The 115,343-nt window shown below is 46.4% G+C and carries 107 protein-coding genes, 3 tRNA genes, 1 other RNA gene and 9 pseudogenes (2 of these 120 cut by a window edge); 75 read left to right on the top strand and 45 right to left on the bottom strand.

The annotated features are described in order from the left end of the window. The 9 genes from C1H71_RS02930 to C1H71_RS02895 form a co-directional block, all read right to left on the bottom strand. Window positions 1-518, bottom strand: partial view of an amidohydrolase family protein gene (locus C1H71_RS02930; RefSeq protein WP_130105234.1) — the 5' end (the start) only. It extends 568 nt beyond the left edge of the window; only the first 518 of its 1,086 coding nucleotides appear in the window; the start codon lies at window positions 516-518; its stop codon lies beyond the left edge, outside the window. 86 nt (window positions 519-604) lie between these two features. Further along, on the bottom strand, window positions 605-1,465 hold the full coding sequence (locus C1H71_RS20900; RefSeq protein ID WP_223145971.1) for an enoyl-CoA hydratase/isomerase family protein: 861 nt from the start codon (window positions 1,463-1,465) through the stop codon (window positions 605-607). A gap of 60 nt (window positions 1,466-1,525) precedes the next feature. Beyond that, the gene (locus C1H71_RS20895; RefSeq protein ID WP_223145970.1) at window positions 1,526-2,269 is read right to left on the bottom strand and encodes a formyltransferase family protein; all 744 of its coding nucleotides are present in this window, start codon (window positions 2,267-2,269) and stop codon (window positions 1,526-1,528) included. 1,033 nt (window positions 2,270-3,302) lie between these two features. Further along, window positions 3,303-3,667: a transfer-messenger RNA gene (ssrA, locus tag C1H71_RS02920) on the bottom strand. A gap of 180 nt (window positions 3,668-3,847) precedes the next feature. Next, complete coding sequence (locus C1H71_RS02915; RefSeq protein WP_130105233.1) at window positions 3,848-4,501, bottom strand: HAD family hydrolase; 654 nt, start codon at window positions 4,499-4,501, stop codon at window positions 3,848-3,850. A 38-nt stretch (window positions 4,502-4,539) separates the two neighbouring features. Beyond that, a complete protein-coding gene (gene ubiG / locus C1H71_RS02910; protein WP_130105232.1) occupies window positions 4,540-5,250 on the bottom strand; it encodes a bifunctional 2-polyprenyl-6-hydroxyphenol methylase/3-demethylubiquinol 3-O-methyltransferase UbiG in 711 nt (236 codons plus the stop codon). A 605-nt stretch (window positions 5,251-5,855) separates the two neighbouring features. Further along, window positions 5,856-6,059, bottom strand: a complete 204-nt coding sequence (locus C1H71_RS02905) for a hypothetical protein (RefSeq protein WP_130105231.1) — start codon at window positions 6,057-6,059, stop codon at window positions 5,856-5,858. 209 nt (window positions 6,060-6,268) lie between these two features. Then, window positions 6,269-6,760 (bottom strand): DUF7931 domain-containing protein, encoded by a 492-nt coding sequence (locus tag C1H71_RS02900; RefSeq protein WP_130105230.1) that lies wholly within the window; start codon window positions 6,758-6,760, stop codon window positions 6,269-6,271. Next, window positions 6,738-7,847 (bottom strand): cupin domain-containing protein, encoded by a 1,110-nt coding sequence (locus tag C1H71_RS02895; RefSeq protein ID WP_130105229.1) that lies wholly within the window; start codon window positions 7,845-7,847, stop codon window positions 6,738-6,740. Before C1H71_RS02895 ends, C1H71_RS02900 begins: the two co-directional genes overlap by 23 nt. 51 nt (window positions 7,848-7,898) lie before the next feature. On the opposite strand from C1H71_RS02895, the gene C1H71_RS02890 reads away from it, so the two are divergent. Next, window positions 7,899-8,366: a peroxiredoxin gene (locus tag C1H71_RS02890; protein ID WP_130105228.1), complete on the top strand. Its 468-nt coding sequence runs from the start codon at window positions 7,899-7,901 to the stop codon at window positions 8,364-8,366. 4 nt (window positions 8,367-8,370) lie between these two features. Next, window positions 8,371-8,850 (top strand): FKBP-type peptidyl-prolyl cis-trans isomerase, encoded by a 480-nt coding sequence (locus C1H71_RS02885; protein ID WP_130105227.1) that lies wholly within the window; start codon window positions 8,371-8,373, stop codon window positions 8,848-8,850. Window positions 8,851-9,002: 152 nt separating this feature from the next. Here the strand turns inward: C1H71_RS02885 and C1H71_RS02880 are convergent, their stop codons facing one another. Next, complete coding sequence (locus C1H71_RS02880) at window positions 9,003-11,813, bottom strand: IPT/TIG domain-containing protein (protein ID WP_130105226.1); 2,811 nt, start codon at window positions 11,811-11,813, stop codon at window positions 9,003-9,005. Window positions 11,814-12,510: 697 nt separating this feature from the next. Between C1H71_RS02880 and C1H71_RS02875 the strand changes: the two genes are divergently transcribed. The 6 genes and pseudogenes from C1H71_RS02875 to C1H71_RS02850 form a co-directional block, all read left to right on the top strand. Next, window positions 12,511-15,372, top strand: a complete 2,862-nt coding sequence (locus C1H71_RS02875; RefSeq protein WP_130105225.1) for a ribonucleoside-diphosphate reductase subunit alpha — start codon at window positions 12,511-12,513, stop codon at window positions 15,370-15,372. A 131-nt stretch (window positions 15,373-15,503) separates the two neighbouring features. Continuing rightward, the gene (locus C1H71_RS02870; RefSeq protein ID WP_130105224.1) at window positions 15,504-16,532 is read left to right on the top strand and encodes an adenosine deaminase; all 1,029 of its coding nucleotides are present in this window, start codon (window positions 15,504-15,506) and stop codon (window positions 16,530-16,532) included. After that, a complete protein-coding gene (locus C1H71_RS02865) occupies window positions 16,529-17,086 on the top strand; it encodes a hypothetical protein (protein ID WP_130105223.1) in 558 nt (185 codons plus the stop codon). Before C1H71_RS02870 ends, C1H71_RS02865 begins: the two co-directional genes overlap by 4 nt. 11 nt (window positions 17,087-17,097) lie before the next feature. Further along, complete coding sequence (locus C1H71_RS02860) at window positions 17,098-17,649, top strand: hypothetical protein (protein ID WP_130105222.1); 552 nt, start codon at window positions 17,098-17,100, stop codon at window positions 17,647-17,649. A 234-nt stretch (window positions 17,650-17,883) separates the two neighbouring features. Further along, a complete protein-coding gene (locus C1H71_RS02855) occupies window positions 17,884-18,966 on the top strand; it encodes a ribonucleotide-diphosphate reductase subunit beta (protein ID WP_046350665.1) in 1,083 nt (360 codons plus the stop codon). A 356-nt stretch (window positions 18,967-19,322) separates the two neighbouring features. Further along, window positions 19,323-19,541, top strand: a pseudogene (locus C1H71_RS02850) (IS21 family transposase); the annotation flags it as partial. 961 nt (window positions 19,542-20,502) lie between these two features. Here the strand turns inward: C1H71_RS02850 and C1H71_RS02840 are convergent. From C1H71_RS02840 to C1H71_RS02815, 6 genes and pseudogenes are all read right to left on the bottom strand, one after another. After that, on the bottom strand, window positions 20,503-20,799 hold the full coding sequence (locus C1H71_RS02840) for a hypothetical protein (RefSeq protein ID WP_130105220.1): 297 nt from the start codon (window positions 20,797-20,799) through the stop codon (window positions 20,503-20,505). Between the two features lie 233 nt (window positions 20,800-21,032). Beyond that, complete coding sequence (locus tag C1H71_RS02835; RefSeq protein WP_130105219.1) at window positions 21,033-21,299, bottom strand: DUF6953 family protein; 267 nt, start codon at window positions 21,297-21,299, stop codon at window positions 21,033-21,035. A gap of 2 nt (window positions 21,300-21,301) precedes the next feature. After that, window positions 21,302-21,502 carry a YodC family protein gene (locus C1H71_RS02830; protein WP_130105218.1) on the bottom strand — a complete coding sequence of 67 codons (201 nt, stop codon included), beginning with the start codon at window positions 21,500-21,502 and terminating at the stop codon, window positions 21,302-21,304. A 137-nt stretch (window positions 21,503-21,639) separates the two neighbouring features. Beyond that, the gene (locus tag C1H71_RS02825) at window positions 21,640-22,002 is read right to left on the bottom strand and encodes a hypothetical protein (protein WP_130105217.1); all 363 of its coding nucleotides are present in this window, start codon (window positions 22,000-22,002) and stop codon (window positions 21,640-21,642) included. 473 nt (window positions 22,003-22,475) lie between these two features. Further along, on the bottom strand, window positions 22,476-23,135 hold the full coding sequence (locus C1H71_RS02820) for a hypothetical protein (protein WP_130105216.1): 660 nt from the start codon (window positions 23,133-23,135) through the stop codon (window positions 22,476-22,478). A gap of 207 nt (window positions 23,136-23,342) precedes the next feature. Beyond that, window positions 23,343-23,563: pseudogene (locus C1H71_RS02815) on the bottom strand (transposase); the annotation flags it as partial. A 390-nt stretch (window positions 23,564-23,953) separates the two neighbouring features. On the opposite strand from C1H71_RS02815, the gene C1H71_RS02810 reads away from it, so the two are divergent. The 10 genes from C1H71_RS02810 (at window position 23,954) to C1H71_RS02765 (ending at window position 33,413) form a co-directional block, all read left to right on the top strand. After that, entirely contained in the window at window positions 23,954-24,376 is a 423-nt protein-coding gene (locus C1H71_RS02810; protein ID WP_188053544.1) for a helix-turn-helix domain-containing protein, read from the top strand. Window positions 24,377-24,631: 255 nt separating this feature from the next. After that, window positions 24,632-25,342 carry a hypothetical protein gene (locus tag C1H71_RS02805; protein WP_130105213.1) on the top strand — a complete coding sequence of 237 codons (711 nt, stop codon included), beginning with the start codon at window positions 24,632-24,634 and terminating at the stop codon, window positions 25,340-25,342. Beyond that, a complete protein-coding gene (locus C1H71_RS02800; protein WP_130105212.1) occupies window positions 25,339-27,267 on the top strand; it encodes a Mu transposase C-terminal domain-containing protein in 1,929 nt (642 codons plus the stop codon). The genes C1H71_RS02805 and C1H71_RS02800 overlap by 4 nt, the downstream gene beginning before the upstream one ends. Further along, window positions 27,264-27,968 (top strand): TniB family NTP-binding protein, encoded by a 705-nt coding sequence (locus tag C1H71_RS02795; RefSeq protein WP_130105211.1) that lies wholly within the window; start codon window positions 27,264-27,266, stop codon window positions 27,966-27,968. The genes C1H71_RS02800 and C1H71_RS02795 overlap by 4 nt, the downstream gene beginning before the upstream one ends. Window positions 27,969-28,076: 108 nt before the next feature. Continuing rightward, a complete protein-coding gene (gene istA, locus C1H71_RS02790) occupies window positions 28,077-29,597 on the top strand; it encodes an IS21 family transposase (protein ID WP_130104993.1) in 1,521 nt (506 codons plus the stop codon). Continuing rightward, entirely contained in the window at window positions 29,590-30,390 is an 801-nt protein-coding gene (istB, locus tag C1H71_RS02785) for an IS21-like element helper ATPase IstB (RefSeq protein ID WP_130104872.1), read from the top strand. Before istA ends, istB begins: the two co-directional genes overlap by 8 nt. Before the next feature lie 147 nt (window positions 30,391-30,537). Beyond that, on the top strand, window positions 30,538-31,506 hold the full coding sequence (locus C1H71_RS02780) for a hypothetical protein (protein ID WP_130105210.1): 969 nt from the start codon (window positions 30,538-30,540) through the stop codon (window positions 31,504-31,506). A gap of 1 nt (window position 31,507) precedes the next feature. Next, the gene (locus C1H71_RS02775; RefSeq protein WP_130105209.1) at window positions 31,508-32,149 is read left to right on the top strand and encodes an ATP-binding cassette domain-containing protein; all 642 of its coding nucleotides are present in this window, start codon (window positions 31,508-31,510) and stop codon (window positions 32,147-32,149) included. Beyond that, entirely contained in the window at window positions 32,142-32,750 is a 609-nt protein-coding gene (locus C1H71_RS02770; RefSeq protein ID WP_130105208.1) for a CDP-alcohol phosphatidyltransferase family protein, read from the top strand. The genes C1H71_RS02775 and C1H71_RS02770 overlap by 8 nt, the downstream gene beginning before the upstream one ends. Before the next feature lie 15 nt (window positions 32,751-32,765). Further along, window positions 32,766-33,413 carry a DUF3047 domain-containing protein gene (locus tag C1H71_RS02765; RefSeq protein ID WP_130105207.1) on the top strand — a complete coding sequence of 216 codons (648 nt, stop codon included), beginning with the start codon at window positions 32,766-32,768 and terminating at the stop codon, window positions 33,411-33,413. 156 nt (window positions 33,414-33,569) lie between these two features. Here C1H71_RS02765 and C1H71_RS02760 read toward each other — a convergent pair whose 3' ends face one another. The 7 genes from C1H71_RS02760 to tsaE form a co-directional block, all read right to left on the bottom strand. Further along, window positions 33,570-35,327, bottom strand: coding sequence for an amidohydrolase (locus tag C1H71_RS02760; RefSeq protein ID WP_130105206.1), 1,758 nt, complete (start codon window positions 35,325-35,327; stop codon window positions 33,570-33,572). A gap of 65 nt (window positions 35,328-35,392) precedes the next feature. Beyond that, window positions 35,393-36,250 (bottom strand): AraC family transcriptional regulator, encoded by an 858-nt coding sequence (locus C1H71_RS02755; protein ID WP_130105205.1) that lies wholly within the window; start codon window positions 36,248-36,250, stop codon window positions 35,393-35,395. Window positions 36,251-36,888: 638 nt separating this feature from the next. Beyond that, window positions 36,889-37,014 carry a hypothetical protein gene (locus tag C1H71_RS21235; RefSeq protein WP_262488378.1) on the bottom strand — a complete coding sequence of 42 codons (126 nt, stop codon included), beginning with the start codon at window positions 37,012-37,014 and terminating at the stop codon, window positions 36,889-36,891. A gap of 137 nt (window positions 37,015-37,151) precedes the next feature. After that, window positions 37,152-37,601, bottom strand: coding sequence for a DUF1097 domain-containing protein (locus C1H71_RS02750; RefSeq protein ID WP_130105204.1), 450 nt, complete (start codon window positions 37,599-37,601; stop codon window positions 37,152-37,154). A gap of 109 nt (window positions 37,602-37,710) precedes the next feature. Further along, entirely contained in the window at window positions 37,711-38,763 is a 1,053-nt protein-coding gene (rsgA, locus tag C1H71_RS02745; RefSeq protein ID WP_223145969.1) for a ribosome small subunit-dependent GTPase A, read from the bottom strand. Window positions 38,764-39,233: 470 nt separating this feature from the next. Beyond that, a complete protein-coding gene (locus C1H71_RS02740) occupies window positions 39,234-40,544 on the bottom strand; it encodes an N-acetylmuramoyl-L-alanine amidase (protein ID WP_130105203.1) in 1,311 nt (436 codons plus the stop codon). Beyond that, entirely contained in the window at window positions 40,520-40,990 is a 471-nt protein-coding gene (gene tsaE, locus C1H71_RS02735) for a tRNA (adenosine(37)-N6)-threonylcarbamoyltransferase complex ATPase subunit type 1 TsaE (RefSeq protein ID WP_130105202.1), read from the bottom strand. Before tsaE ends, C1H71_RS02740 begins: the two co-directional genes overlap by 25 nt. Window positions 40,991-41,104: 114 nt before the next feature. On the opposite strand from tsaE, the gene queG reads away from it, so the two are divergent. Continuing rightward, complete coding sequence (queG, locus tag C1H71_RS02730; protein WP_130105201.1) at window positions 41,105-42,178, top strand: tRNA epoxyqueuosine(34) reductase QueG; 1,074 nt, start codon at window positions 41,105-41,107, stop codon at window positions 42,176-42,178. Between the two features lie 38 nt (window positions 42,179-42,216). Here queG and C1H71_RS02725 read toward each other — a convergent pair whose 3' ends face one another. Then, window positions 42,217-42,543 (bottom strand): hypothetical protein, encoded by a 327-nt coding sequence (locus tag C1H71_RS02725; RefSeq protein ID WP_130105200.1) that lies wholly within the window; start codon window positions 42,541-42,543, stop codon window positions 42,217-42,219. A 277-nt stretch (window positions 42,544-42,820) separates the two neighbouring features. Here C1H71_RS02725 and def point away from each other — a divergent pair, with 277 nt between their 5' ends. After that, the gene (gene def / locus C1H71_RS02720; RefSeq protein WP_130105199.1) at window positions 42,821-43,345 is read left to right on the top strand and encodes a peptide deformylase; all 525 of its coding nucleotides are present in this window, start codon (window positions 42,821-42,823) and stop codon (window positions 43,343-43,345) included. 1 nt (window position 43,346) lies between these two features. Here the strand turns inward: def and C1H71_RS02715 are convergent, their stop codons facing one another. Further along, window positions 43,347-44,207, bottom strand: a complete 861-nt coding sequence (locus tag C1H71_RS02715; protein ID WP_130105198.1) for a DMT family transporter — start codon at window positions 44,205-44,207, stop codon at window positions 43,347-43,349. Window positions 44,208-44,341: 134 nt separating this feature from the next. On the opposite strand from C1H71_RS02715, the gene C1H71_RS02710 reads away from it, so the two are divergent. Beyond that, window positions 44,342-44,596 carry a DNA-directed RNA polymerase subunit alpha C-terminal domain-containing protein gene (locus C1H71_RS02710; protein WP_130105197.1) on the top strand — a complete coding sequence of 85 codons (255 nt, stop codon included), beginning with the start codon at window positions 44,342-44,344 and terminating at the stop codon, window positions 44,594-44,596. Window positions 44,597-44,897: 301 nt separating this feature from the next. On the opposite strand, the gene C1H71_RS02705 is transcribed toward C1H71_RS02710, so the two are convergent. From C1H71_RS02705 to C1H71_RS02690, 4 genes are all read right to left on the bottom strand, one after another. Then, window positions 44,898-45,158 carry a hypothetical protein gene (locus tag C1H71_RS02705; protein ID WP_130105196.1) on the bottom strand — a complete coding sequence of 87 codons (261 nt, stop codon included), beginning with the start codon at window positions 45,156-45,158 and terminating at the stop codon, window positions 44,898-44,900. Window positions 45,159-45,501: 343 nt separating this feature from the next. After that, window positions 45,502-45,717 (bottom strand): DUF2807 domain-containing protein, encoded by a 216-nt coding sequence (locus C1H71_RS02700; RefSeq protein ID WP_262488377.1) that lies wholly within the window; start codon window positions 45,715-45,717, stop codon window positions 45,502-45,504. Window positions 45,718-45,725: 8 nt separating this feature from the next. Continuing rightward, a complete protein-coding gene (locus C1H71_RS02695) occupies window positions 45,726-46,298 on the bottom strand; it encodes a GIN domain-containing protein (protein ID WP_130105194.1) in 573 nt (190 codons plus the stop codon). A 162-nt stretch (window positions 46,299-46,460) separates the two neighbouring features. After that, a complete protein-coding gene (locus tag C1H71_RS02690; RefSeq protein WP_130105193.1) occupies window positions 46,461-47,294 on the bottom strand; it encodes a helix-turn-helix domain-containing protein in 834 nt (277 codons plus the stop codon). A gap of 110 nt (window positions 47,295-47,404) precedes the next feature. Between C1H71_RS02690 and C1H71_RS02685 the strand changes: the two genes are divergently transcribed. After that, window positions 47,405-48,064 (top strand): HAD-IA family hydrolase, encoded by a 660-nt coding sequence (locus C1H71_RS02685; RefSeq protein WP_130105192.1) that lies wholly within the window; start codon window positions 47,405-47,407, stop codon window positions 48,062-48,064. 46 nt (window positions 48,065-48,110) lie between these two features. Here the strand turns inward: C1H71_RS02685 and ydiJ are convergent, their stop codons facing one another. Continuing rightward, on the bottom strand, window positions 48,111-51,083 hold the full coding sequence (ydiJ, locus tag C1H71_RS02680; RefSeq protein WP_130105191.1) for a D-2-hydroxyglutarate dehydrogenase YdiJ: 2,973 nt from the start codon (window positions 51,081-51,083) through the stop codon (window positions 48,111-48,113). 174 nt (window positions 51,084-51,257) lie between these two features. Next, the gene (locus C1H71_RS02675) at window positions 51,258-52,298 is read right to left on the bottom strand and encodes a DUF1338 domain-containing protein (protein WP_130105190.1); all 1,041 of its coding nucleotides are present in this window, start codon (window positions 52,296-52,298) and stop codon (window positions 51,258-51,260) included. A gap of 228 nt (window positions 52,299-52,526) precedes the next feature. Here C1H71_RS02675 and gcvA point away from each other — a divergent pair, with 228 nt between their 5' ends. The 3 genes and pseudogenes from gcvA to C1H71_RS02660 all read left to right on the top strand — a co-directional run bounded on the left by gcvA (window position 52,527) and on the right by C1H71_RS02660 (window position 55,379). Further along, complete coding sequence (gcvA, locus tag C1H71_RS02670; RefSeq protein ID WP_130105189.1) at window positions 52,527-53,429, top strand: transcriptional regulator GcvA; 903 nt, start codon at window positions 52,527-52,529, stop codon at window positions 53,427-53,429. Between the two features lie 688 nt (window positions 53,430-54,117). Next, a pseudogene (gene rlmF, locus C1H71_RS02665) lies at window positions 54,118-55,097 on the top strand (23S rRNA (adenine(1618)-N(6))-methyltransferase RlmF). Window positions 55,098-55,148: 51 nt separating this feature from the next. Next, window positions 55,149-55,379 carry a DUF2789 family protein gene (locus C1H71_RS02660; RefSeq protein WP_130105188.1) on the top strand — a complete coding sequence of 77 codons (231 nt, stop codon included), beginning with the start codon at window positions 55,149-55,151 and terminating at the stop codon, window positions 55,377-55,379. Window positions 55,380-55,406: 27 nt separating this feature from the next. On the opposite strand, the gene C1H71_RS02655 is transcribed toward C1H71_RS02660, so the two are convergent. From C1H71_RS02655 to prmA, 6 genes and pseudogenes are all read right to left on the bottom strand, one after another. Further along, window positions 55,407-55,802 carry a hypothetical protein gene (locus C1H71_RS02655; RefSeq protein ID WP_130105187.1) on the bottom strand — a complete coding sequence of 132 codons (396 nt, stop codon included), beginning with the start codon at window positions 55,800-55,802 and terminating at the stop codon, window positions 55,407-55,409. A gap of 1 nt (window position 55,803) precedes the next feature. Next, a pseudogene (locus C1H71_RS02645) lies at window positions 55,804-56,591 on the bottom strand (DUF3025 domain-containing protein). 143 nt (window positions 56,592-56,734) lie between these two features. Continuing rightward, window positions 56,735-57,232: a thiol peroxidase gene (gene tpx, locus C1H71_RS02640; RefSeq protein ID WP_130105185.1), complete on the bottom strand. Its 498-nt coding sequence runs from the start codon at window positions 57,230-57,232 to the stop codon at window positions 56,735-56,737. A 120-nt stretch (window positions 57,233-57,352) separates the two neighbouring features. Next, window positions 57,353-57,919 (bottom strand): thiol peroxidase, encoded by a 567-nt coding sequence (gene tpx / locus C1H71_RS02635; RefSeq protein ID WP_130105184.1) that lies wholly within the window; start codon window positions 57,917-57,919, stop codon window positions 57,353-57,355. A gap of 224 nt (window positions 57,920-58,143) precedes the next feature. Next, window positions 58,144-59,274, bottom strand: a complete 1,131-nt coding sequence (locus C1H71_RS02630) for a DUF3426 domain-containing protein (RefSeq protein WP_130105183.1) — start codon at window positions 59,272-59,274, stop codon at window positions 58,144-58,146. Next, window positions 59,240-60,127: a 50S ribosomal protein L11 methyltransferase gene (prmA, locus tag C1H71_RS02625; protein ID WP_130105182.1), complete on the bottom strand. Its 888-nt coding sequence runs from the start codon at window positions 60,125-60,127 to the stop codon at window positions 59,240-59,242. The genes C1H71_RS02630 and prmA overlap by 35 nt, the downstream gene beginning before the upstream one ends. A 533-nt stretch (window positions 60,128-60,660) precedes the next feature. Here prmA and C1H71_RS02620 point away from each other — a divergent pair. The 9 genes from C1H71_RS02620 to C1H71_RS02580 all read left to right on the top strand — a co-directional run bounded on the left by C1H71_RS02620 (window position 60,661) and on the right by C1H71_RS02580 (window position 68,255). After that, window positions 60,661-61,110 (top strand): bacteriohemerythrin, encoded by a 450-nt coding sequence (locus tag C1H71_RS02620; protein ID WP_130105181.1) that lies wholly within the window; start codon window positions 60,661-60,663, stop codon window positions 61,108-61,110. Window positions 61,111-61,383: 273 nt separating this feature from the next. Further along, window positions 61,384-61,710: a preprotein translocase subunit YajC gene (gene yajC / locus C1H71_RS02615; protein ID WP_130105180.1), complete on the top strand. Its 327-nt coding sequence runs from the start codon at window positions 61,384-61,386 to the stop codon at window positions 61,708-61,710. A gap of 65 nt (window positions 61,711-61,775) precedes the next feature. Beyond that, complete coding sequence (secD, locus tag C1H71_RS02610; RefSeq protein WP_130108110.1) at window positions 61,776-63,587, top strand: protein translocase subunit SecD; 1,812 nt, start codon at window positions 61,776-61,778, stop codon at window positions 63,585-63,587. A gap of 15 nt (window positions 63,588-63,602) precedes the next feature. Beyond that, window positions 63,603-64,538: a protein translocase subunit SecF gene (secF, locus tag C1H71_RS02605; protein ID WP_130108109.1), complete on the top strand. Its 936-nt coding sequence runs from the start codon at window positions 63,603-63,605 to the stop codon at window positions 64,536-64,538. Between the two features lie 110 nt (window positions 64,539-64,648). Continuing rightward, entirely contained in the window at window positions 64,649-65,290 is a 642-nt protein-coding gene (locus tag C1H71_RS02600; RefSeq protein WP_130105179.1) for a DedA family protein, read from the top strand. Beyond that, window positions 65,287-66,183 (top strand): malonyl-ACP O-methyltransferase BioC, encoded by an 897-nt coding sequence (gene bioC / locus C1H71_RS02595; protein ID WP_130105178.1) that lies wholly within the window; start codon window positions 65,287-65,289, stop codon window positions 66,181-66,183. The genes C1H71_RS02600 and bioC overlap by 4 nt, the downstream gene beginning before the upstream one ends. Beyond that, on the top strand, window positions 66,180-66,890 hold the full coding sequence (gene bioD / locus C1H71_RS02590) for a dethiobiotin synthase (protein ID WP_262488374.1): 711 nt from the start codon (window positions 66,180-66,182) through the stop codon (window positions 66,888-66,890). The genes bioC and bioD overlap by 4 nt, the downstream gene beginning before the upstream one ends. A gap of 19 nt (window positions 66,891-66,909) precedes the next feature. Then, window positions 66,910-67,479, top strand: coding sequence for an SCO family protein (locus C1H71_RS02585; protein ID WP_130105177.1), 570 nt, complete (start codon window positions 66,910-66,912; stop codon window positions 67,477-67,479). Between the two features lie 20 nt (window positions 67,480-67,499). After that, window positions 67,500-68,255, top strand: coding sequence for a flagellar brake protein (locus tag C1H71_RS02580; protein ID WP_130105176.1), 756 nt, complete (start codon window positions 67,500-67,502; stop codon window positions 68,253-68,255). Window positions 68,256-68,483: 228 nt separating this feature from the next. Here C1H71_RS02580 and C1H71_RS02575 read toward each other — a convergent pair whose 3' ends face one another. Continuing rightward, the gene (locus tag C1H71_RS02575; protein ID WP_130105175.1) at window positions 68,484-69,374 is read right to left on the bottom strand and encodes an NAD-dependent epimerase/dehydratase family protein; all 891 of its coding nucleotides are present in this window, start codon (window positions 69,372-69,374) and stop codon (window positions 68,484-68,486) included. 11 nt (window positions 69,375-69,385) lie between these two features. Here C1H71_RS02575 and C1H71_RS02570 point away from each other — a divergent pair, with 11 nt between their 5' ends. From C1H71_RS02570 to C1H71_RS02425, 30 genes and pseudogenes are all read left to right on the top strand, one after another. Continuing rightward, window positions 69,386-70,408 (top strand): CDP-6-deoxy-delta-3,4-glucoseen reductase, encoded by a 1,023-nt coding sequence (locus C1H71_RS02570; RefSeq protein ID WP_130105174.1) that lies wholly within the window; start codon window positions 69,386-69,388, stop codon window positions 70,406-70,408. A 52-nt stretch (window positions 70,409-70,460) separates the two neighbouring features. Beyond that, a tRNA-Thr gene (locus tag C1H71_RS02565) sits at window positions 70,461-70,536 on the top strand. 60 nt (window positions 70,537-70,596) lie between these two features. Beyond that, window positions 70,597-70,672 (top strand) — tRNA-Thr (locus C1H71_RS02560). A gap of 48 nt (window positions 70,673-70,720) precedes the next feature. Further along, window positions 70,721-70,796 (top strand) — tRNA-Thr (locus C1H71_RS02555). 534 nt (window positions 70,797-71,330) lie between these two features. After that, window positions 71,331-73,943, top strand: coding sequence for a hypothetical protein (locus C1H71_RS02550; protein ID WP_130105173.1), 2,613 nt, complete (start codon window positions 71,331-71,333; stop codon window positions 73,941-73,943). 660 nt (window positions 73,944-74,603) lie between these two features. After that, complete coding sequence (locus C1H71_RS02545) at window positions 74,604-75,260, top strand: hypothetical protein (protein WP_130105172.1); 657 nt, start codon at window positions 74,604-74,606, stop codon at window positions 75,258-75,260. A gap of 105 nt (window positions 75,261-75,365) precedes the next feature. Beyond that, window positions 75,366-75,710, top strand: a pseudogene (locus C1H71_RS02540) (DDE-type integrase/transposase/recombinase); the annotation flags it as partial. Window positions 75,711-76,170: 460 nt separating this feature from the next. Next, on the top strand, window positions 76,171-76,800 hold the full coding sequence (locus tag C1H71_RS02535; protein WP_130105171.1) for a helix-turn-helix domain-containing protein: 630 nt from the start codon (window positions 76,171-76,173) through the stop codon (window positions 76,798-76,800). Beyond that, a complete protein-coding gene (gene sctC, locus C1H71_RS02530; protein WP_130105170.1) occupies window positions 76,797-78,494 on the top strand; it encodes a type III secretion system outer membrane ring subunit SctC in 1,698 nt (565 codons plus the stop codon). The genes C1H71_RS02535 and sctC overlap by 4 nt, the downstream gene beginning before the upstream one ends. 136 nt (window positions 78,495-78,630) lie before the next feature. Beyond that, window positions 78,631-79,593, top strand: a complete 963-nt coding sequence (gene sctW, locus C1H71_RS02525; protein WP_188053539.1) for a type III secretion system gatekeeper subunit SctW — start codon at window positions 78,631-78,633, stop codon at window positions 79,591-79,593. Between the two features lie 39 nt (window positions 79,594-79,632). Next, a complete protein-coding gene (locus tag C1H71_RS02520; RefSeq protein WP_130105168.1) occupies window positions 79,633-81,693 on the top strand; it encodes an EscV/YscV/HrcV family type III secretion system export apparatus protein in 2,061 nt (686 codons plus the stop codon). Between the two features lie 15 nt (window positions 81,694-81,708). After that, window positions 81,709-82,113 (top strand): InvB/SpaK family type III secretion system chaperone, encoded by a 405-nt coding sequence (locus tag C1H71_RS02515; RefSeq protein ID WP_130105167.1) that lies wholly within the window; start codon window positions 81,709-81,711, stop codon window positions 82,111-82,113. After that, window positions 82,113-83,402, top strand: coding sequence for a type III secretion system ATPase SctN (gene sctN / locus C1H71_RS02510; protein WP_130105166.1), 1,290 nt, complete (start codon window positions 82,113-82,115; stop codon window positions 83,400-83,402). The genes C1H71_RS02515 and sctN overlap by 1 nt, the downstream gene beginning before the upstream one ends. After that, the gene (locus C1H71_RS02505; protein WP_130105165.1) at window positions 83,386-83,841 is read left to right on the top strand and encodes a type III needle complex assembly protein; all 456 of its coding nucleotides are present in this window, start codon (window positions 83,386-83,388) and stop codon (window positions 83,839-83,841) included. The genes sctN and C1H71_RS02505 overlap by 17 nt, the downstream gene beginning before the upstream one ends. Next, window positions 83,829-84,986, top strand: coding sequence for a SpaN/EivJ family type III secretion system needle length determinant (locus C1H71_RS02500; protein WP_130105164.1), 1,158 nt, complete (start codon window positions 83,829-83,831; stop codon window positions 84,984-84,986). The genes C1H71_RS02505 and C1H71_RS02500 overlap by 13 nt, the downstream gene beginning before the upstream one ends. Further along, window positions 84,983-85,879: a FliM/FliN family flagellar motor switch protein gene (locus C1H71_RS02495; protein ID WP_130105163.1), complete on the top strand. Its 897-nt coding sequence runs from the start codon at window positions 84,983-84,985 to the stop codon at window positions 85,877-85,879. Before C1H71_RS02500 ends, C1H71_RS02495 begins: the two co-directional genes overlap by 4 nt. Further along, entirely contained in the window at window positions 85,869-86,528 is a 660-nt protein-coding gene (locus C1H71_RS02490) for an EscR/YscR/HrcR family type III secretion system export apparatus protein (RefSeq protein ID WP_130105162.1), read from the top strand. Before C1H71_RS02495 ends, C1H71_RS02490 begins: the two co-directional genes overlap by 11 nt. 27 nt (window positions 86,529-86,555) lie before the next feature. Continuing rightward, window positions 86,556-86,816, top strand: a complete 261-nt coding sequence (locus tag C1H71_RS02485; protein WP_130105161.1) for an EscS/YscS/HrcS family type III secretion system export apparatus protein — start codon at window positions 86,556-86,558, stop codon at window positions 86,814-86,816. After that, a complete protein-coding gene (gene sctT / locus C1H71_RS02480) occupies window positions 86,816-87,580 on the top strand; it encodes a type III secretion system export apparatus subunit SctT (RefSeq protein WP_130105160.1) in 765 nt (254 codons plus the stop codon). The genes C1H71_RS02485 and sctT overlap by 1 nt, the downstream gene beginning before the upstream one ends. Next, window positions 87,581-88,666 (top strand): EscU/YscU/HrcU family type III secretion system export apparatus switch protein, encoded by a 1,086-nt coding sequence (locus C1H71_RS02475; RefSeq protein ID WP_130105159.1) that lies wholly within the window; start codon window positions 87,581-87,583, stop codon window positions 88,664-88,666. A 155-nt stretch (window positions 88,667-88,821) separates the two neighbouring features. Next, a complete protein-coding gene (sicA, locus tag C1H71_RS02470) occupies window positions 88,822-89,319 on the top strand; it encodes a type III secretion system translocator chaperone SicA (RefSeq protein ID WP_130105158.1) in 498 nt (165 codons plus the stop codon). A 2-nt stretch (window positions 89,320-89,321) separates the two neighbouring features. Next, entirely contained in the window at window positions 89,322-91,067 is a 1,746-nt protein-coding gene (sctE, locus tag C1H71_RS02465) for a type III secretion system translocon subunit SctE (RefSeq protein ID WP_130105157.1), read from the top strand. 11 nt (window positions 91,068-91,078) lie between these two features. Beyond that, a complete protein-coding gene (locus C1H71_RS02460) occupies window positions 91,079-92,305 on the top strand; it encodes an IpaC/SipC family type III secretion system effector (protein WP_130105156.1) in 1,227 nt (408 codons plus the stop codon). Window positions 92,306-92,364: 59 nt separating this feature from the next. Further along, complete coding sequence (locus C1H71_RS02455) at window positions 92,365-93,432, top strand: IpaD/SipD/SspD family type III secretion system needle tip protein (RefSeq protein ID WP_188053537.1); 1,068 nt, start codon at window positions 92,365-92,367, stop codon at window positions 93,430-93,432. Between the two features lie 223 nt (window positions 93,433-93,655). Next, window positions 93,656-97,324, top strand: coding sequence for a hypothetical protein (locus tag C1H71_RS02450; protein WP_130105154.1), 3,669 nt, complete (start codon window positions 93,656-93,658; stop codon window positions 97,322-97,324). Then, window positions 97,314-97,580, top strand: a complete 267-nt coding sequence (locus tag C1H71_RS02445; protein ID WP_130105153.1) for a hypothetical protein — start codon at window positions 97,314-97,316, stop codon at window positions 97,578-97,580. Before C1H71_RS02450 ends, C1H71_RS02445 begins: the two co-directional genes overlap by 11 nt. Continuing rightward, the gene (locus C1H71_RS02440; RefSeq protein ID WP_130105152.1) at window positions 97,567-97,842 is read left to right on the top strand and encodes a phosphopantetheine-binding protein; all 276 of its coding nucleotides are present in this window, start codon (window positions 97,567-97,569) and stop codon (window positions 97,840-97,842) included. The genes C1H71_RS02445 and C1H71_RS02440 overlap by 14 nt, the downstream gene beginning before the upstream one ends. Before the next feature lie 218 nt (window positions 97,843-98,060). After that, window positions 98,061-98,996 (top strand): annotated as a pseudogene (locus C1H71_RS02435) (integrase core domain-containing protein). Between the two features lie 116 nt (window positions 98,997-99,112). Then, the gene (locus C1H71_RS02430; protein ID WP_188053535.1) at window positions 99,113-99,748 is read left to right on the top strand and encodes a response regulator transcription factor; all 636 of its coding nucleotides are present in this window, start codon (window positions 99,113-99,115) and stop codon (window positions 99,746-99,748) included. 2 nt (window positions 99,749-99,750) lie between these two features. Then, complete coding sequence (locus C1H71_RS02425) at window positions 99,751-103,176, top strand: hybrid sensor histidine kinase/response regulator (protein ID WP_130105150.1); 3,426 nt, start codon at window positions 99,751-99,753, stop codon at window positions 103,174-103,176. Window positions 103,177-103,224: 48 nt separating this feature from the next. On the opposite strand, the pseudogene C1H71_RS02420 reads toward C1H71_RS02425, so the two are convergent. After that, a pseudogene (locus C1H71_RS02420) lies at window positions 103,225-104,066 on the bottom strand (IS3 family transposase). A gap of 255 nt (window positions 104,067-104,321) precedes the next feature. Between C1H71_RS02420 and C1H71_RS02415 the strand changes: the two are divergent. The 11 genes from C1H71_RS02415 to C1H71_RS02365 all read left to right on the top strand — a co-directional run bounded on the left by C1H71_RS02415 (window position 104,322) and on the right by C1H71_RS02365 (window position 111,882). Next, window positions 104,322-105,995, top strand: coding sequence for a HilA/EilA family virulence transcriptional regulator (locus C1H71_RS02415; RefSeq protein ID WP_130105149.1), 1,674 nt, complete (start codon window positions 104,322-104,324; stop codon window positions 105,993-105,995). Beyond that, window positions 105,976-106,500, top strand: a complete 525-nt coding sequence (iagB, locus tag C1H71_RS02410; protein ID WP_308418297.1) for a type III secretion system invasion protein IagB — start codon at window positions 105,976-105,978, stop codon at window positions 106,498-106,500. The genes C1H71_RS02415 and iagB overlap by 20 nt, the downstream gene beginning before the upstream one ends. Window positions 106,501-106,588: 88 nt before the next feature. Next, on the top strand, window positions 106,589-107,785 hold the full coding sequence (locus tag C1H71_RS02405; protein ID WP_130105147.1) for a PrgH/EprH family type III secretion apparatus protein: 1,197 nt from the start codon (window positions 106,589-106,591) through the stop codon (window positions 107,783-107,785). A gap of 13 nt (window positions 107,786-107,798) precedes the next feature. Then, window positions 107,799-108,071 (top strand): type III secretion system needle complex protein, encoded by a 273-nt coding sequence (locus C1H71_RS02400; protein WP_130105146.1) that lies wholly within the window; start codon window positions 107,799-107,801, stop codon window positions 108,069-108,071. A gap of 48 nt (window positions 108,072-108,119) precedes the next feature. After that, window positions 108,120-108,428 (top strand): type III secretion system inner rod subunit SctI, encoded by a 309-nt coding sequence (sctI, locus tag C1H71_RS02395; protein ID WP_130105145.1) that lies wholly within the window; start codon window positions 108,120-108,122, stop codon window positions 108,426-108,428. Continuing rightward, window positions 108,425-109,144: an EscJ/YscJ/HrcJ family type III secretion inner membrane ring protein gene (locus tag C1H71_RS02390; protein WP_130105144.1), complete on the top strand. Its 720-nt coding sequence runs from the start codon at window positions 108,425-108,427 to the stop codon at window positions 109,142-109,144. The genes sctI and C1H71_RS02390 overlap by 4 nt, the downstream gene beginning before the upstream one ends. Continuing rightward, on the top strand, window positions 109,137-109,715 hold the full coding sequence (locus C1H71_RS02385; RefSeq protein ID WP_130105143.1) for a type III secretion apparatus protein OrgA/MxiK: 579 nt from the start codon (window positions 109,137-109,139) through the stop codon (window positions 109,713-109,715). The genes C1H71_RS02390 and C1H71_RS02385 overlap by 8 nt, the downstream gene beginning before the upstream one ends. Next, window positions 109,675-110,376 carry a hypothetical protein gene (locus C1H71_RS02380; protein WP_130105142.1) on the top strand — a complete coding sequence of 234 codons (702 nt, stop codon included), beginning with the start codon at window positions 109,675-109,677 and terminating at the stop codon, window positions 110,374-110,376. Before C1H71_RS02385 ends, C1H71_RS02380 begins: the two co-directional genes overlap by 41 nt. A 2-nt stretch (window positions 110,377-110,378) precedes the next feature. Next, window positions 110,379-110,885 carry a hypothetical protein gene (locus C1H71_RS02375; protein WP_130105141.1) on the top strand — a complete coding sequence of 169 codons (507 nt, stop codon included), beginning with the start codon at window positions 110,379-110,381 and terminating at the stop codon, window positions 110,883-110,885. A gap of 57 nt (window positions 110,886-110,942) precedes the next feature. Then, a complete protein-coding gene (locus C1H71_RS02370; protein ID WP_130105140.1) occupies window positions 110,943-111,404 on the top strand; it encodes a hypothetical protein in 462 nt (153 codons plus the stop codon). A 238-nt stretch (window positions 111,405-111,642) separates the two neighbouring features. Further along, window positions 111,643-111,882, top strand: coding sequence for a hypothetical protein (locus C1H71_RS02365; RefSeq protein WP_130105139.1), 240 nt, complete (start codon window positions 111,643-111,645; stop codon window positions 111,880-111,882). Here the strand turns inward: C1H71_RS02365 and C1H71_RS02360 are convergent. The 6 genes and pseudogenes from C1H71_RS02360 to C1H71_RS02335 all read right to left on the bottom strand — a co-directional run. Further along, window positions 111,879-112,637 (bottom strand): annotated as a pseudogene (locus C1H71_RS02360) (IS3 family transposase); the annotation flags it as partial. The gene C1H71_RS02365 and the pseudogene C1H71_RS02360 overlap by 4 nt on opposite strands. Before the next feature lie 126 nt (window positions 112,638-112,763). Continuing rightward, window positions 112,764-113,201, bottom strand: a complete 438-nt coding sequence (locus C1H71_RS02355; protein ID WP_130105138.1) for a hypothetical protein — start codon at window positions 113,199-113,201, stop codon at window positions 112,764-112,766. Between the two features lie 45 nt (window positions 113,202-113,246). Further along, a pseudogene (locus tag C1H71_RS02350) lies at window positions 113,247-113,393 on the bottom strand (transposase); the annotation flags it as partial. A gap of 236 nt (window positions 113,394-113,629) precedes the next feature. Then, window positions 113,630-114,760, bottom strand: a complete 1,131-nt coding sequence (dapE, locus tag C1H71_RS02345) for a succinyl-diaminopimelate desuccinylase (protein ID WP_130105137.1) — start codon at window positions 114,758-114,760, stop codon at window positions 113,630-113,632. A 111-nt stretch (window positions 114,761-114,871) separates the two neighbouring features. Continuing rightward, on the bottom strand, window positions 114,872-115,219 hold the full coding sequence (locus C1H71_RS02340) for an ArsC family reductase (protein ID WP_130105136.1): 348 nt from the start codon (window positions 115,217-115,219) through the stop codon (window positions 114,872-114,874). Between the two features lie 90 nt (window positions 115,220-115,309). Continuing rightward, window positions 115,310-115,343 carry the 3' end of a PilT/PilU family type 4a pilus ATPase gene (locus C1H71_RS02335; protein WP_130105135.1) on the bottom strand. It continues 1,106 nt past the right edge of the window, so 34 of the gene's 1,140 nt are visible here — the last part of the coding sequence; its start codon lies beyond the right edge, outside the window; its stop codon occupies window positions 115,310-115,312.

Genomic DNA, 115,343 nt, shown 5'->3' with positions numbered 1-115,343 from the left:
TGATGTCCATTAGCAAACAATGCTTGTTTTACAAGATTTAACTCTCCCATCCATTTAAATAAACCTGGGAATTCTTGGTCTAGCTCAGACATGCCAGCTTTTACTGTTTCTGGTTTGGAAAGATCTGCAAATGACATAGACAACGTCAATTTAGGTTCTTGAACGGGTAGTTCAGTTACGTTCTGTGCATTGATAATGTCATTTTTCAAACTTGGAATGACCGGTGTGCCTGGGCAGTTAAGATAATAGGTGCACGAAGAATCATAGGGCAGCGTTTGGCCAATACCGAAAACATTGGCATAGCGAATGCCTGCGTTTTTCAGCATGAGGGCCAGATCTTTGTGCGGAATCGGAGCTCCACCAAACGGGCGAAAATGTAGATGACTATCGACAATGGCTAGTGACGGCTGAGTGAGCCGATCGTAACAAGCGGAGTTTGAGTCGGCATAACTGGAGATTGAGAAGCATGAAAATGCTGCAGCCAGCGTTGCAAAATGGAGAGAAGCGATTTTCTTCATAAGCGGATCTCTTGTTTAATGAGTGATGGGCAATTCTGGCCACCATGATTGGCTACTACATCTGTCATGGCGGTAGCTTCATTTATCTATGCAACAGAAGCAATTTTATATACAAACTTATTTCTAGCTTCATGATAACGAGAATCTTCCCCATAAAAATTTTCCCACATTTTTCTTAATTCTTCGGCACGATGTTTTTTTAAATTATTTTGACTCTTTTCTTCATTAAAACTAAGTGATTTTTCTGCAAGAATAAAAGACAGCTCGTGATTATAAATGAACATTTCAGCACGTTTTTTTACTTCATTCTTAAAAGAATCTAAGGAGTTTCCAAAAGCGCCATCAAGCAAACCAATTACCTGAGCATCATTTGAACCAATAGGTAAACATTGTTCTGTTAGTTCCGTTGCTTTAACAAATCCCACTCTTTTTGGGAGCAAATATGTCCAATATTCTGAGCCATATAAATTACCCATGCTTTTATAATGTGGATTCATTATAACGCCTGTTCGTGCATAAACAATATCTGCAGCTAATCCTAAAATAACGCCACCAGCACCACTATTACCTTGCATTGCAGAAATAATCAAATGTGACTCTGTTGTCAAGATTTCAAGTATTAAATCATTCATTGCATTTATATTATCCCATGACTCTTTAGCTGCATTATTTGAAGCTTCTATAGTATTTAAATTAATGCCATTAGACCAAAACTCGCCCCCCATTAAAACAATAACTTTAGTGTTTTTTTCTTTTGTTTCCTTAAATAATTTAAGTAAACGATTGCATTGATGCGTACTCATTGCTCCATTATAAAAATCAAAATACAAATACCCTACCTGATTGCTTTCTTCATACCAAATGTCTCGGTAAGATTTGCCATCTAAAGGATAATCAAACTCAATAGAAATTTCAGGAATATTTTTAACGTTATCACCAAGAACCATTGATGATGGAAGCTTAATGAATTTTTTATCTTTTATGGTGCGTTTTTTTAAATGGGTTATCTAAACTGCTCCATTACCCGTTGCAATACAAATTGCTCCTTCCCTTTGGCCAATGATTGTTCCAGGAATTCCTTTTAAAAAATCTTCCTCATAAACGCCATACAAAAAATATTCTTCATCATAAATAGTATCAATCACACCAGGAAAACTATCTGCTGCACGAATTTTTCTTGAAATAAATTCTGTTGATTCATTCCAATCAATTTTTCGATCACTCTGTTTCATAGATGGGCGGAGTGTCCCTCTTACAGAGTAATTATCATAATTCAGAGGTGTAGGAATAAAGCTTTTGCTTTCAAAGTTTGTTACTGCCTCTAAGACAGCCACAACCGCTGCTTCGGTTACTTCTAAACGATATAGTGCGCTTTTTGAAGCATTTCTCATTTTAAAAGATTTATAAGCCCAAATATCACCAGCATCCATTTCTTCTGCCGCTTGAAGTATTGTCACACCCCAATTTTCACAATCCTCCATAATTGCCCAATCTAATGATGAAGCACCTCTATCTCCCACAATTCCAGGATGCACAATAAGGCAAACATGTTGCATCCAAATTTGCTTTGGAATTGCACTTTTCAACATAGGGCAAATAATTAATTCAGGTTTAAACTTTTCAACCGCATTACACATAGCCTCTTCATCTACAGCGATGAGAACATTAATATGATGTTTTTTTTGAGTGAGCTCAACATAAAGGCGTTGGCTTAAACTATTATGAGCAGTAGTGATAAATAAAATTTTCATTAAATTACGTTCCTGAAGTTTTTTAATAAATATTTAAATAAATAACGCATTATTTTGACGTAAAAATAAGTAGAGAGGGCAGTTGTTGTCTTTTTTAATTTTAATTTATTTACAACCAATAGAAACTAATCAACTGTAGCAGTTTGCCATTAGAGTCCTGCGTTCTTGCACGTCGTGTAATCGAATGTGCCTTCAGAAATAGCGTCGAAGAGAACCTCAGCGATTTCTTGGAAAAGGTGATAGCAGTAATCGAATACCGGCAGCATCGATTGGCTTTGGAACAAAGTCGAAATGGTCACCAGCGCTCATTTTGTCGCCCAACGTTTGGTTAAGGGGCGGGCTTTAGCTCGTCCTAGTGAGCGAAGCGAATGAAAAAGAATGCGGTCAGGTTTTATATTTTGCATTAGATAAAATTCATAGTGTTTTGCAAGGTCGGTTAAATTAATTGCTATATGTCAAATGTAAGATCTGACCCTATAGGTTTTTTTAACCTTAAAGGGCTTCATTAAGACGCATTACAGCAAGTAAAGACCTTGCAGGGCGTGGTCTGAAGCATATTATGCTGAGATACTACACCCGATTGAGCTGGGATGCCTACATTTTCTTTGTTGTTTGGTCAGGTTTTAAAAGTTTTTTAGTGTGTTTTAGTAAGAAATAATGAAGGTAAAGTGAAGATGTATGTAATTAATTTCTTATTTAATTATTTATTTTGCGGGATTTTTGCGGGGCAGGGTGACCATCTGTTGCGATTTGTGGTGATGCCTTTCAATATGACTTAATTCTAAGTGTCTGATTATGTTGGCTAGATTTAAACCCCTCACGCATGGGCGCAAGGAGGATGGCGGGGGAGTTTCCTGCTTGTCCTTTTGATGATAAAAAACCTCGCTTGCATGCGAGGTTTTTTTGTAGGACAGTGGATTTTCTGTAAGGAATGTTGCTATTAATGTTGCTATTGTTGGGCCTAAAAGGGCCTTTTTAGACATAAAAAAAGCCACTTAGATTTCTCTAAGTGGCTGATTTTATTGCTTTATACTGGTGGAGCCGGCGGGAGTCGAACCCGCGTCCGGAAGCACTCTATAGTGAGTTCTACATACTTAGTCATGTCATTTGGTTTTAATTCCCGACCACGCCGACAGACAAGCTTGGAGAGAACGAGTTACCTTAGATTTAGCCTCTGCCCAAGTAACCCGAGCAAAAGCGATCCCATCTTAATGACTCTGCGTATCGTTTTTAGGCGACCTACCCGATGGGCCCTGTAGTGCAGAGTCAAGCGCTATTAAGCTACTTGAAGGTATTGTTTGTCGTTTGCGACTATATCAATTCAGTGTTTTACGGGAATCTGAGACCCCGGTATGCCCTCATCCACTTTGCAACCCCCGTCGAAACCATGGCGGCCCCAATGAAGATCTCTGATTATACGCGTAAGGCTGTTGTTGTACAAGCAAGGGCCTTGGTATTGCTGACTTGGCCCTGGTTTTTTCGCTGGTTTTACGCAAGTGGGTCGCTGTCTTGTTGATTATTAACAAGGGCTTAGCGATGTTTGCCGACTGCGATTTATTTTTCCATCTATATCATGCTTTAGTTGGGTAGGTGGGCAAGCAGCTCTAGTGGGTGGGCGATGCGGTGGTCTGCGCCCCATTCATGGGGTTTGTCGCTGCTGCTGATATAGCCATAATCGGCCAGCACGGTGCGCATGCCTACTTTGCGGCCGGCTTCGATATCACGCTCAGCATCTCCCACATAGATGCAGTGGGCTGGTTCCACGCCAAGTTGGGCTGCAGCAAAATACATGGGTTTGGCATCTGGCTTGGGTACGCCGACGGTATCCCCCGAAACTACTACGCCAGGCCGACTAGGGAAGGGGAGTTGGGCAATCAGTGGATCGGTGTAGCGGGCAGGTTTATTGGTGACGATGCCCCATTGCAGGCCACGGGCGGTAATTTTCTCGATAAGGGGGGCTATGCCTTCAAATAGTGCCGTTTCTTCGCATAGGCTGGCTTCGTACAGTGCAAGGAAGCGTTCGCGCAGGGCGGTGAATTTGGCGTCTTGCGGAATGATGCCAAAGCCTAGTTCGATCAGGCCCCGTGCGCCATGGGATGCTAGTGGGCGGATGGCGGAATAAGGCTGTGATTTACGGCCTTCTTCGGCCAGCAGGCGGTTGAGCGCTGCGCCTAAGTCTGGCGCAGTATCAGCAAGCGTGCCGTCAAGATCGAACAGGACTGCGGTTATCATCGTGTTTTCCTTGTGAAATTTTAGGTAGATTTATTGATTTAAGGCGCTTTCCTTGTAGCGAACAGGTAGTTAACTGTCGCATCATCATTGAGCTTATATATTTTGGTGATTGGGTTATAGCTTAGGCCGCTGAGCGATACGGTTTCGATCTTTGCATTGCGTGTCATGCGGGCAAGCTCAGATGGCTTAATAAATTTAGCATAATCGTGCGTGCCACGTGGCAGCATGCCTAGTACGTATTCTGCGCCAACCACGGCCAGCATATAGCTTTTGGCATTGCGGTTTAGGGTAGAAAAAAACACCCAGCCGCCTGGTTTAACAAGGCGTGCGCAAGCCGCAACTACGCTTGCAGGGCTGGGCACATGTTCCAGCATTTCCATGCAGGTGATGATGTCGTAGCTTTCTGGCTCTTCTGTGGCGAGCTGTTCGACGGGAATACAGCGGTAGTCCACTTCAAGTTTTGATTCAAATAAATGTAGCTTGGCAACTTTGAGTGATTTTTCAGCTAAATCAATACCTGTCACACTTGCCCCTTGGCGTGCTAGCCCTTCGGCCAAGATGCCGCCGCCACAACCCACGTCGAGGATTTTTTTGCCGGCAAGATCGACATGCTTTTGCATAAAGTCGATACGTAGAGGGTTGATTTCATGTAGTGGTTTGAATTCGCTTTCGACATCCCACCACTTATGTGCAAGCGCAGAGAATTTGGCGATCTCGGAAGGGTCAACATTAATGTGTGCTTCAGTCATTAGGCTTCCTTTTTGATGCGTTGTTACCAGTAGCGGGGGGATTGAGTGTTTCGCTGGTGCTTTACATAGAAGCAGTGGTCATTCGCTGTATATAAACGTTTTATGGTGGCGGAAAAAGCGAGCAGATGGCTGTTTGGATCTGCTATCCGCTCAAATATGGCTTATTTTATCATCTAGGCATAGGGTCTTGGCGTTTGATTCACAATTGCCTGAAGGCCTATCTCCTTGGCGTACTAAGTCAACTGTGGGTATTTTTAGGCCGAGCATTGCGGTTAGTTTATTGGCTTGGGTATGGAGCGGTGGGTGTCTTGCGCCGTGATATTTTGCGTGTTATTAATTGTTAAATTATGCCTTTAGGTGCAATTGACATTGGCTGGCAAGGAATGTTAATTCGCACGGGATAATTTAGATTGCACAAGTAAGAAAAAATAGTTTATTACATGGTAATAAAAGAATCACAATATTCTCTTGGCTATTGATTTTATTCAATATTTTTAAATTGAGGCACATAAGACTGCTGAATTAATATGCCGCTTATTTAGTTTTTAGCAAATAAAAAGCCGACCTTGCGGTCGGCTTTTTTTTAAAGCAATACTGCCTGCGAATTACTTAGCAGCAGCTGCTTCTGAAGCAACTGGAGCTGCTTCTGAAGCAACTGGAGCTGCTTCAACAACAGCAGATGCTGCTTCAACAACAACAGCAGATGCTGCTTCAACAACAGCAGAAGCTGCTTCAACAGGAGCATCAGTCTTGCCGCAAGCGGACAGAGCAACAGCGATCAGAGCAGCAACTAGCAGGGACTTTTTCATTATGAACTTACCTTTGACAGAGACGAATGGGACAAACGAAATAAATTGGTGCAATCGACCGTGGATCGATGCTGAAAAACTGCAATCATTCAGTGACGACCGACGGCCCAAATAATATCACGTTTTATTTGAAAGAACAGTCCAACCCCTTATGAATGCCGTTAATTAGGCAACAATTCTGCAACACCATGTAACAAGATGTTAAATCCCTATAGATAAAGGCGCTGCCATTCACTACATGGGCTGGATTGTTCCCAAATGGCATTAAATTGTTGTTGTAGTATCGCAACATCAGCGGCATTGTTAGTGATTTCACCGCGTGGCCAAGCAAAATGATGGCGGCGTATTGCGTGGGTTTGATCTGCCAAAATAAACCCTTGGTACCAATTGTGACAAGACTCATGCGCTAATTGGAGTTTAATTAAATGATTAAATTTATTTGTCAATTGTAAAAAATACTGACAATGTTGGCTTAAATAATTGGGATTAAATGCAATTAAACGCAATTTTCCAGCGGGATTGGCGGTAAAAAATGCCCATAAAGCATCATAAATGGCCCTGCTACCTAGATCAGCATGTGCAAAATCCTGCTCGCACAGCAGTAATTCGTGCTGCGCTGCAGCAATTATTTGCGCTACAGCGAGGCGATAATCGCTGTAGCGGTCAAATGAGCGTGCTTCAGGAAAGCTGCAGGTAGCCATATTCGTAGCATTCATAAAGAATAGTAATCAGGCTCTCTGGGTAATCGGCGGCGGGTAATTTGCGCTGGTCGGCCAGTTGACGTAAAAAAGGTAGCGCTTCTGGTTCAAATTCTAGGGCTTCACCATTGGCATACACGCGATCAGATTCGTACAGCATCAAAGCCTTGGCATCGATCGCAATCCCGCCGCTGCTAATGGCGCTGGCAAAGTCTTCGATATTTATTGGATCATCGGGCTGATCGTAAAACACGTGTGGCTTAGGCTCGGTGAAATAGCTGCCAACAAAGCGGCGTACGGTGTCATCGTTCCAAGTAATGTTTTTAAGCATCTCGCCCATTTTGGCCACAAACTCGTTATCTATTTCTGCTGGCTTGGCCGTAGGCTGACGATCAGGATCGCTATACATTCCATCTAGGCATAGCTCATCTTGCAAAAACTCTAAGAATTTTCCGGCAATTTCTTGTGTTTTAGGTGCTCTAAAGCCGATGGAATACGTCATTCCTGGTTCTATAGCTACACCATGATGGGCGTACATAGGGGGGAGGTACAACATATCGCCATGCTCTAAGATCCACTCTTGCTCAGGGTTAAAGTCTTTTAGTACCCGAATCGGCGCATCTTCAATAAAGCCACTTGCGTCGTCACTAGAGATTTGCCAGCGTTTCTTTCCACTAACTTGCAATAAAAAAACATCGTAAGAATCATAGTGTGGGCCAACACTTCCGCCAGGCGGTGCGTAAGAAATCATCAGGTCATCTAATCTGGTGTAAGGAAGAAAATTAAACTGATAAAGTAGCTCAGCAATGTGTGGCACAAGGTGATTTACATTGCCAACTAAGATAGTCCAATCCGTTTCGGGTAGGCGCGCTAAGCGGGCTGGGTGAAATGGGCCGGATTCGGCTTTCCAGCACTGGTTTTTGTATTCAATGATTCTGGATTCCACATCATCGCGTTGCGCAAGCGCGCTTAAGCGGGCGTAATCTATAAGCTCTGGGAAGTTATCCCAAGCGTTACGAATGAGTAGTGGTTTTTTTTGCCAGTATTCTTTTAAAAATTCTTCTGGACTGAGTCCGCCTAAAAGTTGCATGGTTTTGCTCTATAACAGAATGGATTACAACAATTATCGCATGGAGAACACATGCTGAACGTTGGAGATATAGCGCCCGATTTTATCTTGTCTGACGCGCAGATGGATGATGTTCAATTAGCAGCTTTACGTGGACTGCATCATGTGGTGCTGTATTTCTTTAATAAAGATCACACGCCAGGTGGCATTATCGAGGCGGTAGAGTTTAGTGATCGCACTGCTGTATTTCGGCAATATGACACAGTTATCCTAGGCGTTAGCATGGATGATTGCTTGTCACACGAGCAATTTCAAGACGAGCAGGGCATAGAATTTGATTTATTAGCTGATACAGATGGCGAAGTAAGCAGGCTCTATCACGCTCTACATGAGTGGGAGGCTCATGGCGTGGTAAGATACGGCATAGACCGTTCCACGTTTGTAATCGATAAGGACGGCGTGATCCGCCATGCGTTTTATCACGTTGTCCCTAAGGGCCATGCGGCGGAAATTCTTAAACTCGTGAAACAGCTAGGGTGAACCCATGCAAATTGCAAAAAATACCGTTGTAACTTTAAATTATGAAATGTTTGATGCCACTGGCAAGCAAATCGACAAAACCGAAGAGCCGATCGAGTATCTGCACGGCGGTTACGATAATGTTCTGCCTTTGGTTGAAGAAGCACTCGAAGGCAAAAACGTTGGCGACAGCATTGATGTGACTATGGAAGCAGAAGACGCTTTCGGTGAACACGATGCAGATTTAGTGCGCGAAGAAGAAAAATCTTCATTCCCGATGGAAGTTGAAGCCGGCATGATGTTTGAAGCCGACGATCCTGAAACGGGCGAAGTATTGTTGTTCCGCGTTACCGAAATCGAAGGTAACCGCGTTGTAGTCGATGCTAACCATCCTTTCGCAGGTATGGTTATTCGTTTTGTAGGTACCGTTGCTGCGGTTCGTGAAGCAAGTGAAGAAGAACTTGAACACGGCCATGTACACGGCGAGCACGGCCACGATCACTAAGATGATGGTGGTTTGATTGAAGAAAAAGCGAGCCTAGGCTCGCTTTTTTTATGTCATATAGATTTGCTGGATTAAAGCACCTGCAGCACTTAAGTCAGTCACCACAGGCACTCTGTATAAGTAGAGCGCCTGTGTGCTGGATTGCCCTATGACTAGCGTTTGATATACATCAGCCGTGGGTTTAGCCCGTCAGAGAGCGATATTTCAAACTGACCGCCCGCAGGTAGCGATTGTGTATCAACCGTAAGAAGACCGCCCCGTGCTTGGTTAGCCAGTACTTGGCGTGTTTTGCCGATGTGCAGCACGCTGAGGTGTGGGTATTGCCCCGCATTCCATCTGATTTGCAGTTTTCCAGCGCTTTCTTGCCATTGCAACTGCGCACCATTGGCCGTGCCTACTCCCACTCCCTTTACCGCACTGCTTTGCAGCTTGTTGCTGCCTAGCTGCTTGCCCTTATGCCAGACTTCAATTGCAATAATTGAATCAACTTTAGGGATGCTTACAAAGAAATGCTGCTCGGCTTGAGGTATATCCGCTACTTCTACTGGATTAAAGGGTTGGATAGTGGTATTGCCGCTGGTAGAAACAATATGCAATTCATACTCACCTTTGGAGGCTTCAGGGGCCGTACCGCTACGCATTGAAACCGGATTAATGCTTGCGCCGCCAGCCGAAATACGCCCAGAAATATCTATCAGGCTCATAGGCATAGAGAAACCCGCAAGCATAGGTTGGGCATAATTACGCTGTTCTAGATAGTCCTGAATTTTGCTGTAGGTGTAATCAGAGAACCAGCGCCCGCCACAATAGCCCATTAGATCACCGTCATTATCTTGATCTAGTGTCAGCAGGGTATTGGTCCGTGGATCATAAGGTAGCGTATCGCCGATTTTGCCGCCCGCGTAGGGGAAGTTAGGGTCATATGTGCTTACTCCGCCGCATGGTGCGTGATTTCGGCTCAGATTATGGCCCAGCTCGTGCCCCATGGTGCTGAGGTCGTCGTCGTGACGAGCATCAAGGCCAATGGCGGAGTGGGCGGAGTAGGATGTATTTTTTGCATTCACATAGCCCAGCCCAGCGGTGCCGCCACTAAAATTTGGGTCTGGCACTAGGCCGTAGTAATGACGGGCATTGCCTTCTCGAACCCGTAATTGTTCTAACTCGGTCAGTACGCTATCCCAGCCTGCCGATCCAGTGCGGGTTTTATCAATGTATTTCATGCTCTGTGTTGACTGGATAGAGCTCACTTGATAAGCGCCACGGATGGTGACGTTGATCGTACTGTCGGCCAGCGGGAAAACCCGGCTAAGCATTTGACGCACAGCGTCAGTAGTAGGCGCTTGTGCTCGGATAGCTGCACCGCGGCCATCGTCATCGAGTTGCAGTGGCACAATCACCAAATCCATATTGCTTGGTTTGCCTACTACAGGGGTGATGGTTCTACTGGCGCCGCTGCTGACTTGTAGCTCTGGGTCTGCCTCAATCCGCAGGCTTAGGCCCGGCTTAATCCATTGCTCCGGCAGGCGGGCATTAAAACTTTGCTCAAGCTTAGCTTGTGATACATAGGCCGGTACGGTGGCAGGCCCAGTCATGGCGATGGCTTGGCCTTGCGGCACGCCATTGATCGTGGCGCTTAGCCAGACCCGTGGGCTGGCGAGTTTACTGCTTCTGCTGGAGATATTTGCCCGTACGATGGCAGGCTTGCCTTGCACCAAGCGCTGATATTGTGCGCCAGCAAGCTGTGAGTAATTTTGTACCAAAGCGATGCTTTCTAGCTCAATCGTGGCTTTAGGCGTGGCTGGTGGAGTAACGGGTGGAACTACAGGTGGAGCCGTCGGTGTTATGCCAGGTGGCGTGACTGGAGGAGCAACGGGCGGTGCAACGGGCCTGACTAATCTAAAGTTTCCGGCGGAAACCAGCTGCTGCATACTGCCTTTTAAAATCACCTCGCCTTCGCCGTTGGCAGGCGTTAGCAGGGTAATACTGCTACTTGTTTTGTTAACTAGCTGCGCATTGATTCCGCCAATACTGGCGCTGCTAACCGCATCCAGCCCGCGGCCGCTAATCGTAACCAGTGTATTGGCAGGCCCGCTAAGTGGGGACATGCCCGTCGCGCTGATTTGTGTGGCAATTTCAAAGCGTGTTTGGCTATTTAGTGTGTTTTTACCCCAAGCAAAGGTCAGCGGGCCGCTGAGGGCTTTTTCAGGTATTTCTACTTCAAGACGGTTTTCTGAGCGGCTTTTGATATTGGCACGTTGGTTAGGGCTAAATAAAAGCTGCTCAACTTGATCAATGCCTTGGCCAGTGATGCTGATGGTTTGCCCAGCAAAGCCAAAGGCAGGGCGCAGCTCAGGCTGGGCCACGGGCCGCCAGATTTGCATTATTTGGGCCAAGGTTCGCTGCCGGCCTCGTTTATCCTCTAAGGTCAGATAGCCTGAACGGGCCGTATCAGGAATATTGACATAAAGTTCAGTGGCCGACTGACTAACAGTCGGCAGCATGACCCCACCTAAGCGCACGTTTTTGAGCTGATTGAGCTGGCTACCGCGCAAAATCAGCGTTTCACCCGTGTTGAATTCTGTGCCAGATAGCTCAAACACGCGTGGCTCAGCAATCATGACCCTTTGCCGTGCTTGTACGCTGCTGTTGTCTTTGTGCAGCTCCAGCTCGCCTGATTGAGCCGCGTCATTAAGCATGACTTCTATTTGCTGGTCTGAAATAAGCTTAAAACTTAGTGCCACGCCGCCTAGCATCACCTGTTTGATGCCGATAAACCCTTGGCCCGTTACGGTTAGTTTCTCGTTCTCGCTGGCTTCTAACGGGCTGATGTTTTCAATGGTAAAGGCTGTTGCAGGTGGCAGGATGCTGACTACAGGCGTAGAGGCTGTGGTGGCAACCGTGCTGGTGGAGCCTGGCTCAGAAGAGCCTCCTCCTCCGCCACACGCGCTAACGGCGAGCAGCACACTGAGGCTGATTGTTTTTTTGCTGAAAAATTGAATGTTTTGAAAAGCAGTGTTTGATTTTTTACGTTTAAAAGAAGAGGGCACGATGAAAGAGAGTCCTAAAAATAAAACGAGAGCTGGCTTAGAGCGGGATGCTGCAGGCCTGAGAATTCGCTTATTCTATGGGAATCAAACGAGCATTTAAGTAACGTATAATACGTAAGCATATTCTTATATATGCAAATGGAATAAAAACCGTATTAGAAAAAATCGCCCTAGAAAAAGGCAAGGCCTACAGTAGAAAAAATGAGTTAGGTGGGCTGAATTTTGTACAATTTAGTGCGGCTTAAAAACACCGGATGATTGTTTATTAGGCAATCGGCTGGTTAGGGATCTGTGCGTTGAGCTTGCTGCGGCAATGTGTTGTTTTTAATCTGTGCACAACCGTGGAATCAGGCTTATTTATCGGCAGGTATTGTTTAACAAACGCGGTTAAGCTGCCACAAATGCACGGCTTTACTGGAACTGCCTTTTTGCACCGTCCAGCTGTACATTTCCTCCTTTGTCGTCTGCTTGCTTAACTTGGCTAAAGACACTAGTATTTGTGTTAACTCTTCTTGATGGACACTACATATAGTGTTTCTCCACAAGAAATCCACAGAATTATCCACAGCAAGACGCAGCCGCCTTGCCTGCCCACTACATTAATGAGAGCCCTATGACCGATAGCGTTAATACTGCTCAAAATCACAGCAGCTATGCCGATTACAAAACCATTCGCCGTGATGGATCGGTGGTGCCATTTGCACCGAACAAAATCACCGTAGCAGTGACCAAAACCTTTATCGCTGTGCTTGGTAGCGATGCCGCGTCTAGTGCCGCTGTACGTCAAAAAGCCATCTTGCTGACTGAATCCGTTGTATCGGCGCTGATGCGTCGTAAGCCAGAAGGCGGCGCGATTCATATTGAAGATATCCAAGATCAAGTAGAGCTAGCGCTGATGCGTGCTGGTGAGCACGATGTGGCCCGCGCCTATGTCTTGTATCGCGAAGAGCGCAGCAAAGAGCGTCATGCACGCTTTGAGCCTGAGCATCACCACGCCATTAATGTGATTTACGCCGATGGCAGCAGCCGTCCGCTAGATTTGGCGCAGTTAAAAGCGCTGATCGCCTCTTGCTGCAAGGGCTTGGAAAGCACCACCGATCAAGCCGCCATCTTGGCTGAAACTTTAAAAAACGTGTACGACGGCGTACCGGCAGAAGAAGTTCGCCGCGCTTTGATTATGTCGTCGCGTCAGCTGATTGAGAAAGACCCTGCGTATAGCTTTGTTACCGCTCGTCTTTTGCTAAATAATCTGCGCTCAGAAGTATTGGGCAAAGAGGTGAGCCACGAAGAAATGGCTGATCGTTACATTAGCTACTTCCCACAGTTTATTAAGCGCGGTATTGATGCGGAGCTGCTGGACGAAAATCTGGCTCAATATGATTTAGCAAAATTAGGCGCAGCGCTGGATCATAACCGTGATTACCAATTTGGCTATCTTGGCCTGCAAACCCTGTATGACCGCTATTTCCTGCATATCGAAGACAGCCGCATCGAGCTGCCACAAAGCTTCTTTATGCGCGTAGCGATGGGCTTGGCTATGAATGAAATCAACCGCGAAGAGCGTGCGATCGAGTTCTACAACGTCTTGTCTAGCTTTGACTTTATGAGTTCGACGCCTACCTTATTTAACGCCGGTAGCCGTCGCAGCCAGTTATCTAGCTGCTACCTCACCACTGTTTCTGATGATTTGGAAGGTATTTACGAAGCGCTGAAAGAAAACGCGCTCTTGTCTAAATACGCCGGTGGTTTGGGTAACGATTGGACGCCGGTGCGCTCACTCGGTAGCCATATCAAGGGCACCAACGGCAAGTCGCAAGGGATTGTGCCTTTCCTGAAAGTGGTGAACGACACCGCCGTAGCGGTAAACCAAGGCGGCAAACGCAAGGGCGCGGTGTGCGCTTACCTTGAAACTTGGCACGCAGATATCGAAGAATTCCTCGAAATGCGTAAGAACACCGGTGACGATCGTCGCCGCACGCACGATATGAATACCGCTAACTGGATTCCTGATTTATTTATGAAGCGTGTGATGCAGGGCGGCGAGTGGACATTATTTAGCCCATCCGAAGCGCCTGATCTGCACGACAAGTTTGGTAAAGATTTTGAAAAAGCTTATGTAGCTTACGAAGCAAAAGCGGCCCGTGGCGAAATGAAAATCGCCAAGAAGATCCCTGCGCTGGGCTTATGGCGCAAGATGCTTTCTATGCTGTTTGAAACAGGCCATCCTTGGATTACCTTTAAAGATCCTTGCAATATTCGTAGCCCGCAGCAACACGTAGGCGTGGTGCATAGCTCGAATCTATGTACAGAAATCACCCTGAACACCAACGAGAACGAAATTGCGGTATGTAATTTGGGCTCGGTCAACTTGGTGAACCACATCAAGAATGGCGAACTCGATACCAATAAACTGGCACGCACCATTACTACCGCGATGCGCATGCTGGATAACGTGATCGACATTAACTTCTACCCAGTGCGTAAAGCGCGTGAATCCAACTTGAAGCATCGTCCGGTAGGTATGGGCATTATGGGCTTCCAAGATTGCTTACATATGTTGCGCCTGCCTTACGGCTCGGATGCAGCGGTTGAGTTTGCCGATCTATCGATGGAAACCGTGGCTTACCACGCTTACTGGGCATCCACCGAGCTGGCACAAGAGCGCGGCACTTACCCTAGCTACAAAGGCAGCCTGTGGGATCGCGGTGTATTGCCACAAGATTCAATTAAATTGCTGGCAGAAGAGCGCGGTGGCTATTTAGAAATGGATACCAGCTCACGCTTGGATTGGACACAGCTGCGCGAACGCGTTCGCACTCACGGCATGCGCAATTCAAACTGCTTGGCGATTGCGCCAACAGCCACTATTGCCAACATCATCGGCGTATCGGCGTGTATCGAGCCAACGTACCAAAACTTGTTCGTAAAATCGAACCTGTCGGGTGAGTTCACCGTGGTGAATGAATATCTAGTGCGTGATCTAAAAGAACGTGGTCTGTGGGATGAAGTGATGATCTCAGACCTGAAATTCTTTGACGGTTCGGTGTCTAAAGTAGAGCGCATTCCGCAAGACCTGCGTGATTTGTACGCCACGGCGTTTGAAGTGGATCCAAACTGGCTGGTTGAATGCGCATCGCGCCGCCAAAAGTGGATCGACCAAGGCCAATCGCTCAATCTCTACCTTGCTGGCGCATCAGGCAAAAAATTAGACGAGCTGTACAAATTTGCATGGTTGCGTGGCCTGAAAACCACTTATTACCTACGCACCATGGCCGCCACAGCAGCAGAAAAATCCACCGGTAGCGGTGGTGAGTTGAATGCAGTAGCGATCGATGGGGGATATACCCAAACCTCCGCCGCGGGTGCTAACTCGATCAGCTCCGCGCCCGCCATGGCCGCAATCGACGCAGAATTACCTGCAACGGATATGAAATTCTGCTCGATTGATAACCCAGAGTGCGAGAGCTGCCAGTAATAATGTAGAGATGTAGGATGGGTGGGGCCGAGGTTTTGCGGCGATACCCATCAACGCACTGATGATGGATATCGCCAAAAGTCTGGTTCCCCCATCCTACACAGCACCCCACCAAACACCTAGAGAGTCAAATGACCGAAGCCCTGCACCCTGTCGATCAACTGATCCTCGCTTTACCTAAAACCGAGCTGCATCTGCATATCGAAGGCACTTTAGAGCCTGAAATGATGTTCGAGCTGGCGCAAAAAAATGGCATTACCCTGCCTTACGCCAATGTAGAAGAAGTTCGCGCCGCGTATTCCTTTGATAATCTGCAATCCTTTCTCGATCTGTATTACGCCGGTGCCAGCGTACTGATTACCGAAGAAGATTTTTACGACCTGACTTGGGCTTATTGCGAGCGCGCTTATTCTGACCATATTGTGCATACCGAGATCTTTTTTGATCCGCAAACGCATACTGCGCGTGGCATTGATATTGGCACGGTGATTCGTGGTATTACCCGTGCTTTAAATGATGCCACCGATAAACTGGGGATTAGCTCTAAGCTGATTTTGTGCTTTTTACGTCATCTTTCCGAAGTAGAAGGCAAAATCACCCTTGAGGCCGCGTTGCCATATCTGGCGCTGATTGATGGCGTGGGGCTGGATTCCAGCGAGCTGGGCCATCCGCCAGCCAAATTCCAAAAATTATTTAAGCGTTGCCGTGATCTAGGTCTGCCCGCCGTGGCCCATGCCGGTGAAGAAGGCCCTGCTGCCTATATCACCGAAGCACTTGATGTGCTGGGCGCGCGGCGGATTGATCACGGCGTGCGCTGCACTGACGATGCCACCCTTGTGGTGCGCTTAGCCACCGAGCGTATTCCGCTCACCGTTTGCCCGCTTTCCAATTTAAAGCTCTGCGTAGTGGATGATTTAGCTCAGCATAATTTGCGTAATTTGTTGGCAGCAGGGCTGTGCGCGATGGTGAATTCTGACGATCCAGCGTATTTTGGCGGCTATCTCAACGCTAATTTATTAGCTTGCCGCGCCGCGATGGATTTATCAGCCAGCGAAGTGGTGCAATTAGTGAATCACAGCTTTGAAGCCTCTTGGTTGCCAGATGCCGATAAAGCGCGCTGGCGTGCCGAAGTATTACGCATTGCGTGCATTGCCAAATGAGTTTTCTATCACGATGTGTGCAGGCTGTGGCCGGTGTGGCGAGTGCCTTAGTGGCTGCTTGTAGCGCGCAGCCCGCCTTGCAAATTGAAAATGGCCGCCTGCAACCTCCCGCAGGGCAGGGCTATGTGGTGCTGGCTTTAACGCTGCAATCGCTATCAACAGATCAGGCAGATTTACAAGTTGAGCTGCTGGGGGCTAGTAGCCGCCATAGCTTACGGGCGGATATCAGCCACGATAGTATTGTTGGCCCTGCTGGTGACGTACGCGGCCGTTTGTGGGTTTTGCCGCTGGCTGAGGGCAGCTATACGTTGAGCCAAGCTTGGGGTAATTGGGCTGCAAAAGGCGCGAATGGCCGAGGCGGGCAAACACATTTTCAGCTGGATCGGCGTTTCCAAATTGCTGCGGGTGAGGTGCTGTATTTGGGTGAGATCAGCGCCCAACTTAATTTTGCTTCCACATTGGCGTATAGCGATCAAGCCACGCGCGATTTTTATCAACTTAAGCAATGGGGCGTGCAAGATGCAAGCCAGATTGCCACCCGCTTATTGCAGTAAAAGGTTGTCATATGATTAAAAGTGTATTGCTCAGTTGTGTACTGCTATTAAATAGCTGCGCGATGGCACCGATTGCGGTGGTGCAAGGCAAACTGAGCCCTCCGCCAGAGCAGGCTTACGCCATTGTTTCTTTAACCCTTAATTCTTTTGATCAAGACGGTGCTTCTGCTTGGCTGCGATTACAAGGCCCCAAGGGCAATGTTGATTTAAACGCCAGTATCCTAACCGATACCATTGCGGCACCGGCTAAAAATGCCATCGGTAAATTACATGTGCTGGCTTTGGCTCCCGGTGAATACACCGCTGAGCAAGCGGTGGGTGATTGGTCTTACACCGCCGCCGGCTGGCCACAGCAGCGCCACGATCTACTACCCATGGGCAAAAGTTTTACGGTAAAGGCGGGGGAGGTGGTTTACCTCGGCGAAGTGCATCTTGCGCTGAGCTTTCAATCTAGCCTTAAGCTGAGCGATCAACATGTGCGTGATTTTTACGCGCTGGGCCAGCAGTACGGCATCAGCGACAGCAGTAATATAAAAATACGCTTGTTGAGTAGCCCAAATTAGTAAGGACTTGCCACTTATGGACATCTCGAAACGCCGTCATTCCCGCTCAGGCGGGAATCCAGTAGCACAGCTGGATCCCCGACAAAAACACTCGGGGATGACGGGGATTTGAAGTTTCATTTTGGGACGTTATTTCGAACCATATCCAAAGTATTAACATCAGTTAGATCTATTAAAACTCACCTACTGAGTCCCAACTCAGTAAGTATCAACATCAGTAAGACAGGACTTGTAATGCTCAACTTTGACGATGAAATCAGCACCCCAGCCGTAGCCATCAACCTTGAAGCGGCCACCGCCAAGCGCGTAAATGCCTCCGACAAGCGCGTGATTAACGGCACTACCGATGTCAATCAGCTGGTGCCGTTTAAGCACAAATGGGCATGGGAAAAATACCTGGCGCAGTGTGCAAACCACTGGATGCCGCAAGAAGTAAATATGCAGCGCGATATTGAGCTGTGGAAAAGCCCAAACGGCCTGACCGATGACGAGCGCCGTTTGGTCAAACGCAATCTGGGCTTCTTTGTTACTGCGGACAGCCTGGCTGCTAATAACATCGTTTTGGGCACTTACCGCCAGATCACTTCGCCAGAATGCCGTCAGTTTTTACTGCGCCAAGCTTTCGATGAAGCCATCCATACCCACGCCTATCAATATATCGTTGAATCTTTGGGCTTGGACGAGGGCGAAGTCTTTAATGCCTACAACGAAGTGGCCTCGATCCGCGATAAAGATGAATTCCTGATTCCATTTATTAATATCCTGACCGACCCAAGCTTTAAAACCGGCACGCTGGAAACAGATCAGCAATTGCTGCGCTCCATCATCGTGTTCGCCTGCATTATGGAAGGCTTGTTCTTTTACGTGGGCTTTGTGCAAATCTTGGCGCTGGGCCGCCAGAATAAAATGACCGGCGCTGCCGAGCAATACCAATACATCCTGCGCGATGAATCCATGCACTGCAATTTTGGTATTGATCTGATTAACACCATCAAAATGGAAAACCCACAGCTTTGGACTGAAGAATTCAAAGCTGAAATTTACGGCTTATTCAAGCGTGGCGTAGAGCTGGAATACGCCTACGCCGAAGACACCATGCCCCGTGGTGTGCTGGGCCTGAATGCATCGCAATTCAAAGAATACCTACGCTTTATTGCCAACCGCCGCTTGCAGCAAATTGGCTTAGAGCCAATGTTCCCGGGTGTGACTAATCCATTCCCATGGATGAGTGAGATGATTGATTTGAAGAAAGAGAAAAATTTCTTTGAAACGAGGGTTACTGAGTATCAGACTGGTGGGGCGTTGAGCTGGGATTAGTTCTTGATATTTACGTCGAACGACACATAGTTCTTCCAAAACGACAGATAGTCTTTCATTGAACGACACATAAAGTTGCATAACAATAGCCCGCTACGGGCTATTGTTGTTTCAATCTTTTCTTCAGGTCAGTAAAGGTTACCCATTAGTACATCTACAGCGTTATCACTGAGTAACATATAAAATCACATAAGGGGGCATAACTCAATGATTGAAATCTTGCAGTCAAAAGTTGAAACTTTGCCAAGTCAAAGATTGAAATCGATGAAAATATTATGTGATCTTAACCCTCAAAATAAATGTCAAAAAATTGAACTGCCCCCAAAAAATGGACTCACTTCCATATTTTTTGGGGAGGGATTTACGATAATATGAAGGCTGCAGTCGATAAGGTACTTAAAGACAAAAGCCGGATCGTGAATGCGCGATTCTCAGAGATATGGGCACATTATTTATTTGATCCTGACTTTTGTAATATCGCCTCTGGCTGGGAAAAAGGCGTGGTTGAAAAGTAAGTTCAGGATAGCCGTCGGCGGATTTGGTTGGAGGCTCAAAGCATCCGGTTCAGCATCTTCGATGCTTTTACTGGCGGAAAGTCCTTTGACGGTTTCGCCGCAGGAGCAACTGGGTACCGGTGCTTTATGGACTATGCGCACAACGTGATTCTGGTTGACGGTGCAGGCACTGGGAAAATGCACCTGGCCACAGTACTGGGCGTCCGCGATTCACAAAGGGAAACGGTAATTATTCGTTCAGGTTTAAACAGTGCAAGAAAGGGCCAAAACCGGGCTGAGTAATTGGAAAAAGTTTGATGCTGACTGGTGAAAACTATTGAACGCTGAATGACTCGCTTAGCCTCTACTTTTAAGTGAGCTCAAAAACGGGGGAGTTACTATTTCGAATAAACGTATAGACATGGCCCAGATATGCTTATTTCGTTGGCAATGGAATTTCCTCTTTGCACTGTGTTCTAGAACCTAAGTTTAGGCTAGAAGTGTAAGTGCAAAAAAAAGTCTTTCCACGACAAACAGCTGTCCATGTGTTTGTCGTCCAGCCCATGTCGCCATCGGACACTTTCATTTCTGAAGTGGAACACCCAATTTCGCCAGAGGTCATTGCCGCTCGTGTTCCATGAGTTGCACATCCGGCAATTGAAAATGTAAAAAACAAGATAATGATTAGTTGTTTCATTTTTAGTGCTGCCTTTTTTGATTAGTAATTTTATGGTGGCTTCTTTAGTTTATGGTTTATTTTAAATAGTGGAGTGATGTTGTTTTTTTATGAAGAAAATATGTTTTTTTAAAACCATATTATGTATGGTTTTAATATTTCATCGCTATGCTGAGTTTAATTGATTTATTAATATTTTTTTATATTGTTTTTCTCCAATCTCCAATCTATAATGTTTAAATAGGCTTACTTCTCTCCCTCTTATTTCCCCGATCGGCTTAAGTGCACTGAAAATATTTCTACCTAATGACTAAGCTGAGGGGGCGCTTTAACCTGCCCCAATAAAGGTATTTTTTTCTCAATACATTATGGCTTTAATAGAGAAACTGTATTCCAAGTTTCTCCGTCCGCACATATATCAATTTGCTCAATCGTCCTTAACGTAGATTGCTCCGCGGCGTCAGGATCAACGTGATAAACGCCAACCTGCTGCCCTTCAACGTTTGTGCTCATCATTGCAACCACGATTCTTTCGCCTTCTTTGTTCGCTATTTCTTTCAATATAATCTGAACAGTTTCGTGATGATCTATTTCGTCTTTGGTGGTCGATATTTCACCATTCGTTATTGCGCCTGCTTTGGTATATCGATATTTAATGGGCATGGTGAAGTCCTTACAAAGATATTGGGTAGTAGTGAGTACGGGGTTCAGAGTCAACTTAAATTAAATCCTGCTATATTTCATTCCCTCAAAGCCAAAGCAAGTAGGTTTAACTTTACTCTGCCCCCTGTGATTAAAGATAAAATTTATAGTAGTTTGCAAAGAAGCATTCAATTCATTAAATTTATGTCAAATGTAATGCCTAACCTTATAGGTTTTCTGGGGCAGGCTTCTCGTTAGCCCCTTGCATCTCTTCCTGACTCATCCTCTGGGACGCGAAAACGCCAGTACCTATCCGGTTTAACCCAAACAACGTCTGGTTCGTTTAGTTTCCTGAATTCTGTAAGAACGCTTCTGGCAAGAACCAGATTTCCATCGGCATTTTCTCTGAGAAATGATTCACCACCTGCTTTCAGCGCGTAGTCAACCACATCATCCTGATAAATACACCCCTGTTTCTCTAGTTCTGATTGCATCCATAAGGCAATATTTCGGACATCCATGCCTATGATTCTACAGCTACATCTATAAGAGATTCATGCGCGAATTGTCCTGAATCGAGTTTCTTTCCTGCAAACCATTGGCACCAATACTTGCCATTCGGTTTGTTCTTCATATCAGTCACTACTTCTTTGATGGTCATGTCTGGTCCTCCGGACTTTAACTTAACGATATCACCAACACTAAAAACGCTCGGCTTAGTCATAAATACTCCATGGGTTGTGGCTAGTTTTAAGCCCCATACAGCAAATGCTGCGGAGCTAAAGATAAATCCTAATGATTAAGCTAAGGTGTAGGGTTTTGCCCGTCTCTGCGAACGAAATAAGCGATTTTAGCGTGTTGTTATATGGCTTCCACGCCGCTGATTTTGGCAATAAATGACTGTAGTTGCACATATAGTGTTTTGTGCTCAACTAACATTTTTTCATATGCTGTGCATGTGTCCTCATCTTCCTGGAAGACTTGTCTGGATATTTCTCTACTTACTTGTTTGTGGTTATTTATTGCTGCTAGCAAGTTAGTGCTCACAAGCGGGCGGTAGACATTGAGCATATAGTCAATTTTTTCATCGAGATTTTTCCAGACGTAAGGCTTTATTTCAACTTGCTCGTCGTGGTAGCTATAGCAGTTCTGTATCTCGATTTCTGTGGCTTTAATTGCTTCGGATAGTGAGTGAGTCAGATCAAGAAGCACTCCTTTGTTCATATCCCAAACTCTATCAAGCCTCTGTTTTTTCTGGGAGTCATAATGGATAAATGTGGCAACTATCGTTGCGATGGCAATAAAAATATTGGTTATGATTGATAGGTCAATTTTTACATTAAATATCCTGATTATGTCTCTTGCTCCGGAACCCTTGATTTAGTGACCTGCGCGGCATTGCTAACTTCAGACGATTCAATTGGTTTTGACATGGAGCGCCCTTATTCCGCACGTATCTTACTCAAGCCGGATCATGCGCGTGCCAAAGCTCGGCTGAGCAAGAGACATCATCAGGTTAAATATTATCAAAGCGGAGAAGAGCATCATAGAGAAAAATAGTCCTATGAGTGCACCTAGTAATAATATAAACACGCACATACACATCCTGTGTGATAAACAATATTTGAATTCACCAGTGCGGGCTAGCGCATTTGGTATCAAAAGCGTGAAGTTGATTGAATAGGCATATTTAATTTTTACTTACCATACCCAATAATATGAATTAAGGCTATTTCAATATTGTCTATAGATTGACAAACAAAGTCATTCGATACCATGACCATATTTTGCTCAACAAAATACATATCTCTATTGCTTTTTATTTGAGTAATAAATTTTTCGCTATCTCTAACGAGTTCCGCATTGCCATCAGCATGCATTATGCAATTTCTAAGCTTATTTAATGTAGCCAAGTGAGACCATTGAGGGTTTATTTTTTCGAAATCAACGTTGGCCAACAGAGTCAGGTATTTTTTGCACCTATGAATACCGTCGCCATTTAGGTCGTCAACAGATATTTTAATTTTCATTTCTTTCTTTAATTCCTCACATAACTTATTCATGCTGCTTTCCAAATATGAATAAGTGGCCAGAATTGCAGAGTATCGGTGCATTCTTAGGTAGATATGCTCTATCTCTTTCAAAGATTCGGAAGCACTGTAGTCGTATTGGCTGTCATCATCATGGTTTTCTGTTCTCTTATCTTCAAGCTCTATCTCTTGCCATAGCGATGCAGACTTTTCTTGGAAAGTATTTTCCAAACTCTTGAAGTGGGACCGTAGATAGGAGGCCTTCTTCTTGACTGTGAACTTGGTGACTTTTTCAAGCTCAGGATTTGTTGGTCTCAGTTTAAACACAAATACACTCCTTAACTGGCTCGGGTGACAAACTAAGATGTCCCCCAATGGCAGATTAATCACCACCTTGGGTGTATAGAAAAGATTAAATCCATGAAATGCCTTACCGGTCGCAGACTGACGTAATATGCCACTATATTACATTAAATTGACTTGAGGCTTTTGTTTTGTTCTGGTTATTGAATTAGGTTGGTGATTGACTGTACAGGCTTGAATTTGGGCTTCGATATACATCTTTTTCAGGCGTTTATTTTCGTCCTCCAGCTCTTTCATGTGCGTCATTATCGAGATGTCCATGCGCCAAACTTAGCGCGCCACTTATAAAAAGAGGCTGAGCTCGTATTGTGCTCGCGGCACAGATCGGAGACGGTCAAACCAGTTTCGGCTTGCTTTATGCGCCATAATTGGGCGATATAAATTACCCACATGCTTTCATAAAGAAGTGCCTCAAAGACAGCGAGAAAATTCTACTTGAAAATGAGCTGATTTTGTGGGGGGATTACCACTGCATCTAGTACTTCCTTTATTGTGTCGACTGCTCATTGTGTTAATAGCATTTTTTTAAATGGTAGATATGTATTTTATTTATTTAAGTATGCAGTTATTTCTGACGTTGGAAATTTTAAGAGTAATATTCTAATATTACTTTTTATTGTTTTTACTCTGATTTGTAGTGTTTTTTTATATGTCTTTATGGTTTTTGTGTCGTTACTTAATTGTATTAAATGTGTTCCCTTTTTTTGTTTTAACTTTATTTTGACTTTTTATTTTAATTTAATTACCCTGTCTGATTATTTTTATTAATCGGTGGGTTTTTTGTGAGGCCATTTTCAAAATACTTTTATCAGCTTCGAGTTGCCCATGGTATTCGTCAAATTGAGTTAGCAGAGCTGTTAGGGTATGAGCAGAGTTATATTTCTGCCTTGGAAATAGGAACCAAAGGCCCACCAACATCTGAATTTATCGAGCGGCTGATCCGGGCGTTGTCTTTATCTGATATTCAGCAGGCAGAGCTACATGAGGTAGTTGAGGCCTCACAGCGTAAGTTTATTATCCCTACTGACCTCTCTGAGGACATTCATTGGATGCTGCTGAATCTTCACAGGCATCTTGATTCTTTACATCCAGCTCAAGTGCGCTTAATTCAAGAAATTATTGGAATTAAGGATGAATTTGCAAAGAATGCTTTGTTAAAACCTAAGTATTTGCGTATGCAGCAAAAGGAGGATAGACCAATGTAAAAACGGGACAAACCTTGCGGCTTGTCCCGTGAGCGTACGTGCCTGACGGCTAATACTTGGAAAATAGACAGTTCAAGTATCATCATCACGCGCTCCAGCGTCAAGCCCATTTATCTTTTTTCTTCCTGTGACTCTGAGAGAAAACACTCTTAGCGGGGCTTTTTACGCCTAAAAACAGGGCTATTTAAATTGGTTAATGATTCCAATAGGGCACTGCTTCGCCTAAATATGGGATTAGTTGGACATGAGGTGTGTATGAATAGTATTCAATTCAATCTGCGAGCAGATCTTTTACAACAGATTCAAGATGCATTTGCCAAGCCACCCGATTTATCGGGCGTTGTGCATGGCCACCGCCGGATTGCTCAAGGTGCACGTGGTAGACGCACTGCTTTATTCCCTAGCCGAAAAAATGGCATCACAGTTGCACTGGAAAGTCAGCTTGAATTGGCATATTGCCTTCTTTTAGAGAGGGATGCCAAGGTAATTAGCTATCGTTGCCAAGCCATTAATATTCAACACGGACAAGGTAAAAAATATACGCCTGACTTTTTGATTTCAATGGTAAATCAACAGTGGCTAGTATGTGAAATTAAACCTAATCAACAGTATTTGGATAAAGAAAATATATTATGTTTTTTAGAGATTGAAAATTTATTAAATATGTGTGATTTTGATTTCTCTATTGTTGATTCAAACGCTTTGCCAACAGAAAAGTGTTTGGAAAACCTCTACTATTTTTACTCTCGTTCCAGTATTCGCGCTTGGTCAAGTCAAGAGCTTGCCTTAGCTCGCCAGTTGCTTGCTGCCTTATCAAATCCCATGTCCTTGGGGGGCGTTTATGCCGCTTTAACTGAGGCTGCTCTGTCTCCTTTTTTAGCAGACTACTTGTTGTTTCACGGGGTGTTAGCTGTTGATCTAAGTCGCCCTGTGAGCTTGGATATGCCTGTGGGGTTTCTTCAATGAAGCCGCGTTACTACTCTCCTAAAGTGGGACTGCGTTTTCACATGCATGGATGTGAGTTTGAAGTGACTTATATCTATGCTGGAATCGTTCGGTATGCAGCAGCTATTGGAGGAAAAGCATTTCGTATCTCACATGATCGGTTTATTGAGATGCAGGAAAGTGAAACTTTATTAATTAAGAATCAAGATATTGAAGGTATTTCTGAGAATGGTTGTTCAGGAAAGTTATCTGAGCTTTCTGAAAAAGAAACTCGCGCAGCGATCCGAATGCGGCGTTATGTGGATTCGGCAGTTACCCAACTTGTTTATCCGACATCAAAGAAACATCTTACTGCACTGATTCCATTAATTGCTTTTGAACTGGAAGATCAACAACCGCCAGATCCACGCACCGTAGCAAGCTGGATTAAACGTTATTTTTTGGAGGGGAGAGACGGAGCTCTATTATCTCTAAGGCATAAACAAAGTGGAAATAGAGGTCTTAGATTTTGCCCTCAGGTAGAAATATTGATTGAAGAGGCAATTCAACAGGTTTTCTTACAGTCAGAGCGGAGGGACGCTAAAGATGTGCGAACGCATATTGTCGGTAAATTATCCGAATTAGGTCTGCTTTCAAAGCATTCTTCAACAGTAACAGTTCCAAGTTTACGCACACTGCAGCGGCGCATTAAAGCGCTAGATCCATACATTGTTGCTCTGGCAAAAAAAGGAAAAGTTGCTGCGGATCGGGTCGCACGTGCTGCGGGCAGGGCCATTATTAGTCCTCGTCCAATGTACCTCGTGCAAATTGATACTCACTATTTAGACATATTGCTGCGTGATCCTGATTCGGGGGACGTAATTGGCCGGCCCTATTTAGTTTGTATCCTTGATGTGTATACCCGGGCGGTAGTCGGTATATATATCAGCATGTTTCCACCATCGGCAGTAACGACGTTAGCGGCCGTTAAAAACATGTTAACTCGCCTTGGTATGGGCTTACCAGGTGGGATACCCGTTCGAATTGTTCCTGATAATGGTGTTGAGTTTAAAAATTCGGCTTTTATCAGACTATGCGCACGTCTTGGGATCATCGTTACACCTGCAGAGATAAGAGACCCGAATGATAAGGCTCATATCGAGTCATTTTTTCGAACGCTGACCACTCTTCTAGTGCAGAAGTGTGCGGGAACGACATTTTCTAGTCCCAGTGACCGTGGAGAGTATGACTCTAGATCCCGGGCCGCTTCAATTTTAGAAAAAATGCATGAGTATTGCCTCGAGTGGATCAATGAGGTTTATCACACCAGTATTCATTCACGTACTGGGCGGGCTCCAATTTTAGCGTGGGAGGATTCAGTTAAAGGGTGGCCTGCGCCAATTGTTGATATCGCTGAAATAGATGCAATTGCTCGCTTGCCAGTGCAACGAAATATTCACAAAGGACGGGTGTTGGTCGATGGCATTGAATACTTCTCACATGCCCTTGCGACGCTTGAAGCGATAGGTGACAAAAGAGTGATCGTTTTGGTAGACGAGCTCAATTTACATGAAGTTTATATTGAGCACCCCTCTCAGCCTAGTACGCTGATTTTGGCGGAGTCTACCAACCCTGAATACACCATTGGGTTGACCCAGTATGAACATCAGGAAGCCAAAAAGATTAAAGCAGCGTTGACCGCTTCGGATCAAAAGCGTCTGGGAATTTATTGCGATTTATTGGCGCGATGGACGTTATTTCAAAAGATTCAAACAGATTCTGAAATGGCCCAAAGGCAGATTGCACGGCTTACAAATGGTAAAGGGCGTGCTCGCACGCTCCCTAAAATTGTTCATCCATTACCTGATGTGCTTGAGCTTAATGTTGTGCCAGCGGATGTGCCATCTTTTGAATCGGGAGCAGTTAGTAGCTCTGGTGACTATGAAATAATGGAAATTGACTTATGAATTTTGAAGATTTTTCTAATGAGTATGAATCAATTCAGCGAGTGTCTGAGCTTGATAAAGTTTTGATTTGTCATCCATCTTTTGATTTCGCACTAAAGGGGATTCTGCGTGCAATTGTTCAGTCACATAGTTTTAAAGAACCCGTTGGCTGCATGTTGCTGGCAGACGGTGGAATGGGGAAGACTAAAATTTGCGAAACAATTCTTAGTATGTTTCAAAAAACACAGGTCCAAAACGTTGATGCTGAGATAACGTATATTCCGGCCTTTTATGCAGAGGTTCCATCGCCAGTTTCCGTTAGTACGCTGGCTAGTAATATGTTGGAAAAACTCAATGATCCCAGTCATTTGGCGGGCACTATTGCAAGTAAAACAAAACGAATCGTGGGTTATCTTAAAACATGTGAGACAAGAATTATTCTGCTAGATGAGGTGCATAATCTGCTGAATAATAAGGTGCGTGGAAGTGAGCGGGTTAATACTATTGCATTACGTTGGCTCAAATCACTTGTAAATAATTCAGGTGTTTGTGTTTGCTTAGTTGGGGTGCCTGAATGCGAGACAATTATTGATTCTGATCCAACTTGGCAGCAAGCACGGCGTTTTAAGTACCGTTTTCGATTGAGCTCTTTGCACGCGGGTACGGTTGAAAAACCTGGTGAACTTTATCATTTTTTAACGCAAATGTGCTCAGAGTGTTGACGCCGACCGAAAACTGACCCACCACAGCTAGTTCTGCCGATCCAAAATTGACCCAGGTGCTTTACTTATTCTGCTTAACTCTTGAGCAGAGGATAAAAGGTGATCACCATGGAAATGATGGGCAAAATCCGCAGGATGTATTTTCGCGATAATCTGTCGCTGCACGAAATCACCAAGCGCACGGGGCTGGCGCGTAACACTATTCGCGCTTGGGTTCGCAAACCCGCTGCCAAGGCTGAGCCGCAATACGTACGGCAGCGTAAGCCTGGCAAACTGACGCCCTATCATGCCACTCTAGAACAAGCCCTGACTGCCGACTCCTTCCGATCCAAGCAGAATCGTCGCACCGCCAAAGCCTTGTTTGAGCAGATTCAAGCTGAGGGTTATACAGGGGCTTACAGTGGCGTCACTGATTTCGTTCGTGCTTGGCGGGGCAAAGCCGGTAAGACCCCACAGGGTTTTGTGCCCTTGCAATTTGCTTTGGGCGAAGCCTTTCAATTTGATTGGAGTGAGGAGCATCTACTTATTGGTGGTATTTATCGGCGCATTCAAGTTTCCCATCTGAAATTGTGTGCCAGTCGCGCCTTCTGGTTAGTGGCCTATCCCAGTCAAGGGCATGAAATGTTGTTCGATGCGCATACTCGATCCTTTGCGGCTTTAGGGGGTGTGCCGCGCCGAGGCATTTACGACAATATGAAGACCGCTGTTGATAAGGTATTGAAAGGCAAAGGCCGGATCGTGAATGCCCGATTCTCGGTGATGTGCGCCCATTATTTGTTTGATCCCGACTTTTGCAATGTCGCCTCTGGCTGGGAAAAAGGCGTGGTTGAAAAGAATGTCCAAGATAGTCGGCGGCGAATCTGGCTGGAGGCGCAAAGCATCAAGTTCAGTACCTTTGACGCATTGAATGCGTGGCTGGCCGAGCGTTGTCGCGTCTTATGGGGCGTGCTCAGGCATCCCGAATTCAAAGGTCTGAGCATTGCCGAGATGTTGGAGCAAGAGCGTTTAGAAATGATGCCGATGCCGACCCCGTTTGATGGTTACGTTGAGCATCTGGCTCGGGTTTCCAGCACCTGTTTAATCACCGTCGCGCGCAATCGTTACTCGGTGCCTTGTGAATGGTCGCGGCAGCGTGTGAGTGTGCGCTTGTATCCCACGCAAGTTGTGGTGGTGGCGAATAATGAAATCATGGCCCGACATCAGCGGCTGACGGGGCAACAGCAGGTGAGCTTTGATTGGCTGCACTATATTCCGCTGATTGCCCGTAAGCCGGGGGCCTTACGCAATGGTGCGCCCTTTACGTCGATGCCTGCGCCCTTATTGCAGCTCAAGGAAAGGTTGTTACGGCGTAACGGGGGAGACAAGGTGATGGCGCAAGTGCTGGCCACGGTTCCGGTGGCGGGTTTGGATGCAGTACTGGTTGCGGTTGAGTTGGTACTGGAGTCAGGCGTCATCAGCATTGAACACATTTTAAATGTAGTGGCGCGATTGAATGACCCACCGTCCGCTATTAGCGCTGAAACGCAGCTGCAATTAGTAGAAGAACCGCAGGCGAACACCCAGCGTTACGACGGCTTGCGTGCAGCGAGCGAGTTCGACAGCGACCACGAGGAGTCGAGCCATGCATGAGATGAGTGTTGAACTCAAAGCCTTGCGCTTGCATGGGATGGCGGCCGCTTGGCTGGATCTGAAGAGCCAGGGCGGCCAGAGTATGGAAACGTGTGGCTGGCTGATTGAGCATTTATTGCAAGCAGAACACAGCGATCGTAAGGTGCGCTCGATTCAGCATCAAATGAGCGCAGCGAAGTTTCCCGTGCATCGTGATTTAGCGGGATTTGACTTTAGCGCGAGCAAGGCAGATCAAGCACTGGTCAATCAACTGGCGACATTGGCCTTTACCGACACGGCACAAAATACCGTACTGATTGGCGGCCCAGGCACGGGTAAAACACATTTGGCCACGGCGTTAGCGATCGGCGGGATCACGCATCACGGCAAGCGCGGCCGTTTTTATTCGACCGTGGATTTGGTCAATTTACTGGAAAAAGAAAAACGTGAAGGCAAAGCAGGTCGTATTGCACTCGCGCTGATGCGAGTGGATGTGGTGATTTTGGATGAACTGGGCTACTTACCCTTTAGTCAGGCCGGAGGCGCATTGCTGTTTCATTTGTTGTCGAAGCTCTATGAGCACACCAGCGTCATCATCACCACGAATCTGAACTTCTCGGAATGGTCGAGTGTATTTGGCGATGCCAAGATGACGACGGCGTTGTTGGATCGGCTGACGCACCATTGCCACATTGTAGAAACGGGGAATGACTCCTACCGTTTCCAGCACAGCAGCTTAGCAGCAAAAACGAAGATAAAACAAAGGGAGCAAAGCAGAAAGGAGGAAGCGCGTACCGAGGCTGAGCGGTTTTAAGCCGAACCTGAAGGCGTAAAAATAGCGGGTGAGTGGCCCGCTATTTGCTAGACTTATGCACAGTTGCTCCGATAAAAAGCAACGCTCGGCCCTGGGTCAAAATTCGATCGGCAGGGTGGGTCAAATTTCAATCGGCGTGAACACGATATGGCGCTGATTTTAGGGCCAACGACGCCGCCAACCTTTGCAGTGCTGGCATGGCAATGGCTTTCTGATCCCGATCCACAGTTGCAAGCTCAGGGTGGTGTCGCTGCACTTATTTTACTACTGGTCTTGCTGATTTTTGGCGGATTGCTTCGCGGCGTTGCTTGGGTCTATCAGCGTTCTACTGTGGATTTCGATGGGTTACGTCTTCCCAATCGCGTCTCAATTATGTCTTGGCTGTATCAACTCGGTGCGGGGATTAGCTTTAGCCTGATGATCCTAATCCTTATTTGGTCCTTGGCGCAGAGCTGGTTTTTTCCTGCTTTATGGCCTGATGAACTCAGTGTAAAAGCCTGGCTGAATGCAGACTTTACGCCATTTAAAACATCACTCTGGCTCGGTTTAGCGACGAGTTTGATCGCTTTAGTGATGGTATTGATCTGGCTGGAGTGGGGACCGCAGCGCAATAACGCTTGGCTCTATGCGCCGTTGATTTTGCCGGTTATTCCACTGTCTGCAGCGCAGTATTTTGCGCTACTGTATTTGCATTTGGACGGCACAGTGATTGGCTTGATTTGGAGCCATCTGCTCTGGGTTTTGCCTTACGTTTTGCTCAGTTTGGTCGGTGCCTATCGCCAATTTGATCCGCGACTAATGCTGACAGCGCAAGCCTTGGGTTATCCACGCTGGCAAGCCTGCTTATATATTAAGTGGCCACTGTTAATGCGTCCGATTTTGTCCGCCTTTGCCTTGGGATTTGCGGTGAGTATTGCGCAGTATTTACCCACCCTATTTGCTGGTGCTGGCCGGTTTAGTACGGTCACGACTGAAGCAATCGCGCTCAGTAGCGGTGGCAATCGTCGAACCATGGCCATTCAAGCCGTTTTACTCATGCTATTACCGATGCTGGCGTTTGCACTGGCCGCCATAGTGAGCCATTGGCAGGCGAAGCATCGCCGAGGATTACGTTAAAGTGTTAGAAATTAAATCGCTCTGCATCAAGCAGACCAATCAAGCTTTGATCTCCGTACTCAATGCGCAGATTGCGCAAGGAGAAGTGCTCACCTTAATGGGGGCTTCCGGTTCGGGAAAGTCGACCGTATTGCACTGGATGATTGGAGCGCTCGATCCTGTTTTTACGGCTACAGGCGAGCTCAAGCTTAACGGAAAAAGAGTCGATCAAATCCCCACTGAGCAGCGCCGCATCGGGATTTTATTTCAAGATGATTTACTCTTTGCGCATTTAAGTGTGGGGCAAAATTTAGCCTTCGCGCTACCGAGTGAGATCAAGGGTAAGTCACACCGTCGCCAAGTAATTGAAGAGCAGTTAGCTCAAATTGGCTTGCTAGGCTTTTATGATCGCGACCCCGCAACCCTCTCGGGGGGGCAACGCGCAAGGGTGAGTGTTTTACGAACATTGCTCGCACAACCACAAGCCTTATTGCTCGATGAGCCATTTGGCAAGCTCGATGCGGTACTGCGTGAGCAATTTCGCGCTTTTGTTTTTGAACGTGTGAAGGCCTTAGCGATTCCCACCCTGCTCGTGACGCACGACATCGCCGATATCCCGCCCCAAGGACGAGTGCTGCAGATCGAGGATTTTCAACATGCTTGATCGAAAAGTACTCCATTTCTTGGCACCCACAATCCAAAGCATCGCGCTTCGTTTACTGGCGCTTGGATTAAAAGCCGACCATGTCACTTGGATTGGTTTTATTGTGGGTGTGAGCAGTGTGCCGATGATTGTATTCGGGCAAATGGAATGGGCCTTGGCAATGATTCTACTCAATCGTTTTTCCGATGGTATCGATGGTGCGATGGCAAGGCAAAGTCAGCCGACCGATCGAGGCGCTTTTTTAGATATTACGCTTGATTTTCTATTTTACTCGGCCGTGCCATTGGCATTTGCCTTGGCTAATCCTGCGGAAAATGCGCTGGCCGCAGCGATTTTGATTTACAGCTTTGTTGGTACGGGATGTAGCTTTTTAGCCTTTGCCATTCTGGCCGAAAAACGCGGCTTGAGTAGTGCAATTTATCCTCGAAAAGGATTTTATTACTTGGGTGGTTTAACCGAAGCGACTGAAACCATCTTTGTCTTTGTGCTGATGTGCCTGATGCCACATTGGTTTGCCATGCTGGCTTTGGGCTTTGCTGCCCTATGCGCCATCACGACGGTCACGCGTATTACAGCGGCGTACCAAGTTTTTAATAAATAGACAGAGGTACGCCAAATGAAACAATTCCCTATTTTCGCATTGGGTATTTGCTTGGTGATGAGCGCCTATCCGCTAAGAGCCGCCAGCATTCCCGTTGGGCAATTTTCGCAAGGGCAATTGGCGGGTTGGGAAGACAAGTCATTTAAAGGCAGTACGCAATACCAATTGCTGCGCGATGGTCAAACGCAAGTCTTGGTCGCAAACGTAGCAGGTGGTGCGTCAGGTAAATTCAAAAAAGTTAAAATCGATTTAAACCGTACACCTTATCTGAATTGGCGCTGGAAAGTAGACCAAGCGTGGCTTGGTTTAAACGAAAAGACCAAAGCAGGTGATGATTATCCCGCTCGCCTCTATGTGGTTGTAGAGCGTGGTTTGTTGGGTATTTCATCTAAAACAGTCAATTACGTGTGGGCTAGTCAACAGCCTGTTGGTAGTCTTTGGCCGAATGCGTTCACCTCACAAGCAGCATTAATTGCAGTTGAGAGCGGCAATCAAAACACGCAGCAATGGCGTAGCTACAAGCGCAATGTTAAAGCTGATTTAAAACACGCATTTGGTGAGGATTTTACGCAAATTGATATCGTCGCCCTGATGAGCGATGGCGACAACAGCCAACAATCAGGACGCGCATTTTTTGGTGATATTTGGTTCACTGCTGATTAAATTCCTCGATGGAATCTGAACTCCGTGCCCTCCGTGATTCAAGATTTGGGTTTTGAAATTATCGTTAGTTGGTACTGGTTTGCTAAGCCAAAATAATTGGAGATTTCTCCATTTATTTGATAACAAAGCCCGCATTTGATAGGCGGGCTTTGTTTGTTACTGGCAGCGCTCTGCTTCAAATACTTTCCGTCCTTTAAACATGGTCCAGAGTACTTTGGTCTGGGGGAATGCTTTGGGGGCGATTTGTTCTAGGTTTTTGTCCAGCAGTACAAAGTCGGCGCTTTTGCCAATGCTGATTGAGCCGATGTTTTTGTCTTGGGCGATGAGTTTGGCGGCGTTGAGGGTGTAGGCTTGTAAGACGTCGCTGCGGTTGATTTTTTCATCTGCGGGGGCGAGTTCTCCTAAGTCGCCTTGTCGGGTGAGTGCGGTGTACATCGCTAGCATGGGGTTGGGGCTGGAGACGGGCCAGTCGCTGGCTCCGGCTACAATTGCGCCGCTGCGGATAAGGCTGCCTGCTGGGTATAGCCGCGTTAATAGTGGCGCGGGGACGATGTTTTCTAGTAGGGAGGTGCTGGAGAAATCCTTACCAGACCATAAAAACTGCATAGAGGCCGCTACGTTAAGCGGCTTAAAGCGTGCCACGCTTTCAGGGCTCATAATTTGTAGGTGGGTGATGCTGTGCAGTGTGCTGTGGTCAGGATTGTGTTGCCTCGCATAGTCGATGGCATCCAGCGCTTCGCCGACGGCTCGATCGCCAATGGCGTGAAAGTGGGCAATGAGGTACTGCGCATCTGCTTGGCGGATCAGTTCGTTAAAGCGGGTGGCTTGTAGATCTTGCTGGCCGCTATAGCCTGGGCGGTTAAGGTAGGGCTGGCTCAGCTTGGCGGTTTGCGATGGAAACTCGATCACGCCGTCTTGCAGGATTTTGATACCGATCAGCTTTACATCGCTGGTGCCGGAGAACTGTTGCTTGAGGGCCATTACATCGTTGATGATGGCGGGTTTTGCATGAATACTCACTAAGGCCAATGCGGATACATGCCCGTTTAACTCTCCTTTACGCGCCAGCTCGGTATAGGCAGGCAGCAGGCCGGTATCTTTGCGAGTTGGCTCTGCACTAAAGGCGGGGGATAGAGGGCGGATATTGCTGACAGGATCCATCCACGCAGTAATACCGACGCTATTGAGTTGGCAAGCAGCCAGCTTGATTGCTTCGCCAATTTGCGCATCGCTTACCTTGGGCATGGCTTTAAGGATGAGATCCCAGCCTCCTTCAGAGGCAAAGCCGTTAAGGCGGCCATCTTTATTACGGGCAAAGCCATCGTTAGGTGCGGTAATTTTTTTTGCTTCTACAGATGCAAGCAGGCCCGCTTGTTTGAGCATGGCTTGATTGGCCCAGCCGGTGTGGGCATCTGATCCGGCAAGGACAACCGGAATATTGCGATAGGGAGCGGAGTTAAAGACTTGCTCCAGCAGCTCGATATGATTCCAGTATTCAAGAGATACACTGGTAAATAGCTGCACATTGCCTTGCATTAGTTTGGCATCTTTAGTGGCTTGGCTGGCAAAGCTGCGGATTTGCTCTGCTGTAGTCAAATCACTAGGAAAATGCACGGTCATTTCTTGAAAGCCCGCAAAGGCGGCATGTACGTGGCTATCAATCAAGCCGGGCATCAGAAATTTGCCAGCAAGATCGATACGGGGCGTGGTTTTGCCCATTTGCTGCTCAACAGCATCGCGTGAGCCAACGGCCACAATCCGGCCATCTGCAATGCCAACGGCTTCGGGGTGTGGGTGGGCCAGATCGGCACTATAGATGGTGCCACCAGAAAGAATGGCGCGCGAGGATTGCGCCCAAGTGTTGGGCGAGCCGATGATTAATAGGCAGGATGCAATAAGTGAAAGGCGTTTCATGGGCGTAGCTCCGCTCGCCCTGCGCAATGTGTGCAAGGTTGAGCTTGTTGGTAAATAGAGCCCCGCTAGCGAGAAGTTAGCGGGATATAAATGTCAAAGGCGTAATGATCACGGGCCTGATTGGTTGCTGCGTCGTAGCGCTCGTAGCAAGGCAGATCAGCGCAAGCCAAGCCTTTTGCCACTAAATAGCGAAAGGCGATTTCCCAAGTCAGCGCAAGCGAGGCCTCATTACATGCAAAGCTGCAAACTAAATATCGGCCCGCTGCGATAAGCTGAGTTGCAAGCCAGCGGTTTGCTGGCATAGGGCCATCCAGTACGATGCAAACATCGGTACGGCAATGTGCTTTCTCGGTGATTTCAGGGTCATCCCAATACAGGCTGAGCGTGCCTGCTGGAGTAGATTCTTCGCTGTGGCCAAGGAGGGATAGCAAATCACGATGTGTTTGTTCACAGCGCTCTCGGCCATAACTGCCAAGCTGGCGCATATAGATCACCTGAAAAGCCGCCACTTTTTCGATACGTACACTTTGCAGCAAGTTAGATTGCTCGGGGCCCGCGCCCCATGACAAGACCTGGCAATCATAATCATCTTCGCCGCTGCGGGCGTTTCCAATCTTGCTTTTCTGCTTGGCTTGCAAGCGATAGGCAGAAGGTGTGGTGGCAAAGTGCTGGCGAAAAGCCTTGGCAAAATTTTGAGCGCTAGAAAATCCATACATCATGGCCAAGGTGGTGATATCGGTGCTGGGGCTGCTTACAAGCCGCCCCGCCGCGCGCTCCAGCCGTAAGCGACGCGTGAAGTTAGCCAGCGTTTCCCCCGCTGTGGCTTTGAAAATTCGGTGAAAATGAAAGCTAGAAAGCGCAGCCAATTCAGCGACTTCATCGAGCGTTGGGTTTTGTTCAAGATGTTGGCTGATGTAATCCATCGCCTTAAAAACGTGTTTGCGATAATCCAGAGTGGCACCTTTGGTGGAAAGCGGCGTGATCCCTTGGTCGTTAAGCGGTCTTTATGTTGGGGTTTACGATCTTACCTCTCAAAGTGAAGGCTTTGTAGCCGCAAATAAAAATTAAAAGCGTTATCGTAGCCAATTTAGCTGGATGAGCAAAAGCTAGTTATTGTTGCCAGCATGGGGCTGGTTTTTTTCCGTAGGATGGTCTGGCGCTTAGTGATTTATTAAGTGCCGCAGATAGTGCTATGTAATGAAGCAAAGCGCCAAGGCAAGGCCGCGTATGTGCTTATTCCAGCGATTTAGTAGAGCACGTAGGCACTTGGCTAAATATCGAACAGGGAATGCATGGCGCACGAGGGTTTGTTGACGTTTCATTCACAATTGCGCATAGCCAAGAATAATTTGGATTAAATCCTCAGAAAACTATGCACTGCGTACTCAGTATTGGGAATGTATTGGTGCGGGTAATGCGAGCAGTGGTAATAATCGGCCCAAAAAACCAAGCCTTTAATAGTGTTATGGCGTGGCGTTCGATATCGAACGCCCCCATATTGGCAATGTCTTTAGCATTGACGAGTTAATCATGGCAAAGGGGTGATGAGAGTGCGGCGCAATTATGTGGTCAACATCGGCACGCTATCACCTGCGTGTTTTTTAACTTGTTTAGCGGCTTTTTTTTCTTTGGCGCTGTGCAGGGGTTGTTTCTTGGTTTCTTTAACGGATTGTTTAGACTTGCTCATGGCTATCTATCCTTTTATGTCCTTGCGAGCGCAAGGTACGTCTTTAGTATAGGCCGATGTAAGAGCGATGATGGCTTGTTTTAAGGAAATAATGGCATTGCTGATGCTTTATTTTGCGAGTGCCGTATATGTAGCGTTTAGCGTGAAAAGTATGCTGCTAGCCATAAGCCGCTGTTTTTCATGGCGTAGCCCAATAGCAGACCAACTAAAAGTGATGCACTAACGAGTTGCCAATGGCCATCGCCTGCAAAGGTGGCGCAAGCGCCAATAAAGGTGCCGGGTATAAAACCTAGCCAGCGCAGCTTGGCTTGTATGCACATTAAAAATGCCACGATGCCCGTTATGGCATAGCCCAAAAATTGCGGCGCTAAGGGGCCGACGTGGATCATGATCATCGCCCAAAATACGCCACTGCCACAGCTACATAAGCTCAGCAGCAGGCCGCGTAGCCCGCCTTGTGGGCAGGCAAAATACACCGTGCAGCCTAAAAAACCTGCCCAGCTTATTAGGCTAAAACTAAACGCTAGCCATCCCCATAATCCAGAAAGAACGCCGGTAGTGATGGCGATCATAAGCAGTGCATTCATTGCAAATAGTCAAAAGTGAAAGAGGCCGAAGTGTAGCGGATTTTGGCGTTTATTTTTTGATTAGTCACAATGGTGCACTGCCATAAAGTACGCGGCATCTAGCCTTAAGCTAGCTGGCTTTTCGCCGCGCTCTGCTGCCTTTACTCACCGTTTTCCACTGCGCAAGCTGGGCGTGTTTTTGCAAGACTGTCATGGTTTCGCGGCTTAGCTCTCTAAGTAGTTTATGAAAGCTTTTAAGCCGATCAGGGTTAATGTGGGCACGTACCGCGCAATTTGGTTCGTCCCTGTGCTGGCAATCCCTAAAGCGGCAATCTAGCGCCAATGTGGTGATATCGGTAAACGCGGCGTAAATTCCTGCTTCATCACTATCTAGCTGTAGCGTGCGCAAACCCGGCGTATCAATAATGCACACGCCATTTGGGCAAAGATGTAGGCTGCGCGAGGTGGTGGTGTGGCGGCCACGGCTATCATCAAGCCGCACTGCGCCGGTTTCTTGCACGGCGGTATTGAGCAGGGTATTGGTCAGCGTGCTTTTCCCTGCTCCCGATGAGCCAAGTAACACCACCGTTTGTCCCGCCGTTAGCCAAGGATTAAGTGTCTCTCTGGCCGCATTCGCTCGGCCATCGATAGAAAGTAGGCCAAGATGTGGCGGTAAATGGCGGCGTGCTTGGGCCATTTTTTCTGTAGCCTGCGCCGTGCAATCGGCCTTAGTCAGTACCAGTAGTGGGGTGACTTCGTTAGTTAGGCACAGAGTGAGATAGCGATCTAAGCGGCGTAAATTAAAATCGTGATCCAGCCCCATCACCAGCAGTGCCACGTCAATATTGGCGACTAAGGCTTGCCGATGCCCATCGCTATTGCGGCGGCAGAGGCGGTTTTTTGCGGGCAAAATCTGGGTGATGCGTGCAGTGGCGCTTTGAAATAACACCCAATCACCCACCGCTAGTGTGTCGCCACTGGCCTGTAATTGCTGCTGCAGTGCAGGCAATAATTGAGCCGATATTTCATGCAGGCCATTGTGTAGCTGCAGATGATCGCGCTGAATATTAATCACTCGGCCAAGCTGCTGCTGTGGCTGGGGGTCTAAGCTGCTGAGGGTTTGTAAAACGTGCGAATCAAAACCAATAGCACGTAATTGTGCAATATCGATGTTTTCTATCAAGATATAGATATCCAAAAGACGAGATAAAAGCGCCAGCGGTTGCGGGCAAGACGCGGTATCGGTCGGATATCTACAAAAGGGCTTAGAGACTAGCTAATCAGAATCCGACCGTAAGGAGAATAGGCGCAAATGTTTTCATGGCTTTTCCTTAGTCGGTGGATGGAAGCTGCAATTTAAGCGTTTTGGCTGGTATGGTCAAGAATGCAGGAGAAAGCTGTTGCAAACAACATGAAAGCTAGCAGCCTGTCGACCTTAAGCGATCGTAGCGAGGGAAAGACCGGTTTGAGACAGATTTCATGGGTTTTTGAGGCGAATAGCTGGCTATTCAACGAGAAAATGCGTGAAATATGGCCAAATCCGGCTTTTCCGTAGTAGATCAGTCTTAAGTCCGACAGGCTGCTAGGAGAATGATGCCGGCACTTTGCGTAAAGCCATCAGTAAAGGCGGGCATGTTGCCCACCTTTACTTGCTTAGCTCTGCGCCATTCTGGTTTTTGGCAGCGGTGGATTTTTGGCGAAGTAACGCTTAATGCCTTTATGCAGGGCGTTGGCCATTTTTTGTTGGTAGGCTTCGTCGATCAGTTTTTGTTCTTCTTGCGGGTTAGAGATAAATGCGGTTTCAACCAAAATAGATGGAATATCTGGTGCTTTAAGCACGGCAAAGCCCGCCAACTCAACGTTTTGTTTGTGTAAGCGGTTGATGTTGCCGATCTCACCTAGCATTGATTTTGCTAGTTTCATGCTGTCGTTATTGGTGGCCGTTTGGGTTAAATCCATCAAGGTATGTGCCAGCGCTTTGTCTTTTACATCGATTTTTATCCCACCGATCAAGTCGGCATCATTCTGCGTTTGTGCCAGCCAGCGGGCGGCTGAGCTACTGGCCCCTTTTTCAGAAAGCATAAACACCGATGAGCCGTTTGCATCGGGCCGGGTAAAGGCGTCAGCGTGGATGGAGACAAATAAATCAGCCTGCACTGCACGGGCTTTTTTGACGCGCACCCCAAGTGGTACAAAGAAATCGCCGTCGCGGGTAAGCACGACACGCATATTTGGCTCGTTCTCTAATAAAGATTTAAGCTTTTTGGCAATCGCAAGTACGACGGTTTTTTCATGGTTGCCGCCGGGCCCCACTGCGCCTGGGTCTTCACCGCCGTGGCCAGGATCAAGTACCACGGTAATGAGCCGGTCAACCTTCATTTTGCTGCGATCAACCGGATTGTTTTCAGGCTCAGGTTTATTTACCGCTGGTGCTTGGGCTGGCGGCGCAAGTTTACTATCCGAATTTTGATCGTCCAAAAACGCGAGGAGCGGATCGTTTTGCAATGCGGGGTAGAGATCAATCACCAAGCGGTGCTTGTATTCGCCGACAGGGTTTAGCGTGAAAATCTGTGGTTTGATTTCTGCTTTTAAATCTAAGACGAGGCGTACTGTACCGGGTTTATTGCGCGCTGCGCGCAACTGCTGAATATAGGGATCATCGCCGCCCACTTTGCTGGATAGGCTTTGCAATTCGTTATTGATATCAATGCCTTCTAGATCAACCACCAAGCGCTCAGGGTCTTTAAGCGAAAACTGCTTAAAGGTGAGGGCAACGGTTGATTCGATGGTCACACGGGTATAGGCCTGCGCTGGCCAAACCCGTACCGCTACCACGCTGGCGGCAGGCGAGGCAAAGCCCAGCGGGGTAACGGCCAACAGCAGACTAGCGCTAGCGCCACGTAAGATATCGCGGCGGTTTAAGCTGGGTAGCGCTAAATCTAAGGGTAAAGACGATTGAGGCATGTTCGGCCTTGCTCACTAAATGCTTGGATATGGGCCAGACGGCCATCGTGTTCGGGCGTTAAAGTAATGATCCAATCAGGGACTGGCAAGAGACCTTCGGCCTTGTCTGCCCATTCGATCAGGCAGATGGATTCGGCATTAAAATAGTCTCTAAAGCCAGCATCTTCCCATTCGCTGGCATCATTAAATCTATACAAATCAAAGTGATATAAGTATAAGTTAGAAACAGTATAAGGTTCAACTAGCGTATAGGTGGGGCTTTTTACTCGGCCAGCAAAACCAAGCCCACGCAATAGGCCACGGCTAAGCGTTGTTTTACCCGCGCCCAGATTGCCTTCTAAAAAAATCACCATGGCGGGCGATACGCTTAAGGCTAAACGTGCGCCCAATGCCAGCGTGGCTTCCTCATCCGGCAAAAAGCAGCTGAAGTCGGTATCATTATGCATATGGCTCTACATTGATTAGATGATTAAAAAACTGCCTTACATCGGCTTAAGCGATGCACCCGCGTGGGCAAGGTAAACCATCTTTGCTCGCCCTTTATATTTATTAAGTTGATTATGACGATATTGCAGCATTCATTAGATTACCAAGCGCTGGCCCAGCAGATTAAAGCGTGGGCGCAAGAATTGGGCTTTACCCGTGCCGGCATCACCGGGATTGATTTAAGCCACGCCGAAGCGGGCTTACAAGAATGGCTAGACGCAGGCTTTCATGGCGAGATGGATTATATGGCAAGGCACGGTATGAAACGTGCTAGACCTGCAGAATTACACCCCGGCACTATTTCACTTATTTCTGTTTTTCTGCCTTATTTACCACCGGGAGCGGCTAATTCGGAAGCTATTTTACTTGATTCCAATAAAGCTTACCTTTCTCGTTACGCGCTAGGGCGCGATTATCATAAGGTATTAAAGGGACGCTTACAGCAGTTAGCCGATAGGCTTGCTTCAGAAATCGGCCCATTTGGGCATCGGGTATTTGTTGATTCAGCGCCCGTGCTAGAGGTAGAAATTGCAAAGCAGGCAGGGCAAGGCTGGCGGGGTAAACATACCTTATTAATTAACCGCGATTACGGCTCTTATTTTTTTATTGGCGAGTTATTTACTGATTTACCGCTACCACCCGATCCGCCCCAAGAGGAAGAGCACTGTGGGCGCTGCACGCGCTGCATCACCGCTTGCCCAACGGGCGCTATTGTTGCGCCATATAAAGTGGATGCGCGGCGCTGTATTTCTTATTTAACCATTGAATTAAAAGGCAGCATCCCCGAAGAATTTCGCCCCATGCTGGGGAATCGCGTTTACGGCTGCGACGATTGCCAAATGGTTTGCCCGTGGAATCGCTTTGCGGTAGACACAAAAGAGGGCGATTTTCATGTGCGTCACGGCCTAGATGATGTCACGCTGGTGGAGCTTTTTGCTTGGAGCGAGGCAGATTTCAAACAAAAAATGGCTGGCAGTGCGATTTACCGTATTGGTTACGAGCAATGGCTTAGAAATATGGCCGTAGGCCTAGGTAACGCCCCAACATCCCCTGAAGTGATTACCGCACTAAATAGTAGGCAAGACGATGCGAGTGCTTTAGTCAGAGAGCATGTTGGCTGGGCTTTGCAGCAGCACGATATTGATTAATATTCATCACTTAAATGCATTGATTTTTTTAAGTATTTCTAAAGCCTGCAATTCTTCCTTGCCCCTGCGGCTATGCAGTTTTCAATTCCGCCATTTTCTTGCCATTTGCTTTTACCATCTTGCTGATAAAACGACACGTATTTACACTCTTTAATCACTTGGTTTAAACCATTTTGAGCGGTGTAATTGACTTTTACAATTATTGCTTTATCCGCAAGCGTGCTCTGCCAAATGACATTGCCATCGGTTAATACAAAGCTTTTAGGTTTTTTTAAGGTGGTTTTGATAATGTCGCTTGCATCATCTACTGCGGATGAGCCACAGGCGGATAAAAATAAGAGTAAAAACAGTGCGGTATATTTCATGGGGATTTTTTCTATTTCAATGAATTAATATTATTTAAACCGTAGCGCCAAGCCTTGTTAGCGGTTTGATTTTAACAGGGGGATGCCTTGCTAGGGGGCTTAATTATATCGCGTGATTGGTCATAGTAGGGCAGGTGAAACGCGGCGTTTTTAGCCGTTAAGTAGGCGGATTCGAGTATAATCCTGACATTAAGCTTAATAAACGGGTGGCTTAATCAGATACGCGCTTAGATAAGCACAAATCACTTGCCACCTGTCTAAATCAAAGGATTGATACATGGCTATTCGTTCTATTTTAAAGATGGGGCATCCCTTGCTACAGGCGCAAGCTTTGCCTGTGGAGGCGTTTGATATGCCAGAGTTGCATGCTTTACTGGTGGATATGTTTGATACCATGCACGATAGCGGTGGGGTAGGCATTGCAGCTCCGCAGATTGGCGTAAGCCTGCAAGTAGTTATTTTTGGTTTTGATGCCAGCGAGCGTTACCCTGATGAGGCTGCAGTACCCATGACGGTATTGATTAATCCTGTGCTTACGCCACTTAGTGATGAGTTAGCAGAAGGCTGGGAAGGGTGTTTATCTGTGCCAGGCTTACGCGGAGAAGTGCCACGGTTTACCCAACTGCGCTATCAAGGCTTTGATATCTACGGGCAGGCCATTGATCGCAGTGTGAGCGGTTTTCATGCCCGCGTGGTGCAGCATGAGTGTGATCATTTAAATGGTATTTTATATCCGCAGCGCATCCGTGATTTAAGCCATTTTGGCTATACGGACATGCTATTCCCTGAGTTGGAAAAATAATTTAGCGGGCTTTATTTTGCCACGCTGATTTATTAATCAATAAAGCCAGCAACATGATGATGCCTCCTATCAATAGGCGAGGCATATCTTGTTGCTGATGCCAAAATAATAAATTAATCACAATTCCTACGGGGATATGCATATTATTCATGGTGCCTAAAGTGCCCGCATCTACTTTGCATGCGCCTTTATTCCACCAGTAAAAGCCCAGTGCGGATGAAATTAAACCTAAAAATCCTAGTGTCGCAAACTCTTCAAGATGCTGCGGTAGCTTTGCTGGGTTGCCAAAAATTAAATAAGATGGCAGGGCAATCAATAGTGCGCCTAAAAAGAAATAGCCAAAGCTGGCTGATTGCGGCTGTTGATCAGGGTAATGCTGGTTTAGGTAGCGATAGCCCACTTGCCCCGCAGCAAAGGTAATATTGGCAAATTGTAATAATAAAAAGCCATTTAAGGCATGGGTATCAATCTGATTGTAGCGAATCACCAATGAGCCTAGCACAGCAATCAAAGCCGCAGCTAATGCGCGTGAATTAAAGCGCTTTTGGCATAAGTCATCGAGTAGGGTGATATAAATGGGGGTAAAAATAGTAAACAGCAATACTTCGGCCACGCTTAAAAATTGAAATGATCGGTAAAGGCAGAGATAAGTAATGCCAAATTGCAAAGCGCCGGTGGCCATTGTGCCTAATTTACGCAGAGTACTAATCCCATACCACCGAGTAAAGGGTAGGAACACCAGCCCAGCAATGGCAACTCGGCTTAGCACGGCAAAATCGCTATCCACATGGCCAGCTAGAAACATCCCAATCAAATTAAATGATAAAGCCCAAACCACGGTAATAAAAGCGAGATAAGACAAGGCTGTAATCCGAATAATGGCTGGATGCGCATTTTAACGCTTGTTTGGTGGTTTTTTGCGTATTGATAATATTTATCTTGTAATATAATATCATCAAACGCTTTGTTTTCAATAATATTTTATGAGGGGTTATCATGGTTATCGATGTCAATGCACCACTTGATGTAACATTAAATCTACCCGCAGATGATTTGGATATGACGGTTCGTACAATGAGTTATTTGAGGGCAGAGAGAATTCACTTGATTGGTGAATTAGTTCAACTTACGGAACAGGAAATTGAAAGTTTTTCAGGTAGAAAGACCGTTCAAGAAATCAAAGATACTTTGGCGCTTTATGGTTTGACATTAGGGATGAAACTTGACAATTGGACCTCTCCTCTTGATTAAGATTTGGATATGTGTTTGATTGTTAATCAAAAAAAATTGGTTATATACCAAGTCTTTTTTTAAAAATAGACTTCTGCATTGATATTTTTTCTTACAGAAATAAGGAAGTCACTTATAAAAATTTGACGGTCAATTTGGTTTTTCTTTGTTTTTGTTATTAAATTTTTATAAGGTTTCTCTATAAAAATTTCTAAATCCAAACAAAAGTAGGTTTTTACTTTTGTTTGCAGAGGCCTCAGGCAATATTGTCAATGTGCTCCTGTGACATGAGGGGTATTGCGCATTGATCATGGTCTCCATTTCAGGGTATTTCAGGGATGTCAATGCTCGGTTTTGATGGTTGGTGCGCAATGACATGCTCAGGTTCGGGCATAGATGTATGATTTACACTACCCACTTCGTCCTGAAAGTGCTCAGTCACCCCGCCCTTGTGAACAGGTGGCAAAGGATTCACGTCCTGATTGTTGTTGTCTTGATATTGACGCACGTTTAAATTGACGTCCTGTATTTTGTTGTTTTTCGGATGGATCGTATCGTCAAAATATCGTGGCACATCAGGCAAAAACCTCCGCAAACACTTTTATCACATGAGAATGGTGTAGGCAATCCTAGTAATTTAAGCGTATGTCATTGGATGGATTCTTGTAGGGCGGGCAAAAGCGATTTATCTTGCCCACGCCGATGGCACTGCGTGGGCAGAAAAACGTGCCTAGCAGCCTGTCGGACTTAAGACTGACCTACTTCGGAAAAGTTGGATTTGGCCATATTCAACGCATTTTTTCGTTAAATAGCCAGCTATTCGCCTCAAAAACCGGCGAAATCTGCCTCAAACCGGACTTCCCCTCGCTACGATCGCTTAAGTCCGACAGGCTGCTAGCCTACCAATGCTTAAGCCTTTAGGTTTATTAAATAGGAAATGCACCCATTCGTTTTAAAGTGGCTGATCCCATCATAGATAAATGTGTTTGTGGATCACCGTAGTATTGAATATGGCCTGAGCCTGCAACGCTGGCACTGAGCTGGTCTTTAGCGGCAACAATAACTTGTCCAGATCCCGCCATGCTTAGCTTCACAATCTTGGCTTTTAATTGCATCGTATCAATTTGGCCAGAGCCACCCATTGAAATCGTTAATATATTGACATTGCCTGCAGATTTAAATGAGCCACTGCCCCCAGTGAAACATCTAAATCGCTACTTTGCAGCTCTTGAACCTGTACGCTGCCCGAGCCGCCTAAGTTCACACTAACATTACTCACATCTAGCTTGCTTAGTTCTACTGTGCCTGAGCCTGCCGTATTAATGGTTAGTTTTTTAGCCGTGAGCGGTTTGGCATAAATAGAGCCAGAGCCTGCTAAGTTAATGCTCTTTAGCTCTTTGACGCGCACAATAATATTCAGTGTTTTGGTATTTAAATCAATGCGCTTGTGCCTAATTTTAAGCCCGCCATTTTCTACAACGGTTTCAATGGCGGGAATAATATTATCGTCACTTTCAATTGTGATGCTTTCTTGATTACCTTGAATGATTTCTACGCGGCCAGTTGTTTCACTATCAATACGATTAAATGCAGGCAGCATTCGCGTTTGTTTTTCTAGATGCCCAGAGCCTTGGATGGTTTTACTAAATAAAGAAAAAGCATAGGCTGGATTAAGTTGAATTGTGCATATTACGAGCACTAGAGTGGGGATTAGACGTTTCATGCTTTTTCCTTATATTGTGAGTATGACTAATCTGAAATTGATAGTGGCAATTATGTCCTTTAAGTAAGTAATCCATAATGCTGTTGAGATGATCTGCATAAATCAGGGTGTAGTTTGTGTATTTTGCGGAACAGAATGCAGCCGTAAAAATGATGCGTGTGCTTAAGGCAGTCGGTATTGCTTGCGGTAGCTTGCTGGTGTGCAGCCTTTTAGCTCTACAAATTTACGATAAAACTGGCTCAAGGTAGGAAAACCACTGGCTTGAGCTATGGCAGGAATGGATTGCTTGCTGTGTAGTAAAAGTTGGCAGGCTTTGCCAATACGCAGCTGCACCAGCAGCGCACTAAAGCTAGTTTGCATTTGCTCGGCAAAAAGCCGTTTGATGGTGGCGCTGCTGGCTTTGGCCGCAAGGGCTAAATCGTCCAGAGTAGGGCGTTGGGTGTAATGCGCTTGCAAATAACTTAAGGCATCGTTTAAACGCCGATCACCATTATGTAGCTCCCCTTGTAAGAGACGCATTTCTGAATCTTGCTGTAGGCGGGCTAGGATATCCAATAAGCAGCTTAAGCGTGCCAGCCCGCGCAAGGTATGCAATAGCGCAAACTGAGGTGCTAATTCTTGGCAAACGCTGGGGCTAAAAATTACGCCTGTGTGGATTTGTTTTAGCCACTGGCAAAGAGAGTAGAGCTCGGGCGCGCCTTGGGCAGCCAGTGTTTGTAACCATCCCAAAGTAAAGTAGGCCACTTGCACTTCTTTTAAGCCCCCTTCTGGGCTGGAGTGCCAAGTATGGGGCTGATTGGGCGCAACGAGCGCTAAATCGAGCAGGCCAAATGGGCTGGCATCGCTGCCGATATAGCGTATTCCTTGGGCGTGTTGGGTAAAGGTCAGCTCAAATTCAGGGTGGTAATGCCATTGAAACGGGCAGAGCTGATCTTGGGAGTATAAATACTGCCAACCTTGCCCCTGTGTATTTCCAACCCACTCCCTTACTAGCATTTTGATCCACCGTTCTGATTTATGAGCTGATTGTAGAAGAAATGCAGCCAGATCTGGAACTTTGCTGTAAAGAGATCGGGCAGAATGGTTTTATTTACAGGAGCAGTCAGATGATGTTTTTAAATGCGCAGGCTTTGTTATTTGATATGGATGGCACACTGGTAGATTCATCGAGCAAGGTGGCTGAAGTTTGGTCGGCGTGGTGCCAGCGTCATGATATTGATTTTGCCAGGGTAATGGCGATTCAGCAGGGTGTGCGTTCAGAAGACACCATTCGCCGCGTTGCCCCGCATTTAGATTGCGTTGCAGAAGGGCGGTGGGTGGATCAGTACGAGGCGGATGATTGCACGGGCGTGGTGCAGATCTTAGGGGCGACGCAATTTTTAGCAGCGCTCCCAAGCCATCGCTGGACGGTGGTGACTTCGGCTGGCTTGCAACTGGCCAGTAATCGCCTGAGCCATTGTCAGCTGCCTATTCCTGCTCATATTGTTTGTGCAGAAGATGTGAGCGTGGGTAAACCAGATCCTGAAGCGTATCGCCTAGCCGCTAGCCGCCTTAATTTTGCGCCGCAGGATTGTATCGTTTTTGAAGATGCGCCAGCGGGTATTGCTAGTGCTCTGGCCGCAGGCTGCCAAGTGGTGCAAATAGGGGGGAGGCAAAAGTTGCACCCCAATATATTGGCGGTGCTGCAAGATTGGCAAGCGCTGTGCGTTGTTTCAACGCGGGATGGCTTGCTACTGAGCTTGGGTGAAATGGCATTAAGTTACTAAGCGACGGCTGCTATGCCCCATCATTAGTAGCCGCCCCTTAGCTCAATCATTCGAGTGTTGCCAGCAATGCCTGCACAGGGTGGCGTAGCGTGGCTTGATCGATCAGCTTTGCTTGGCAACGGCAGGAATAACCGGTGGCAAGCAGCTTGGATTGATTTGAATTCACCTCAGCGTGCTGCGCCACAATTTTACCCCAGCTCTGGGCGTAAATTTGCTCTGACATCACTCTATGATCTGCCTCGTGCCCAAACGTGCCCGCCATGCCGCAGCAACCTGCCGCTTGGGTGGCAAGGCGATGGCCTAGGGCGTTGAAGATTTTATCCCAATCGCTATATGCGCTGGCGACATTGGTTTTTTCGCTGCAATGCGGTAGCAGGGTAAAGCTTTGCGCGGTATGGGCGGGTGTTGCGGGGCGCTTGGCTAGCGCTTCTACCAACCACTCTTGTAGCAGGGCGACTTGGGGCGGATTTGCCAGTGTTTTGGCGTATTCGCTGCGGTAAGTTAGCGTCATGGAAGGATCGATCCCCACCAGCGGTATGCCACTTTGGGCCAGTGCTTGCAGCATCTTGCTGTTATCTGCGGCAAGGCGAGCAAACTGCGGCAAAAAGCCGTTTACATGCAGCGGTTTTCCATTGGGTCTGTAGGGCGCGAGTAGCGGGTTGAAGCCGAGTTTTTTCAGTAGCTCAAACACATCCAGCACTAGCTGCGTTTCAAAAAAGCTGGTAAACGCATCCTGCACGATAATCACGGAGCCAGGGGTATTTGGCGTATTTGCGCTTGCAATGGCAAAGCCACGGTGCAATAAGGCAGCCTGTAGATCAATGCCGCTCAGCTGCGGGCTTTCCACCAAATTAAACTGTTTTTGCAGCTTTTTTGATAAGGGATGGCTTACTAGCCTGTTGTATAGACGTGGCATTTTTGCTAGCAGTGGCAGCGTGGCCTCTAGGCTGGCCACCAGATAATCCTTGGCGGGGCGCACATAGCGGCCGTAATAAAGATGCATAAATTGTGAGCGTAGCGCCGGAATATCCACCTTAACTGGGCATTGCCCTGCACAGGATTTACACGCTAGGCAGCCGTTCATGGCTTCCATAACTTCTGCTGAAAAGTCCCCTTTTTTATTCAGGCTATTGATGAAGCGGCGTGGCCAACTGGCAGGCTGAGTTTTGCTAGGGTCCACGCCTACTTCTGCCAACTGCCGTAGCCATTCACGCATCAAAGAGGCGCGCCCTTTAGGAGAATGGCGGCGCTCGCGAGTGGCTTTCCACGATGGGCACATGGCGTCGTCAGGGTCGAAGTTATAACAAGCACCGTTGCCATTGCAGTGCAGTGCCCCTTCGTAATCTTTGCGGATATGAATTGGGATTTGTCTATCATACTGGCCACGGGTTGGCACGGCGTCGATTTTAAGCAGCGCTTCATCGGCTGATGGCGTGGCGATTTTGCCAGGGTTGAGTTGGTTATGCGGATCGAACACCTGCTTGATCTGCTGTATGCAGGGGTAGAGCTTGCCAAAAAAAGCCGGTGCGTATTCGCTGCGCAGCCCCTTGCCGTGCTCGCCCCACAAAACGCCATGATATTTTTGCGTTAGCGCCGCCACACCATCACTGATCTGCCGCACTAAGGCCAGCGAGCTGGGGTCTTTCATATCGATGGCGGGGCGAACGTGCAGCACACCAGCATCCACATGGCCAAACATGCCGTAAAACAGCCCGTGCGCATCAAGCAGAGCGCGAAACTCGGCAATATAATCGGCAAGGTGCTCGGGCGGTACGGCGGTGTCTTCCACAAAGGGAATGGGCCGGGCTTCACCGGCTCTGTTCGCTAATAGCCCAACCGACTTTTTACGCATTCCCCAGATGCGTTTTACCTCCGCATCACCTCGTGCCACGGTAAAGCGGCTATGGCCCAAGCCTTGTTCGATATGGGCAATTTGTGCGGTGAGATCGGCTTCATCGTTGCTGAGTACTTCAAGTAAATTAATCCCTAGCGCAGGTTCGCCGTCTTCAGGGAAAAAACCAGCAATACCTTGCCAGATGAGATCTCCCTTGGCCAGCTGCAAAATGGTGGAGTCAACGGTCTCGATCGAGGCCGCACCCAGCGCCATCAGCTGCGGGGCATCGCGCAGCGCGGCATCAAAGCTTGTGTAGCGAATATTAATCAGTGCGCTGTATTTGGGTAGCGGCAGTACATTGAGCTTGGCTTCTACAATCAGCCCCAGCGTGCCTTCTGATCCACACAAAATAGCATTGAGATCAAATTGGCCGTCGCTATTTCTGATATGGGCTAAATCGTAGCCGGTTAGGCAGCGGTTTAGTTTGGGAAAGGTGGCACTGATTTGCTCGCTATGATCTCTATAAATTTGTGTAATCAGGCCGTGTACATGGCCAACTGTATCGTCTTGCTTGCAAATTTGCAGCAGCAGCTCATCGTGTATAGGCTGCGAGCGCCAGAGCGTACCGTCGAGGAAAACCGTAGCAAGCTCTAACACATGATCGCGTGTTTTGCCGTAAAGGCAGGAACCTTGGCCGCTGGCATCGGTATTAATCATGCCGCCAATGGTGGCGCGGTTGGAGGTGGATAATTCAGGGGCAAAAAACAGCCCGTGCTTGGCCAACTCTTTATTGAGTTGATCTTTAACTACGCCGGTTTCTACTCGTACCCAGCGCTCATCTGCGTTGATTTCCAGAATAGTGTTCATATTTTTGGATAGATCAACGACCAGCCCATCACCCAAAGATTGTCCGTTTGTGCCGGTACCACCGCCCCGTGGATAAAGCTTGATGGGATGGAAGCGTGGCTCGCTGGCAAGCTTAACCACGCGGATCACATCGTTTTGGTGCTTGGGGAAAACCACGGCCTGTGGCAATAGTTGATAAATCGAATTATCCGTTGCTAGCACAGTGCGATCAGCCAGCGCGGCGCTGATTTCCCCAGCAAAGCCGCGTAAACGCAGCTCGGCAATAAAATCGAGGTAGATAGAGGCTGGGGCCGGTGTTTTGCTGAGGCGAGGGATCATGGAGTGGGCATGGAGGTGGTTGTGGAGGGGAGAGACACGTCATACCCGCCTTAGGAGTAGGGTGTGGGCAAGGGGCTTTATCTTGCCCTCGCGGCAAAGTAGCTCATTGACGCGCGGGCACAAAAAAGTGCCCACTTTATACTGACTGTGGGCAATGCTTAGATTTTTTAGCGGTTAATTTGCCGCTGTCATCTTAAAAATACCTTGAGCATTGGAGGCATCAAAGCGCAGATCCAGCTGTGCGCTATCGGGTAGTTTATCTCGGCTGATAAATTCGTAGAAGGAGCCGGGTACGGTGCGGGTGATTGGGTGGTTTTTTTCATCAAGAAAAACACGCTGCACCATGGCGGCTTTAAGCGCGGTTTGCCTTACTGCACCAGAGCCTGATATTTCTACGCTGTCTTTGATGGGATAGCCTTTTACCCGCAATTCGTCGGCCAGCTCTATTACATGGGGTACACGGTCGGTGGCGTGGTTAAAGCGATTGCCTTCGGTGCTGATCCACGCCATTTCTGCTGATTCGGCCAGTACAGTTTCATAATCCACTAAATGTGGCGCTTCGTGCTGCACATCAAAACAGCCCACTAAGGCAGGGAGCAAGACGGCGGCATCATCAAAGCTTAATTCTTTTTGGCTGGCTAATTGCAGCAGCAGGCTGTGGTGCTGTGGCTCTAAGGGATCGCGTGATTTATGTACGATGCGTTCGGCTGCCACTTGAAAGTTAATAGAAAACTGTTCAACGTGTAGCTCGGATACAAAAAACTGTGAAATTACTTCAGGGAAATCAATATGGCAGTATGCACGGCCGGTCATTTTTAGTTTTTTAAGTGGATAAACATGGGCAACCGCAAAGCCCAGTGGTTCTAAAATCCGTTTAAATGCTTGCTGTCCATGTGGCAAAGCACCGGTGCGCGCGGCATCTACTGTGCGCAGCGCGCCGTGATCAAACACCACTTTGCTGCCTGCGGCTAGCTTTTCTGCCACATAACGTGCGCCTTCTGGCACTGCACTTAGGTTTTGTGCAAACAGCATCATATTCATGGCTTGCGCCAGCACAGCACGGCTGACTTGATTGCTAGTGGGGCCAAGTAGGCGTGGATCGACTTCAATCATGGCAAAGAGTTGCTGGGTCTTGGCTGAACCCGCAACCCGCAGCAGCAATTGCCCTAGCTGCGTGGTTTCGATGGCGGTGGTATCAAAAGAAGTGCGATCCATTTTTGTATTACCCTTTTAATTTGAAAAACATCTGTTGGGGCTTTTACCCCTCTCCACCAATCCTTCTCCTATAAGGGGAGAGGGAAGGAATTCAGTAGGTCTTGCATTACCCTTAGGGCACGGCCTGCCTTACTCAAATGCAATTAGTCCAAGTTTTCAGTCTGTGACGATTTGCGTTTAGGTTCAAGCGATGTATTCTTACCACTTCATTCCTAAATGTCATGAACTATGCGGCGTATTCTTCCATCTTTAGTCGCTTTGCAGTGTTTTGATGCTGCGGCTCGTGAGCTTAGCTTTACCCGTGCAGCCGAAGAGCTCAACGTCACTCAGAGCGCAGTCAGTCGGCAAATTCGCTTATTGGAAGAGTTTTTGGGGCGCGCGCTTTTTCATAGAATTAAACAACGTTTAGTTCTGACCGAGGCAGGGGAGGCCTATGCGCGGGATATTCGGGATGTATTAGATAAGGCCGAGGCCGCCACACTGGCTCTAATGGCGTATAGCGGCACCAGCGGCGCGCTGAATCTGGCGATTTTGCCGACCTTTGGCTCGCGCTGGTTAGTGCCAAGGCTGGGCAGCTTTACCACGCGTTACCCAGAGATTCAGCTTAATTTACTCACCCGCCTCAAGCCCTTTGATTTTGCTAAAGAAGAGATCGATGTGGCGATTCATTTTGGCGATACTTCTTGGCCGGGAGTGGAGTATCACTGGTTGATGGGCGAAGAAACTGTCCCAGTTTGCGCTCCCAGCCTATTGGAAGACCATGTTTTAACCGGCCCTGCCGATCTGGCAGGTTTTACATTATTGCAACAAACCACCCGCCCACAAGCATGGCTCGATTGGTTTGAGGCGGTGGGTGTGCAAGCGCAAAATACCGGTAAAGGGCCAAGGTTTGAGCAGTTTTATATGGTGATTCAAGCTGCATTGGCGGGGCTAGGTATGGCGGTTTTGCCTCTATTTTTAGTGCAAGAAGAGCTCGTTAGTGGGCGGCTTGTGGTGGCGATTAATCATCCAGTAAAAAGCCGAAATGCTTATTACCTCGTCTACCCCAAAAGCAAACACGATGCCTACCCAATACAGGTATTTAGGGATTGGATCTTGGGTGAGTGTGAATTAACGCCAATGAGTCGTTAAAAACTGAATAATGAGCCGTAATAATTTATTACGGGCAAAAAAATGACCGCTCACCTCGGTAGGAACGATCATTGAGCGGCTTATGCTCGGGCAGGCTCTCTCATAAGGGGCTTAAGTGTCGGGTTTCAGGTAATCATGTCCCAATTCGTAGCTGGCCCTTGTTTCTTGCCAAAGACATCATCCATGATGAGTTGATGGACTTGAATCACTATATCAGGGCTGTCAAGTGATCCTTAATGCGATTGCCTTGGCCAGACTCCATAGCGTTGCCACACAATGACAAGCGTTGAATCAGCATACGGAGGATGCAAGCCGCGTGTTTTTCAGTATGACTCACGAGTTTCACCCCGCCCTATCAGCTAAAGCAAAATCAACAGAACATGTTGCTTGTGTAGGTTGAGTTCGCCGATTTTTGGTGATCAAACCTGCGTAACCCAACATTTATGTGCAAAAGGATGTTCGATTACGCTGTATATCGCTGAACGAGGTAAACTTAGCTCGCAGATGGCTCACCCAAGCTACAAATTCTCCTTAAGTTGATAGGATTGGGGCGGGGCCATCTCCTGACACTGCTTGCATATAGTAAAGATGACTTTTCTGTTAGAGCGATTGCCACAGTTTGCTTAGGGTAAAGATGCGTTTTCTGTTAAGGTTCGGCTAATGATTACCCCGCACAGCAGTAGCTATAATGTCTGAAAAAAAAGAATTCCCCGCTATTAAAAATAATCTTCATCCGCGTAACCCTCACCGTGGCCGCTATGATTTCCCTGCGCTGATCATTAGTTGCCCAGATTTAGCTCCCTTTGTCGCCCCAATGCCTATGGTGATGAATCGGTTGATTTTGCCGATCCTGCCGCTGTAAAAGCGCTCAATCGTGCGCTGCTCAGCCATTTTTATGGCATTAAAGAATGGGGATTGCCAGAAGGCTATCTTTGCCCGCCTATCCCAGGCCGTGCTGATTACATTCATACTATGGCCGATTTGCTGGCAAGCAGTAATAAGGGCGTGGTGCCGCGTGGTGCTGCGGTGCAAGTGCTGGATGTTGGTGTGGGGGCAAATGCCATCTACCCAATGCTAGGTAAGGTAGCGTATGGCTGGCAGTTTGTTGGTTGCGATATCGATGATTTGGCGCTAGATAACGCCTATGAAATTTTTGAACGCAATGAAGTTTTAAAAGACGGCCTAATTTGCCGCTACCAAGCTAATGCTGAAAACATCTTTGAAGAGATGATTAAGTCCACAGATTTATTTGAATTTACCCTATGCAACCCACCGTTTCATTCTTCGGCGGCGGATGCCGCAGGTGGCACGCGGCGTAAATTACGCAGCTTGGGCACGGGGCACGCCAAGGGCAAAGGCTTGCCACCGCCCGTATTAAATTTTGGCGGGCAGAGTAGTGAGCTGTGGTGCGAAGGGGGCGAGATGCGTTTTGTGCGTAGCATGATTTCGCAAAGCCGCCCGTTTAGGCAGCAGTGCTTGTGGTTTTCTACCCTCGTTTCTAAGCAAGATAACTTGCCACTGGTTTATCAAGCACTCGAGCGGATAGGCGCGGTGCAAGTGAAAACACTGGATATGGCACAGGGTAATAAAATTAGCCGCGTGGTGGCTTGGAGCTACTTTACGGAGGCGGAGCAAAAAGTGTGGGCCAAGAGCCGCTGGCGTGGGTAGTCTTATTGCTGGGGAAGTGAGTTTCAGCTAATGCGAAATAGGGAGCTATGTATGGAAAAGTTTAACCATCATTTTCGTGCTTTATTTCAGCAGCTGGGCTTGCCCGCTGGCGACGAGGAGATTGCTGCATTTATCCTGCAGTATTCTCCTATCGAAAAAAGCATCAGATTGCCAGATGCTGATTTTTGGAGCGCTAGCCAAGCGCAGTTTTTACGCGAGCAGCTGTCAGTTGATGCCGATTGGGCAGAGGCGATTGATCAGTTGGATGTGGCTTTGCGTTAGGGGCGGCGGCGGCGGCGGTGGTGGTGATTAATCATCCCATCCCGCATACACCGGCAATACTTTCCAGCATTGCAATTGGCTGGCTTCCACTTGTAGCGTGCTTTGGTTTAATAACCAGCTGGCTAGGTTGCTGCGCATATAAGCCAGCTCATCGCCACACAGGCCAAGTAAATCCCGCGCTAGGGCGGCCGCGTTAAGGTAGAGCTCGCCTTCGACAATGGGCGCGGTAGCTAAATAATATTGCCCCTCGATTAAAGCCAGCCAATACGCTCTCTCCTCGGCCTCTAATACCGCCAGCGTGCCGCGTGGCCTACTGGCTAATTCACTTGCCACTAAATGGCCTACGGCCTGAAACCATTGCCAGTTTTCTATGGTATGCGTATCTGCGCCGTAGTCTGGGATATCGATGTTGATTGGAATCACTTTAAGCCTTATGAATTGGGGCGTTCAATTTATGTAATCTGCGGGCTCTAAAATATTGTGTATTGGCATAAAACGCATCGTCTTGCTCTTGCCACCAGCCTGGAATACCTAAATAAGGCAGTGGGGGAGTTGATGGGTTTTTTTTAATTGATCGTCATTTAATAACTGCGCTAATTGTGTATCTAATTGCGCACATTGCTCAGCGAGGGTGAACTTAAAAAAATCAGTCGTTACTTTGATTGGCCAGCATTTGCCGGTGAGCCCCAGAAATGGTTTTAGTAGGTTTTCGTAATTAGCGTGGCCAAAGCTGAGTGCGTTTATTTTGATGCCCCAATCCTCTTTATGCTTTTGAAATAAATCCTGCCATTGATGATTAATCAGCAATTGTAATAAGTTATCGTCGCAATAGGGCAGAATTAAGCCGCACTCATCAAACAGGGTGGCGGCATCGCGCACGGGGCCGCGAGGGTGATCAGGGGTGAAATGGCGCATATGCAAGGCGGTAATGGCTGCTTTGCTATGGGGAAAGGCACACCAAACCAGAGCATTAAAGCAATCGTGCCAATTATCCTGCCGAGTGGCAACATGACCATGCTGGGCAATGGCGATTTCGTAATAGTCACTCAGAGATTCTGGTGGCACAAAGCGAATCGGCAGGCCTTGCTGGTTGCGGGCTATGGGGCCAAGTGCATCCCAATCTGCATGCTGAGGAAAGTGTTTAAACTGTTGAATAAACGGCAGTAAGGGCTGGTAGGGAGCTTGCTGGGAGAAGAAATCGAGTGGCCACATGGGGCTGTGTGAAACCTTAGAAAAATGCGCTAAATGCAATGTTTGAAAATGTGCTGCTGCGCTATTAAAAAACACCCTAAATCAATTGGTTATTGGGGAAATTAATAAATAAAGGGTGAGCATATACCCACCCTTGATGGCTTTTAGAGCACAGCTAAAGCGGCTGCGTAGTTAGGTTCTTCTTTGATTTCTGAAACCAGTTCTGTGTGTAAAACTTGATTGTTTACATCTAATACCACAATGGCACGGGCAGAAACGCCTGCTAGTGGGCCGCTTACAATTTCAACACCGTAGTTGCTGAGGAAATCACGGCCACGCATGGTAGATAGGCTCACTACGTTTTCGAGGCCTTCAGCGCCGCAGAAACGGCTTTGTGCAAATGGTAAGTCGGCAGAAATGCACAGTACCACAGTGTTTTCTAAGGTCGATGCCGTTTCATTAAAGCGGCGAACCGAAGCTGCACACACACCGGTATCCACGCTTGGGAAAATATTCAAAATTTTTCTGCTACCGGCAAATGTAGCCAAGTTTGCATCAGACAAATCTTTAGCAACTAAGCTAAAGTCTTGTGCCTGTTGGCCAACTTGTGGGAAAGAACCTTTGATTTCAATGGCGTTGCCGCCCAGAGTCACTGCAGACATGAATGTTTCCTTTGTGGCTATTGATGGGATTATTTCGATATTAATTATCTATTAGCGCAGCTTTGAATAGCAAGCAGCACAGGCTTGAAATAGGTGCCGATGATGGCGGAGTTTGATTGTTTAAGTTTGATTGTTTTCAGTATCAATATCTAATTCAAGCGGGGTGTCTTCTTCTTCGGTCGGAGGGAATAGACATTCGGCCATCTGGCCATAATCGGGTTCAAAGCTTAAATCGGCCACTAGCTCGCTATACATCACGATATCGTCGCTATTTACCCCAACTAGCGCCGTTGCCATCAAGCCCGATAGGGGAATATCCGTGATCATTACACCGTAGTCTTTGTGGAAATCACGGCCACGCAGGGTGCAGAGCAGCTGCACACGCCGAAAGCGTTCTTGCTCCATGGCCCGAGCAAGGGCATAGGGCGTATCCACAGAGATCACGAGGATGATGGTTTCTTCTGGCCAATCAATAGATAGTTTTTCTAGTTGTCGAGCAATATTCAGACCGATGGCACTATCAATACTTGGAATAACGGCGATGACTTTGGGTTTGCCAGCAAAGCGGGACAAGGGTACATCGATCAGGTTGGTGTCTACTAAAAGAAAACTATGGGCGTATTCGCCAACAACAGGGAAGTGGCCCCCAACATTAATTTCAGTATGATTAAGTAAAATAGTGGCCATGATCTACTCCGTCTAAGTGATCAGTAATTAGGCAAATTTGCCCTCTACCTACATTTATATTTTAAATAACTATAGCCCCTGAGTGCTTCATCACAATACCTTAATGCCGCTCTTTTGTAAGGGGGTGCTAAGGATAATTTAATTGGCCCAGCTTGGCCACCTTAGCCTGCCATTTCAGGGGGTGAGATAAGTTTTATCTTTTTCGCCATTAATCGGTGCGGGCATTATGGATAAAACCAGTAGATTGAGTAAGCGGTGGAGTGCAGCTCACCTAAGTCTATTTGTAAAAAGGCTCGTAGCTCATCTTGCGCATCAAATTGCAGGCGCTTTTTATCATGGCTGCTGAGGTACTCGCTGGGTTTAAATACTTTTTTAAGTACGATATGTTCTTGATCATCCGTCAGGGTGACTTCGAGCATCGGCAATGCTTGCTCGTATTGAGCCAAGTTTCGCAAGGTGGCATTGAGCTGAATAATATTGGGGAACTCGGGCACGTAGCTGAGTTCTGACCATTCTGAGCGAAGCATCTCGGTATTTTTAGGTAGGGGCATGCTGCAGCCTAATGCTTGGCAGGCGCTGATTAGCTTAGGCCTTAGCCATGGTAGCTCCATCGAGATTTGAGTACGCTGATGGTAGGCAAGCTGAAGGGCAAAGCCCAGCATCAGCAGAACAATGGCCGCTATATAAACTGAATGCCATTTGGAGTGGGCAGGCGCTGGGGCCAGCAGATTATCGTCATCCATATAGATGGGGCGATAGCTGCTGGGTTCTTTACTTACGGGAGGGGTAACAGGTTTTGGTGCTTCTTTTGGTAAAGCTGGGGCAGCTTGTTGAGGTACTGGCTCTTTACTTACGGGAGGGGTAACAGGCTTTGGTGTTTTTTTTGGTAAAGCTGGGGCAGCTTGTTGAGGTACTGGCTTGGCGATTTTGGCGCTGGGCGTATGCGAATCAGTGGCGGGTATCGCCTCATACTGGATATCTGCTGCTAAGTTTTGTATCGCTATCGCCACATTATCCACTTTAGGCTCAGCGGTGCTGGCTACCGGCTCGGCAATAGGCTGTGGCTTTGGGCTGGCGATGTGTGGCTTAACTTGAGGGGTCTCTACAACCACGCTATGGGGCAGTACAAGAGATGCCTCTTTTGTAGTAGTAGGTATGCTGTTGACTTTTTCTGTAAGCGGATCGCTCTTTAAGCTGTCTTTGGCGTTAAAGACAAAGGCGCAGCGCCCACAGCGAACTTTTCCGCGGTGGGCCGCAAGCTGCGCTTCCGTTACACGAAAAGCGGTTTGGCAGTTTGGGCAACGGGTGATGTCATTCATATTACTTGCGCGTACCTGATAAACAGACCCAGCCATCTTCGATTTGCGGTGTGTTCATGGCAAACCATTGGCTGTAAATAGCGATAACATCGTCAGCTTGTTCGGCCAAAATGCCGGATAAGGCAATACGGCCATTCAATTTGACTTTAGCAGCTAGCATCGGGGCAAGTGCTTTGAGTGGATTGGTTAGAATATTGGCAATCACCACGTCGTAACTGGAGGTTGGCTCGGCATCAGGCAAGTAAAACTGAACTTCAACGACATTTTGTTCGGCATTTTGCCGTGAGGCAGTCATGGCTTGCGGATCGATATCCACGCCAACAGCAGACACGGCGCCTAGCTTAATACCAGCAATCGCTAAAATTCCAGAGCCGCAGCCGTAATCGAGTAAGGTTTCGCCACCTGCCAGATTACTATCTAGCCATTTTAAGCAAAGGCGGGTGGTTGGGTGGCTACCCGTGCCAAAGGCCAAGCCTGGATCGAGTTGGATGCTGATCGCACCAGCATCTGGGCATTCGTGCCAAGTAGGGGTAATCCATAGACGATCAGAAATAGGGATTGGATTAAATTGGGATTGAGTTAGGCGTACCCAATCTTGTTCCTCTACACGCACTACATCAAATGAGGGGAGGGCTAGTTTTAAACTCGTGCTGGCCGCGGCTACAATCAGTGCAGTATTGATTCCTTTATCAAACAGTGCGAGCAGAATACTTTGCTCCCACAACTGATCGACGGGTTCACCAGGCTCACCAAAAATTGGCTTTTCTGCATCAGTGCCGGCTTGCGCGTCTTCAATGCTAACGGAGAGCGCACCCAAGTCAAACAGCGCGTCAGAAAAACGTTCTGCATGGATGGATTCGGTGGTGATGCGTAGTTCTAGCCAAGACATTTTTGTATACCTGTTAGTGTTCTTCCACGCATTGTCGCATTCCCCCTTAGTTTTGAGAATGTTTTTACTTGTAAAAGTAGGGGTGGGGCGTGATCGCTAGATTGTTGATGTTTATGTTTTAAGCTTTGAGCTTACTAATGAGTCGTTACCTAGCAGCCTGTCGGACTTAAGACTGATCTACTACGGAAAAGCCGGATTTGGCCAGATTTCACGCATTTTCTCGTTGAATAGCCAGCTATTCGCCTCAAAAACCCACGAAATCTGTCTCAAACCGGTCCTTCCCTCGCTACGATCGCTTAAGTCCGATAGGCTGCTAGCGCATTATTAAAAGGCGATTTGCAAGGGGTAGCATATTCACAAATACTCGCTGATGAGTGCAGTAGGCCGCAGCCCTTAATAGCCCATTTTCATGGTTATTTCTTATTCAGACTTTCCCTAGGCTGATGCCAAACTTTGATATACGTCAATATTAATAGGCCTCCTCGGCGGCATGATCCCTATCAAATTATTAAATAATAGGGAGTAACACGGCAATGGCACTATTTTTTGAGTGGACTGATGAGTTATCGGTGGGGATCCAGGAAATTGATGAGCAGCACAAGGTGCTGATTGAATTACTTAATGAATTACACGATGCAATTCGTCAGCGCCACGGTAGCGAGGCTTCTGTCCAGATTCTAGGGCGCTTAGCCGATTACACCCGAACACACTTTACTGTGGAAGAAAGTTTAATGCGTATCTTAGGTTATCCAGATTACGATGCGCATAAGCAACATCACGAAGATTTAATAAACCAAATGAACGAGCTACAACTTCGGTTAAGTGCAGGTGAAGCGGTGACTTTTGAATTGATGCATTTTTTAAGACACTGGCTCACCAATCATATTATGGAAGGCGATAAACGTTACACCGAGTACTTTTTATCCTGCGGGGCACAGGAAAAGTGGCATAAAAAGAGTTGGTTAGAGCGATTTTGGGCCTAGTCAATCGCAGCATTTATGCCAATAAGTGGGCTTAATCGTTTGTTTTTAAAGCAAAGTAGCTGAGCGATAGAGGTGGGGCGTTTGGACGTGACAACATAGCTTGGTGAAAGTTCCGCTTTTTTGGGATTTAAAAAAGCCAGATGCTAATCTAGCTACTGAACACAGGCGATTTAAGTCGCTTTGATGACCTATAGCAAAAAAGCTGGGTAGATTTTGTGCGGTTCAGCGGCTAGAATGGCCCGCTTTGCTTTACTCACACGGAACCGACCCTATATGTTCATTCCATCCGCGTTTGCTCAAGGCGCCGCACCGGCGGCAGAAATGAGCTTTATGTCTTTCCTTCCTATGATCGTGATTTTTGTTTTGTTCTGGTTCATGTTGATCCGTCCACAACAAAAGCGCGCCAAAGAACAACAAGCTTTGTTGGCTGCTCTTGCCAAGGGCGATGAAGTGGCAACCAGCAGCGGTATTCTGGGCCGTATCACTAAGGTGAACGAGCAGTATGTCACTCTTGAAATGGCTGACGGCGTAGAAATCTTGATCCAACGTGCTGCAGTTGCTGCGCGTTTGGAAAAAGGCACTATTAAAAACAACAAATAAAGCCAATAGGCGGTGACTTTGTTTTTCAAACAAAGCATCGCCTTTTGCGCATTCTGGGTCCCGTTATGAATCGCTACCCGCTTTGGAAATACCTGTTAATTATTTTGACCGTTGCTTTGGCAGCGCTCTATACCCTGCCTAATCTATTTGGCGAAAGCCCTGCAGTACAAATTGCGAGTGTTCGTGCCACGGTTAAAGTGGATACTGCGCTGCAACACACTGCCGCAGATATTTTAAAAAATGCAGGCATTAAGACTGAAGACGCTTTTTTTGATGGCAACTCAGTTAAGTTTCGCTTTAAAGACACTGAAGTACAGCTCAAGGCTAAAGAAGCTTTGCAAACTAAGCTGGGTGAAGATTACAGCGTGGCCTTAAATCTGTTGTCTGATACCCCGTCTTGGTTGACAAAGTTGGGTGCTAAGCCGATGTCACTGGGCTTGGATCTGCGCGGTGGCGTGCATTTCTTGCTTGAAGTGGATATGAAAGCTGCAGTAGATAAAGCATTAGAAAAAACTGCAGGTGATATTCGCCGTGAGCTAAAAGAGAAAAAAATTCGCTACGGCCGTATTGTCAGCACCAGAGATAGCGTAGAAGTGCAGCTGCGCGATGAGGCCACAACGCAAGAGGCCGTTAAAGCTTTGCGTAAAGTCTTGCAGCAGCGCCAAATAGATGTTGTTGAAAACAAAATTGTAATTTCATACTCTGCAGCTGCTTTGCAGCAGTTGAAGAATGATGCGGTTAAGCAAAATATTACCACTTTGAATAATCGCGTGAATGAGCTGGGTGTTGCCGAGCCGATTATTCAGCAGCAGGGCGAAGGCCGTATCGTGGTGCAATTGCCTGGGGTGCAAGACACTTCAAAAGCTAAGGATATTTTAGGCCGTACTGCCACGCTAGAAGTGCGCATGGTAGAAGACGATCAAGCTAAAATGTCTGAAGCGCTTAACGGCAATGTGCCTGCGGGCTATGAATTGTTGAATGAGCGTGGCCAAAATGGCCGTGTTAGCCCTATTTTGGTGAAAAAAGATGTTGAGCTCACTGGGGATAATATCAACGACGCGCAAGCGGGCTTTGATGATCAAAACTCAGCTGCGGTTCACTTAAACCTTGATTCAACCGGCGCGGCTATCTTTAAGACGCTCACCAAAGAAAGTATTGGTAAGCGTATGGCTATGGTTTTGGTTGAAAAAGGCAAGGGCGAAGTGGTGACAGCGCCCGTGATTCGTTCCGAAATTGGTGGCGGTCGCGTGCAGATTTCTGGTTCTATGGGGGTTGCAGAAGCGAATGACACTGCACTGCTCTTACGCGCAGGCTCATTGGCAGCGCCGATGAATATCGTTGAAGAGCGCACTATTGGTCCAAGCTTGGGTAAAGATAATATCACCCGTGGCTTTCACTCTACCCTATACGGTTTCTTGGCGATCTCAGTATTTATGATGATCTACTACCGTGTATTTGGTGTGGTCTCTACCGTCGGCCTTGCTACCAATTTATTGTTCTTGTTGGCGTTGCTGTCTTTACTGGGTGTAACACTGACTCTGCCTGGTATCGCTGCGATTGCCTTAACGCTGGGTATGGCGATTGATGCCAACGTGCTAATTAATGAGCGGGTGCGCGAAGAGCTTAGAGCGGGCATGACGCCTCAGGCTGCAATTCATAATGGTTATGGCCATGCTTTTGCCACTATTTTGGATTCTAACGTCACGACCCTGATCGCTGGCCTTGCGCTGCTGATTTTTGGCTCTGGCGCGGTGCGTGGTTTTGCTTGGGTGCATTGCATTGGTATTTTAACGTCGATGTACAGCGCGGTCTTTGTTTCTCGCGGCATCATTAACCTCATTTATGGCGGCCGTCGTGTTTCGACGCTGTCTGTGTAAGGGGGCATCGTAATGATTGAATTTTTTCATATAAAGCGTGATATCCCGTTTATGAGTTATGGCAAGCTCACAACGGCGATTTCCTTGGCTACATTTGTGCTAGCCGTGATGTTTTTGGTAATGAAAGGTCTGAATCTGGGCGTGGAATTTACCGGTGGCACGGTAATGGAGCTGCGCTATAGCCAGTCGGTTGATTTAAACAAGATCCGTGAAAAAGTGGATGGTTTAAAGTACGGCGAATCGCAGGTGCAGTCCTTAGGCACAACCCGCGATGTGATGGTGCGGATTCCTAATATCAAAACTAAAACCAGCGCTCAGCTATCCAATGAAGTCTTGAACCTACTCAAAACAGATCGTAGCGATGTTGAGCTACGTAAAGTGGAGTTTATCGGCCCATCGGTAGGTAGCGAGCTGGTTACCCATGGCGCTACAGCGCTTTTGCTGGTTTGCTTGGGGATTATTGCTTACTTAGCGATTCGCTTTGAATGGCGTTTTGCGGTATCGGCTGTGATCGCCAATATGCACGATGTGATCATTATTCTGGGCTGCTTTGCCTTATTTCAGTGGGAATTCAGCCTAACTGTGTTGGCGGGTATTCTGGCGGTGCTGGGTTATTCTGTGAATGAATCGGTGGTGGTGTTCGATCGGATTCGTGAGAATTTCCGCAAGCCAAATCTACGTGGTAAAACCGTACCTCAAGTGATTGATAACGCGATTACCGCTACGATCAGCCGTACCATCATTACCCACGGCTCTACCGAGTGCATGGTCTTATCTATGCTGATTTTTGGTGGTGCTGCCTTGCATGGCTTTGCCATGGCGCTGACCATTGGTATCGTGTTTGGTATTTATTCATCGGTGCTGGTGGCCTCGCCACTGTTGCTGATGCTGGGCGTAACCCGCGAAAACATGGTCAAGCCGGTTAAAATTAAAGAAGAAGCAGTGGTATAAAGCGAGGGGCACGTCATACGCGCCCGAAAGTATCCATTGGTGTTGTTTTAACGCCACCCAAAACGCCGGCGATTTGATCGTCGGCGTTTTTATGTTTAAAGAGAGAAAACATGGAATTCAATCCAGTAGATGTTTTTCTGCACCTTGATGTGTATTTAGCCGAGATTATTCGCCAGTATGGCAACTGGGTGTATGCCCTATTATTTTCGGTTATTTTTATTGAAACCGGTGTTGTAGTGATGCCATTTTTGCCGGGTGATTCATTACTCTTTGTGGCAGGCATGTTGGCGGGTGGCGGCCATATGAATTTATATCTATTGATTGGCTTATTGTTTAGTGCTGCCGTATTGGGTGATGCGCTTAATTACACCATTGGTCGATACTTTGGGCATAAGCTATTTGCAAATAAAGATTCTAAAATTTTTCGCCAAGATTATTTACAAAAAACCCATGCTTTTTATGAAAAACATGGGGGTAAAACGATTATTTTGGCGCGCTTTGTACCTATTGTTCGTACCTTTGCGCCCTTTGTAGCGGGCATGGCAGAGATGAGTTATCGCCGTTTTGTGATGTTTAATCTTATAGGTGCGGCAGTTTGGGTACTGTCTTTGCTTTACGCTGGTTATTTTCTTGGCGGCATTCCTTTTATTGCTAAAAATATTGGCTCGATTGCCATTGCTTTGGTGTTAATTCCTGCATTACCCGTAGTGATTGAGTTTATTAAAATGAAATTTGCAAAGGCAGAGGCATGAGCCAAGCGTTTCACACAGAAAAAGCCGCCATGCGGGCAGCTTTTGATAAAGCGGCCAGGAGCTATGATGCGGCGGCGGTGTTGCAACGCGAAGTCGCTGATCGCATGTTCGAGCGCTTGGATTACATCAAGGTGAATCCAAGCGTGGTATTAGATGCAGGCTGTGGCACGGGCTACTGTGCACCACAATTACGCCAGTTGTATAAAGACGCTCAGTTAATCGAGCTGGATTTAGCGCCTAGCATGTTACAAGTAGCAAGAGCCAAAGAAGGTGGCGGTTTAAAAAAGCTATGGGCCTCTATACGTGGCCAAGGCGCGGTTTATCTTTGCGCCGATATTGAGTCGCTTCCATTAGCGAATGAATCGGTCGATGTGATTTGGTCCAGTCTGACCTTGCAATGGTGTAATGAGCCAGATGCTGCGTTTGCAGAGTTTACCCGCGTGTTAAAGCCTGGTGGTTTATTGATGTTTGCTACCCTTGGGCCAGATACCTTAAAAGAGTTACGCGCGTCTTTTGCGGCGGTGGATCAAGCCCAGCATGTGAATCGTTTTATTGATATGCACGATTTAGGCGATGCTTTGGTGAAAAATGGTTTAAGTACGCCAGTGATGGATATGGAATACCTCACCATGACTTACGATAGCGCCAAGGCGGTGATGCAAGACCTAAAAGATATTGGTGCGCACAATGTGGTGCAAGGCCGCTCGCGTGGCTTGTTGGGTAAGAGAGCATGGCAAAAAGTGGTGGCTAAATATGAAACATTTCGTGCTAATGGCGTGTTGCCGTGCACCTATGAGGTGGTCTACGGCCATGCATGGAAGCCTTTGAATAAACCGGCAAGAAAGAGCGCCGATGGCAGCCAGATTATTGAATTTAGGCCAAGGCAAGCATGATAGAAGCACGCTACTTTATAACCGGCACTGATACCGATGTCGGTAAAACCATTGCCACTGCCCAGCTATTACGTGCCTTTGCTGCGGCAGGGCACGTTGCGGTGGGAATGAAACCCGTAGCGGCGGGCTGCGAGTGGCGCAATGGCCAGCTTTATAATAGCGATGTTGCCGCCCACGCTGCGGCATCTAGTATTCAAGCTCCTGCTGCTTTAGTTTGCCCGTATCTGTTTGAAGCCCCGATATCACCACATCTGGCCGCCAGGGAGGAGGGGCGGAGTTTAGATTTGGAGTATATCGCTTCTGCCGCTCATCATTTACAAGCATGGGCAGATGTGGTGCTGGTAGAAGGAGCGGGTGGCTGGTTTGCACCCTTGTCTGATGAGTACAATATCGCCGATCTTGCTGTGCGCTTACAGGCCCCCATTATCTTGGTGGTAGGAATGCGCTTGGGATGTTTAAATCATGCTTTATTAAGCGCGAAAGCAATTTTGGATAGTGGCTTAAGGCTAGCTGGCTGGATTGCAAATCAGATTGATCCCAAAATGCAACGTTATGCAGATAATATCGCTTATTTGCGAGCGAATTTGCCCGCGCCTATGCTCGCAGAAATTGCCTTTCAGCCGAATGCGCAAGATTTAACTTTGCCTGCACAAGCAATTACGCTACTTGCTTGTGGAGCGAGTGCAAAGCAAGCTATAAACAATTAATATAAGGAAAATAAAATCTATGTTGAGAGCTTTATTGTGCATGCTATGTTTTGTTTTGCTCTCAGCTTGCTCAAAGCCAGAGTATCAAGGTAGTGATATTAGTGGTGCTTCGCTGGGTGGGGACTTTGCTTTAATGGATCACAAAGGTAAGGCGCGTACTTTGGCGGATTTCAAAGGTAAGGTTGTGGTGATGTTTTTTGGCTATACACATTGCCCCGATGTTTGCCCAACCACGATGATTGAATTAAAAAACGCAATGCAGCAATTAGGCAGCAAGGCAGATCAGGTTCAAGTTTTATTTGTTTCTGTCGATCCAGATAGAGATACACAACAAGTATTAAATCAGTATGTCCCCGTTTTTGATTCGCGATTTTTAGGCCTTACAGGTAACGCAACACAATTAGCTGAAGTGGCAGGGCGTTATAAAATCATTTATCAAAAACAAATGAGCAGCAGCGGGGATTACACGGTTGATCATAGCGCCGGTAGCTATTTGCTAGATAAAAGTGGTAAGCCTAGGGTGATGGTAAGTTATGGGGCTGGGGCAGGTGTCTTTGTACATGATTTAACCCTTTTGCTTAATGAATAATAAATTAAGGCGAGAAATCCGTGAGTGAAAGCGAGCAAATAAGTCCAATACCAGAGGGTGAGGAGATTGGGGCATTTCGGATGACCGCGCCGATGGAGATAGGCGCTGTGCTTCGCACACTGGCTCAGCGTGGTGATTTTATTACCATCTATTTAAATGAAGGGCGTGAGCTGCTGCTATCGCGTATTTTAGAAGTCGACATCAAAGGCAAGACGTTTATTTTTGATGTGGGTGGCAATGCAGCCAGCAATCAAATGCTACTTAACTCTGCTAGGTCACTAGTGCTGGCTGTTCCAGATGGGGTAAAAATCCAATTTGCCGTGGGTATTGTGCGTAATTGCCAGTACCAAGGGGGCCCTGCTTTAACAACGGTTTTTCCGTCTGATTTAATTAAATTGCAGCGGCGCGAATATTATCGATTACCTACGCCCGTGGCGCGGCCTTATCGCTGCCAATTGCCTTTTGCTAATAGCACACACGAATGGCTGAATGTACACGATGTATCTTTAGGTGGAATTGGCGCTTGGGTGCCAAGCGAGCTTAAGCCACAAATAGAAGTGGGCAAAGTCTATAACGATATCCCTTTTGATTTTGGCCCCGCAGGCGTGATGAAGCTTAATTTTGAAGTGCGCTCTTTGCGCCACTTAGAGCAGCGTCCTGGGCATTTTGCTTGGATGGTGGGTTGCCAGTATGTTAATTTAGCAAGGCAGATTGAAGCCAATATTCAAAGGCTGATGGCCCAGCTTGAAGCAGAAAGAAAAGCATTAACTGGCTAGCATCTTTTAACGCCGTGCCCCCCAAAAATGAAGCCAACTCGAAGGGCAGAGTCGGGAAACGGCCATTCACTGCGTTATGCTCCTCGGAAATAACTTGTTATTGCTTTCGTCGCATGCCTTGTGCTTGGTCGTTTCCCAGCTCAGTAAAATTGCGAATGAAACGTCAACATACCCTAATTATTCAAGATAAATTTCAAGTAAAAAAGGGCGAATTGATCGCCCCTTTTTTTATTTGTTGGCTAAAAAATGCCCAACATTTGGCCATTTTAATTGCAAGCGCAAGTCCTGCTTTAAACGGTAATTATTTAAGCGTCGTGATTCATTTAAAAACGACATTAAGCTCGTCGACAATACTGCGGGTGCTTCTGAGCGTTTAATCCGTGGTGGATGCGGCTGGCCGATAGAATCTGCAACTAAATCAAAATAATCTCCCATTTTATGTGGCTGATCATCTGCCACATTAATCGCCCGTAATGTCTTGCCACGAAATAGTGACATGCTAACCGCATGGGCTAAATCATCTGCATGGATGTGATTAGACCAACTATCCTCCGCATGAATTAATGCAGGGGTGGCTTGCATAATTCGCTCTGTGGGTAAGCGATCCGCAGCATAAATCCCTGGAGCACGTAAAATAGCCAGCTTAATTTTTTGTGATCTAGCCCAAGCTTTTAAGCTGCTTTCAGCAGCGACACGGCGAATGGCGCGGGCTGATTGCGCGCGCAGTGGTCGTGTTTCATCCACCCATTCACCCTTGCAATCGCCATAAACGCCGCTGGTGCTGATGTAGGCAAGGTGGCGAGGTGTTAGAATTGCAGACTTATCAACGCCGGTGTAGCGCTCCATCTTGGCGATAAAGCGCTTGCAGCGGATATCCTCTTCGCCATTGGGAGCAGGAGGTGCGCTATAAACCATCCAGCGGGCTAGGCCCGATAAGCGCCGTAGGCTCTTTGGCTGGTCTAGATCGCAGAGTACAGGAATCACCCCTACGCCGCGCAGCTTGGCAGCCGCCTCTGAATTACGCGCGGTGGCATAGACTTTAAAACGATGGGTTAACCAAGGCAGGGCGCGGATGAGCACATCGCCGCACCCTATAATAAGTAATCGATTTTTTCGCATAGCGGATCGCAATGAGCAAGCAACTTACTATTTTACCAAGTGGCCAGCAAATAGCCATGAATGAAGATGAAACTATTTTAGACGCCGCAATGCGTGGCGGCTTTAATATGGCTTACGGCTGCAAAAATGGCGCGTGTGGCTCTTGTAAAGGCAAAGTGATTACGGGGGAAGTCACTCACGGTGATCACGCAGAAAGTGCCTTATCGGCGATGGAGCGTGAAAATGGCTACGCGCTATTTTGCTGCGCCACAACGGACGCTGATATCACGATTGAATGCAAAGAAGTCACTGCCAGCAAAGATATCCAAATCAAAACCCTGCCGTGCCGCGTGCAAAGCATAGATAAAGTTTCACAGGATGTAGCCGTGTTGTCTTTAAAGCTGCCAAGCAGCGAAAAGCTGGTTTTCTTGGCTGGGCAGTATATTGATATTCATACTAAAAATGGCAAAAAGCGCTCGTTCTCGATTGCCAATGCGCCGCATGATGCCGAGTATCTGCAATTACATATTCGCCACGTGGCTGGTGGTGAGTTTTCAGATTATGTGTGGAATAGCATGAAAGAGCGCGAAATCATGCGCTTCACTGGCCCGTTGGGCTCGTTTTTCTTGCGTGAAGATAGCGATAAGCCCATATTGCTGATCGCCACCGGCACTGGTTTTGCGCCGATTAAAGGGATTCTGGAGCACGCCTTTAATAACGGTATTCAGCGCGAAATCGTACTGTATTGGGGCGCGCGTACGCTGGCAGATATTTATATGCCAGAGCTACCCTCCGCATGGCAGCAACAGCACGCCAACTTTACGTTTATCCCTGTCTTATCTGAGCCAAGCGAAAAAGATGCATGGAATGGCCGTACCGGTTTGGTGCATGAAGCGGTGCTGGATGACTTTGGCAGCCTAGCCGGTTACCAAGTTTATGCCTGTGGCGCACCGGTTATGGTGGAAGCGGCTTACACACATTGTGTTTCTCGCGGCTTGCCTAGCGATGAATTTTTCTCTGATGCCTTCTTTACTTCCAAGGACTTAGCTAAATAATTGAAGTACGGGCTTGCAAAAATAGGCCTGATCAATTAATCTGCGTGCCTTCGCCGATGTAGCTCAGTTGGTAGAGCACCTGACTTGTAATCAGGGGGTCGCGAGTTCGATTCCTGCCGTCGGCACCAAGTATTTAAAGAGTAAGCTAAGGCGTACTTTGCAGTAATATATAGTAGAAAAGTTTTATTGCCGATGTAGCTCAGTTGGTAGAGCACCTGACTTGTAATCAGGGGGTCGCGAGTTCGATTCCTGCCGTCGGCACCAGTACTACAGTAGTAAAACCTAAGCTTTTTTAGGTGTTGTATAGTTTATGCCGATGTAGCTCAGTTGGTAGAGCACCTGACTTGTAATCAGGGGGTCGCGAGTTCGATTCCTGCCGTCGGCACCAAAGAATATAAGGGTTTCAGCTTCTTAGCTGGAGCCCTTTTTTCTTTTCATCCCGCACAATCCCAATATTTTTTCCTTCCCTTTCTGCCTTATATTTCTTTGCGCATTTATACCTGTCATATTTGAGCGCAATCTGCCGCTTCTGTTTAGACATGCAGCAGCAAGGCGGGGTAGAGCGATTCTGTTTTCTCAGTAACAATGGGTTTGTGCTTCTCTTGCTAGCCGGCAATGGCGCAAAGTTCACTTCGGCATCCATGTAGAAAGTCTTGACATCGGTACTATTGACGTCCTGGCAATAAAATGGCCATGCTCATCGTGGTTAATGTAGGGTTTTTGATTGTGATCGTTTTTTGTAAGTAATGATATTATTTGTTATGTTTAATAAATAAAGCTACTTGTTGTTCATATTGTCGTTTATGATTTTTGATCATTCCTATTGGATAACACTTAAATATGTTTTCTTTATCATGGCTTTGTATTTCAGGTTGGCATGCTTGGGTTTATTTTGGTGTTTTATCGGATATTGGAGGTCGTAATGAGGGAAATCAATAGGATTACACAAGAGTCTGTATTAAATCATTCTCTTGCTTTAAAGCAATGCAATAATGAAGCTACTTCTATTGTGCGTCAAAATTCGGCCGCTTTGCCTGTTGAGTTAAGTGCGGCTTATGCTGTGTGCATGCCTCAGGCCATTAGGGCTGAACCAGCAATACTGATTAATGATAAAACTCGTATTCAACGAGATGTATTGTTGCAAGCTTTAAGGGGTATGGAGCGCACATTGATGCAGCAATCTGATCCCTTACATCCAAATATCAAGCGCAGTTTTCTATTTTTACGAGGGTCAGCGAGTTTAACCTTACAAACAAAACCGCAGAGTGAGCTCGTATCACTTATTAAAGAGTTACATTCTAAAAGCGAGCAGGTGCTTGATATTAAAGAGTGTGCAATGTTATCGCTGCAAATGGAGCGATTGGCTCGCTTATTACCTGCAAAAGGTTTTTTACCGGAATTAAGTAAGCGCTTGGGTGTATTAGGCTCTGCTGCTTGGGCTGAGCAGGCAAGAGAGGCTGCTGAGCAGCAATTGTTGCATCAGTTTAAAGCTTTTGATCAACCAGGCACTAGCCGTGAACGGCGGGGAGGCGTGTCGGTTGGCGTCGGATTTGGGCTGGATGGAGGGGCAAAAGCGAAGGTCGGCTTAGACTTTTTATGTGCGAAAGGGATGGACAACGATGATGAGGGTTTCGTTTTTCAGAATAAGTCCTTTTCGTTGACTGCCAGTGCAGGGGCCAAGCTCGGATTGAGTGGTGTTGCAACGGTAGGCGCGAGCCTTAAAGGCAAAACACAGGTGCTTCACTTTCATGAATACAGTAGTGCTAAAGCGTTTGTTCATATAAATGCACATCAATTGCAGCATGCATCGCGCCGTGAAACGCTGAAACAAGGGTCTCGCACCATTATTGGTGCTTTATTAAAGCTGATGCGTAAAGGGCATGGTAATGAGCTGCAGGCTTACCGGCAGCTGCAACAGCAAGTGAAGAACCAGCAACAAAGACTTTCAGTGTTGCTGGGTATGGTAGGGACTCCGACTTGTTCAGATGGCCTATCTGGCCTCTCTCAGCAGCAAGCAGGATCAGGGAATGCTTATAGCGCAAAGGGGAGCGCGCAAGTGCGAGCTGATATGGAGACGGCTCGTGTAGGGGCTGGCGCCCAAATAAATATAGAAAAAATTATTATTGAGGTGGAATCGCAAACGCAATTTTGGGATAAGCTTAAAGATGGGGATGACAAGGTGGCTGTGGATGAGACGATTGCTCACCAGCGCCTAAATGCACTAAATGAAAAGTGTTTCAGTATGTTGGGCGAGGATAGAAATCGTAAACCACTGTCCCGGTTATTAGCGTTAGCTGATGCGTCTACAGAAAACATAAATGATATTGATGAAGTAAATAACTTGCCTGTTAAGACGCTGCATCAAACGCTTCATGTTTTGGAGACCGAATTTGATCATTATTGTGCCGTAATTCAGCAGCGGGATATAAGTAAACCTCATTTAAAAGTGAATGTGATTGAGGATTCTATTGCCCGTAGTTGGCAAGGCAAGGGCAGAGAAGAGGTATTTGCCAATATGGCACTGTGCCATGCTGTGCTGGGTAGCGCTCTGCTAAAAAAACAACAGCCAATGGATGAAGTTAATCGCCTTGTAGCTCGGCTTCATGAACCACCAGTTAAGCATAATTCAGCTCGTTTGCTACAGCTCTCTAGTTTTTGCGACAAGGTTAATTTAGAAATTCGTGATCGCAGTTATGCGCTTGATATTGGTGGTGGCGTGGCGTCTTTTGGGGTGAAAGTAGAGGCCTCATTAACCGAACGTGAGCGAATTCATCACAATCCAATGCGAGATGGTGAATACAAAGATTTGCGTATTACTGTAAGTGGTAGTGGAAAAGCTTTGTCCTTAGATGGGCTATTAGCTGATTTACTGCCTACATTACAGGCCCAGGGGCTGGGCGCTGCTGATCTTGAAAGCATGACTGCTGGGCTAGAATTAAGCGCGGGAACGACTTTGTTGTTACGTTTTTATAAACCACGTTATCAAACGCTCAAGGAGTTTCCTGCAGAGGCTGCAGCTTATCGTTTGCAATTCTTTCGTGTGAGCCAGTCTTTGGATGTAGCGATTCCCTTGTCAGGAAGCGTACTCGTACAACCTGGGGTAAGTGCAGAACTAGGCCTGACGCTAGGGGAGAGCTTTTCTACTGTTTTGCTGGAGCGCTGGGGAAGCAAAACCTTGAGCGGGCCAATGATGCACTATTTCCATTTGCGCCAGGTAGAAGAGTTGGATGAACGCTGGAAGACGCTATGCACAGCGCAGCATGAGCCATTACAAAAACTCTTTAGCCAGTTAGCTGATCCAGATAGCCCTGTGCATGCTGAAGCTGCATATTTTCTGCGGCAGCAAGAGCAAGAAGGTGAATTAACACTAACAAATCAATTTTTCTCAGCGATGACACAATTTAAACAAGCAGATATACATTCCTTTAACGTGGCTAAAGATGCGTTGGATGCTTTTTTAGAGCGCCAATATCCGCTATGGCAGCTGCAAAAAGGTTCGTCAGCTGCTATTCAAGAACAGCAGCTGCAATATTAGTTTATTAAATAAACCTCATTATTCCACTTGTTCAATTTAATCAACGAAACGCAATGAATCTAAATGGAGTCATTGTTATTGGAGCAAACCAATGCAAACAAGACAACAATAACAGCCTATAAGTATGCTGTGGAATAAGTAAAAAATTTATATACCAATCTGATAATTTAACCTGATTATGTTTTTTGCTCAGCCAAGCGCCCATAAGGGCGTGGCTTGGTTTGAGTAAAGCATGCAGCATGTGTGGATTAAGAGCTCTCCCTAATTCACAACCCCTCAGATCGTCCGAATTCATGCCATACGGATTGCTAAATCAAGGGGGCCTGAGCAAGAGACATAATTAGGTAATTTAATATAAAAACGTTTAATTACCCAGTCCTAGCATACATTTTAAAAAGGTCACTTGGCTTGAATACAGTGTAATTTCAGAAGTTAATTTATTAATGGCCTTGCCAAATTTATTGCAGAATGCGCATAGTCGGTAGGCCAAGCGTTTGGTGGGCATTGATTATCATTTCGCGAAAGCCGATAAGGTGTGATTAATTTATTTTATCCTGTTTAGTGCGGCTCAATTAAAAAAAACAAAAGAGCGAATTCTGAAAGCTTGCTGATTCATTATAAGAAATGATGAAGCCCTTTTATCCATAATTGAGTATTATTATGCCAGTTTCAGCATCATCTAATGTGCCTTATCAATCAATGAGGGCGATGTGGGAGTCGAAAACTACCGCCCTCCCCGAACAAAAAGCACAGCGTCTCACGGGTTCACTAGTGACAGTGCGCTCCTCACCAAAAGAATTATCTGCACCAGAAAAAACGACATCTAAACAGCTAAATGACACGTTATCAACTACAAAAAAACCCAGTAAACCTCATTTAGGTGAGAATATACAAAGGCTAATGGAGAACAAGGCATTTAAAGATGCATTAGAAAACACAGCAGGGAAAATAGCGCCTAAAAAAACGCCTGTTACTATCCATGCGTTGCAAAAAGTACCGTCTGCCCCTGTCGAAACCACCCAAGCTGTGACTACCTTGGCAGCAAGCAATTCGATTAATCAGAGTGCGCCATTTCTGCAAGCTCCACCCCCACCTCCACCTCCTCCGATGCCCCAAGCAACAAAACCCGTTGCTGGCGAGACTAGACAGTGGGCCACAATTATTCCGGCAGGGAAAGATCAGATTCAAACATTACTTGAGGACAACAAATCTACTCGTAAGAATATTGTTAAAAGAGATGACAAAGAGGTATCTATGATGAGTGAATTACAAGAGCTCTTATCTAGACGTCAGCAGTCCTCTGCCCTATCCGACTAACTGCTTTCGCTGTCTTGTGTGTGGTGGGGGGCTGATTGTTTAACAGACTGAAGTTGCTCGTGAATTCGACAATTAGCCCCAATCGGGAGTTTTTATTAATTGATCATGTCGGCGACGATGCCGGCGGATTTGGTTTGCCGCGCCTTGAGGATGGCGATTGGCGCGAGAAAACCCGCGGTGGGGCTGATGGTGCACTCTCGATAGTGGCAGCCAATATGCCAATCACGAATATCAAGCGCTGCTCAAGCAACACGGCATGGTGTGCAGCATGAGTCGCAAAGGCAATTGCTGGGATAACGCGGTGATGGAGCGTTTCTTCCTGAGTTTGAAAATGGAACGCGTTTGGCATCGGGATTACGCCAATCATTGGGAAAAGACATCACCGAGTACATTGTAGGTTTCTATAACTGCATGCGATTGCACTCAACTCGAGGCACAAGCCACCGATGATTGACGAACAAGAAATGGCAGCAAAAAACCGATCTTGGGGTCTGAAAATACTTGACCACTACACAATTGCGAATGAAACATCAACAGACCCTAGAGTACGGGGGAGATGGATAATAATTTCAACGAGGTTTAGGCAGTACAAATCATCTAGCAGCTTGCCATAACTGACTTTCAAAAATTTTTGAAAACGCCGCCTGCTAATGCGGCGATTTTTTTGTTTAGCTATTCAAGCCAGCATCAGATTTTCATCAGGATTTCATTTGGAGGTCCGGCGATACTCCACTAATCTTATCTGAGGCCTGCCGTATGTGCAGTGATGGCGATGAGCGAAAACGAGATGTTGAATAGCGCTTTTACTTTGGAGGTGGGTTTTAGTACTCAGGTTCAGACACAAGCGCTTTGGTGGATAGAATGTGGTGACGCTGGCTGCTCATTAAGGTTATCTGGTGACGGACAGATCATGCCCATTGTTTTACCTGCTGCTTGGCGTGGCGTATTGGTTTTAGATCGTCTGTGCTTAGAGGTAATAGAAGGCGCTGCGCGTTGTCAAGAGGTGCGTTTGCTTGTGCTGGCCAAATTACAGGCTTTTATTGATGAGTCTCAGAATATAGAGCCGCCAGTCGCAGATGTATTACGTTGGGCCTATATGCCGCTGACGGATGCTTCGCCCTTTGAGGGGCGGCGTGCTGTTGAGGGATGGTTGCTTGGGCAAACCCTGCTTGGGCATGAAAATTCTTTGAAGCTGGTTTCCTTGTTGCGGCGTACTGAATGCTATTGGCTGATCCGTTTTTTGTTGGCGGAGTCGTTGGCAGGGGGAAAGGTGCAAGACTTGGGCGAGCGTTATGGTGTGTCGTGCTCACACTTTCGTCGCTTGTGTCGTAGTGCGTTAGGGCATGCGGCCAAAACAGAATTGCGAGATTGGCGAATGGCGCGTTCATTGCTGGAAGCGGCACAAAGCCGAAAAAGTTTAACTGAAATTGCTTTAAGCAACGGTTATGCATCGTCTTCGCATTTTTCCAATGAGATCCGAGTGCTACTTGGTGTTTCTCCACGTGAGTTGTCCAATATTATGAATGATGCCATCAAATGAAGCAGAGTCAGTTAAACGGTAAATTAGTGTGCGGTGCTTTGCTGTTAGCTTTGGGGCAGGGGGCTGTTGGTGCAACGGCTTTGCCGGTAGAGCGGGGAGTTGAGCAGCAAGGGTATGTGGCAAAGCAGGATGGCTTGAGAACATTTTTCGATGCTATTTCTTCTCGCTTAAAGAAGCCAATTATCTTGAGTAAATTGGCTGTACGTAAGCAGGTGAGTGGTGAGTTTGATTTGGCTAACCCTCAGGCGGTGCTTGAGCAGATGTCACAGCAGTTGGGTTTGATTTGGTATCACGATGGGCAAACGATCTATGTTTATGATGCGAGTGAAACCCGCAACTCCGTAGTTGCACTACGCAATATTTCTTTAAGCTCTTTTAATGCTTTTCTTCGTAAAAGTGGGCTTTATGATCGACGATATCCACTGCGAGGTGATGAGCAAAGCGGGACATTTTACGTGTCAGGTCCGCCGTTATATGTCGATTTGGTATTGAACGCGGCAAAGTTTATGGATAGTCAGCGGAGTGAAATTGACGGGGGGCGGCTGAAAATTGGTGTGGTCCGACTGAATAATACTTTTGTTGGGGATCGAAGTTATGAATTGCGTGATCAGAAGATTACGATCCCTGGCATGGCCTCGGTCATTATAAGTCTGTTGCGAGATGAGAAAAACAGCGTCGATACCCTTGCAGGTAAGTCGGTGGGGGCAGTTGCACCATCGATGCCTGATTTTCCTACGGTTAATAAGCTTGAAGAGTCGGCGCCATACAAGTCTCCGATGAGCTTATCGGATGCGCTGAAACGCGAGCCAGCAGCAGGCAATATTCGAGTGATTGCGAATCCCGATACCAATAGTCTGTTGGTCAAAGGGACCGCCGAACAAGTACGTTTTATTGAAAATCTAGTTGCAGAGCTGGATGTGGCTAAGCGGCATGTTGAATTGTCGTTATGGATTATTGATCTGCAAAAAGATGACTTGGATCAGTTGGGAGTGAATTGGCAGGGGAGTGTAGGGATTGCCAATAAGCTAGGCGTTTCTTTTAATAATCCAGGCTCTTTTAGTACCTTGGATGGGGCACGCTTTATGGCATCTATTTTGGCTTTAAGTCAGGATAAAAAAGCCAATGTTGTTTCTCGCCCTGTCGTGTTGACTCAGGAAAATGTACCAGCGCTTTTTGATAATAGCCGGACCTTTTATACCCAGTTAATTGGCGAGCGCAGCGTAGAGTTACAGCATGTGACTTACGGCACCCTTGTGAATGTACTTCCTCGTTTTTCTGCGGATGGCCAAATTGAGATGTCATTGAATATCGAAGATGGCAGTGAGGTTCCACGAGGCGATTCAGATACTAAAACAGTCTTGCCCACTGTTGGCCGCACACGGATTAGTACTGTGGCCCGTGTGCCTAAAGATAAAAGCTTACTGATTGGCGGCTATACACGTGATGCAAGTACGGACGATTTCGGAAAAATTCCTCTACTAGGTGACCTTCCTTTTGTAGGGGATTTGTTTCGTTATCAGCAGCGAAACAGCTCTAATTTAGTGCGCGTATTTTTAATTCAGCCTCGTCAGATTGAGCAGCCAGCTGAGCGTGATGCCAGTGATCTGGCTGCAGACGTAATAAGTCAACCTGATGCAAATTTTGTGCAACAGGCGGTGCGTAAATACATGGACCGTAGTAATGGAGATCAATAGGCACTCCATTCCACTTTCTGGGCCACGTTTAGCAAGGCATCAGGCCAAGCTGGACGAGAAGCAAGAGGCGGGTAAAAAACAAGTTACTCAGCAAAGTGATAGCCAACAGGAGGTGGACAACACCCCTGCCGACCAAGTGCAAAAGCTTGTTGATTCTTCGGATGAAATGGCTGCCATAGCCACTCAGTTCCGTAGCCGCCGTGAGCTTGAAACAAAGAAAGGACTTTCTGAAAGTTTTGAGCGCGTTCTGGATGAGGATGTTCTGCCCAAGGTGGCGCAGGTAATGAAAGTGGCTCAGATGGGTGGAGTGTCTCTTGAGGAGCTGCTGCGGCAAGCTCAGCAATTGTTTCCTGATGATAGTGATTTGGCTTTGGTTTTGCGTGAAATTTTACGCCGAAAGCAAATGGAAGAGGTTGTTCGTAAGCGCCTGCAAGCATTACTGAAGCATGTAGAAGAGCAGGCGGAACCTAAAAAGCTGAAAAGCGGCATTAATTGCGCTTTGAAGGCCCGCTTGTTTGGGAAAGCCCTGGATTTAAGCCCTGCTCTGTTGCGCGCAAGTTATCGTCAGTTTTTGGAAAACGATGGCGGGGAAATTGATGTCTACCAAAATTGGATCAGTAGTTATGGGTATCAGCGTAGGGCTTTGGTATTAGATTTCATGGAAGGGTCTTTGGTCACGGATATGCATGCACAAGATCCTAGTTGCTCACGGGAAGAATTTAACAATATTTTGGGAAAACTAGGTCAGCTGAAATTGCTGCGTTCCAGTGATGTGTTGTTTATTAAGCGGCTACTGGGCAGCCCTGTTGTATGCAACATTAATGATAGTGAGCCAGCTTGGTTGCTCTTTATGTTGTCCTTATTTCAAGATCCGCTTCGGATTGATGAACTATTGCTGGATGCTGTCGGGGAAAACGTTTTGCTCCATCGCCATGCCCAGCGCTCTTCTTTATTGCAAGTGCTGCATCAGGCTTGTAAATCGTTGCCAGTCGTATTGTTTGCTGATCCGGACGAGGTAATTCCATTACTTAACGAATTTGAAAGGCTGGCTACAGTTGCTCATCGTCTAGAGCAAGTTGAGCGTAGGCGGTCTACATGATGGCAGCTTCTCGTTTACTGATCTCAATGGAAAGACAAAGTGCTGAATAAATTGTTGTACGGTATGCGTTCGCGCCCGGAGCTGTTGATTCTGCTTCTGATGGTGATGATTATCGCCATGCTGGTTATCCCCTTGCCCACGTATTTAGTCGATTTCTTGATCGGCTTGAATATTGTGATTGCTATGTTGGTGTTTATGGGCTCGTTTTATATCGAGCGTATTTTGCATTTCTCCACTTTCCCCGCAATTTTGCTGATTACCACTTTATTTCGGCTTGCTTTGTCGATTAGCACCAGTCGCTTGATTTTACTTGAGGCCGATGCCGGTGAAATTGTCGCGACCTTTGGCCAGTTTGTTATTGGAGATAGCTTGGCGGTCGGTTTTGTTATTTTTGCTATCGTGACCGTGGTGCAGTTTATTGTGATTACCAAGGGCTCTGAACGGGTGGCCGAAGTCGCTGCTCGTTTCTCGCTTGATGGGATGCCTGGTAAACAAATGAGCATCGATGGTGATTTACGGGCAGGGGTGATTGATGCGGATGGCGCGCGCGAACGGCGCAGTGTACTAGAGCGTGAAAGCCAGCTCTACGGCTCATTTGATGGAGCCATGAAGTTTATTAAAGGCGACGCTATCGCTGGCATCATCATTATTTTCGTCAACTTTATTGGTGGTATTGCAGTAGGGATGAACCAGCATGGGATGGACTTCTCTACCGCATTATCTACATACACCATTCTAACTATTGGTGATGGTCTAGTGGCACAGCTCCCAGCGCTACTGATCGCCATTAGTGCAGGTTTTATTGTTACTCGCGTAAGTGGTGAGGGTGACAATATGGGCCGCAATATCATGAGTCAGCTCTTAGGTAAGCCCTTTGTGTTGATTGTGACTGCGATACTGGCACTGGCAGTAGGGATGTTGCCGGGCTTTCCTTTTATGGTGTTCTTTATTTTGGCAACTTTGCTGGGGGGGTTGTTTTATCACAAGCACAGAGAAGCTAAGTTAGGAAGCAAAACCGCTGCTTCTGCCCCGAGAAAAGAAGGTGCTGCCGCAGTTTCTGCAGAGAGTAGTGCCCTGGGGGGGAGTGAACTCTGCCTGATTGATAACTTGGATGAGCTGGCTGCTGAAACATTGCCCTTGGTTTTATTGGTGCCTAAAGCACGGTATGCCTTATTGAATAAAGGACAGCTTGCTGAGCGTTTACGTAGCCAATTTTTCTTGGACTTTGGCGTCAGTTTACCTGCACTGCTGATGCGCTCATCCGATGAGCTTGAAGACAACCGAGCTGTTTTACTGATTAATGAGATTCGTGCTGAAGAGTTCTTGGTTCAGTTTGATTTGCTGCGGGTGGTGAATTATTCAGAAGAAATTGAGCAGCTCGGTATTCGTATTGTGCCCGTAGGGGAAGCCATCTGGGTTGATGTAGAATCCAAAGAAACTTTAAAAAAGTTGGGCTACCAGCTGCGCCCGGCTGTTGATGAGTTATATCAATGCTTTGCAACCTTACTTGCCCATTATGTGAATGAGTATTTTGGTGTGCAAGAAACGAAACAAATGCTGGATTTATTAGAAGAGAAATATCCAGATTTATTGAAAGAGGTGCTGCGCCATGCCACAGTTCAGCGGATTTCAGAGGTGTTGCAGCGCTTACTTTCTGAACGCATTTCTATTCGGAATATGAAACTCATTATGGAAGCCCTTGCTCATTGGGCTCCCCGTGAGAAAGATGTGATTGCACTGGTTGAGCATGTGCGTGGTTCGCTTGCCCGCTATATTTGTCATAAGTTTGCTGTAGGAAATGAGTTGAGAGCCATTGTGGTTTCAGCGGAGATAGAAGATGTGGTTCGTAAAGGAGTTCGTCAGACCTCGAATGGCTCGTTCCTCAACTTGGAGCCTGCTGATTCTGAAGAGTTAATGGATGCTTTTGCCGTTGCTTTGGATGGATTAAGCATTGCACATAAAGATTTGGTGTTGCTGGCATCGGTAGATGTGCGGCGTTATATTAAGAAACTCATTGAAACTCGCTTTCGTGATCTTGAAGTGCTGTCGTTTGGTGAAATATCCGATAGCGTATCGGTTAACGTCATTAAGTCCATTTAATAGAAGGTAAATACTATGTTTGCAGTTGATGTCGCCACCCTAGTTCGTGATGCATTAAAAGAAAATGGGTGTGAACAAATGTTGCAGGGCGACTTAGATAGTCATTCAACCATCGCGCTCGATCTTCATCGTTTACCTAGTATTTATGTTACTAATAAAGATGGAGAAGTTTGGTTGTGGTCGCAGTTGATTGAGCATAACGACAACGTCTTTGATCAATGCTCAACCCGTTTATTGAATGTGTTGATGCAGGGTTGTAGTTTTGTGCGTGGTGAGCAATTGCAGTTGGCGGTGAATGATGGCTATCTAGAGTTAAGGGGCTTATTGCAAGAAAATTCTTTACGCGATGGTCAAAGTTTTTCTGAGGCGCTTGATGGTTATCTTGAGCGGCTGGAACGCTTTGTTGAGGCTGTGCAGTAATGAAGCCTTTACGACTCTTGCGCCGTCAAGCCAATCCATTGCGTTTGTCTGGCCCGATTGTCGAAGCAGTTTTGCCTGGAGTGGTTGTAGGGGAAATCTGTGAGATATACCGGAGCTGGCAGGATTCTATATGTGTAGCTCGTGCTCAAGTGCTTGGTTTCAATCAAGAACGCACAATTTTGAGCTTAATTGGTAATGCTCAAGGATTATCTCGTGAGCTTGTATTGCAGCCTACAGGCGCAGGCTTACAAGTTGAGGTGGGTGATTTCTTACTAGGTTCTGTGCTCGACCCCTCGGGCAAGGTTGTTGAGCGTTTTGTCGAAGCATCAAATGGCAGGAGGGAGTGGCGCTCTATTGAGGCGACTCCGCCAAGTTATGCGGAGCGGGTAGGAATACAGCAGCCTTTTGTCTCAGGAGTAAGGGCCATTGATGGTTTGCTTACTTGCGGCGATGGGCAGCGGGTCGGTATTTTTGCATCAGCAGGTTGTGGAAAAACGATGCTGATGAATATGCTCATTGAGCAGGCGGATGCCGATGTATTTGTGATTGGTTTAATCGGTGAGCGGGGGCGAGAGGTGACCGAATTTACCGAGGAGTTACGCCGATCAGGCCGCCATCATCAGTGTGTCTTGGTTTATGCCACCTCAGATTTCTCTTCTCTGGATCGTTGTAATGCAGCGCTATTGGCGACAACGGTGGCGGAGTATTTTCGTGATCAGGGCAAAAATGTGGTGCTGTTCCTTGATTCAATCACCCGATATGCACGGGCTTTACGTGATGTGGCCTTGGCTGCTGGGCAAGCACCGGCACGCCGTGGCTATCCCGCGTCGGTGTTTGATTCCTTACCTAGATTGCTGGAGCGCCCAGGTCAAACACAGAAAGGCTGTATGACGGCTTTTTATACGGTGCTATTAGAAAGCGACGATGAACCTGATCCTATTGCGGATGAAATTCGTTCTATTTTGGATGGCCATATTTACCTTAGTCGTAAGTTAGCCGCACAAAATCATTACCCAGCGATTGATGTGTTACGAAGTGTGAGCCGAGTCGCTGGGCGGGTAAGTAGTCGAGAGCATCAGCGTCTAGCGAGCGAGCTAAGGGGCGTATTAGCAAGGTTGGAAGATTTACAAGTGTTTCTTGATTTGGGTGAGTACAAAGCTGGAGAGAATGCAGAAAACGATCGTGCAATGAATAAGCGCTCTGCGATACAAGGCTGGTTACGCCAGCCGTTAGATGAAGGGAGTTCATTTGAAATGACCTTGCGAGCGATGCATGAGATTGCTGCATAAGTTAACTGGGTTATTACGGCGTTGTGTGGTGAGTCAGCAGCGTTGTGATACGCGGCTAGCTCAATTGAGTCAGCAGGGGCAGGTATTGTCTGCGGAATTAGATGGCTTAGATGCACAGCGTAGTGCAATAAAACAACTATTGCACTCTCAGCGGCCACAGGACTGCGTCATGAATCGTGGTGAGTTATTTGCGATGCAACGTCGTCTGGCTGTGCTACGGCGGCAATTACATATGCTTGCTTTTCAAGAAGGCAGAGTGCGCGAACAGCTGCAGCTTCTGCAAACAGAAAAAGAGGCTGTTTTATTGCAGCGTCAGTACTGGCTGCGCAAGCAAGATAAATACGAACGCTGGGGGAAAATTCAGCGGCAAGCGTGGCGTTTGTATCAATTACGCCAGGAAGAGTCTGAGGCGCAGGAGCGAGTGACATGGGGCAAATAGTAGCGATAGCAGGGGTAAACGCTGGGGCAGTTGTTGTTTCGGAACCAAGCAGTTTATTAAGTGAGTTTGCTGCTCAGCTCGGTAAACATAAGCAGAAAAAAGACTTAGAGGCGGTCGGTGAAGTCGTAGTGCATCCGCCGCTTTTAGTCGATGAAAAGCCCTTGGCACTGCATCTGGGTAGGAAAACGGCGAATAAGCTACAGGTGCAAGGCGATGAGCATGGGCAAAAAAACGGCACTTCTAGGGCAAGAGTGGATCATTCTTTACCTAGCATGAAAATAGAGTCTGGATCACAGGCTATAGCTGACGGTATGTCGATATTAAATAGCCAGCAGTTAAAGACGGGTAAGTCTCGTGTGCTTTCTGCTCCGGGCACCTTAGTGAGCGAAAGCAACAAAGCAGCAGTAAGGCCAGTTGATATTTCAGCGCCATTACTTGGTTCTATGGGTGTGACTAGCGTTGCAGGTATGCAGGCTTTAAATGATCAGCCGCTCAAGGCGCGTAAGTCTCGTGAGCTCCCTGTCTCAGATTCTTTGGTGAGCGAGAGCAATAAAGTAGTGAGCTCCTCATCAGAAGTTTCAGACACCTTATTTAGCGCTTCAACAGAGAGCTTAGTGAGTAAAGCAATTTCTCCTCCATTAGCCGACGTTGACTCAGAAGCAATAGTGACTGCCGCGCAGGGAGCGCCATCGATGAGTGTGAAAGCCGCCACTCCTGATACTGGCGAAGAAGATTTGCTATCTGCTCAAGAGCAGATGCTTGCAGCATCCTTTGCCAATGGCGAAGGAAATTTTGTATCACGGGCACCTACTAAGGAAGCCCATATTGTAAATTATCGTCCAAAGAGTGAAGAGGCTCTCAGTCAAGGAACGAGCGATGTTGCAGTAGCAGATCAACAGCCTGATGGTCAGATGCTTTATCGTTTTAATCGCTGGGGAGCTGGGCACTCAGTCAGTATTCAGGCGCAGTCACAAGAAGGAAATCGGCAGCTTGAATTGCAACCATCCAATGCCTTTGTGCAGGATCGTTTGCACCATCACTTGCAACAAATTGATAACACTGAGCATTGGACTTTATTGGGTGATTCCGAGCAGCAAAAAGATCAGCAGCAGGGCCAAGACCCGAAGGATGAGGAAAACGAGTGAATGCATTGGGATTGCGCCAGCTAACAAGTACAGAGCATGCTTGGCAGCACGCGCAAAAGTGTTGGCAAGTACAAGGTATTGAGGTGAGCTTCAGCTTGCCAGATGTGGAAGCATGTCATGTTTTCTCTGTTGACGGAGGACGTTGGCAAGGTCTGCTGAGCTTGCACGAATGGCTGTCCTGTGTTTCACCTGCTCTGGCTGAAATATTGGGCTCAACAGGTGATGAGGGACTGTTGCAGGCTCTTTTTATGGCTACTCCTCGCCCTTTGGAATTCACCGCTACTGAGTTAGCTTACGATAGTTTGCAACTTGGTGAAAAAGCCCAGATGCCTGTCTCAGCCATGCCGTGCCTGACAACACCGCAAGGGCGGGTGTGGCTGATCGATATCCCTGCAATGAGGAAAGGTCAAGATAAGGTAAACCCTGCATGGCTGCTTACTTTGCCCTTGCAATTAATATTTGAAATTGGCTACAGCAAGTTGAGCCAGCGAGCAAAAGCACGCTTGGGCGTGGGGGATGTATTACTTATTACCGAAGAAACGCATTGGGTTAAAAGCTGCGATGTGAGGATAGGCCGCTATTGGCAAAATGAGGATGGAATCATGATTGAAAGAGAAGACCAAGCGCATCTTGTTACGCCTACTGAAATCCCAGATTTACTGGCAGAGCTGCCGCTACGTTTGGAATTTATTTTGCAGCAAAGCACGGTCAGTGTGGCCGAGCTGGGCGATTTATATCTTGGGCAATTACTGCCATTGCTTCCAGATGCAGAGAAGCAGATTGAAGTGAAGGCCAATGGGGTATTGATTGCGCGAGGCGAGTTGGTTCAGGTGGATGGTCGGCTGGGTGTGGAATTGTTAGAGATACAGCAAGAGGTTTTGCATGTCGAATGACATTTCGATGATTGCGCTGCTGGCGTTTTCTACGCTGCTGCCATTTCTGATTGCCTCTGGAACCTGTTATATCAAGTTCTCCATTGTATTTGTGATGGTACGCAATGCCTTGGGGCTGCAGCAAGTGCCGTCCAATATGACGCTGAATGGTATTGCTCTACTTTTATCTATGTTTGTTATGACGCCGGTAATGAAAGACGCTTATGACGTTTATCGTGACGACAATATCAACTTTAGTAGCGTTGAGTCGGTTAGCTATTTTGCAGAAAACGGGCTCGATAGTTACCGCAGTTATTTAAAAAAATATGCAGATCCAGAGCTGACTCGTTTCTTTGAAAAAGCACAGGTAGACCGTGCAACACGAGACGGTGAAGTGGTTGTCGTAGATGACAAGCCCTCCATTTTGGCCTTATTACCTGCTTATGCGCTGAGTGAAATCAAGAGCGCGTTTAAAATTGGTTTTTATTTGTATCTCCCTTTTGTGGTCGTCGATATGGTGATCTCCTGCATTTTGCTTGCGCTGGGGATGATGATGATGAGCCCAGTGACCATTTCTGTGCCAATTAAACTAGTGCTGTTTGTTGCGCTTGATGGCTGGACTCTGCTCTCCAAGGGACTCGTGTTGCAATACCTAGACCTTGCGACGTAGATAATCTGGCCCAACAAGGGAAAAAAAATGAATGATCTGGTATTCGCGGGAAATCGGGCACTGTACTTAGTATTATTGCTTTCGGCTTGGCCGATTATTGTCGCAACCATTGTAGGTTTACTTATTGGCTTGTTTCAAACAGTGACTCAGTTGCAGGAACAAACACTGCCTTTTGGTTTTAAATTATTGAGCGTCATTCTGTGCCTGTTTCTGCTCTCAGGGTGGTATGGCGAAACCTTGCTTGACTTCGGTCGGGAAGTTTTCAGGATGGCGTTGGGTCAACACTAGTGCAATACGGTCTCTTTTTTAATGTCCATGATTGGCTGGCTGCCGCCGCACTGGGTTTTGCTCGTGTGGCCCCTATTTTTTTCATGCTCCCATTTTTTAATAGCAATGTGTTGACAGGAGTGATGCGTATTTCGGTTTCAACACTTGTGGCAATGAGCTTGTGGCCTTATCCGCTGGGGGGCTTGCCTGAATTTAATTCTCTCTGGTATTTAGGCATTATTGCCAAAGAAGCCATGGTGGGGGTTTTACTTGGATGTTTACTCACTTGGCCATTTTGGGTTTTTCATGCTTTAGGTAGCATTATCGATAACCAACGAGGCGCAACAATTAGTAGCAGTATGGATCCCGCCAATGGGGTCGACACGTCTGAGCTAGCTAATTTATTTAATTTATTTGCTGCGGTGGTCTATCTGCAAGGAGGTGGCATGTCTCTGTTGTTAGAGGTGATTACCAAGAGTTATCAGCTGTGTGATCCTTTAGGAGATTGCAGCCTAGCATTGCCCCCCATATTGTTAATCCTGACAAAGGTAATGGCTAAAGCATTGGTATTAGCCAGCCCAGTAGTGGCTGCATTATTACTCTCAGAGATTGCTCTGGGCCTATTGTCACGTTTTGCGCCACAAATGAATGCATTTTCAATTTCTCTGACGATTAAAAGTGCAATTGCACTGCTGATTTTGCTTTTATATTTCTCACCGATATTGCCTAGTATGGTTGGTGAGCTTAGTTTGCAGCCTGAAGCGCTGTCTGTTTGGTTTCGCTAAATGTCTTCTGAAAAAACAGAAAAACCCACGCCAAAGCACCTGAAAGATGCTGCAAAAAAAGGTCAGACTTTCAAAAGCCGTGATTTGATTGTCGCTTTGCTGACGATGGCAGGTGTTCTTTATATCGTGTCCGCAGCATCCTTAGTTGAGCTGATGGCGGCCTATAGACAGTTGATTGCAGGCGGTTTTCAGCAGGATATACAAAGTTATAGCGCAGGGATTTTATGGATAGGTGTAAAGCTTATGCTGCCTATTATTCTATTGTGTGTGGTGGCGACCGCTCTGCCTTCATTATTATTCAGTGGTTTTGTGCTGGCGACCGAAGCGCTCAAGCTCAATCTTGATGCACTTAATCCCGTTAATGGCTTTAAAAAACTATTCAGCCTGAGAACAGTTAAAGACCTTATTAAGTCTTTATTGTATCTACTTAGTTTTGCTGTATCGATTTACGTGGTGTGGCACAACAAGCGGGGTCTGTTGTTTGCTCAACTAAGTGGTGGTCCGCTGGATATGGCTGTTATCTGGCGGGAGTTGTTACTTTCCTTTGTACTCACCTGCATGGGATGCATCGTGCTTATTTTAGTGCTGGATGCGCTAGCTGAATATTTTCTTCATATGAAAGATATGAAAATGGATAAGCAGCAGGTTAAGAGCGAGCATAAAGAGCAGGATGGTAATCCGGAGATTAAATCTAAACGGCGTGAAGTCCATCAGGAAATTCTTTCAGAGCAGATTAAATCAGATGTGAGTAATTCAAAGCTTATTATTGCGAATCCAACCCATATTGCCATTGGCATTTTTTATAAGCCGGAAATCATTGGTGTTCCCTTTATTTCGCTTATTGAAACCAATCAGCGTGCATTGGCTGTGCGAGCGTATGCCAAGAAAGTAGGCGTACCTGTGATTCGCAATATTGCATTGGCACGGCGTATTTTAAAGACTCACCGGCGTTACTCATTTATTAAAATTGATGAAATTGAAGATGTATTGCGCCTATTGGACTGGCTTGATCAAGTAGAGAATGCTGACAAAAATGCATTACCTTCGGACCCCCTTTTGGATACCCCTTTGGACGCTCCAAAATAGTTCGTATTTGAGAATTTATTTTACTTACAGAAAATGCTTAATCAAACAGGTCAAAGCGCCCATGGGCGTGAGCGATTCTTGAATGTAGCAAACAATTTATTCATGTTTAATAGCTCATCAGTTCAGTAGGGCTGATGATTAAAGGAGTGAGCTAAATGCGCATTGACGACAGTGCTAGTGAAGAACGTATTGCAGAAATGATCTGGGAGACGGTAAGTAGCGGAGGAACGCTAAAAGATATCCACGGAATTTCCGACGATATGATGCAGGGTTTGTATGCGCATGCTTACGATTTTTATAATAAAGGCCGCTTAGATGAGGCAGAAACGTTCTTTCATTTTCTATGCATCTACGATTTCTATAACCCTGATTACATCATGGGCCTGGCTGCAGTTTGTCAGTTGAAAAAGCAGTTTGAAAGAGCCTTTGATCTGTATTCCGTGGCGTTTGCACTGAGTAAGGATGACTACCGAGCAGTTTTCTTTGCTGGGCAGTGTCAGCTTTTTATGCGCAAAGCGGCCAAGGCTAAGCAGTGCTTTGAACTGGTTTGTGAACAAAGCAGCGACGAAGGGATGAAAGCGAAGGCTCAGGTGTATTTAGACACGCTTGGAAAAACGGATCTCGAGGCGACACAAGAGCAAGAAGAGGAGTAAGTATGAGTGATTCAGGCGTAATTGGCCGCAGTGCCTATCAGCAACATCCCTTGGCGGGAGCCGTATTTGAGAAGGCTCGAGCCAGTGAGGATTATGTTAATACAGCTCAGAAGGCGGCACAGGCGCTTTTTGCAGTGCGTGCTGGGCAGATGGGGGAGCGTACCGCGATGAAAGGGGATTTAAATGCCCCCGTGTTAACCCCCCCTAAGCAAGCTGTCGCAGAAGAAGCAGGGAGCATGGATAAGTTGACGCTGTTGCTTGGGCAGTTGATGGAGCTGCTCGGAGATACTGCGTTGAGTGTTTTAGAAGGGCGTTTGGCCTTATTTAAAGCCCTTCGTCAATCACAAACGACTGCGAATAAAGCGCTGCAGGAGAAGTTTGATAAAGCGATCAGCGAAATGGAAGGAGCGCTAGATGCCGCAAAGGCTGCAGAGGGTGATTACCAGACTGCGCTAGATGCCGCAAAAAATGCACAAATGGCCGCAGCTGAGGCTGAAAGTGCATTGGCTGGGATGAGCCCAGATGATCCAGAGTATGAGGCCACAAAGGCTGCGCGTGATGAAGCGGTACTCAATGCCAATCAGGCAAAGAGTAAGGCTGATAGCGCAAAAGAAGTGTACGTTCAGGCCACTAAAACGGCCTCAGAAAAAACCAAGGCCGCAGATAAAATAGCCGATGAGATCAGAGCGCAGTGTGGAAATATACCCGCTGTCCGCCAGTCTCAAGAGGGGCACCTCACTGGGGTTGCTCGTATGACCTTGCTGATGGCGATGTTTGTTGAGCTCGTTGGTGACAATGCCGAAGCTAGCCTTAAAAATGATTTATCCATTTTTGAGGCGATGCAGTCTGGTCGTATCAAAGAAATGGAAAAGAACGCGGAAGAGTACGAAAAAGAAGTTAAAAAAGCAGAAGAGCTCAATAAAATAATGGGCTGCGTGGGTAAAATTCTGGGTGCTCTGCTTACCATTGTGTCTGTGGTAGGTGCCGCCTTTACTGGCGGTGCAAGCCTTGCTTTGGCGGCGGTAGGGATCGCCCTGATGGTAGCTGACACGGTGGTAAAGGCAGCAACGGGCGTTTCTTTTATGGAAGAAGCCATGAAGCCCATTATGGAAAAAATACTTAAGCCATTAATGGAGGCGATTGGTAAAGCGATAAGTGATGCTTTAGAAGAGTTTGGTGTTGATAAAAAAACGGCTCAGATGGTTGGCTCGATTGTCGGTGCGATTGCAGCGGCGTTAGCGATGGTTGTTGTCATTGCTGCTGTTGCGGTGGTAGGGAAAAGTGCTGCAGCCAAGCTGGCGAGTTCCATAGGCAAAATGATGGGCGAGACCATTAAGAAATTAGTCCCAAGTGTTCTAAAGGATCTGGCAAAGCAGTCGAGTAAAACCCTGGCTCAGGGTGTTTCCAGGCTAACTAAAAGCATGGGGTTGAAGACAGACAGCGTGGCCATTAAAAGCTATGGCAATACGATGATTCAGGTTGCCACTGCTGGAGAAGTGGCAAACGGGGCTGCTCAGGCGGGGGGAGGGATTGCCCAAGGGGTATTTATTAAAAAAGCCGCTGATGCAATGGCTTCTTTTACTCTGGCCCGCTTTGATATGGAAAAGTTGGACAGGTGTTTAAAAGAAGCGGTGGAGATTTTTGCTAAATCTCAATCCATCACTCAAGGGCTATTAGCCCAAATGTCTCAAACACTAGAAGCACATGACGCGACAGGTCGTGCTGTGCTGCGCAATAGTCACGCTTAAGGATATCAATCATGACCGCAATTAATAGCAATTTCATTTCCACGTTGCCACAGTCGAAAGCGCTTACTCAGGATTTTACAGCCGAAGTAAAAGGCACGGGCAAGTCTAAAGGCGCAGCCAGTACGGCAGATGTTCAGTTGGTACTGGGTGGGCAGTCTTCTGCTAAAGGCTTGTTAACCCGAGTGAATTCGGTTGGGGTACCTGATTTAAAGCCACCAATTATTGCTTTGAGTGAGGCACCTCCCCTCGATGAAATTAACCGAGTATTAACTGAAAAACTAAATAATGCCGATGGCGTTGCCAGCTTGGGCGGGTCGATCGCCGTGCTGGAAAAACAAGTGCAAGCATGGCAGAAAGAAGCCAAAGCAACCCCTTCTTTTGATATTTCTGGGCTGGGGAGCCGATCGAGTGAACTGATGCAAAAACTGCTTGAGGTTGTGCAAGATAATCGTACTGCCGAAGCAAAGTTGGGGGGCAAAATGTCTGCGATTGAGGAGAAGCAAGCGCACAATGTTTCTGACTCGATCATAAAGGGAGGCTCGGATGCAATGTCTTATGCCATCGGAGGGAGTGTGGTGAGTATAGCCACTACGGTTGGTGGCGCTGCTCGGAAAAGCCAAGGCACAAGTATGGCGAAAGATACGCTTAAAGTTAATGGTGGCAAGGTGAGAGCGGCGGAGAGTGAATTAAGAAGTATGAGTTCTTCGCTAAAAACCGGCTCAGGCACGGTAATGGGTGGGGCGGATGCGCTGACCAGCGTGAAAGTGAAGCCGCAGGCAAAAGTGCTGACTGATGCTCCGGTTGTAGGTAAGAAAAATGATGCTGCCGATCATGTCGAGTTAGCAAATAGTAGCCCTCAGCTTACTGCACAGCAGCAAGCCGCGCTCAAAGAGCAAACAATGAGCAAGCTGACTACAGATCGCGATTTGAATCAGGATGCCATGCAGAAGAATTTGGCAAAAGCTGATGCAATCAAGAATCAAGGCGATATGGTGATGGGGCTGAGTATGATTTTCTCTAATGTGATTCGTGGTGTGGGGGATTTCTCGCAGGCTCATGCCCGTTCTACTGAGCACTTATCCCAGCAAGGGCAGAAGGTGGCGGGATCCTTGAATGAAGAATCAGGAACTCGTAAGCGTGAGCTAAATACTTTATTCCAAGATCTGTTGAGACAGGTAACGGATATGGCCGCACAGACCATGTCGACCATGAATCAGATGTTGAACAATAAAGTATAAAACTTTATTTCTCGCTCCCCCCCATCAGTTTGATGGGGGTAAACTTTTGGAGAAATCAAATGACCTCACCCTTATCCAGTACGCCGCTGCAACATTTAATCGCTGTGCCCCAGTATGCCGCATCTGATACAAAGGCGGCTCCAGAAGCGATTGAGCTCAGCGAAGCAAAAGCTGCGCCGCGCAGCCAGCTACAGCAACTACAACAGCAATTGCAAACACTGAAGCAGCAAGGTCAAAGCCTGCATCAGCAGCAGCAAGCCCTCAGCCGCGATGTTTTACAAGGGAAGCCACTGGCATCTCGGGCGACTCAGCAGTTGGAAGATACTAAGGCAGAACGGCAGCTCAGCCTGCATACCTTTCAATCGCTGATGTTGGCCAATATTTTGCCACCCTTGGCTAATGAGCGGAGCTTACAGCCTGCGCTGGAAACTGCGAGTGCAAAGCAATGGCCTGGGTTTGTTGAAGATGATCCTACTTCCAGTTGGACTATGAACGACAATATCGCCGATGCCATTGGTGATATTCAAGATAATTATTTGGGTGTTTACGAAAATGCCGTCGACAAATATATCGCGTTTTATGCAGAGTTTAGTAAGATTTTGGCGGCACTTGAGAAGTTGATTAACGGCTCGACGGATGGGCAGTCTGTAAATGTCTCGATGAGAGAGTTACAAGGTCAGCTTGAGGCGTTGAAAGGACAATTTTTCCCAGGTGGCCAACCAGGTGAAAACGCAGTGCTTTTTCCACCGAAAAACGATGATGGCGCAGTGGTTGGGGCCAGCAAGGGTAAGGCAGAAGAATGGGCAACAGAAATGGGGCTTGACCCATCTTGTGTGAAAGAATCGCCTCCTGGTTCTGGTAAGTTTGTTGTAACGATTGATATTGGCCCTATTGATCAAATGATTGCTAACCTTGTTCTGGGCAATGACCCTGTGAAGATGACCAGTACGGATTTCCAAATCTGGAAAGCAGGTTTTGATTCTATGGATGAAAAGATGAAAAATACCTTGCAAACGCTGACGCAAAAATACAGCAATGCTCAGTCAATGACGGATAACTTGATTAAGGTGCTGAGCAGCACCATCAGCAGCTTGTTGGAAACCGATAAGGCCTTTTTGCAAATCTAGGTATTTATTTCATGGCAGCGCCTAAGCTCCTTATGGGTTCAGGCGCTGTTTCGCATTTTGCACTGGATATTAAGCCGGCTTTGGGATGTTCTGATCTATTTGTTTGCTTATGCTTGCTTTGCTAAGAAGTATGAGCTGGAATTTTATAAATTGATTTGTATGTAACGATTTAATCCGCACTTTCCCAGCTGTGAATCGTGTCTTTTTTTGTTTGGAGTTGTATATGCCTGCTCTAGGTACGTCTGTTCAATCTTCCGGGTTGCATCGCTCTTTTAGCATGCCAAACGTGCACCGCAAGTCGAGTGATATTGCTGCACAGCTGCGTGGGGTTGGGAGCGGGCCAGCTCTAGCTACTGCACAAGAGAGTGGGCCTCCTCGCTCGCAAACGATGACCTCTTCTTTAGCCTCCGCTACTAGAGCATATCTGCTCCCCACTGATTTTGCTAAAGCTCAGGAAAATAGCAGCTTGGCGTGTTTGTTTGCCTGTGGTGATTCGGCTAAATTGACATCTATTTATGATCATTCGAGTAACGTCTTTGCCCAGCAGGAGGTCATGAATTTTGCCAAGGTGTATACCCAGCTAAGTAAGACGGAAGGCATTACGAATCAGCAGAAAGAGGCGCTTGACAAACTGGCAAAAAGCTTTTGCAAGTTAATTCAGAAAGATGGTTTGAAGCTAGAAAAATCGGGCTTTTCGGCTTGGTATCCACAAGTCAATAAAACGTATGTTGGCCGTATTGGTTTAGAAAAACAATTATCTAAGCTGGTGGCCGAGGTGAGCAATCAGCAAGGTGGATCAGCCCATCAGCTCGGTTCAAATCTGATGATTCATGAGGCGATGCCTTTTATTTGTCAGTACTTAGAGCAGCAGTTGAAAGGTGAGTTGACTGATGCTAGTCGCGCTGCAGTGAGCCAGGTGATTGACCGGAGTGCCATGCAGGTATTTGAGGCATTGCGTGCAACAAGGAGTGAGTTGCTCGCCAAGGCAGGTAGTAGTAATACGATCGGTCAGTTGGGGCGTGATTTAGATCTGATTGCGGTGTTGCCCCAGTTATTGCGGGATATTCTTGGGGCTGCAAAGCCGGCAGGGCGAGATCCTGATGTGCCGAGTGAATTACCTGCCGCTGATACTCCGCCAGCTCATTATCCTGAGCGATTAGAGCCTGATGCAGTGCAAGCTCCAGTAGTAGGGCCTGATGAGTCAGTGCCAGCAGCAGATACTCATGGTTTACAGCCAAGCAAGCAAGGAGATGTAAGGGACTCACATGATATTTATATCATTAATCATAATTATTCTGGAACAAATGAGCCACAGGGCACTGCAAACTCGGTACCGGTAAATAGAGGGATTAATCCTGCTTTTAGTCCAACGTTTAATCCAACGTTTAATCCAACGTTTAATCCAACGTTTAATCCTACTTGGGATGCCCAGCCTCGTCATGGTGCGGAGCAAACAGATTCAAGTCCTGGGGTGACGACTCCCTTTAGTGAAGGGCAAGCTGCTCCTAAAAGGTTTATTAGTTCGTTGGATATCCAATTAAAAGAGCCTACCAAGCGGGGAGACGCTCATATGCGAGCCACCCAATCGGAGAGCTCGTCTATTGAGCGGCAGAGTGGGCTGGGAGCAACGCATCGTGTTTCAAGCGCCGAGGACAATACTCCGGTATTTCACTCTTCCTTGAATATGGGCACACTTAAAGGTGTAAGGAATATAAGATCGGATGAGACGTTGGGGCGTACTGCTGCGCGGGTGTTAAATAATGAGCAACCGAGCGAGTTGTTGCAGAGCAAGCTCGGCTTGTCAGCTAAATCGCAGCCGCTTGTAGCCGAAGGCAATATTCCGCTTGAGGACCGCTTAATATTTGCCCCCTTGGGTAAGAGAGTCACTGAGTCTTACCTCAAGTCGTATTTTTTTCAGTCAAAATTTAATGGAGAAAATAGTAAGCCGACTTCGGCCTCGGCAGCTCATGTTCTAGTCACTGACATAAGGGGAGTATTGCAACTCACTACGGGCCAAGAAGTTGGGCGTAAGGGCGAGTCGTTCCTTAAAGTTCGTAATACATTTTTGCCAGTGAATGTGAGGGATACGCATGAAGATTACTTGGCTCCTATGACAGATCAGCAGTGGGGTATTTTGCTTGATGGTTTAAATCAGCACCCACAGGTGGCGGATATTAAAGCGCGGGTTCTGACTATGGCTCGTCTGACCTCTATCGCGGCACCTCGGCAGTGGCTAAAAGATTCTATTGTGCCAAGGATGTTGCAATGGGCGGGGCGTGAGGTCGTTTCTTTAGCTTCGGTAAAGGGTGTCAATGATCAGAGTTATGCAGAGAGCTTGGCGGAAAGTGTAGGCTTATCTATAGAACCAGATGAGAAGCTCGTCTTGTCAGCTAAACCGCAGCCCCTTGTAGCCGAAGGCAATATTCCGCTTGAGGACCGCTTAATATTTGCCCCCTTGGGTAAGAGGGTCACTGAGTCTTACCTCAAGTCGCATTTTTTCCAGTCAAAATTTAATGGAGAAAATAGTAAGCCGACTTCGGCCTCGGCAGCTCATGTTCTAGTCACTGACATAAGGGGAGTATTGCAACTCACTACGGGCCAAGAAGTTGGGCGTAAGGGCGAGTCGTTCCTTAAAGTTCGTAATACATTTTTGCCAGTGAATGTGAGGGATACGCATGAAGATTACTTGGCTCCTATGACAGATCAGCAGTGGGGTATTTTGCTTGATGGTTTAAATCAGCACCCACAGGTGGCGGATATTAAAGCGCGGGTTCTGACTATGGCTCGTCTGACCTCTATCGCGGCACCTCGGCAGTGGCTAAAAGATTCTATTGTGCCAAGGATGTTGGAATGGGCGGGGCGTGAGGTCGTTTCTTTAGCTTCGGTAAAGGGTGCCAATGATCAGAGTTATGCAGAGAGCTTGGCGGAAAGTGTAGGCTTATCTATAGAACCAGATGAGAAGCTCGGCTTGTCAGCTAAACCGCAGCCCCTTGTAGCCGAAGGCAATATTCCGCTTGAGGATCGCTTAATATTTGCCCCCTTGGGTAAGAGGGTCACTGAGTCTTACCTCAAGTCGCATTTTTTCCAGTCAAAATTTAATGGAGAAAATAGTAAGCCGACTTCGGCCTCGGTAGCTCATGTTCTAGTCACTGACATAAGGGGAGTATTGCAACTCACTACGGGCCAAGAAGTTGGGCGTAAGGGCGAGTCGTTCCTTAAAGTTCGTAATACATTTTTGCCAGTGAATGTGAGGGATACGCATGAAGATTACTTGGCTCCTATGACAGATCAGCAGTGGGGTATTTTGCTTGATGGTTTAAATCAGCACCCACAGGTGGCGGATATTAAAGCGCGGGTTCTGACTATGGCTCGTCTGACCTCTATCGCGGCACCTCGGCAGTGGCTAAAAGATTCTATTGTGCCAAGGATGTTGCAATGGGCGGGGCGTGAGGTCGTTTCTTTAGCTTCGGTAAAGGGTACCAATGATCAGAGTTATGCGGAGGGCTTGGCGAAAAGTGTAGGCGAGTTATCTACAGAAGCAGATAAGTTGGGTTCGGATGATTTGTTCGCTACAGAAGCAGTTGAGATGGTTTGGGATGATTATCCCACTACAGAAGCAGATGAGATGGTTTGGGATGATTATCCCACTACAAAAGCAGATGAGTTGGATTTGGGTGAATTGTCCTCAGAAGGAGATGAGTTGGATTCGGATGATTTGTTCTCAGAAGCAGATGAGTTGGATTTGGGTGAATTGTCTGAAGGAGGTGAGTTGGATTCGGATGATTTGTTCGCTTCGAATCAATCTAGGATGACAAATTTAAGCTATTATCACCTCACTGCAGTAGAAGGCTTTGACGAGGTAGGCCTAGTCCAAGGTAAAAATGATGAATAATCTTGCGATATTAAAAAATGCGATTGTTCATCCTAATGTAAAGGGTCATGCAAAGAATTTTGCTGAAATTTTGCTGCGCGATACCGCACTAACTGAACATTCATCGAATGTTTTGATTAATGAATTGATCAATGCGTTAGGGGCAAAAAAACCAGCATCACCCTCTTGGAAACCCAGTAGAGTCATTCTCACTCAGGATGGGCTGCATGATGGCAGATTCGTAGCAGCAAAGGGGGGCGTTAATGAGTACAAATAGCAGGCAGGAGTCGAGTATTCGCGCTTTATTGGCTTATTGCTTAGGCTGTGATGAGCAAGATATTACGCCTGAAGCAGATTTGGTGAATCAGCTTTATGCGGACTCCCTTGATTTATTAGATTTGGCGATGGCTTTGCACGACGAATTTAATATTGAACTTACAATTGACGATATGCTAAAGATTAATACAGTAGGTGATTTGTATCAGGTGGTGCAGGATAAAATAGGGGCTGAAACACTCTCTGAACAGGAGGCGGTTTGATTCTTTTGAAATAATTAACTCTATGTGTTTGTGTAACGGCTCAGTTATTTTGTCACTATCTTGGTGCTCAATAACTGGGCCGTTTTACGCTTTGTGGCTTATATGGTAGGATCATCCCCCACCTCCCCCACACAAAACTAGCACATTTTTAAGTAGAATTTTCTCACAGTCTTTGCTGCGTTCTACAGGTGGCCGTGAGCAATTGATAATGCCAGATTATGGTGATTTTAAAGCAAATCGAAATCGGCTCAACCGTCCCCGATCTGTGCCGCAAGTGCGGCATGAGTTCTGCCTCTTTCTATAAGTGGCGCGCTAAGTTTTATGGTACGGCGTTTCCATGATGGCGTGGATGAAAGAGCCGGAGAACTAAAACAAGCGTCTTAAAAAGATGTCTATTGAAGCCCAAATGCAAGCGGGCGTTATCAAAGAGGTCATGTCAGAAATATTCTGAAACATTTATGTATCGCGAGATGGCACACTGGACCGTTGAAATCAAAGCATTGTCTATTCATAATCTATGTGCGGAAAATACAAAATTTTACTCTCTGAAACTAACTGAAGCTGGGGCTTTCGCCGCTGCTTTTTGTATCTGCGTAACATTAAGAACAAGCGCTGGAATCATGAATGCGTTTGCCGTACTTATTGCGCTTTAAAATTTAATATGCGAATAAATCCTAAAAAGCGCTTAGAGCGTGAAACGGCAGCATCATTAGCGGTGCCAACGGAAAAAAATGAAACAGGGTCGATGGGCTTTATGCCGTATCCACTAGCCAATGGGCCTAGCATTCGTTTATTTAACGTGATTGATGATTTTAATCGAGAAGGATTAGGCATTGAAATTCTTTTCTCTTTCCCTACAGAGCGTGTGATACTTCGCCTGAATAGATTAACTGCATAATTAGGCAGAACAAGAATCAATTGTATTGGCTCATATTCAGCCTGGCAATCTGCAGTAGAATGCGTATATTGAGCGCGATAATCGCACCATGCGTTATAAATGGCTAGCCTGCGATGATTTCAAAAGCCTTGCCGAAGTGCAAGAAGCCGCTACGCAATGGCTTTAGATTTACAATAACGAATGCCCGCACATGGGTTTGGGGGGCATCACTCCGAAACAAAAACTGGCATTACATGTGCCTAGCCTCTACTTTTAAGTGAGCTTAAAAAGGGGGAATTACCGTAGGGAAGTCTTCCCCATACTTAATTTATACATATGCTAAAGGGGTCGGAACTTATGCGGTTAAAGGGTCACTCTCAGCCCAAGTGCCAAGTGATTATTGCTGATGATCATCCGCTCATTGTTTTTGCCGTAACTAAAGTGCTAGAAAATGTAAAGGAATTAAGATTAGCTGGCTCCGCATCATCTAGTTCTAGCTTGCTGCAATTGCTGCAAAAAACGTCTTGTGATGTTTTACTTTGTGATTATTCCTTTGATGAGGGAGGTGACTCAGATGGCTTACAATTAATTAAGCAGGTGCAGGAGTTATATCCACATATTAAAATTATTGTATTGACTGCGCACGATGATGTTGTGATTGCTTTGCGGATACTTTCTTTGAAAGTTGCTGGTTTTATTAGTAAGGCGAGTGGGGAGTTCTCAGGTTTACCTTTTGTTATTAGCCAAGTTCAAATGGGCAGATCATATATTGACCCAATTACTTTAAATGCCTTGACATTGCATCGGTTAAATAATGGTAAGGGTAGTGATAATCTTGCTGAGGTGGCGTTGTCGGAGAGAGAGCAGGAAGTGCTCCGCTTATTTGCTTTGGGTATGACTGTTTCTGAAATTGCTTTGCATACACAGCGTAGTGTGAAGACGATTAGTGCCCAGAAGAAAAAGGCTATGGATAAATTGGGCGTTAGTAATGTGGTTGAATTACTTGAGGCCATAAAAGGTTTGTTTTGAAAATGAGCGGGTTTAAGCAATTGCTAATTGTCAAATTTGCCAAATATAGGCGGTTTGTTTTTGACTCTAAGCGATTTAATAGTTCTTCTCCTGATCGTTCTATCAGCTATGCAAGACGCTTATTGTACGGCGGGGCGTATATTTTAAGCTTTGCTAGCATCGGTATGATGCTTGTCGGCATTTATATGAATTTTGATTATTTCGTGAATGAGCGGCAGCAGCGTTTCTTAATACAGCGTGACTTATTAACACGTGAAGTGGACCGTTATCAGTTGTTGCTTAGGCAGCTGGTTGAGTCTTATGAAACGATTAATCATAAAAATGAGCGCAATATTATACCCTCAGAGCGGTATCGGCAGGTTTTATTACAGAAAAATAATGTAATAAATACAAGGCGTGAAATATCTGTGACGCCTTTTTCTGTGTTATCTACTTTGACGCAAACAGAGGATGCAGCTTCCCTTTCTATGTTGTTGCGACTTACGCAAGAAATGTCGAGGTTCTCCTTAATAGGAATTAGGCAGTCAAATAGTGCGATGAGTGGTTTTGTATATAGTGTTGACAAGCGCTTCCTTGCTGTGACCCCCCCTCTTCCCGAGTCTGTTTTGCAGGATATAAAGCAGGGGGGAGTGCAGTTGGAGATATCTAGACAAATCGCTCGTGTTGAGGTTGAAATGTCTAAGTACTCTGAAAATAGGTTACTGAATAAGTGCTGCGTGATCTGGGTGCCTCTTTCACGAGATCCAGTAACCGGTGAGCTTATCTTGCAGATTGCCAAGCCAGTATTTAATAATGGTAAACGTATGGCGGTCATTGTTTTTACCATGCCGGTTATACAATTCGAACGGCTTTTTCAGCAGTCAAAGCATTTATCTGATTTTCTTGTGGTTGCTCAAGATCATTACACCTTGTTTGGGCTTGATGCAACGAAGGAGCGTGAAGCAAATTGGGCAAAGATATTACGTGCGCTTCCTGATGTATTAGAAAATGCGAGTGACCAAGTTCAGCTTGCTTATAGAAAAGGTACATTTCTCATAACGCAAAAGATTCCTGGACCTGATTGGGTTGCGGTGTATGTTTTTGATTGGCCCATGGTTGCTCAGTATTTGCGCAAAGAGTTATGGATTTCGGTAGCCGTTCTCTCTGCTCTATTGTGTATTTTATGGGGTTATGTGATTTTATTGGATCGTATCGTTCTGGCCTCTATGCAGAAAAAAGCACGTGCGGTTTATGAAAGTGAGGCATTTAATCGTACTGTTTTTGCGATGGCGCCTGTAGGCTTGGCGGTACTCGATCCACTTAGACAAGTTATTTTGATGCAAAACGAGATTGCATATGGGCTGACGGGGCAGCAATTAGGAAAAGGAGAGTCCTTTTATCGTCCACTATTGGATGAGGTGTTTTTTTCAGCGGAGGCAAATAGGGATAATAAGCAGATTGTTTTACGAAAAGATGTAACTGCAAGATCCAGCGAGGGGGGCATTGTAGAGCTTGTAGCGGATTTATCTTGGGTGCGTTATCAGAATCAGGATGTTGTACTTTGCTCCTTGACTGACATCACAGAACGTAAAAGGGCCGAGGCATTGTTAGAAGAAACTAGTCTGCTGGCAGATGAGGCTAACAAAGCTAAATCAGTGTTTCTGGCCATGATGAGCCATGAAATTCGTACACCACTGCACGGTGCGCTTGGCAATATTGAACTGCTTGAGGGGGAGGTATTATCTACTGCTCAGCGTGCCCGTCTTATCACTATCCGTCGTGCTTTTGATGCTCTATTGGTACTGACTAATAATATTCTTGATTTATCCAAAGTAGAAGCTCAGGAGCTTAAGTTGGAATTGGCACATGTGAAGGTCGGTGAGTTGATGGAGCGTTGTGCGCAAACATTTTCTCCTTTGATCGCTAAAAAAGGCCTGAATTTTTACTGTTTGATTGACGCTCCACTATTTGCAGTTTGGGAGGTAGATGGACACCGAATTTCGCAGATTATTATGAATTTGCTAGGTAATGCCGTGAAATTTACTCAACAAGGCTCAATTACGTTCTATGCCACTGTCGAAGATCTAGGGCCGAGTGACTCTTGGATTAAATTAAGTGTTGCTGATTCAGGTATTGGTATTCCACTTGATCGGCAAGCTGCAGTTTTTGATTTATATACACAGGCGAATAAGGACATCGCGGAGCGTTTTGGCGGATCGGGATTGGGATTGTCACTTTGTCGACGGTTGCTTGAGTTGGCTGGTGGTTCTATTTATTTGGATAGTGAAGAAGGGGAGGGAAGTATCTTTACTGTCCAATTTCCTTCAAAGAAAATAGCTGATTTAGCAGAAGTAATACATTCAAATTCGACATTATTTATAACTGAAGTGCTGATAGTTTGTAAGTCGCCAACATGGAAAAGCACGTTACTTAACCAGGTGACATCTCAATTGCCAGGTGTTGATATCCATGAAGTGATAAATTTGGCTGATATATCTGATCTTGATCCGCTTGGGGCGAGTAATAAAATATTGCTCCTTGCCCATAATGAATCTTGTTTGCCTTCTGATTGTTTGTCTGGGCAGTTGCAACAGTTTAAGCAAATTATTGTTGTATCTTTTGATGGTCCTTTACATCCAGAAACACGTGAAGGAATTATCTATGTGACCTCGCTGAGCCGCGCTGCACTTGGGTATGCGCTTATGTCGTGTGCATATAAGCAGGATATGTCTTTACCTGTATTTCAACAGGAGGCCCGAGTCCTAAATAGTCGGCAAGAAGTGCGAATCTTGATTGCGGAGGATGATGAGACAAATCTCCTGCTACTGGAGCACCAATTAAATGCTCTTGGCTATATTCATGTTGATAGTGTTAGCAATGGACAGCAAGCATTCAATTGTTGTCTTCAGCAGAATTACGATCTAGTGATTACCGATCTTTATATGCCGATAATGGGGGGGCAAGCTTTATTAAAGGCAATGAGGCAATCTGGAATTACAACGCCACTGCTTGTTCATACTGCAAATGCTTATGATGATTGGCGAGCAGAAGGGGAAGATTTTGCTGCTATTTTGCTAAAACCATTATCAATTATGCAATTGGGTCAGACTCTTGGACGTATTTTGCACTTATCCACACCTGAAATGTTAGATGGGGTAAGAGGGCGACTAGAAACGTTTAGAGATGTAGAGTTAGAAAAGGTTTTTCTTGTTTCTTGGGAGTTTGATCGGCTTAGCTTACAAGATGCAGCAAATGCTAAAGATTTGCAGCGTTTTGAGAGGTGTTTGCATAAAATAAAGGGTGGCTTACTTGTTCTAGATGAAAAACCTGCTTTGAAAGTTTGTGAGGCCTTGCAACAGCAGCTTAGATTGGGTGAGTTTACGCAGATAAATACGCTTTTATCTGAATTTCTATCCATCATGTCTAATATTGTTAGTCACTATAAGTAATATGCTTAAGGTAATCCCCTTGTTTTTAAGTTCACTTAAAAGTAGAGGTCAGGCATATGTTGTCATTTTTTGTTTCGGGGTGATGCCGCCCAATCCCATATGAGGGCGTTCGTTATTGTAAATCCAAAGCCATTGCGTTGCGGTTTTTTGTACTTCAGCAAGGCTTTCAAAATCATCGCAGGCCAGCCATTCATAACGCACGGTGCGATTATAGCGCTCAATATACGCATTCTGCTGCGCATTGCCGAGCTGAATATAGGCCAATTCAATCGATTGTTGCTCTGCCCAATTCTTTAATAGGTGACTAATATATTCAGGGCCATTATTGGTCCTGATTCGCTTGGGCTTGCCGCGCCATTCAATGATTTGATTCAAGCTGCGTATTACACGCTCTGCTGGCAAAGAGAAATCGACTTCTATGCGCAATCCCATCTCGATTAAAATCATCAATCACATTAAATAAGCGAATACTGCAGTCATCGGCTAATTGATCGCGCATCAAATCCATCGACTATGTTTCATTTTTTGACGCTGGCACTGTTAATGGCGCTGGCGTTTAGTGTTCTAAGTATTTTTTAGGCTTTATCCGCAGATTTAATTCTAAATCGCAGTAAATCCGGTTAATACGTTTATGGTTCCAACGCTTTTTGTTGCGCAGATGCAAAAGCACAGGCCAAAGCCCCAGTTTCAATTTGTTTCAGTGAGCTGCTTCGATATACATCTTTAAGCCGTTTGTTTTAGTCCTCCAGCTCTTTCATCCGCGCCATCATGGAAATGCCCCTACCATTAAACTTAGCGCGCCACTTATAGAAAGAGGCAGAACTCATCCCGCACTTGCGGTACAGATCAGAGTCGGTCGAACCGGCTTCTGCTTGCTTTAAAATTTCCATAATCTGGCGTTAAATTGCCTACGGCTTTCATGTAAAACCCCTCAAAGATTACGAGAAAATTCTACTTAAAAATGACCTCGTTTTGTGGGGGATTACCTAATGATTATATAAGATTTTTCTTATGGTTATTCTCACTTTCACTTCTTATACTCGTTAGCTCTTTACGCTTTTGCGAGATCGCACAATATATGTTGCATAGTCCTTCCGAACCTAGGAAATCCGTTTGCAAAGCGTATCCATGAAGGAAATAAAACTATGACAAGTAAAAATACGCAATATATTTTTAGCGATTTTATTTTGCAAGCGAATGGTGTGCTTCAACATAAAGAAAAGCAAATTAATCTCCCCCCCAAAGAACTTTCAGTTCTCGTAATGCTGCTGGAATGCGCTGGTGAGTTAGTGACCAAGGATAAATTACTAGATCACGTATGGTCCAATATAGAAGTTAGCGAGGAATCACTAACAAGGTGTATCCATGCCTTGCGTAAAGCGCTTCTGGAAGATAAAAATAATCGCTATATTGATACTATTTACGGCAAGGGCTATCGCTTTTCTCGCCCAGTTGCCAGCGTTGCCCTTACTGAGTCACCCTCTAGAAAATGCACAATCGCGTTGCTCCCATTTCATATCAATACAGATGTAGATACTCAGGAACTGCACGACGCTTTAGTGCAAGGGCTATTACATTATTCACCATATGGGCTGACTGTTCTTCCTGCCACCATAACTCAAGACTGCCATAGTCCAGCTGAAATCATAACGCTTATAGAAATGTTTCGCCCTGATTATTATCTTGCTGGGCACTCGGTAATCAGCGATGACAAACGCCAATTGCGTATTGAACTAGTAAAAGCCAATAACCATCAATTAGTTCACCGAGAGATGATAGACATTGGCGCTGATCTTGACATCGGCAAGCTACAACGACGATTGGCTTCCACACTGCCTCGCTATATTCCTGACCTAAACTGGGGCGGTCATAAGGCCGCCCCCTTAGTTTCACGAGATGTCACCATCTCCTACTTAAATGCACGTTATGAGCTACATCTTCACACGCCGTCGAGTCTTAGACGTGCCTTAACTTTATTTAAGCAGTGCTTAAGTAATTATCCTGATAACGCAATGGCTTGGTGTGGGCTTGCTGAATGTTATTTAGCGCAAGCACAACTCGGGCTGTTTGATCAGAAACATGCTCTACAACAAGCCCAAATCGCGGTCGATAAAGCGCTTGCACTAGACCATTACAATCCACTGACGATCGCATTATTGGCACTACTTAGTAGTCTAAATGCTAGCTACTCCATTGCAGATAGCTTATTTATACAGGCTCTTTTGCTCGCACCTGAAGCTGCCGAAGTGCACTATTATCATGCTTGGCATTTGTTGTTAAGTGGCCGCTTAAATGAGGCTATTACGGCAAGTGAATTAAGTGTGCACCATGCGCCTACGCTCATAGCAGCAAGTATTCTTAATATATGGCTATGTTTTCTGACGCAAGACTCGCACTCAGCCATTGCACTAGGCAAAACTCAGCTCTGCCAATATGCACAAGAGCACCCTATTCTACAAAATCTGCTTGCGGTTATTTTGTCATGGCAAGGAGACCACAAACAAGCTTTGGAACTAGCCCAAGCAGCCCGTGAATCAGGCGAAGAAGCAGGGGTAATGTGCCTTAATTATGGCTATGTACATCTCATGGCTCAAACGCATGGTGCACACCAGTTAGTCGCCACAATTTTAGAAAACATAGACAGCCGCCAAATTCAATCTGCAGTCCTTCCCATTGTTTTACAGCACCAGGGACTACACGCAGCGACCACTTTAGAGCAAGAAATAGCAACGCAAACCTGCCCATGGCTCTCTACATGGAGACATGACCCTAGGCTAAGCACGCTCTACTCATCCAGCGATGCGCTGCAGGTGGCCTAAAGTGCGTTCATTTTTTTTGTTATTAATACTCTATTTACCGTCGGCATGGGCGGATTGCTGGGAACGTGCAGGGCAAAGTTTTGGTATTGCCCCAGAATTGCTCTATGCCATTGCCCAGCAAGAATCAGGCTTAAATCCACAAGCAAGTAATAGTAACAATAATGGCACTAATGATATTGGATTAATGCAAATTAACAGTGTGCATTTACCACGCCTAAAAAAAATGGGCATAGATGAAAAGCAGTTGCGCCAAGATAGTTGCCTCTCCATCATCATTGGAGCCTCAATTCTGTCTGATATGATGAAACGCTATGGCTATTCATGGGAAGCAGTTGGAGCTTATAACGCAGGCATGGGGGTAAATCGCCAAGCGCTGAGAATGCGTTATGCCGAACAAGTCTGGCAACGATATCAACGTTTGCAAGCTGGCAACAAAGCTATAAATAGAAACGCCCTAAATCAGCACAGCTTTTTGCCTGTAACCAGCAAACCGAGAATTGATTAGTTTTCCATCAGGATGTTATCCCTGTCATCGCTATATCATCCTATAGCTAGCACGCTAGACGCTAAATTTCTTCTTAAAAATATTTATCATGGCTACTGAGTCCTTGGAAAAAGAAATGCCCCCAATTATCGTCATCCGCCTATTGAACGGCATATTACGTGGCTGTGAGTTTGAATTGCCCGTAGGGAATACGTTGTTTATTGTCGGCAACGAGGACGAGCTGCTAACTCAGCAACACCTGCCTTCATTACCTGCAAATACAATATTTGTCCCCATGACAAATGGTGGTGTTAATTTTGAAGTGCAGGCGAAAGAAGCACCGAGCGATACGCTGACCATTCATGAGCTTGCTGTTGCTGAACCAGTAAAAGAAATAGCTTATCTATTCAACACAGTCAGTCATGTTGGTGAGCTCGCCATTGCAATCCGCAGGGTAGAAGATAGCTGGTCAAAAGAGGTAACAGACTACCTTCAAGCTGCTCCTGCGTCGCCCAAAGACAAATTACCCTTGGTAACACAACGAGGATTTCGTCCGCTACTAATTGTTATGGTTGTTGTTCTACTTGGCGGTACAGGTTTATTTTTATACCCTTGGGATGTCACTCAGCGGCAAATTGTCAGCTTGTCTGATGTACTTGGTGATAAGACAAGTCGCTATCAAATATTGAGTGGGAGAGATCATCAGTTCTATGTCATTACGAACAATGAACGCGATACATCTTGGGCTAGACAAGCGATAGTGCGCAGTGATTTTTCTAAACAAGCTCAAGTGATTAGCCAACAAGATGAAGCTCGACGCATCCGGACTTGGCTGGCTACCAATGAGCCCAGCCTAAACTATCACCGCTTAATATTAGACAAGCCAATTACGCCACGACTGGTCTTAAGCCAAGAGCGTAGCGCACTTAGCCCAGAAGCTCGACGAGCGCTTAGCAGCAAGTTAAAAATAGAATTTCCCTATGCCAGTAGTGTAGACATTGTTAGTGCAAGCGATCAATCCATTGCGCAGCAAGCACAAGATGGCTTGGAGCGGCTAGCTGCACCATTTACTCGTATCAACAACGCCGACAGCGTAACTTTTGTCATTGAAGGGGCACTTGCAGACAGCGAATTGCAAAGTATTCGTACTTTTGTTGATGATTACTATCAACAATGGGACGGGCGCTATGTGCAATTTGCTATTGAACTGAAGGATGACTGGTTAAAAGGTAAATCCTTCAAGTATGGCAATCAGGGCTACGTCAAGATGACGACCCAACACTGGTACTTCCCTAAACCTATTTAACAAGGAAATCATAATGGCAGGCTTCCAACCACCAATCCCACCCGCAGCAGGCCCTTGGGATGGCGATTTAACTAATTTATCAGGGCAATTTAATGCGGGTGTTACAAATCTCCAAACCGCACTTGATGCTGCTCTTAAAAAACTTCAAGACAATCCTGGTGCACCTGAAAACCTAGCGGCATATCAAGCATCACTCTCTGAATATAATTTATACCGCAACGCACAGTCCAACGTCGTTAAAGTATACAAAGATATTGATGCGGCCATTATCCAGAACTTCCGCTAATTACCACGGCTGGCAGGTATATCCTGCTGGCTTTAACAGGATCTATTTATGAGTATTGCTAGTCCCGTCAACCATAGCCAAGCACTGAGCACGCTAATTAGTGACATTAGTGGCAGTGATAGCGATGTCATTTCTCTGGATGACCGTTTGTTACAAGCTTATGCCCAAAGAACTGTAGCAACAGAGATTGATAAGAATGAAGTGATGCAACGCTTCTCTCAACCCGAAACACTCAGCGATCCAGCGGCGCTATTCGATTTGCAAGTGCGCACCTCCAACTACAATTTGGAAGTGTCTATGATTAGTACGCTCACCCGTAAAGCTGTGAGTGCCGTGGAATCTTTACTACGCTCATGATGAAACTGCTTATTGTTCCCCTCTTGATATTCGGGCTTGCCGGTTGCCAGCAACAAGACTTACTTAAAGGCCTTGATCAAGACCAAGTGAATGAAGTGATCGCGGTACTACAACGTAGCAATATTAAAGCCTATAAAGCAGATCAAGGTAAAACAGGCTACAGCATCACCGTAGCACCGGTTGATTTTGCCGCTGCGGTAGATACGCTAAAAACGCATGACCTGCCTTCACGCCCGCGCATGGAAATTGCGAAAATGTTTCCTGCGGATTCGCTGGTGTCGTCCCCACGCGCTGAAAAAGCACGGCTGTATTCCGCCATAGAACAAAGGCTAGAACAATCATTACGCAGTATGGATGGCGTTCTATCTGCACGAGTGCATGTTAGCTATGATCTGGACACTAGCGAAAGCAGGGCGGCAAAACCAATTCACTTGTCTGCACTGGCTGTCTACGGTAAAGATATTGAAGCCACACTCATGATTAGTGACATCAAACGCTTCTTAAAAAACAGCTTTAGTGAAGTGGAATACGACAATATTTCGGTGGTGCTTTCTCGACGTACACCGGCACAATACCAATCACCAGGCTTAGCCACACAGCAACAAGGTATATCAGGAGCAACACTCGCTTTGAGCTTACTTCTGCTGCTTACTTTCGTTAGTTCAGCAGCATTTATGCTATGGAAACGACGTAAAAAGAAGCCAACCGATGCCTGATTTGCAGCAGGTGTTAAACCAAATTTTGCATGAGCCTCTCTCTTATATGCACGAGGCACGTTTACATCTGCCCGCTATGCTAGGTGGTGAGGCTCAGGCCAACATTATTAATAAAATATTAATAAATCGCCTCCAGCTCAACACCGAATGCAGCGTGCTCATACCCGGCAGTATGGTTGCACACGTTGCTCTAAATTGGCTACATTTGCCGCAAACAGCATTTTTAATGAGCTGCCAACGGCAACGTGCCAGGCTCGCACGTCAAGGTGGTTTGCAGCGTTTGCCAGCATGGGCTCGGCAATTTGCTGTGCTTGATCTAAGTCCTGCACAAGCAAGTGTGGGTAGGGAAGTAATCAATCTTAATGATTTACTCAAGCAGAGTTACATCGAGTTATCCGCTTGGCAAGGCATGCTGCCGCTTGCATTGCAGCAGAGGCTGGCTCTGCTTTTCCCACCCTTTGTAGATAACATTCAGACAGAAAGGCCTCCAAGCCCTGCTGACCCCCTTTTATTCACCTTGGCCCTTCAATATGCCCAAAGACATCCCAACGCTCCGGCCTATCACAGCTGATGAAGACGTATTACTCACCCACGATAAGCTAACGAGGCAGCACAAGGCTTTGAGCCTGCTTGCAGAAGCACGCCAGCGGGCAAAACAACTGCTCAAGCAAGCAGAAGTCGAAACCCAACAAATCCGCACACAGGCATGGATGAATGGTTATCAAGATGGTATCATTGCTGCCGCAAGCTCTGTAGCAAAACATATTGATGAAAGTGAAAGCTTGCTCCTTCGTTTTCATAATCAATTAGGTGAGCAAGCAAAAGCAATGCTGAGTGCCTCATTAGATCATCCAGATCTATTACTTATTTTGCTGGATGAATGGCTACGAGGCATTGATACGCCATCGCCACAAGGCACATTGCAATTGCAGCTCCCGCTCCACCGTCGAGCGGCACATAGTCAGCTACTAAATTCATTGCAAGAGTTATGGGGTGGCAAGATCCAAATTGAATATCACGCGGATACTCAGTTTGTGATGCGCTATGCAGATCAGATTGCCCAATTTAGCCCTGACGAATTTATTTCTGAAGCGACGCAAAGCCTATTGCAGGGCATGTACGAGATGCCAGCAGAATGTCGTTTACTATCACAAACGAGCCTACAATCTTTACAAAATATTTTTATCAGCCAATTCAGCGCACAGCCGCAACAACTGAATTCTAACGAGTAAAAATGACCTCAATTAGCCATCTACCGAAAAATATACCACTTAGCATGAGCAATGAGCTGAAGCTAGATCGTAGCGCAAAAGGAGCATTGCAGTCCCTTTACAATGCCCCTGGAATACGTATGCCAAGCATAACAAGAATGCAATCTAAAACTGACTCGAGAGAGTCAGATGGCAACCTTTTTTGTCTAAATCTTTATTTTTTACCCGCAGATCATTATCTTGCTTGCGATTCTAATTTTAAAAAATTTCACCCTCACTCTTCATTCCTCCATTTATTACAAAAGCAACCGATAAGTATTTTAGAGCTAACAATGGCTCAGCAAGAGCAGAGCAATGAGCAAAACATAGAGTTTTATAGGGACTACCAACTTCTTTTAACAAACAAAAGAGACAGGCAAATGAGCAGATGGGTGCAAAAAATTATAGGTGTGAAAACATCTTCTGGCGCCAGTCTAAGCTTGGAAGGCTATTACTTAAACAGAGTAAAGCCTCTAAGTAAAAACGCATAAATAGCCAATAAAAATTACTGCACTTTATACTCAACCAAACCTATAAAATGGAAAAAAATGATCTCAGCCAATAGCAATATTTCATTTATGCATAACAACACATTTAGCGCACCCAATGTGCACAGTCTATCGGAAAGGATGTTAGAAGCAGCACAGGATATATCGCAGCTAAATACTAAAGAAAAACCAACACCACTACCAGCCCCCGTTTGGAGTGAGACAGATGAAGCTTTTTACCAAGGGCTCCTTCTTCTTAATCCTAATGACCCCAATGCTATTTGTGCTTATCTGGATAAATTTAACGCTAGCCACGCATCTCCATATAACACACCAGAGCAACAGATGAAGATACTTGGCGAAGTCATGTCCAAAATAGCTGTTGACCCAGAGCTCAAACCTCTTGGTGATAATCTACAAGTTGTTCAAATAAGCAAATGGAACTTAAAAATGACGTTGGACGAATGGATGAAAGACATAATATTCTCTGAAGGAAAATCACCCGAAGAAGTTGATTGGTAAGCATCATCACGGTAATTGTCAAAGTAGTTGAGATGTTTTTACGATTTAAGCTACCTATAAAATTCCTCGCTTGTTTTAGGCTCAATAACCCGACCCGGGCTGAGTTGCACTTCGTCTTGCCAGCTCCAGTTTCGAGTTGTGTTCCTCCACCGACCCCCTGCGTCAGGATAGTTGAGATGCTCCCTTTTCAGGGATTTCAACTTACTCATGGAAAGATCCGGCTAACAAGCTGAGTGAAATGGAGCATCAAGCGATTTTATCGGTATGCAACAGCCCGCGTTTTAACAGCGTTCCGTCCAGCCAGATCGTGCCAATTTTGAGCGACGAAGGCTGCTATTTAGCTTCTGAATCAACGATGTACTGCGTGCTGCGGCAAGCCAATCAGCTTCAGTATCGTGGCCGTTCTGCCAAGGTGGTACGCAAAGCCAAACCAACGGTAATCCCCCCATTTTTAAGCTCACTTAAAAGTAGAGGCTAGGCATGTAATGCCAGTTTTTGTTTCGGGGTGATGCCGCCCAATCCCATATGCGGGCGTTCGTTATTGTATGTCCAAAGCCATTGTGTCGCAGTTTCTTGTACTTCAGCAAGGCTTTCAAAATCATCGCAAGCTAGCCATTCATAACGCACAGTTCGATTATAACGCTCGATATATGCATTTTGCTGCGGATTACCGGGCTGAATATAGGCCAATTCAATCGATTGTTGCTCTGCCCAATTTTTTAATAGGTGACTAATATATTCAGGGCCATTATCGGATCTGATTCGTTTTGGCTTGCCGCGCCATTCAATGATTTGATTCAAGCTGCGTATTACGCGTTCTGCTGGCAAAGAGAAATCGACTTCAATGCCTAATCCTTCCCGATTAAAATCATCGATCACATTGAATAAGCGAATGCTACGGCCATCGGCTAATTGATCGTGCATAAAATCCATCGACCATGTTTCATTTTTTGCCGCTGGCACCGCTAATGGCGCTGGCGCTGGCGCTGGCGCTGGTGTTTCGCGTTCTAAGCGCTTTTTCTTTACATTTCGCAGATGCAAAAAGCAGAGGCCAAAGCCCCAGTTTCGATTGGTTTCAGTGAGTTGAATCAGCGAATCCACAATTTTTGCGTTTTCTACATCTAGCTTACGAACATAGCGATAGAAAGTCGTGCTAATTGCAAAACTGGCGCAAGCCACGCGAATAGAAACGGCCTTGCTTTCAACGGCCCAGTGAGCCATCTCGCGGCGCTGATGCAGATTCTTATCAATTTATCCAGCCGTTCTTATCCGATGTCGCCAATAGCACTTATGCATTTATTCAAGGGGTGGGCGGCGACACCCGACCCAAAGCGGAAATCAACGTGAAAGAAAATCGGTTTACTTAGCCTGAACAACTGAGGATTGATAGGCGGCATAGCACTTGTATTCTACAGGCTGTTGTTTGATATAGTCTTCTGTGCGTTTAACGATATTAATTTCTTCTGGCGTGAGTTTTGTCTTATTGGCGCTAATATTTTTTACATACAGAGCTAAATACCTGCACATAGAGGCGTTAAAATCATTAATATCACCAGCATTTACCATGCTTGCTTGTGTTAAACCTGCACGCATCATTCGTACATCTGTCTTTTCTTGATAAAATTTCATTTTCATTACAGTATTAAATAGTAAATCCTCCATCTCTTGTTTTTTTATGCTCTTGTAACATAAGCAGCCCGAGGCAAAACCAACAAGAAAAATCAAGAGCCAGTAGAGTATTTTTCTTTGGTTACTAATTTTAAATCTATTAAACATCAGTTCTTCTTTTCTAAACATGAAAAATGTTTTGGTAGCCGATCATAAAGAACGAATTTTTTATCCGTCCATGCCGCCAAACTTAGCGCGCCACTTATAAAAAGAGGCGGAACTCATGCCGTGCTCGCGTCACAGATCGGGGACGGTCGAGCCGGCTTCGGCCTGCTTTAAAATCGCAATAATCTGACTGTCAGAATAACGTGCTGCTTTCATGTAGAAGCTCCTCAAAGACTACGAGAAAATTCTACTTAAAAATGAGTTGGTTTTGTGGGGGGATTACCGTCCCCGCGTCAGCAACGACAATCCGTATGCAGAATCATTGTTTCGCACGCTGAAATACAGGCCCGCCTGGCCAAATAAAGGCTTTGCCATTCCTTCATAGCCTGAATGTAAAATATCTGCCGTTTGCTTTTGTGGCGTAGGGAGAGAGGGTGCCTCTCTCCTTTTTTTTAGGCAATCAACTTCTCTAAAGCTTTCTCATAAATAGCAGCAAGCTTAGGTAAATCTTCTATCGCCACGCATTCATTGAGTTTATGAATAGTTTTGTTGATTGGGCCAAACTCAACCACTTCGGGGCAATACTTGGCGATAAAGCGCCCATCCGAAGTGCCGCCCACGGTATTGAGTGCAGGGGCATTACCGCAAACTTCGGTGACTGCTGAGCGCATAGCCTCGATTAGCTGGCCGTGATCGGTTAAAAATGGCTCGCCTGATAGCGTCCAGTCGATTTCATATTCAAGCTGGTGCCGATCCAAAATTTCATGCACGGTGGCTTTTAATGATTCAGCTGTGCTGGCGGTGCTGAAACGGAAATTAAACAAAGCATCTACGGTGCTCGGAATAATATTGGTCGCGCCCGTACCGCTGTTTAAATTGGATACTTGCCATGTGGTTGGCGGAAAGTATTCATTGCCATGATCCCAAACAGTGCTCGCCAGCTCCGCTAGTGCAGGGGCCATTAGGTGAATGGGGTTTTTTGCAAGGTGTGGGTAGGCGATATGGCCTTGCACACCGTGCACAATTAAATGCCCAGAAAGCGAGCCACGGCGACCGTTTTTGATGGTGTCACCAAAGGTTTCGCTTGAGGTTGGCTCGCCAACAATGCAGTAATCAATGGCTTCTCCGCGCGCTTTGAGCGCTTCAATCACTTTAACCGTGCCGTGATGCGCAGGGCCTTCTTCGTCAGATGTAATTAAAAAAGCAATCGAGCCTTTAAGCGTTGGTTGCTTGGCTAAAAACTGCTCACACGCCACAACAAAAGCCGCTAAAGAGGCTTTCATATCGGCCGCGCCTCGGCCAAATAAATGACCATCCCGAATTGTGGGTTCAAAAGGATCGGAGTGCCAGCGCTCCAATGGGCCAGTTGGCACAACATCGGTATGTCCAGCAAACACAAGCACTGGGCCGCTATCGCCTAAGCGCGCCCACAGGTTGTCGACATCTTCAAAACGCATATGCTCAATCTTAAAACCAAGAGCAGCTAAGCGGGTTGCGAGCATATTTTGGCAATTGGCATCGTCTGGGGTGACGGAGGCTTGGCGGAGTAATTGTTGGGTTAGTGCAAGTGTTGGGTCGTTCATTGCTGTGTCGTCAGTCTCGAAAAAAGTGAAGGACTCGGGGTATGAAGCCTGTTGTGACTCTACTTGATGTTGGGTAACTGGATGCAAGTGTAGGGGCTGGCTGCGCTGCAATCAGCGTGAAAACAGTGCCGCATACATATCAGGTTTGAAACCGACCGTGATCGTACCATTGTTGTCGAGTATTGGGCGCTTAATGATGGAGGTGTGTATGAGCATTAATGCGATTGCGGCTTGTTTATTATCTATTTTTGTTTTTGTATCGGCATCAAGCTTACGCCAAGTTGTGCCTTGGCGATTCAAAAGGGTTTCCCAGCCGATTTGGTCGGCCCATTGCTCCAGTGTCTCTGCGCTAATGCCGGTTTTTTTATAATCGTGCCATTCAAAATCGTGGCCTTGTTCGGTGAGCCATGTTTTGGCTTTTTTTACGGTGTCGCAATTGGGAATGCCATAAAGTTTCATGGGGATATTTTCTACTATAATGAAATAGAGGAAGGAGCGGCGATGAGCTGCCGCTAGCAATGCAGGATGTGTAAGGAATTACAACTTTGCTTAGTGTAAAGAGAGATCAAACCCCATGTCGGGT

Origin of the sequence: Iodobacter fluviatilis (assembly GCF_004194535.1) — a bacterium.
In the GTDB taxonomy this organism is placed as follows: Bacteria; Pseudomonadota; Gammaproteobacteria; order Burkholderiales; family Chitinibacteraceae; genus Iodobacter; species Iodobacter fluviatilis_A.
This window is presented reverse-complemented; position numbering and strand designations above follow the sequence as displayed.

Excerpts from the sequence above, each read along its gene's own strand:
- C1H71_RS02795 (WP_130105211.1), top strand. The coding sequence starts at position 27,264 with ATGAATTTTGAAGATTTTTCTAATGAGTATGAATCAATTCAGCGAGTG.
- C1H71_RS02740 (WP_130105203.1), bottom strand. The coding sequence starts at position 40,544 with ATGCCTCAATCGTCTTTACCCTTAGATTTAGCGCTACCCAGCTTAAAC.
- C1H71_RS02375 (WP_130105141.1), top strand. The coding sequence starts at position 110,379 with ATGACCTCAATTAGCCATCTACCGAAAAATATACCACTTAGCATGAGC.
- C1H71_RS02340 (WP_130105136.1), bottom strand. The coding sequence starts at position 115,219 with ATGAAACTTTATGGCATTCCCAATTGCGACACCGTAAAAAAAGCCAAA.
- C1H71_RS02830 (WP_130105218.1), bottom strand. The coding sequence starts at position 21,502 with ATGACTAAGCCGAGCGTTTTTAGTGTTGGTGATATCGTTAAGTTAAAG.
- C1H71_RS02755 (WP_130105205.1), bottom strand. The coding sequence starts at position 36,250 with ATGGATTACATCAGCCAACATCTTGAACAAAACCCAACGCTCGATGAA.
- C1H71_RS02505 (WP_130105165.1), top strand. The coding sequence starts at position 83,386 with ATGAGATTGCTGCATAAGTTAACTGGGTTATTACGGCGTTGTGTGGTG.
- secD (WP_130108110.1), top strand. The coding sequence starts at position 61,776 with ATGAATCGCTACCCGCTTTGGAAATACCTGTTAATTATTTTGACCGTT.
- C1H71_RS02900 (WP_130105230.1), bottom strand. The coding sequence starts at position 6,760 with ATGGCTACCTGCAGCTTTCCTGAAGCACGCTCATTTGACCGCTACAGC.
- bioD (WP_262488374.1), top strand. The coding sequence starts at position 66,180 with ATGATAGAAGCACGCTACTTTATAACCGGCACTGATACCGATGTCGGT.
- C1H71_RS02550 (WP_130105173.1), top strand. The coding sequence starts at position 71,331 with ATGAGGGAAATCAATAGGATTACACAAGAGTCTGTATTAAATCATTCT.
- C1H71_RS02700 (WP_262488377.1), bottom strand. The coding sequence starts at position 45,717 with ATGGGTGGCTCTGGCCAAATTGATACGATGCAATTAAAAGCCAAGATT.
- C1H71_RS02365 (WP_130105139.1), top strand. The coding sequence starts at position 111,643 with ATGGAGCATCAAGCGATTTTATCGGTATGCAACAGCCCGCGTTTTAAC.
- C1H71_RS20900 (WP_223145971.1), bottom strand. The coding sequence starts at position 1,465 with ATGGTTCTTGGTGATAACGTTAAAAATATTCCTGAAATTTCTATTGAG.
- tsaE (WP_130105202.1), bottom strand. The coding sequence starts at position 40,990 with ATGCATAATGATACCGACTTCAGCTGCTTTTTGCCGGATGAGGAAGCC.
- C1H71_RS02905 (WP_130105231.1), bottom strand. The coding sequence starts at position 6,059 with ATGAAAAAGTCCCTGCTAGTTGCTGCTCTGATCGCTGTTGCTCTGTCC.
- C1H71_RS02770 (WP_130105208.1), top strand. The coding sequence starts at position 32,142 with ATGCTTGATCGAAAAGTACTCCATTTCTTGGCACCCACAATCCAAAGC.
- C1H71_RS02630 (WP_130105183.1), bottom strand. The coding sequence starts at position 59,274 with ATGGCTGGGTCTGTTTATCAGGTACGCGCAAGTAATATGAATGACATC.
- C1H71_RS02690 (WP_130105193.1), bottom strand. The coding sequence starts at position 47,294 with ATGCTAGTAAGGGAGTGGGTTGGAAATACACAGGGGCAAGGTTGGCAG.
- queG (WP_130105201.1), top strand. The coding sequence starts at position 41,105 with ATGACGATATTGCAGCATTCATTAGATTACCAAGCGCTGGCCCAGCAG.
- C1H71_RS02865 (WP_130105223.1), top strand. The coding sequence starts at position 16,529 with ATGAGTTTTCTATCACGATGTGTGCAGGCTGTGGCCGGTGTGGCGAGT.
- istB (WP_130104872.1), top strand. The coding sequence starts at position 29,590 with ATGCATGAGATGAGTGTTGAACTCAAAGCCTTGCGCTTGCATGGGATG.
- C1H71_RS02600 (WP_130105179.1), top strand. The coding sequence starts at position 64,649 with ATGGAATTCAATCCAGTAGATGTTTTTCTGCACCTTGATGTGTATTTA.
- C1H71_RS02490 (WP_130105162.1), top strand. The coding sequence starts at position 85,869 with ATGTCGAATGACATTTCGATGATTGCGCTGCTGGCGTTTTCTACGCTG.
- C1H71_RS02425 (WP_130105150.1), top strand. The coding sequence starts at position 99,751 with ATGAGCGGGTTTAAGCAATTGCTAATTGTCAAATTTGCCAAATATAGG.
- C1H71_RS02765 (WP_130105207.1), top strand. The coding sequence starts at position 32,766 with ATGAAACAATTCCCTATTTTCGCATTGGGTATTTGCTTGGTGATGAGC.
- C1H71_RS02380 (WP_130105142.1), top strand. The coding sequence starts at position 109,675 with ATGCCCAAAGACATCCCAACGCTCCGGCCTATCACAGCTGATGAAGAC.
- C1H71_RS02475 (WP_130105159.1), top strand. The coding sequence starts at position 87,581 with ATGTCTTCTGAAAAAACAGAAAAACCCACGCCAAAGCACCTGAAAGAT.
- C1H71_RS02885 (WP_130105227.1), top strand. The coding sequence starts at position 8,371 with ATGCAAATTGCAAAAAATACCGTTGTAACTTTAAATTATGAAATGTTT.
- C1H71_RS02685 (WP_130105192.1), top strand. The coding sequence starts at position 47,405 with ATGATGTTTTTAAATGCGCAGGCTTTGTTATTTGATATGGATGGCACA.
- C1H71_RS02545 (WP_130105172.1), top strand. The coding sequence starts at position 74,604 with ATGCCAGTTTCAGCATCATCTAATGTGCCTTATCAATCAATGAGGGCG.
- C1H71_RS02725 (WP_130105200.1), bottom strand. The coding sequence starts at position 42,543 with ATGAAATATACCGCACTGTTTTTACTCTTATTTTTATCCGCCTGTGGC.
- bioC (WP_130105178.1), top strand. The coding sequence starts at position 65,287 with ATGAGCCAAGCGTTTCACACAGAAAAAGCCGCCATGCGGGCAGCTTTT.
- ydiJ (WP_130105191.1), bottom strand. The coding sequence starts at position 51,083 with ATGATCCCTCGCCTCAGCAAAACACCGGCCCCAGCCTCTATCTACCTC.
- sicA (WP_130105158.1), top strand. The coding sequence starts at position 88,822 with ATGCGCATTGACGACAGTGCTAGTGAAGAACGTATTGCAGAAATGATC.
- C1H71_RS02825 (WP_130105217.1), bottom strand. The coding sequence starts at position 22,002 with ATGAACAAAGGAGTGCTTCTTGATCTGACTCACTCACTATCCGAAGCA.
- C1H71_RS02450 (WP_130105154.1), top strand. The coding sequence starts at position 93,656 with ATGCCTGCTCTAGGTACGTCTGTTCAATCTTCCGGGTTGCATCGCTCT.
- C1H71_RS02675 (WP_130105190.1), bottom strand. The coding sequence starts at position 52,298 with ATGGATCGCACTTCTTTTGATACCACCGCCATCGAAACCACGCAGCTA.
- C1H71_RS02695 (WP_130105194.1), bottom strand. The coding sequence starts at position 46,298 with ATGAAACGTCTAATCCCCACTCTAGTGCTCGTAATATGCACAATTCAA.
- C1H71_RS02620 (WP_130105181.1), top strand. The coding sequence starts at position 60,661 with ATGGCACTATTTTTTGAGTGGACTGATGAGTTATCGGTGGGGATCCAG.
- C1H71_RS02840 (WP_130105220.1), bottom strand. The coding sequence starts at position 20,799 with ATGCCCATTAAATATCGATATACCAAAGCAGGCGCAATAACGAATGGT.
- sctN (WP_130105166.1), top strand. The coding sequence starts at position 82,113 with ATGAAGCCTTTACGACTCTTGCGCCGTCAAGCCAATCCATTGCGTTTG.
- C1H71_RS02875 (WP_130105225.1), top strand. The coding sequence starts at position 12,511 with ATGACCGATAGCGTTAATACTGCTCAAAATCACAGCAGCTATGCCGAT.
- C1H71_RS02485 (WP_130105161.1), top strand. The coding sequence starts at position 86,556 with ATGAATGATCTGGTATTCGCGGGAAATCGGGCACTGTACTTAGTATTA.
- sctI (WP_130105145.1), top strand. The coding sequence starts at position 108,120 with ATGAGTATTGCTAGTCCCGTCAACCATAGCCAAGCACTGAGCACGCTA.
- tpx (WP_130105185.1), bottom strand. The coding sequence starts at position 57,232 with ATGTCTGCAGTGACTCTGGGCGGCAACGCCATTGAAATCAAAGGTTCT.
- C1H71_RS02575 (WP_130105175.1), bottom strand. The coding sequence starts at position 69,374 with ATGCGAAAAAATCGATTACTTATTATAGGGTGCGGCGATGTGCTCATC.
- C1H71_RS02760 (WP_130105206.1), bottom strand. The coding sequence starts at position 35,327 with ATGAAACGCCTTTCACTTATTGCATCCTGCCTATTAATCATCGGCTCG.
- C1H71_RS02415 (WP_130105149.1), top strand. The coding sequence starts at position 104,322 with ATGACAAGTAAAAATACGCAATATATTTTTAGCGATTTTATTTTGCAA.
- C1H71_RS02390 (WP_130105144.1), top strand. The coding sequence starts at position 108,425 with ATGATGAAACTGCTTATTGTTCCCCTCTTGATATTCGGGCTTGCCGGT.
- sctC (WP_130105170.1), top strand. The coding sequence starts at position 76,797 with ATGAAGCAGAGTCAGTTAAACGGTAAATTAGTGTGCGGTGCTTTGCTG.
- sctE (WP_130105157.1), top strand. The coding sequence starts at position 89,322 with ATGAGTGATTCAGGCGTAATTGGCCGCAGTGCCTATCAGCAACATCCC.
- C1H71_RS02585 (WP_130105177.1), top strand. The coding sequence starts at position 66,910 with ATGTTGAGAGCTTTATTGTGCATGCTATGTTTTGTTTTGCTCTCAGCT.
- dapE (WP_130105137.1), bottom strand. The coding sequence starts at position 114,760 with ATGAACGACCCAACACTTGCACTAACCCAACAATTACTCCGCCAAGCC.
- C1H71_RS02805 (WP_130105213.1), top strand. The coding sequence starts at position 24,632 with ATGAATAGTATTCAATTCAATCTGCGAGCAGATCTTTTACAACAGATT.
- tpx (WP_130105184.1), bottom strand. The coding sequence starts at position 57,919 with ATGGCCACTATTTTACTTAATCATACTGAAATTAATGTTGGGGGCCAC.
- C1H71_RS20895 (WP_223145970.1), bottom strand. The coding sequence starts at position 2,269 with ATGAAAATTTTATTTATCACTACTGCTCATAATAGTTTAAGCCAACGC.
- ubiG (WP_130105232.1), bottom strand. The coding sequence starts at position 5,250 with ATGACTGAAGCACACATTAATGTTGACCCTTCCGAGATCGCCAAATTC.
- C1H71_RS02710 (WP_130105197.1), top strand. The coding sequence starts at position 44,342 with ATGGTTATCGATGTCAATGCACCACTTGATGTAACATTAAATCTACCC.
- C1H71_RS02570 (WP_130105174.1), top strand. The coding sequence starts at position 69,386 with ATGAGCAAGCAACTTACTATTTTACCAAGTGGCCAGCAAATAGCCATG.
- gcvA (WP_130105189.1), top strand. The coding sequence starts at position 52,527 with ATGCGGCGTATTCTTCCATCTTTAGTCGCTTTGCAGTGTTTTGATGCT.
- C1H71_RS02355 (WP_130105138.1), bottom strand. The coding sequence starts at position 113,201 with ATGTTTAGAAAAGAAGAACTGATGTTTAATAGATTTAAAATTAGTAAC.
- C1H71_RS02855 (WP_046350665.1), top strand. The coding sequence starts at position 17,884 with ATGCTCAACTTTGACGATGAAATCAGCACCCCAGCCGTAGCCATCAAC.
- C1H71_RS02870 (WP_130105224.1), top strand. The coding sequence starts at position 15,504 with ATGACCGAAGCCCTGCACCCTGTCGATCAACTGATCCTCGCTTTACCT.
- C1H71_RS02460 (WP_130105156.1), top strand. The coding sequence starts at position 91,079 with ATGACCGCAATTAATAGCAATTTCATTTCCACGTTGCCACAGTCGAAA.
- C1H71_RS21235 (WP_262488378.1), bottom strand. The coding sequence starts at position 37,014 with ATGAGCAAGTCTAAACAATCCGTTAAAGAAACCAAGAAACAACCCCTG.
- C1H71_RS02835 (WP_130105219.1), bottom strand. The coding sequence starts at position 21,299 with ATGGATGTCCGAAATATTGCCTTATGGATGCAATCAGAACTAGAGAAA.
- iagB (WP_308418297.1), top strand. The coding sequence starts at position 105,976 with ATGCGCTGCAGGTGGCCTAAAGTGCGTTCATTTTTTTTGTTATTAATA.
- C1H71_RS02660 (WP_130105188.1), top strand. The coding sequence starts at position 55,149 with ATGGAAAAGTTTAACCATCATTTTCGTGCTTTATTTCAGCAGCTGGGC.
- C1H71_RS02405 (WP_130105147.1), top strand. The coding sequence starts at position 106,589 with ATGGCTACTGAGTCCTTGGAAAAAGAAATGCCCCCAATTATCGTCATC.
- C1H71_RS02500 (WP_130105164.1), top strand. The coding sequence starts at position 83,829 with ATGGGGCAAATAGTAGCGATAGCAGGGGTAAACGCTGGGGCAGTTGTT.
- C1H71_RS02385 (WP_130105143.1), top strand. The coding sequence starts at position 109,137 with ATGCCTGATTTGCAGCAGGTGTTAAACCAAATTTTGCATGAGCCTCTC.
- C1H71_RS02895 (WP_130105229.1), bottom strand. The coding sequence starts at position 7,847 with ATGCAACTTTTAGGCGGACTCAGTCCAGAAGAATTTTTAAAAGAATAC.
- prmA (WP_130105182.1), bottom strand. The coding sequence starts at position 60,127 with ATGTCTTGGCTAGAACTACGCATCACCACCGAATCCATCCATGCAGAA.
- istA (WP_130104993.1), top strand. The coding sequence starts at position 28,077 with ATGGAAATGATGGGCAAAATCCGCAGGATGTATTTTCGCGATAATCTG.
- C1H71_RS02515 (WP_130105167.1), top strand. The coding sequence starts at position 81,709 with ATGTTTGCAGTTGATGTCGCCACCCTAGTTCGTGATGCATTAAAAGAA.
- C1H71_RS02455 (WP_188053537.1), top strand. The coding sequence starts at position 92,365 with ATGACCTCACCCTTATCCAGTACGCCGCTGCAACATTTAATCGCTGTG.
- C1H71_RS02750 (WP_130105204.1), bottom strand. The coding sequence starts at position 37,601 with ATGAATGCACTGCTTATGATCGCCATCACTACCGGCGTTCTTTCTGGA.
- C1H71_RS02535 (WP_130105171.1), top strand. The coding sequence starts at position 76,171 with ATGCCCATTGTTTTACCTGCTGCTTGGCGTGGCGTATTGGTTTTAGAT.
- C1H71_RS02800 (WP_130105212.1), top strand. The coding sequence starts at position 25,339 with ATGAAGCCGCGTTACTACTCTCCTAAAGTGGGACTGCGTTTTCACATG.
- C1H71_RS02440 (WP_130105152.1), top strand. The coding sequence starts at position 97,567 with ATGAGTACAAATAGCAGGCAGGAGTCGAGTATTCGCGCTTTATTGGCT.
- C1H71_RS02915 (WP_130105233.1), bottom strand. The coding sequence starts at position 4,501 with ATGATAACCGCAGTCCTGTTCGATCTTGACGGCACGCTTGCTGATACT.
- C1H71_RS02780 (WP_130105210.1), top strand. The coding sequence starts at position 30,538 with ATGGCGCTGATTTTAGGGCCAACGACGCCGCCAACCTTTGCAGTGCTG.
- C1H71_RS02860 (WP_130105222.1), top strand. The coding sequence starts at position 17,098 with ATGATTAAAAGTGTATTGCTCAGTTGTGTACTGCTATTAAATAGCTGC.
- C1H71_RS02400 (WP_130105146.1), top strand. The coding sequence starts at position 107,799 with ATGGCAGGCTTCCAACCACCAATCCCACCCGCAGCAGGCCCTTGGGAT.
- yajC (WP_130105180.1), top strand. The coding sequence starts at position 61,384 with ATGTTCATTCCATCCGCGTTTGCTCAAGGCGCCGCACCGGCGGCAGAA.
- C1H71_RS02890 (WP_130105228.1), top strand. The coding sequence starts at position 7,899 with ATGCTGAACGTTGGAGATATAGCGCCCGATTTTATCTTGTCTGACGCG.
- def (WP_130105199.1), top strand. The coding sequence starts at position 42,821 with ATGGCTATTCGTTCTATTTTAAAGATGGGGCATCCCTTGCTACAGGCG.
- C1H71_RS02445 (WP_130105153.1), top strand. The coding sequence starts at position 97,314 with ATGATGAATAATCTTGCGATATTAAAAAATGCGATTGTTCATCCTAAT.
- C1H71_RS02370 (WP_130105140.1), top strand. The coding sequence starts at position 110,943 with ATGATCTCAGCCAATAGCAATATTTCATTTATGCATAACAACACATTT.